Below are 115,343 nucleotides of genomic sequence, written 5' to 3'. Positions count from 1 at the left end.
GAAATTTTGAAAGATTTTGTTCAGGAAATGAAATTTGACCGAATGGGATGCTTTGCTTATTCGCATGAAGAAAACACGCACGCTTATTTGTTAGAAGACGATGTTCCGGATGATATAAAACAAGCCCGCGCCAATGAAATCATGGAATTGCAATCTCAAATTTCCTGGGATTTAAATCAGGAAAAAATTGGAAAAACTTTCAAATGTATTATTGATCGAAAAGAAGGAAATCACTTTGTGGGGCGTACTGAGTTTGACAGTCCGGATGTTGATAACGAAGTATTAATTGACGCTTCGAAATTCTATCTGAAAACAGGCGATTTTGCAATGATTAAAATCATCGACGCTACCGAATACGATTTATACGGTGAGCCAGCTTAAATGCTTTTAGCCATTTTTTAAAAAACTTTAACATGAAAAAGATACAATTCCTCCTCTTATTTTCGTTTATATTAATAAGTTTTAATTCTTTTGCCCAATACGGTTATGGCGGTTATGGAAACGGCTACGGTAATGGATACGGGAATAATTACGGCATGGGCATGAGTCAGGTGGAACAAAATGCTATGAAACCTAAAGAAATTCCAGTAGAAGTTACAGTTGGAAAAATAATGGAAAAGCTAAAACCGGAATTAAATCTGGATGAACTGCAAACGATAGCCATCGGAAATGTATATACCGACATTATCAAATCGCAAACAGCGATTATGAAAGATGAAAAATTGAGCCAGGAAGAAAAATCCAACGAAATAAAAGCTCTTTTTGAAGTCAACGAACGAAAGGTAAACGAATACCTCAATGAGGAACAAAGACAAAAATATAAAGCGCTGAAAGAAGAGCGCGGAAACAACAAAAAAGAGAAAAAGAAGAAAAAGAAAAAGGAAGACTAAACAGTTTTCCTTTTTTAATAAAAATCAAACAGCAATGAGTAAATATTTCATCTATTTAATTCCAGCAATAATCATTTCCTCCTGTTCGACAAATCCTTATAAAAAAAGCGAAAAGGAATATAATACAAAACTCAAAAGCTTTAAAGAACAAATCTCTGTTAAAGAACCGGAACCACTACCTATTGTAAACAAAGTAATAATAAGCATTGACAGTGTATACACCAAACAATTATACACTTTCAAAGACAGTATTTTCAAAGTTGGCTCCACCCAATTAGACAATGGCATCCATACCGAATGGATAAGCACTGTTAATTTTAATCTTCGCAAACCCAATTTTATCATTTTGCATCATACCGCACAGGATTCCATTCAGCAAACCGTAAAAACCTTTACCAAAGAAAGTACTCAGGTAAGCGCTCATTATGTCGTGGCCAAAGACGGTCATGTTGTTCAAATGCTGAACGATTATCTACGTGCCTGGCATGCCGGAGTAAGTTCCTGGGGAAAAAACACCGACATCAATTCGGCTTCTATTGGCATCGAAATAGACAACAATGGCAGCGAACCCTTTTCGGAACCACAAATTACCAGTTTGATGGCTTTGTTAAGCAAATTAAAAAAAGACTATAATATTCCGGCTCAAAACATCATTGGACATTCAGACATTGCTCCAGCCCGAAAAAAAGATCCAAGCGCTTTTTTTCCATGGAAAACTTTAGCCGAAAATGGTTTTGGAATTTGGAAAGATGACATCCTTCCTCTTGCCCCCTTTGATTTTAATCCGGAACAGGCGTTGCGAATTATTGGCTACAACACCAAAAATTTAAATGCAGCCATAACTGCTTTTAAACTGCACTATATACCTGAAGAAGTAAATGCTGTTTTAGATCAAAATACCATAAACACTATCTACTCTATTTACTTAAAACAATAAAAAACAGTTTCTTATAAAGACAAAAATTAGACATAAAAAAACTGCCAAGACACAATCGAATTGTACCTTGGCAGTAAAAAAAAAATTATATTGTAATGTAATCTGGTTTTGGCTTTGAATTGTTGTTTTTAGAATCCGTAAACTAAAGCGATTGAAGCTTGAGCAGCAGATTTAGTTGGAGCAAAATCAGAGTCTACGAAATTATCTTCTTTAGCAGAATCCAATCTGAATTCAGGAATAATTGTTAAACCACCAGCTTTATAATTAGCAGATAAAGTAAAAGCTGTTACAGAGTTATCAGCTGATAAACCATACATAGCACTGTTTTCTTTAGCTTTAAAATATTCTGCACGTAAACCTAAACCAAAGTTATCATTAACTGCTACAGACGGATACAAAGCTACTCCTGTATATCCTACTTTATCTCCATTACCAGACCAATCAGCTGCATTTAACCCTAATTTAAATTTTTCAGACAATTGGAAGGTTGCTGTTAAATCAAAAATTGTCCCAGCCACTGAACCATCCATAAAGTTCAAATAAGCGCTTACTCCTTCAGTTGGAGTTAAAGACAATTGAGCTCCAATAGCATTCAAACCTTTCATAGGATCAGCAGAATAAACATTCCAGTTATCATTGAAAGCACCAACCATCAAACCTACTTTATCAGAAAAAGCATAATTCGCTTTCACCCCTGCATTTTGGAATGGCCCGTTAGTAAATAAATAAGAAGTTGAATAGTGGAAATTAGCTAGCGGCGAAATTACTTCATAACCAATAAAAGTCCCCATATACCCCGCTGTGAAGCTTAATTTATCGGTAACTGCATAAGTAACATACAAGTTTTGTATATTGAATGATTCACCGCTTGTTGACGCAATAACATCACCATTATCATCAAATACTACTCCTGGAGTATTTAAAATCGATTGATATTGTCCTCTAGGCCCAAAAGAAACCTCACCCACGAAAGAAGTTTTACCCGTTGTTTTCTTCAAAGCGATATCAATCATACCTAAAGAAACAGAATTCTGATCGGACGCAAAACTGGTACCTATGTTAGACACTTTTGCAAAATCATATTTGTAGTAAACATCAGCAGATCCTGAAATTTCTAACGGTGTGTCTTGTGCAAATGTCACGCTTCCTGTCAGTGCTAAAGCTAAAATAAAAATTACTTTTTTCATGTTGAATTTTGTTTTGGTTATTTTAAATTATTTTTACTCAAAAAGAAATATTAACATATTATTCTCAATTTTTAATACATTTTTAACCTCTTTCTTGAAGCAAATTTATCAACTTTTAAATTTATCAAAATAAAAAAATATAACTTTTTTCGATTTACAGCGTCGATTTATCAAAAAACGGGATTCGGATAAAAAAAAATACGTTTTTATTATTTTTTAACATCAAAAAACTAATTATTCTCACAGTAAAAAACACACCACCCCTTATAAATTGCACACTAAAATCAAAAAAACATTAAAAAAATGACAAAAAATCAATTTTAAACCAAACAAAACAAATGCAACCCCTTAAAAAAACAGGGGTATAAATAAAAAAACAATACTTTTAAATATTCTTTAAAAACTTATAAAAACAAAAAAACCTCCCAAAAGGAGGTTTACACTGCAACATTACAGTAATTCACTTCAAATAAGCAGAAAATTGAAATTATTTATAAAATTAACAGGCCATGTTCTCTTAAAACAGTTACCGCTTTAGAATACCAGAACAACTCAAAATCTTCCAATTCTAATTCAAAGTCCGTTTTTAATTCCTGATAAGAATATATCTTGGAATTCGAAACAGCCACTTTTAGAAGTATCTCAGCCAGCCATTTCCCTTCGGCTTTATTAGCTTGAATAGCAAAACTTTCTTTTTTATTATGAAAAGTTAAAGCTGCCATTTCCCATGATTTTCCTTTTTTAGTCTTGGTAAAATATTCCAGAGTAGGTTTCCCTCCTATCCAAACTACTTTAGTGGTAGGCTTTGTATGAAGATGATGATCTACTTGCAAAGCATCAAAAATAAAATCAGGATGGATTTTCGTTCTTGGAATCTTAAAGTCAAACCAATCCTGCAAATCATAGTCGAAGCAAATACCATGCATATAATTGAACAATGATTTTTTTAGCCCAAAACTAAATTGATCATGGTTAACACCAGTTGAATCTTTATAATTAATATCATTATTAGCAAAAGTTCCAATGACTTCGGTTTCTTTAACGGCACCATATTTTTCCGGATACATACCCACAGGACTGTGCGCCGTCATGGCAAACTGATGCCAAAATCCCGATTGCAAAACACCTGCTTCAAACAACTGACGCACCATTTCTAGACTATCCACCGTTTCCTGAACCGTCTGCGTTGGATAACCATACATTAAATAAGCATGAACCATAATACCGGATTCGGTAAAATTTCGGGTAACCTTAGCCACCTGCTCTACCGTCACTCCTTTATCAATCAATTTTAACAAACGGTCGGAAGCCACTTCAAGTCCACCCGAAACAGCTATACAACCGGAAGCTTTAAGCAGTATACACAAATCGGCCGTAAAACTTTTTTCAAATCGAATATTGGTCCACCAGGTGACCGATAATTTTCTTCGAAGAATTTCGAGAGCCAATGCACGCATCAAAGCCGGAGGAGCCGCTTCGTCCACAAAATGAAACCCATTTTGTCCCGTTTGAGCAATTAGTTCCTCCATTCGATCACAAAGCAAACTAGCTGCAACAGGTTCGTACACCTTAATATAATCTAAGGAAATATCACAAAAGGTACATTTTCCCCAATAACAACCATGAGCCATGGTCAATTTGTTCCATCGACCATCACTCCACATACGATGCATAGGATTCACTATTTCGATCACCGAAATATATTTATCCAACAACAAATCAGAATAATCAGGAGTTCCTACCTGTGATTGTTTATAATCCGATTTTATGGAATTGTTTTTATAAACTACTTTACCATTTTCTAAAAGAAAAGTTCTTTTATAAAACTTCTCGACTGCGCTCAAAGTGACATCATTTACAAGTTCTTCTATTGGAACTTCACCGTCATCCAAAGTAATATAATCGAAAAATTCAAAAACACGAGCATCCGAAAGCGAACGTAATTCAGTATTAGGGAAACCGCCACCCATAGAAATTTTAATTTCCGGATAATGTTTTTTCACCCATTGTGCACATCGAAAAGCCGAATATAAATTTCCGGGAAAAGGAACTGAAATCAGGAATAAATTTGGCTGAACAGAATTTATTCTTTCTCCCAGAATAGAAAGCAATATGTTATCTATATAAGTAGGTTCTTGCTGTAAGGCTTCGTATAATTCGTCAAAAGAATTGGCACTTCGTCCTAAACGTTCGGCATAACGACTGAAACCAAAATTAGCATCAACACATTCGACAATAAAATCGGAGATATCTTCGAGATATAAGGTTGCTAAATGTTTTGCCTTATCCTGCGTTCCCATGCTACCAAAAGCCCAATCCAATTCTTCCAATTGAGCAAAACGGGATGCTTCCGGCAAATAATCTTCCTGACAAATTTGAAGTGCTAAAGTTGGATTTTTTCCCTGCAAAAAAGCAATTACCGAATCAATCGTTTTAATGTATTCATCCTGAAGAGCAAAAATTCTTTTCGAATTATCCGAAACCTCTTCAACTTCAATCTTTAAACTTTGAACATTAAACAAATCTTTTAAACCTTCTCTCGAAAAGATTTTCAAAATCACTTCAATACCTAAATCAGCCTGAACCGAATCGATATTTTTGGTATTCAAAAATCCTTTAATATAGGCTGTTGCCGGATATGGTGTATTCAGCTGGGTAAAAGGCGGCGTGATGAGGAATAGTTTGGTTTTCAAAGGAAAAATATTTTTATACAAAAATAGGGGATAAAAATCCCCTATTATAATTTTAAAACAAACTTTTATTGATTAAAACTTATGCTCCTGCTTACTAATCACCAATAACGAAATCAATGAAATTAACGATGCAGCTACTAAGTAAAAACCAACATAAGTCAACCCGTAATTAGAAGCCAGCCAAATAGCAATCATTGGTGCAAAAGCAGCTCCAAGAATTCCTGCCATATTAAAGGTTAAGGATGCTCCGGAATAACGAACGGTTGTCGGGAATAATTCGGAAAGAAAAGTTCCTAAAGGTCCATACGTAAAGCCCATCAAAGCCATTCCCATACACACAAAAGCAGTTACTAAAAATGTATTTCCGGAATTTAAAAAATAAGAAAAGAAAAAACCGAAAAAAGCAATTGTAATTGTGGTATAAATCAACATTTTTCTTCGTCCGATTTTATCGGCAACTAAGGCCGAAACAGGAATGAATAACGCAAAAAACAACACCGAAAACAACTGAATCAACAAGGCGTCTCTTTTCGTAAATCCTAAATCGGAAGTAGCCCAACTCAGCGTAAACACAGTCATTAGATAAAACACTAAAAAGGTAGTAATGGCTGCAAAAGTTCCAAAAATCAACTGGTTTTTATACGATTTCAACAACGTAAAAAACGGGATTTTCACTTCGTGCTGCTCTTCTTTAGAATTTTCAAAAGCTGGAGTTTCGGTAATTTTCAATCGAATATAAAAACCAATAATTACTAAAAGCGAACTGGCAATAAAAGGAATTCTCCAACCGTAATCCATAAAATCCTCGGCACTCATATTATCAGTCAACAATAAAAAAGTACCTCCCGAAAGCAACAAACCTATTGGCGCGCCAAGTTGAGGGAACATACCATACCAGGCACGTTTGTGTGGTGGCGCATTCTCGATAGCCAATAAAACGGCACCTCCCCATTCGCCGCCTAAACCAACTCCCTGTCCAAAACGACACAACATTAATAATATAGGTGCCAAAATTCCAATACTGGCATAACTAGGCAAAAATCCAATGCTAACCGTAGAAATCCCCATGGTTAATAAAGCCGCAACCAAAGTTACTTTTCGTCCTACTTTGTCACCAAAATGCCCAAAAAAAGCAGACCCCAACGGTCTGGACAAAAAAGCAATGGAAAAAGTTGCTAAAGATTCCAAAGTCGAATTGGTACTATCCGCTCCCGGAAAAAACAACTGTGGAAAAACCAACACCGCTGCATTGGCATAAATATAAAAATCAAAAAACTCAATAGTAGTCCCGATTAAACTACCAAAAAGAACATGTTTTAAAGAATTTATTTTAGCTGACTGTTCTTTCATAAACAAAAAATTAAATTTAAAAATCCTGCAAAAATCCTCCTTATTTTTGAAAGCTACAAATATTTAGTTCCAATATTTTTTGGTAATTTTACTCAAAACAAAATGAAAACATGCCCAACGACTGTATCAGCTATCAAAACTCAGGATATTTCTCTCCTTTGATGAATGATTATTTAAACCAAAATTCAAAATTACAATCCTTATATAATCGCTTTCCAAGCCTTGAAAATTTCGAAAAGCAAATCATTGAAAAGCAAAATAATTTCAGGCACGACAACAGAAACACCTTAGTTGCTGTGTTACAAAAACAATATTCAGGACTTGAAATTTCGCATTTAACCCAACAAAATATAGAATCTTTAAAAGTCGAGAATACTTTTACCGTAACTACCGGACATCAATTAAACCTGTTTTCCGGCCCTCTCTATTTTTTATATAAAATTATTTCTACTATTAATTTAACAAATGAATTAAAAGTAAAATACCCGGCTTATAATTTCGTCCCAATTTATTGGATGGCCACTGAAGATCATGATTTTGAAGAAATCAATTATTTTAATTTCAAAGGGAAAAAATTCCGTTGGAATAAAGAAAGTACTGGTCCTGTAGGCAGACTTTCAACTGATGGTTTAGCAGATTTTTTCGAAATATTCGAACAGGAATTAGGTCACAGTACTAATGCCGAAACACTAAAAAAACTGTTTCAGGATGCTTATTTAAAACATGACAATCTTGCCGATGCCACACGTTATCTGGCTAATGCTTTATTTGGTTCACACGGATTAGTTATTATTGATTCCGATAATGCCGATTTGAAAAGAAACTTCATTCCTTATATTAAAGAAGAACTGGTAAATCAAACCGCAAACAAAAAAGTACTCGAAACCACCGAAAAACTAAAAGAATACAGTATTCAGGTTAATCCACGTGAAATTAATTTATTTTATATAGAAAACAACTTACGAGAACGTATTATCTATCAGGATGGAAAATATTTAGTAAACAATACAAAACTTGAATTTTCCCAACAGGAAATTTTAACTCTATCAGAAAGCAATCCTGAAAAATTCAGTCCTAATGTTATCATGCGCCCTTTATATCAGGAAGTTATTTTACCAAATCTTTGCTACATTGGCGGAGGCGGAGAAATTGCCTATTGGCTGGAATTAAAATCTTTTTTTGAAACGGTTAAAGTGAGTTTCCCAATACTTTTAGTTCGTAATTCGGTGCTTTTGGCTACCGAAAAACAAATTAAAAAAGCAAACAGATTAAATCTAAACTGGAATGACTTATTCTCAAAACAAAATGATTTAATCAACGAAAAAACTAAAGTTTTATCGGAATTTGATATTGATTTGACTCTTTTAAAAACACAACTACAAAAGCAATTCAGTATCCTAAACGAAATCACCACGAAAACAGATCCGTCCTTTGCCGGAGCTGTAAAAGCTCAGGAAATAAAACAATTAAAAGGATTGGACAAACTTGAAAAGCGTTTGCTAAAAGCTGAAAAAATAAAACTAAAAGACACCTTGTCCCGAATAACTGATTTACAAAATGAATTATTTCCCAATCAGAAATTACAGGAACGCCAGGCTAATTTTTCAGAGTTTTATCTGGAAGCCGGAGATCATCTTATTTCAAAATTAACGGAAAAACTCCAACCACTGGAACAACGATTCGACATCATAGAATTGTAAAATTTAACAAAAGAAGTGGGATTTATGACGCTTTTATTAAAGATTAAAAGTGCTATCCATTTTAAAAAAACTACTTTTATAAAAAAGAAATTATAAAATGACAACCAACAGAACTTTTACCATGATTAAACCCGATGCTGTTGCTAACGGACACATCGGAAACATCCTTGCTATGATTACTAATGCAGGATTTAAAATAGTATCTCTCAAATTAACTCAACTTACAGTAGCCGATGCAAAAGCGTTTTATGCCGTTCATGCCGAAAGACCATTTTACGGTGAATTAGTAAAATTTATGTCCAGCGGACCTATTGTTGCTGCTATTTTAGAAAAAGAAAATGCAGTAACAGATTTCAGAACCTTAATTGGAGCAACTAATCCGGCCGAAGCAGCCGAAGGAACTATCCGAAAATTATACGCAACCTCAATGGGAGAAAATGCCGTTCACGGTTCTGACAGCGATGAAAATGCCACAATTGAAAGTAATTTTCACTTCGCAGGAAGAGAACAGTTCTAGTATTCAGAACGCAGATTTCAGAATCCAGAAAGCAGATAAAAATCTATAAAAAAAGAAAATCCAGTCTCGTTCTAAAAAACGGACTGGATTTTCTTTTTTCCCTACATCTGAAATCTAAAATCGTTAATCAATAATCATAAATCACTATCTCAAAATAACTTCTTTCACTACATCGCGACGTAATTCTTCATTAATCATTTTGATAATCTTTGATTTTCCGTGACTCAATTCTTCCCGTAAAACTGATGAAGTTAATTCTACATACAAAGTATTCCCTTTTAAAACTACATTTCGGGTATAACTGTTAACGCCGTTTCCCATTAAATTTTGCCAGGCTTCTTTCACATTAATCCCGTCCATACCCGACTGCAATTTATTCCCCTGAATAATTTGCTTCAAAATATCTCCTATAGAACTTTCACTATTTAGTCTTTTGGGCTGCTTCATCTTCTCCTGATAAATTAATTGGTCCGGCTTTTTTATACTCGTATTCTTTATTTTGGTCGTTTTTAATCAGCATCGACTCATCAGTTAACTTTAGTAACTCTTCTGTCCATTTAGCATAAGGCGTTGAATAATCTAAATAAACATGATCTTTATCAAAACGTACTTTTACATTTTCATAATCCTCATTAAACAAAAAAGTTCCGTTGAACTGCGGACGAACTTTACGACGAATTCCCTCATTATTAATGATTTTGAAATAATCAAAATTCTCATTCATCTTATATTCCTTATCCTCTCCTTTATCAAAAGTCACTTTCTCAATTTCCCAATAACCATTTAACTTTTGAATATCTTCCGGAGTTATTTTTTGTTGACAAGACACTAAAAACAAGCATACAAAAAGAATTTTTAAACTATTTTTCATCATCAATTTATTTTTTAGAAGCATGTACCTGCTCCCGATAGCTATCGGGACGTTATATCTTTCATGCCGAACACCGGCATAAAAGGATGCCGCTACCATCAGGGCTGGAAATTCGAAACAAAAATACCTTTTGTTTCTCAAACAAAGTTAAGCGTATTAAACTTAACTTAGCTAAAAAATACAAATCAACTTAAACTATTTTATATAATTTTGGTCTTAAAGGAGTTACACTTTAAACTACCAAACCATGTACAAAACACTTTTTTACCTACTGAGTTTTTTTCTGTTTGTCAATTGTAGTCCTGATTCAAAACCAGATACAATAACTTCAGAAAACATGTATTTCCCTCCCGTTAGCGGAAATAATTGGGAAACAAAATCCATTAATGATTTAGGTTGGAAACAAGATGCAGTCCTACCATTATTAGATTATTTGGAATTAAAACATTCTAAATCTTTTATGATTTTAGTAAACGGACGCATTGTTATGGAGAATTATTTCAATGGGCATTCAGCAACAACCAATTGGTATTGGGGAAGTGCCGGAAAAACTTTAACCGCTACACTTACAGGAATTACAGAGCAGGAAGGCTTTATCAATATCAATAATAAAGTTTCTGATTATATTGGAACCGGATGGACGTCTGAAACTTTAGACAAAGAAAACCTAATCAACTGCAAACATTTACTCACCATGACTTCAGGAATTGAAGATATTGCCAACGGTGATGACGTTTCCCCTTCTAAATTAACCTATAAAGCCGATGCAGGAACACGTTGGGCTTACCATAATGTCTATGTAAAATTACAGGATGTCATTGCTCAGGCTACAGGGCAAAGCTGGAGTAATTATTTCAATAGCAAATTAAGAGATAAAATCGGAATGAATGGAGTCTGGCTTCCTCTGGACAACAACATCGTTTATTTTAGTACTACCCGAAGTATGGCCCGTTTTGGCTTATTGATGCTCAACAAAGGAAAATGGGAGAATACGACCATTTTGAATGAAGCCTTTTTCAATTCGGCAACTGCAACTTCTCAAAATATTAATCTGGGATACGGCTATTTATGGTGGCTGAACGGAAAAAGTAGTTATCATTTACCGCAAAGTCAATTGCAATTTTCTGGAAATGTCATTCCAAACGGTCCAAACGACATGTTTATGGCATTAGGCAAAAATGACCAAAAAATTTATGTAATTCCCAGCAAAAAAATGGTTGTTATCCGAATGGGTGATGCTGCAGATAATGTCAATCTGACCTTATCCGATTTTGATGCTGTACTTTGGCAAAAAATAAATGCTTTGTATCAGTAAATAGTAGAATAATTAATCCTCAAGAAACAGAAAGAAAATAAAAATTAAGAAATTTGGTTATAAACTTCATACTTTTTCTTTGCATAAAATTTATAAGCTCTCTTAGTAATCCAAATAAAAAAAACAAACAACAAACAATTGGTTATCCCTATAAAAAGATGTCTGCTGTTATTTGGAAAAAGGAGTATAAAATCGTGACCTTTAATGGTAGCAGAATAACTGGAAACACAAAAGGGAAATAGAAAAAGCCTAATTTTAATCCAAATATCCTGTTTTACTCCTTGTTGGTTTGTAGACAAAAGGAGAGCAAAACCAATGATTAACGAAATTCCAAGCGAACTTGCCCAAAGTCTTAATGAAGGTTCAAAATAAATAGATAAAATAGAAAAATACCAAATCAGATAACACCAAAGAATTATCTTTGGAATCTTCATGTTTATAATATAACTAATAGCAGGCTTTTTCATATACTATTTTTCTAAAAATGAGTGCCTTAAATATTATTAACTTTTCTTGCCTCTATTTTTAAAACCAATAAAAAACGAAAGAATACCAACAATCAATAAAATATAATACAAGTTCAGGTATTGGTCTCTAACAAGATTAGCCGCTACAAAACAAACCACACTAATCATGTACAAATAAATTGGAGCTATATTTTTCATGTTTTATTTAAAGAAACTATCAACAAATTCATATTTATTAAAGACCTGTAAATCTTCAATTCCTTCTCCTACTCCAATATATTTTACAGGAATTTGAAACTGATCCGAAATTCCAATCACAACTCCACCTTTAGCCGTTCCGTCTAATTTGGTTACCGCTAATGACGTTACTTCGGTGGCAGCGGTAAATTGTTTAGCCTGTTCAAAAGCATTTTGACCGGTTGAACCATCCAAAACTAACAACACATCATGTGGCGCATCGGCAACCACCTTTTGCATCACCCGTTTTACTTTTGATAATTCGTTCATCAAATTGATTTTATTGTGCAAACGACCTGCAGTATCAATAATAACAATATCTGCATCCTGAGCCACAGCCGATTGTAAGGTATCAAAAGCTACAGAAGCCGGATCAGAACCCATATTTTGTCTCACAATAGGGACATCAACTCTGTCTGCCCAAATTTGTAACTGGTCGATAGCCGCTGCTCTGAAAGTATCGGCCGCACCAAGAACTACTTTGTAACCCTGTTTTTTAAACTGATAAGCTAATTTTCCAATCGTAGTAGTTTTTCCCACACCATTAACACCAACCACCATTAAAACATAAGGTTTGGTATTAATTGGAATTACAAATTCGGTAGCTTCTCCACTATTGGTTTCAGATAACAAAGAAGCAATTTCTTCCTGAAGAATCTGATTTAATTCTGAAGTTCCTAAATATTTATCTTCTGACACACGGTTTTCGATTCGGGTAATAATTTTTAGAGTTGTATCTACCCCAACATCCGAAGTAACCAGAATTTCTTCCAGATTATCCAAAACATCATCATCTACTTTAGATTTTCCAACAATAGCTTTACTTAATTTGGAAAAAAAAGTTGTTTTTGTTTTCTCAAGCCCCTTATCTAAAGACTCTTTTTTTTCTGAGGAAAATATTCTTTTAAAAAAACTCATTGCGTGTACAGTTTTAAAATAAGCCAATCGTATAATTGCCCCGTTTAGCTTTCAAAGAGTAAATATAGAAAATAAAAAAGCTACTTCCTGAAGAAAGTAGCTTTTCTATATATTCATTTATGAATTATTTCTTTTTCAAGAATTCATCAACCAATTCAGGAGCGATAATAGTTTCAACGAAAGTATATGCGCCAGTTTTTGGAGATTTAACCATTTTAATGGCTTTTGATAATCTCTTAGAAGATGTTTGTAACGATGCTACTGTTTTCTTTGCCATGATTCAAATGTTATTTGAATTTTAATAAATCTCCAATACTAATCAGATTAGAGATTTAATCAAAATTACTAATTATTATTTAATTTCTTTGTGAACAGTTACTTTCTTCAAGATTGGATTAAATTTTTTAATCTCTAATCTGTCCGGAGTATTTTTTTTGTTCTTAGTTGTTATGTATCTTGATGTACCAGCAACACCTGAAGCTTTGTGTTCTGTACACTCTAAAATTACTTGGATTCTATTACCTTTCTTTGCCATCTTGCTATATATTTATTATAGGAATTAAACAGAATTATTTAATAAATCCTTCTGACTGTGCTTTTTTCAAAACAGCGTCAATTCCATTTTTATTAATTGTTTTTATCGTAGATGCTGCTACTCTAAGAGTAATCCATCTATCTTCTTCCGGAAGATAAAAACGCTTTTTAACTAAGTTTACAGAAAACTTTCTCTTAGTTTTGTTCATAGCGTGAGAAACGTTATTTCCTACCATCGCTCTTTTACCTGTAAGGTCACAAACTCTTGACATTATACTTTACTTTTATCGTTATTCAAAATCAGGGTGCAAAGAAAAGAAAAATAAACGGTTCTAACAAAAAAATTATAAGACATTTTTAAAAATTTCTTTCTTTAGCATTTCAAGGCTTTTAATAGTGGCTCTGTCTATGACTTTTTCACGGGGTTGACCAAAGTTAAACTCCTCTACAACAACCTCATTTGGCGTAGCCAAAGCAATAAATACACTTCCTAATTCGGCTTTTTCATCTCCTTTTGTTGGCCCGGCATTTCCGGTTGTGGCAAGCGCATAATCTGTATTCAGCAACCTTTTTACATTCTCAGCCATTGCTTTAGCCACCTCAGCGCTTACAACCGAATGTTCATTGATTAATTTTTCAGAAATCCCTAATACATTAATCTTAGTTTCAGCCGCATACGAAACCACACTCCCTTTAAAATAAGCCGAAGCTCCTGCTACCGAGGACAAACTCACTGCGATTTGTCCTCCGGTACAGCTTTCGGCGGTTGCAATTGTTTTTTGCTGTTCTTTGAGTTTTTTTCCAAGCAAAACCTCAATAGTTTCATCTTCTTCAAAACCCACAATAATATCATTAATGATCGCACTTAAAGACGCAACATAAGAATCAATAGTCTTTCCCAATACTTCTTTATCTTTCCCTCTGGCTGTAAGACGCAAACGAACTCTTCCCGGAGCCGGCAAATAAGCCAATTTAATAAAACCCGGCAAACTATTTTCCCAATCTTCAATACGTTCAGCAACCATACTTTCGCCTTGTCCGTAAGTCAGGATTGTTTTATGAATAATATAAGGACGATTAAATTCTTTCACAACCTTAGGAATCACTTCGCTTTCTATCAAATATTTCATTTCAAAAGGAACTCCCGGCAACGAAACAAAGACCGTATTTTCTTTCTGCATCCACATCCCCGGAGCTGTTCCCACCTGATTATGAAGCACTGTACAACGCGAAGGCACCAAAGCCTGATCTTTATTAATCTGCGTAATTTTTCTTTTAAAAAAACCTTCAATTAACTGAGTTACATGTTTTAAAACCGCCTCATCAACCACCAATTTATCTTCGAAATAATCACAAAATGTTTTTTTAGTAACGTCGTCTTTGGTTGGGCCTAAACCTCCGGTAATAATCACCAGGTCAACTTTATTTTGTAACTCTTTAAAAGTATCCAAAATATGCTGCTTGTCATCACTAACAGAAAGCATTTCCCAAATCTCTACCCCAATCTTATCGAGTGATTTTGCAATAAAACCGGAATTTGTATCAATAATTTGCCCAATTAAAATTTCATCTCCAATGGTAACAATAGCTGCTTTCATTTTTTGTATATCAATAATTTAGAATTGCTTATAAAACAAAATCAACACTCAAAAAACTTGAATGTTGATTTTTATATCATTTGTATTTGAAAAGAAATTACAAATAGAAATCTTTCTTAATTTCTTTAATTGCTTCTTTCACCTGTGCTTTAATACTATCAAAAGTATGTTCGATATCTTTGCGTTTCCCCTCGGCTTTTGTCCAGGCTTCCACCTGAAGAATTTCTTCAAAAGCAACCGTCATCCCCAACAAATCCAATGTTGGCTTAATTTTGTGCGCATAAGCATAGGCGTGTTTATGATCTTTTTTCTTAATCCCTTCTTTTATTTGAGCCAAATCTTCCGGCACATCATTTACAAACAAGGTTAGAATTTCGTTTACAAACTCCTGATCATTATCTGAGATTGCATATACTTTTGCTAAGTTGTAATTTAAAGCCATTATTTTATTTGTATTCTAAATAGTTTTTGTCCTTCTAAATATCCTTCCAAAACATCGTTGGGTTGTACCCTTGCTACTCCCTTTGGAGTTCCGGTAAAAATAATATCACCTATTTTTAATGTAAAATATTGCGAAACATAAGCAATCAGCTCGTCTATTTTCCACAACATCATATTCGCATTCCCTTCCTGAACCGTCTGATTATTATTCTTCAATTCAAAAGTAAGATTTTCTAATGAACTAAACTGCGCTTTTGGCAAAAAATCACCAATCACCGCCGAACCGTCAAAAGCCTTGGCTTTTTCCCAAGGCAAGCCTTTTTCTTTTAATTTATTTTGCAAATCACGGGCAGTAAAATCAATTCCTACACTAATTTCGTCATAATATTTATGAGCAAATTTAGCATCAATATATTTACCAACCTTATTAATCTTTACAATAAGTTCCACTTCATGCTGTACATTTTCCGAAAATTCAGGAATCACAAAAGGATGCTGCTTTAACAACACTGAGGAATCCGGCTTTATAAAAATTACCGGTTCACTTGGGCGTTCATTTTCCAATTCTTCAATATGATTGGCATAATTGCGACCTATACAAATTATTTTCATTTTTTTGAGTTAGGAGTCGGGAGCTGGAAGTTGAGAGCCGGAACAAACTTCTTCTAACTTCCAACTCCCTACTTATTTCGTATTTAACTTTCTTAATTTTATGGCTGTCAAAACCTTTTTGGTATATAATGGAAAATCCGCATTTTGAACCCAACTAAAATAACCTGGTTCTTTTTCCAAAACCACATCTACTTTTACACCTTTGTGTTTACCAAAAGTAAAAACCTCTTCATTATTTTCATCAAAAGCGATCATCCCGGCAAAATCGGCTATTTTTTTACGGGTTGTAAATTCAGATAAAGATTTCATATCATTTTCTAAATCCGGATAACGTTCTAATTGCGCTTTCAAAATTTCGTAAGTCGCCATCGTATCCGCTTCTGCCGAATGCGCATTCTCTAAATTTTGCCCACAATAAAACTTTAAAGCAGCACTCAAAGTACGTTCTTCTTTTTTATGAAAAATAGTCTGTACATCAACCGAAACTCTGTTTTTCATATCAAAATCTACTCCGGCACGAAGCAATTCCTCTGCTAAAAGCGGAATATCAAAACGATCCGAATTAAACCCCCCCAAATCACTGTCTTTAATCATTTGATACACCTGTGGCGCCAATTCCTTAAAAGCAGGTTCATTAGCCACTTTTTCATCAGTAATTCCATGAACAGCGGTACTTTGAGGCGGAATTGGAATGGTAGGATTCACCAGCCAGGTTTTACTTTCTTTATTTCCGTTAGGAAAAACTTTAAATATTGCTATTTCTACAATTCTGTCTTTTCCAATATCAATCCCTGTCGTTTCAAGATCAAAAAAACAAATAGGTCTGTTTAGTTTTAATTCCATTTTAATAATATATAACTACAAATATAAAGTTTTGAGTTTGATTTAAACAAGAGTTTAAAAAAGAAAACCCGACAGCCTTACAAAAGCTATCGGGTATTTTTATAAAATTTTCAAAAACTATATAGTTCTTGTAATATCAAATCCTTCTAAATATTCGGCTACTCTTTTTACGAACATCCCGCCTAAAGCACCGTCAACAATACGATGATCATAACCATGAGTTAAAAACATTTTTTGACGAATACCAATAAAATCCCCTTCCGGAGTTTCTATTACCGCAGGCACTTTCCGAATAGCACCCAAAGCTAAAATTCCCACTTCCGGCTGATTGATAATTGGCGTTCCAAAAACACTTCCGAAAGACCCCACATTCGTTACTGTATAAGTTCCTCCTTTTGTTTCATCTGGTTTTAATTTTCCAAGTTTAGCACGATTTCCTAAATCGTTTACTGCCTTTGCCATTCCTACCAAATTCAACTGATCTGCATTTTTAATCACAGGCACAATTAAATTTCCGTTTGGCAAAGCCGCTGCCATTCCGAGATTTATATTTTTTCTTTTGATGACATAATCTCCGTCAACAGAAATGTTTATTCCCGGATAATCTTTCAACGCTTTGGCTACCGCTTCCATAAAAATCGGAGTAAAAGTCAGTTTCTCACCTTCTCTTTTCTCAAATTCATTTTTATGTTTCTCACGCCATTTTACAACATTCGTAACATCAACTTCTATAAAAGAATAAACATGTGCCGATGTTTGCTGAGAAGAAAGCATATAACCCGCAATCAGCTTGCGCATTCGGTCCATTTCTACAATTTCGTCACCGCCATTTACCGAAACAGCTGTTTTTGATTGTTGGATATCAGACTCTGGATTTTGAATTATTGGTTGAGATAATAATTCAACACTTTCGACTTTCGACTTTCGACTTTCGACATAACTCAAAATATCATTTTTAGTAACCCTTCCTTCACTCCCTGTTCCCGGAATACGTTCCAATTCTTCGATTCCTATTCCTTCGGCAGCAGCAATATTTTTCACTAACGGAGAAAAGAATTTTTCAGAACCGGAATTGGTTATCGTTGCAGGAGCAGCAAGAGTTTCTTTAGCTACCTCTATCGTTTTTGTTACTTTTTCTATAATTTCCGGAGTTATTGTTTCTTCAACTTCCTCCACTGCATCTTCTCCTTCTGTTTCAATAATTGCAATAGTTTGTCCTACCTCAACCAAATCATCTTTTGAAAACAATTGCTCTATCAAAACACCCGAAACCTCACTAGGCACTTCACTATCCACTTTGTCGGTAGCAACTTCCAGCACAGCCTCGTCGGCTTCAATTTTATCGCCTATTTGTTTCAACCAATTGGTGATGGTTGCTTCTGCGACACTTTCTCCCATTCTTGGAAGCTTTAATTCAAATCTTGCCATATTGTTAACCCAAAAGGTGGTTTTTTAATTTCTGTTTGCGAAATTACTAAATTCTTAAAACATAAATTACATAAAATGCATCTTTCCTATATTAATTATAACAAGTAACTCATTTTCAAAATAATAATCTCTATTTTAACAAAAATCAAATCAGAAACCTATCGTTTTTTACCAATTCGATAAAAATACAAACTTGGTAACTGAGCTATTTTTTACGATAATTTCACTTAATCCAACATAATAACGGCAGTAAAGACACATTCTTATGGTTGTCAATCTAAAAATTGATTTTTTTTATCTCAAAAAGCTTTTTGGTTTCCAATAAACAGGAAACGCGCAAAATCATTTACTTTTGAATTTATTCTAAAAAAATAAATCGCTTTGAGAAATCTGTTTTTAATATTCTTCCTTATTACAACTTCTTTGATTCAGGCACAAATGGCTGACTGTACCGATCCGCTGGCTAAAAACTTCAACCCAAAAGCCACATTAAATGATGGCAGTTGCGAATATAAAAAAGTAAAAACCAAAGCCGAATCCACTCAAAAACTTAGCGATACTTTAAGAGAAACTTCGGGACTAATTGCTTTCGATAATTTATTATGGACACACAATGACGACCATGACATCACTATTTACGGACTGGATACTTTAGGAGCGATCAAAAAGAAAATCAAACTAGAAAAGGTAACCAACACCGACTGGGAAGAAATCACCCAAGACAGCAATTCCCTTTATATTGGCGATTTTGGAAACAATTATCAGGGAAACCGACGCGATTTACACATTTTAAGAATCGAAAAAAAGTCTTTCCTGACAAATACCCCAATCATTGATACGATTGCTTTTTCTTATGCTGACCAAACTGACTTTAGCATTCAAAAACCTAATACTACCAATTTTGATTGCGAAGCTTTTGTGGTTACCAAAGACAGTATTTATTTGTTCACCAAACAATGGAAATCAAATAAAACCGGCATCTACACAATACCCAAACAAACCGGAAATCATATTGCTCAATTAAAACAAACGATTGACACTAAAGGCCTGATTACAGCCGCAACTTATTTAGAATCTAAAAAGCTAATCACACTGTGCGGTTATTCCAAACACGGGAAACCGTTTCTATACCTGTTGTATGATTTTAAAAACAATAATTTTTCATCAGGAAATAAACGAAGAATCAATCTCCAATTCTCTTTTCATCAAATAGAAGGAATCTCCACAACCGACGGACTTCATTATTATTTGACGAACGAAGCTTTGATTTTGAAACCAATTTTAAATGTTCAGCAGCAAATGCACTATATAGATCTATCTTCTATACTGCAATCCTATCTCCACAATTAATTCGTAAATAGAAACAGAATAGCTTACTTTTGCCAAAAGTTTTGGTCTAAAACCTTCCAAAACGCATAATTTTTAACGCATAACATACAAAGTGAATTATTTATCTGTCGAAAATATATCCAAATCTTTTGGGGAAAGAGTCCTTTTTGATAACATTTCTTTTGGAATCAACAAAGACCAAAAAATTGCTTTTATTGCCAAAAACGGTTCCGGAAAAACCACCATTATGAGCATTATCAACGGTTTGGAAGAACCTGATACCGGCCAAATAGTTTTAAGAAAAGGCATCCGAATGGCGTTTTTGTCGCAGGATAATAATTTGCAGAACGAACTGACAATTGAGGAAAGCATTTTCGCTTCAGATAATGAAACCTTAAAAGTCATTGAGCAATACGAAAAAGCCCTAGAAAATCCTGAGGACGAGGAAGCTTACCAAAAGGCTTTCGATGCGATGGATCAGCACAATGCCTGGGATTTTGAAACCCAATACAAACAAATACTTTTCAAATTAAAACTGGAAGATTTCAAACTGAAAGTCAAAAATCTTTCCGGAGGGCAAAAAAAACGACTTTCTTTGGCGATTATTTTGATTAACCGCCCTGATTTATTGATTTTGGATGAGCCTACCAACCACCTCGATTTGGAAATGATTGAATGGTTGGAAACCTATTTTTCCAAAGAAAATATCACCCTTTTCATGGTGACACACGATCGATTTTTCTTAGAACGTGTTTGTAATGAAATCTTAGAATTAGACAACGGAAAATTATACCAATACAAAGGAAATTACTCTTATTATTTAGCCAAAAAAGAAGAGCGCATTGCCTCTGAAAATGCCAGTGTTGACAAAGCTCAAAACCTTTTTGTAAAAGAATTAGAATGGATGCGCCGTCAGCCAAAAGCGAGAACAACCAAATCCAAATCGCGTCAGGATGATTTTTATGTAATTAAAGAAAAAGCCCAAAGTCGCCGTAAGGAGAATAAAGTGGAGCTGGAAATCAACATGGAACGCATGGGAAGCAAGATTATCGAGCTTCACAAAATTTCGAAAAAATTCAAAGACCGTGTGATTCTGGATAATTTCAGTTTTGATTTCCAACGTGGGGAACGCATTGGAATCATTGGTAAAAACGGAACCGGAAAATCTACTTTCCTGAACTTACTGACAGGAACTTTACCTCTTGATTCAGGAAGAGTCGTAAAAGGCGACACTATAAAAATAGGTTATTACACCCAAAGCGGAATCAATCCAAAACCGGGTCAGCGTGTTATTGATGTCATTAAAGAATATGGCGAATACATTCCATTGACCAAAGGCAAAATTATTTCGGCTTCGCAATTGTTGGAACGCTTTCTATTTGATGCCAAAAAACAATACGATTATGTCGAAAAACTAAGCGGTGGCGAATTGAAACGCTTGTATTTATGTACGGTTTTGATTCAAAATCCGAACTTTCTGATTCTGGATGAACCTACTAACGATTTGGATATTGTAACGCTTAATGTACTGGAAAATTTCCTTTTGGATTATCCGGGATGTTTATTGGTAGTTTCACACGACCGTTACTTCATGGATAAAATTGTAGATCATTTGTTCATTTTTAGAGGTCAGGGTGTAATTGAGAATTTCCCCGGAAACTATTCAGATTTCAGAGCTTATGAAGACAGCGCCGATGTTAGGGGTTCGAAAGAAGAAACCAAAACAGAAAAGAAAGACTGGAAACAAAAAAATCCAACCGGAAATCTAACTTTTAATGAACAGAAAGAATATCAAAAAATCGAACGCGAAATCAAAGATTTAGAGATAGACAAAGCCAAAATCGAACAGCTTTTTTCGGATGGCAAAGTTGCCGATACGGATATTGAAGCTAAAGCAAAAGAATTAGAAATTATTATTGGTAAAATAGAAGAAAAAGAAGAACGCTGGTTTGAACTTTCTGCCAAAATGGAAGGTTAGTTAACAATATAAAATAAGTAGTCTTTTTTGTGAGATTACAAAAGCAATTTTTTTAGATTAGATTTAGATAGTACCTTTGACATAAAATTAAAAATATGGATATCAAACAAATTTTTGAAAACAACAAAAAGTGGATTGCTAAACAATTACAGGCTGATGAAACTTATTTTGACAAATTAGGAGCCGGACAAGCTCCTGAAATCCTTTACATTGGATGTTCTGACAGTCGTGTAACTGCCGAAGAAGTAATGGGATTACAACCAGGCGAAGTTTTTGTTCACAGAAACATTGCCAATATGGTTCCTAATACCGATTTGAATTCGATGTCTGTTATTAATTATGCAGTTGGAAGCTTAAAAGTAAATCATATTGTGGTTTGTGGTCACTATGGTTGCGGAGGGGTTTTGGCTGCTATGCAACAATCTGATTTGGGAATTTTGAATCCTTGGTTGAGAAACATCCGAGACGTTTACCGAATTCACAGAGAAGAATTGGATGCGATTGCTGATGAAAATGAAAAATACAAAAGATTAGTTGAATTGAACGTTCAGGAGCAATGTATCAATGTAATTAAAACTGCCGAAGTTCAAAAAGCCAACAGCGAAAGAAACTTAAAAGTGTACGGCTGGGTTTTTGACATTCATAGCGGAAAATTAATTGACCTAAACATTGATTTTGATGAAATCTTAAAAGATATTACTAAAATTTACAAAATTGTTTAGCCGAATTTTTAAATTTTTAATCCAATAAAAATCCCGTTCCGATAGCTATCGGAACGGGATTTTCTTTTTAAAATAATAACTAAACTAAATCAAAACGGTCTAAATTCATCACTTTTGTCCAGGCCGCCACGAAATCTTTCACAAATTTCCCTTTAGCATCCGCACAGCCATAAACCTCAGCGATGGCTCTTAATTCAGAATTAGAACCAAAAATAAGATCCACACGGCTTGCAGTCCATTTTACCGCTCCTGATTTACGGTCCCGTCCTTCAAAAATATCCTGTGCATTGGAAACCGCCTTCCAAGTCGTATTAAAATCTAATAAGTTCACAAAGAAATCATTGGTCAACACTTCCGGAGTTTCGGTAAATACGCCGTGTTTAGAATGATCAAAATTGGTATCCAATACACGCATTCCTCCCATTAAAACCGCTAATTCAGGAACCGAAAGCGTCATTAATTGTGCTTTATCTACTAATAATTCTTCAGCCGAAACGGTATATTTTGTTTTCATATAATTTCTAAAAGCATCAGCAATTGGTTCTAAAACCGCAAAGGAATCCACATCGGTTTGCTCTTGCAAAGCATCATTTCTTCCTGCTGTAAAAGGAACTTCGATGTTTTGTCCGGCATTTTTAGCTGCTTTCTCAATAGCTGCGCCACCAGCCAAAACAATTAAATCGGCCAAAGACACTTTTTTCCCGTCTGTTTGCGCCTGATTAAACTCAGCCTGAAGTTTTTCTAAAACAGCAATTACTTTTGCCAATTGTGCCGGATTATTTACAGCCCAGTCTTTTTGAGGCACTAAACGAACACGCGCTCCGTTAGCTCCTCCTCTTTTATCAGAACCTCTAAAAGTTGATGCCGAAGCCCAGGCGGTACTGACCAATTCAGATACTGACAATCCGGAATCCAAAATCTTAGCTTTAAGAGCTGCAATATCTTTTTCATCAATCAATTTATAATCCACCACCGGAATCGGATCCTGCCAGATTAACTCTTCTTTAGGTACTTCCGGTCCTAAATAACGGGCAATCGGTCCCATATCACGATGTGTTAATTTATACCAGGCACGGGCAAAAGCATCAGCAAACTCATCCGGATTTTCATGAAATCTTCTTGAAATTTTCTCATAAACAAGATCAAAACGCAAGGCTAGATCGGTTGTAAGCATCGTTGGTGCATGACGCTTAGACGGATTGTGCGCATCCGGCACCGAATCGGCTCCCATACCATGCTTCGGTTTCCACTGATGTGCCCCGGCAGGACTTTTGGATAATTCCCATTCGTAACCAAAAAGATTCCAGAAAAAGTTATTACTCCACTTTGTAGGAGTGGTTGTCCAGGCTCCTTCCAGTCCGCTACTAATTGTGTTCTCTCCATTTCCGCTTCCAAATGAATTTTTCCATCCAAGACCCTGCTCTTCAATTCCCGCAGCAGCCGGTTCCACACCTACATACTGACCAGGATCAGCAGCTCCGTGAGTTTTACCAAAAGTATGTCCTCCGGCAATTAAAGCCACGGTTTCTTCGTCATTCATTGCCATTCGCCCAAAAGTTTCTCTGATATCTATGGCCGCCGCCAAAGGATCAGGATTTCCGTTTGGTCCTTCCGGATTCACATAAATCAATCCCATTTGAACCGCTGCCAAAGGATTTTCTAATTCACGATCTCCGGTATAACGCTTGTCCTCTAACCATTTCCCTTCGGCTCCCCAATAAATATCCTGTTCCGTTTCCCATATATCTTCACGCCCTCCGGCAAAACCAAAAGTTTTAAATCCCATCGATTCTAAAGCACAGTTTCCTGCCAAAATCATCAAATCTGCCCATGAAATATTTTTACCATATTTTTGTTTTACAGGCCATAAAAGCAATCTGGCTTTGTCCAAATTCACATTATCAGGCCAACTGTTTAAAGGAGCAAAACGTTGAGAACCCGAACCTCCTCCTCCTCTTCCGTCAGCAATACGATAGGTTCCCGCACTGTGCCACGCCATTCTGATAAAAAACGGTCCGTAATGCCCGTAATCTGCCGGCCACCAATCCTGAGACGAAGTCATCACTTCAAAAATATCTTTTTTTACCGCTGCTAAATCCAAGGATTTAAAGGCTTCAGCATAATTAAAATCCTCTCCCATCGGATTTGAAAAATTAGCATGCTGACGCAAAATATTTAATTTTAACTGATTAGGCCACCAATCATTATTAGTCGTTCCGGAACCCGCAGTTTCTTTGATGATACCACTTGAAAACGGGCATTTGCCCATGCCATTTGAATCCTTTAAGTTTTCCATAATAATTTATTTTATGTTATTTTTTAAGTTGTTGAGCTAAATTACCAATTAAAAACCTATTGAAATAAAATTTACAATAGAAAAAAATTATTCTTTTATATCAAAAAACCACATCCTCGCAAAACGGATTTTAAGTTAAAAAAAATAATTCAAATAAATCCATTTTTATGATTATTAAAACATTGCCAAAAAAACAAAGTCACCTTTAATCGGAACAGAGTAACGATTATTCTTTAGCCAAAAACATTTAATTCTCAATGATTGCAATACTTTTAATTACAATTAAAATCCACTTATTTTTTGATGTTCTGAAAAAAGAATCTCATTTTTTTTTCCTATTTTGCATAGCAATCCAAAACCATTCTCATGACCTCAATCACCCGAATTTTTGATTTTCCCTATCATCAACAAGATGAGTTTAATAACATTCCAGACGCCTTAGCTTCTAAGCAAAATGGTGTTTGGGTAAAAATCAGCACGCAGGAATATATTGCAAAAGCCAACACTATTTCCAGAGCGCTTTTGCGTTTGGGAATTAAAAAAGACGATAAAATTGCTATCATCTCTTCTAACAACAGACCCGAATGGCATATTGTTGATATTGGCGTTTTGCAAACCGGAGCTCAGACCGTTCCTATTTACCCAACGATTTCCGAACAGGATTACGAATACATTTTGAATCACTGCGAAGCCAGCCACTGTTTTGTTTCTGATGAAGAGCTTTTCAAAAAAATAAATGCCATCAAAAGCAAATTACCTCATCTTAAAACAATTTATAGTTTTAATGAAATAGAGAGCTGTAATAACTGGAAAGAATTGTTGCAAATGGGCGAAGACAGCAGCAATCAGGAAGAAGTAGAAAACCGAAAAAACAGCATCCAAACCGAAGATTTAGCAACCATTATTTATACTTCCGGAACCACAGGAAATCCTAAAGGCGTGATGCTTTCGCACCAAAATATTGTATCGAATGTTTTAGGTAGTGCTCCCAGAATCCCTTTCAAAGCTGGTGCAAGTCGCGCATTGAGTTTCTTGCCTATTTGTCATATTTTTGAAAGAATGGTTTTGTATTTGTACCAATTTTATGGTGTTTCCATCTATTTTGGCGAATCCATAGAAAAAATTGGCGAAAACATCAAAGAAGTTCAACCTACTGTAATTACGGCTGTTCCAAGACTAATTGAAAAAGTATATGATAAAATCTACACCAAAGGAGCCGAATTAACCGGAATAAAAAGAAAATTATTCTTTTGGGCTATTGATTTAGGCACAAGATACGAACCTTATGGTGCAAACGGATTTTGGTACGAATTCCAACTCAAAATTGCCCGAAAACTCATTTTTAGCAAATGGCAGGAAGGTCTTGGCGGAAAACTGGAAGTTATGGTTTCCGGAAGCGCCGCTTTGCAACCCCGCCTCTCCCGCATTTTTGCAGCAGCCGGAATTCCGGTCATGGAAGGTTATGGTCTTACCGAAACTTCTCCTGTAATTGCCGTAAATGACATGAGAAATTTTGGTTTCCGAATTGGAACTGTTGGAAAAGTAATTGACAATGTGGAAGTTAAAATTGCAGAAGACGGCGAAATCCTTTGTAAAGGGCCTAATGTGATGATAGGGTATTACAAAAATGAAGCTTTGACTAAGGAAGTCATCACCGACGGCTATTTTCACACTGGTGATATTGGAAATTTAGATCAGGACAGTTTCCTAAAAATCACCGACCGGAAAAAAGAAATGTTTAAAACTTCCGGCGGAAAATACATCGCGCCTCAGCTGATTGAAAACACGATGAAACAATCTCGTTTCATTGAACAAATTATGGTTATTGGCGAAGGTCAAAAAATGCCCGGAGCGTTTATTCAGCCAAATTTTGATTTTATTATCGAATGGGCCAAAAAAAACAAAGTTGATTTAGATCCATCCCACGAAGGCATCGTTCAAAACGAAAAAGTAATTGCCCGAATCCAGCAGGAAATTGACAGTATCAACAGTAAATTTGGTCATTGGGAACAAATTAAACGTTTCGAACTGACCCCAGACATCTGGTCTATCGACGGCGGAGAACTGACCCCTACACTCAAATTAAAACGTAAAAATGTGATGGAAAAATATCAGGATTTGTTCAACAAAATTTACAACTCCTAAATTCCGAATTACCGTTTTTAAAAAGAGATTGTTTCTTCTTAAGGAAACAATCTTTTTTTTGCTTCATATTTTTTATTTAACAAAAAAAAAGCGTTTTTTTATTATGCATGCATACTATTTTTTCTTATATTTGAAATAACAGATATGCTAATATCATAATTTTTTATTCAAAATAAAAAGATTATGATAAAAAATAGATTTTCTTTTTGAGAGAAACTTAATAAGCTTGCCACATGAAAAACAAAACAATAGATTACATCTTAAGAGCGACTTGGCAGGCTGTTTCCAGAATGTACAATGAAGAAGCAAGCAAATACGGAGCTACTATGGCAACAGGATTTGCATTATTGAGTATTGATAAGGAAAAAGGAACACCTTCAACAACTTTAGGTCCTAAAATGGGAATAGAACCAACGAGTTTGACCCGTACCTTGAAATCCATGGAAGAGAAAGGATTAATTCTTAAAAAGAAAAATCCCAATGATGGTCGTGGGGTATTGATTTACCTGACGGATTATGGCAAAGAAAAAAGAGCCTTGTCTAAAAATACCGTCATTCAGTTTAATGAAAGTATTAAAAAACATATTTCGGATGAAAAATGGGAACATTTTATAGAAGTTGCCGAAACCATCAACAAATTAATACACGATAAAAAAATATTTAATCAATCTGAAAATACAGAAGATGAAACGCACAATTAAAAAAGTTGCCGTAGTAGGTTCAGGAATCATGGGTTCGGGCATTGCCTGTCATTTTGCCAACATTGGTATCGAAGTCCTACTTTTGGATATTATTCCTAACGAACTTACCGAAGCTGAAAGTAAAAAAGGACTCACTCTGGAAAGTAAAGTGGTTAGAAACCGTATTGCGAATGATCATTTAGCCAATTCGTTAAAATCGAAACCATCTCCTATTTACAGCGCAAAATTCGCCAGCAGAATTACCACCGGAAACACAACGGATGATATGGCAAAAATTGCCGGTGTAGATTGGATTATCGAAGTCGTAGTGGAACGTTTGGACGTCAAAAAATTAGTTTTCAAACAAATTGACCAATACAGAACTCCGGGAACGTTGGTTACTTCAAACACTTCAGGAATTCCAATTCATTTTATGAGTGAAGGTCGTTCGGAAGATTTCCAAAAACATTTTTGCGGAACACACTTTTTTAATCCGGCGCGTTACTTAAAGTTATTCGAAATTATTCCGGGACCAAAAACTTCATCTGAAGTATTGGATTTCCTAAAAAATTACGGAGAACAGTTCTTAGGAAAAACTTCGGTTGTTGCTAAAGATACTCCGGCATTTATTGGAAACAGAATTGGCGTTTTCGGAATCCAGAGTTTATTTCATTTGGTCAAAGAAATGGGATTAACTATTGAAGAAGTGGATAAATTGACTGGTCCGGTTATTGGTCGACCTAAGTCGGCTACTTTTAGAACCGTTGACGTGGTTGGTTTAGACACTTTGGTTCACGTAGCCAATGGTATTTATGAAAATTGTCCCAATGATGAAGCCCATGATTTATTCCAACTTCCGGAGTTCATCAGCAAAATGGTCGAAAACAAATGGTTTGGGAGTAAAACAGCTCAAGGATTTTATAAAAAAGTAGATAAAGAAATACTTTCTCTAGACATAAACACCTTAGAATACAGAGCGGCTAAGAAAGCTTCGTTTGCTACTTTAGAACTCACAAAAACCATCGAAAAACCAATTGATCGCTTTAAAATTTTAATCAAAGGACAGGACAAAGCAGGCGAATTTTACAGAAAAAGCTTTGCTGCTTTATTTGCTTATGTTTCGAATAGAATTCCTGAAATCTCAGACGAGTTATACAAAATTGATGATGCGATGAAAGCCGGTTTTGGATGGGAAAACGGACCATTTGAAATCTGGGATGCTATCGGAGTGGAAAAAGGTCTGGAAATCATCAAAGCCGAAGGTCATTCTGCAGCTCCCTGGGTAAACGAAATGGTAACATCGGGAAATACTAGTTTTTATACGGTAAAAGAAGGCGCTACTTATTTTTATGATATTGCAACAAAATCGCAAACCAAAGTTCCCGGACAAGATGCTTTTATTATTCTGAATAACATTCGCGAAAGCAAAAAAGTCTGGAGTAACAGCGGCGCTATCATTGAAGATTTAGGAGATGGTATTTTGAATATCGAATTCAAATCGAAGATGAACACTATTGGCAGCGATGTTTTACAGGCTATCAACAAAGGAATTGATTTGGCGGAAAAAGAATATAAAGGTTTAGTAATAGGAAATCAGGCTGCAAATTTTTCAGTAGGAGCCAATTTGGGAATGATTTTTATGATGGCGGTCGAACAGGAATATGACGAATTGAATTTTTCTATAAAATATTTCCAGGACACCATGATGCGCGTGCGTTATTCATCCATTCCGGTGATTGTCGCACCGCACGGAATGACTTTTGGTGGTGGTTGCGAAATGAGTTTACACGCCGATAAAGTGGTTGCTGCTGCCGAAACCTATATGGGATTGGTGGAATTTGGAGTTGGAGTGATTCCCGGAGGAGGTGGTTCAAAAGAAATGACCTTACGTGCTTCTGATTTATTCCGTAAAAACGATGTGGAATTAAATACTTTACAGGAATATTTCCTAACAATTGCCATGGCAAAAGTTTCTACTTCCGGTTACGAAGCTTATGATAGCGGTTTATTACAACACGGTAAAGACATCATCGTGGTAAACAAAGACCGCCAGATTGCCGAAGCCAAAAAACATGCTTTGTTAATGGCTGAAGCCGGCTATACTCAACCTATCAGACGTAATGATATTAAAGTATTAGGAAAACAGGCTTTGGGAATGTTCTTAGTAGGAACCGATCAGATGGTAGCCGGAAGTTACATCTCTGAACACGATAAAAAAATAGCCAATAAACTGGCTTATGTAATGGCCGGTGGTGATTTATCTGAACCAACTTTAGTATCTGAACAGTATTTATTGGATTTAGAAAGAGAGGCTTTCTTATCGCTTTGCACAGAAAGAAAAACATTGGAAAGAATTCAATATATGTTGAAAGCTGGGAAACCTTTGAGAAATTAGTTTTTTTTGAGTATTAAGCAATTAAGAATCAAGTATTAAGACTATGCATCAATTTGAAAAATTAAAGATTTGGCAAAAAGCAATGATCTCGTAGAGGTCAACTGTTTGTAGAAAATAACAATAATTTAATTTAAGTTCCGGAGGAGCGACCTGTTAATCGATTATTATGGCAAATACCTATTCACAAATTTATATTCAAATTGTTTTTGCTGTTAAAGGGAGACAAAATCTCATTACAAACGAAAACCGTGAAGAATTACATAAGTTCATAACAGGCATTGTTTCCAATAGAAAACAAAAATTATTAGCCATTTTTGCAATGCCTGACCATGTTCACATATTAATAGGAATGAAACCAAATATTTCAATTTCAGATTTAGTTAGAGATATTAAAGCAGCATCGTCAAAATTTATTAATGAAAGTAAATGGATCAACGGAAAATTCAATTGGCAGGAAGGATATGGAGCATTTTCTTATTCAAAAAGCCATCTCGATAATGTTATAAAATATATTTTAAATCAAGAAGAACATCATAAAAAACAAACATTTAAAGAAGAATACCATTCGTTTTTAGAAAAATTTAAAATTGAATTTGATGAAAATATTTATTTGATTGGATTGAATGACAAACAGGTCGCTCCTACGGAGCTTCCTAACAAATACGCAATTTAATGCTACAAACAGCATGCCTCTACGAGGCTATTAGATAATATAAAATGTCATTCTAATAAATGTCATATTTAGAAAACACTAAAAAAACCTCGTAGAGGTGTACTGTTTATAGAAATATAATTGGAATATCAATTTAGCTCCGTAGGAGCGACCTATAAAATATCAAAATAACAAAACAATGAAAAACACAACCGCTTATATTGTTTCCGCTTATCGCACCGCTGTGGGAAAAGCACCTAAAGGATTGTTCCGATTTAAAAGACCGGATGAATTAGCTGCTGAAACCATTCAACACATGATGAATGAACTGCCGGATTTTGACAAAAAACGCATTGATGATGTTATGGTAGGAAATGCAATGCCGGAAGCCGAACAAGGATTGAATTTTGGTCGGTTAATTTCTTTAATGGGATTAGAAATCAATGATGTTCCGGGAGTAACGGTGAATCGCTATTGCGCTTCAGGATTAGAAACTATCGGAATGGCAACGGCTCGCATTCAGTCAGGAATGGCCGATTGTATTATAGCCGGTGGTGCCGAAAGCATGAGTTTCATCCCTATGGGAGGTTATCGTCCTACTCCGGATTATGCGGTTGCAAAAGCCGGACACGAAGATTACTATTGGGGAATGGGCTTAACTGCTGAAGCCGTGGCTAAACAATTCAATATTTCGCGTGAAGATCAGGATTTATTTGCTTTTAATTCGCATCAAAAAGCTTTAAAAGCACAAGCCGAAGGTAAATTTGACAAACAAATCGTTCCTATCAATATTGAGCAGACTTTTATTAATGCCAATGGCAAAAAAGAAACCAAATCTTACCTCGTAAACAAAGACGAAGGTCCTAGAGCTGATACTTCGCTGGAAGCATTAGCCAGATTAAAACCCGTTTTCGCAGCTAACGGAACAGTAACTGCCGGAACCTCATCGCAAATGAGTGACGGAGCTGCTTTTGTACTCATAATGAGTGAGGATTTAGTTAAGGAACTTAATTTGAAACCTATTGCCCGATTAGTCAACTATGCTTCTGCCGGAGTGGAACCCAGAATTATGGGAATTGGTCCTGTAAAAGCAATCCCAAAAGCCGTAAAACAAGCCGGATTACAATTAAAAGACATTGATTTAATTGAACTCAACGAGGCCTTTGCTTCACAGTCATTAGCCGTAATCCGGGAATTAGATTTAAACCCTGATATTGTAAATGTAAACGGAGGAGCGATTGCTTTAGGACACCCGCTGGGTTGTACAGGAGCAAAATTGTCCGTTCAATTGTTTGACGAAATGAAACTTCGGGGCAGTAAATACGGCATGGTAACTATGTGTGTAGGAACCGGACAGGGAGCTGCGGGGGTTTTTGAGTTGTTGTAAAGAGAAGCTAGAAGAAAGAAACAAGAGAAAAGATATAAAAGCTTATGAAACATAATTTCAAAAATCTTAAAATCTGGATTTTATCAATGGAAATAACTTCTGATATTCATAAAATAACTTTAGAATTTCCTAAAAATGAAATTTATGGACTAGTAAGTCAAATGATTAGAGCAGCTGTTTCAATACCTTCCAATATAGCCGAAGGATCTAACAGAGGAAACACTCATTTTATACATTTTCTAAACATCAGCCTCGGCTCTTCATTTGAATTACAAACACAACTATTAATTGCATTTCAAAATAAATATATAACTGAAGAAAAAACGATAGAAATTGAAAACAAGATTATTGAATTTCAAAAAATGACTACTAGCTTTATCAGTAAATTAGAAATCTAATCTTTTTTCTTGTTTCTTTCTTCTTTTCTCTAAAAAATAAAACCATGGACGACAAAACAAGAGGAGGACAATTCCTCGTAAAAGAAACAAAGTGTGAAGATATTTTTATCCCGGAAGATTTTTCGGAGGAACAAAAAATGATGCGCGATATGGTCAAAGAGTTTGTTGACAAAGAACTTTGGCCAAACAAAATGCGCTTTGAAAACAAAGACTACGCCTTTACCATCGAATGTATGCACAAAGCTGCCGAATTAGGACTTTTGAGTATTTCGGTACCGGAAGCCTATGGCGGAATGGGAATGGGATTTGTAGATACAGTTCTCGTTTGTGATTACATTTCGGGAGCTACGGGTTCGTTTTCCAGTGCTTTTGGAGCACACACAGGAATTGGAACACTGCCAATCACTTTATACGGAACCGAAGAACAAAAACAAAAATACGTTCCTAAACTCGCATCTGGAGAATGGTTTGGTGCTTACTGTTTAACGGAACCGGGCGCAGGAAGTGATGCTAATTCCGGAAAAACAAAAGCGGTTTTATCCGAAGACGGAACGCATTATAAAATTACCGGACAAAAAATGTGGATTACTAATGCCGGTTTTTGTTCGCTTTTTATTGTTTTTGCCCGAATTGAAGACGATAAAAACATCACCGGATTTATTGTTGAAAACGACCCAAATAACGGAATCACTACAAATGAAGAAGAACACAAATTAGGAATTCGCGCTTCATCAACAAGACAGGTGTTTTTTAATGAGACCAAAGTTCCGGTAGAAAACATGCTTTCGGAGCGTGGAAACGGTTTTAAAATTGCCATGAATGCGCTAAATGTTGGTCGTATCAAATTGGCCGCTGCCTGTTTAGATTCGCAACGAAGAATTATTTCTAATGCTGCTAAATATTCGAATGAAAGAATCCAATTCAATGTTCCTATTTCGAAGTTTGGCGCCATTCGATACAAATTAGCCGAAATGGCAACCAGCTGCTATGCCGGAGAAAGTGCTGTTTACAGAGCTGCTAAAAGTATCGAAGAACGTGTTACGATTCGTGAAAACGAAGGAGCGTCTCATCAGGAAGCCGAATTGAAAGGTGTGGAAGAATTTGCTATCGAATGCGCTATTTTGAAAGTGGCCGTTTCAGAGGATATTCAGAATTGTTCCGATGAAGGAATCCAAATTTTAGGTGGAATGGGATTTTCCGAAGACACTCCGATGGAAAGTGCCTGGCGTGATGCCCGAATCACCCGAATTTATGAAGGAACTAACGAAATTAACCGCATGTTATCCGTAGGAATGCTTATCAAAAAAGCCATGAAAGGTCATGTGGATTTATTAGGTCCGGCTTCAAAGGTGCAGGAAGATTTAATGAGTATTCCATCTTTCGAAACTCCGGATTATTCTGAATTATTTGCTGAGGAAAAAGAAATGATTAGCAAATTGAAAAAAGCTTTTTTAATGGTTGCCGGAAGCGCTGTTCAAAAATACGGTCCGAATTTAGACGAACATCAACAATTATTGATTGCTTCGGCTGATATTTTAATCGAAATTTATATGGCCGAATCTACTATATTGAGAACTGAAAAGTTGGCTAAAAAAGTAGGAGAAGCCAATATTAAAGAACAAATTGCGATGGCAAAATTATATTTGTACAAAGCGGTTGATATTATTACCCAAAAAGGAAAAGAAAGCATCATCTCTTTTGCCGAAGGCGATGAACAACGCATGATGCTTATGGGATTAAGACGTTATACTAAATATACCAATATGCCAAATATTGTAGAAATCAGACGTACCATCAGCGCCAAAATTATTGCCGAAAACAAATATTGTTTTTAGCCAATAACTTCTGTAAAGAAACAAAAGGTCCCGAAATTTTCGGGACCTTTTGTTTCTTTAATTTCAAAATCAAGGCTTTTTCTCTTCCTTTATTGTAGAGATAGCCCCAAAATAATTAATCGGACTTCTGTTATTACTAGTAACCGATAAAGTCGCACTTCCATCAAACCCTACAGAAAGACCTAAATTAAAAAAATCCTGCTGTCCCTTAACCACAACATCTACCTGATATCCTTTTCTGTTTTTCTTCACGGTAAATTTTTCCGGTTTTCCTTCAAATTTCAAACCTGTATCACTTCCGGCATAAGCTAATCCGCTAAAACCTCTCCCAAAATAAGGCATCTCACTTTTTATAAAATCAGGTTTAAATTTTATAAAATTAGGATTCGTTGTCAAATCAACAAAATTAAATATTTGCGAACTCAAATTTTGAGCAACAAATTCGAATTCTCGGGCATCAATTAATTTTTCAATCTCTTTTTCTTTTTCCTGTCTTCGCTCTATTCTCAATTGTCTTTTGGTCTTTTCCTGTGCAAATCCCACAAAAACATTACAACAAAGTAGTAATAAAAGGACTATTCTTAAGCTTTTCATAACTTTTATATTTTAATTTTTAAACAAAACTCTGGAAAACAACAAATTAATATTCTCTAAAATTAAGACAATAAGCATTGTGTTTTAATAAAATTTTCTTCTTTTGAAATCACAAAAATTGTTCCTATTTTAGATAAAAAAAAACAATAATTCACTACATATGAAAATACTAGGAATCGGTTCCCGAATTACACATCCCGAATATGGAAAAGGGATTATTACCAATGTTTCTTCTAAAGAATACTGGGTCACTTTTATTGAAAATGGCTTAGAAACAATTCCCTTAAACGATACTTTTGAAATTATTGAAGCTGCCGAAAACGAAGTCGATACAGTAAGTTTTTCTGATGTTGAAACGACTTTAAAAAATTTATTGAGAAAATGGGCTGATGTCTCCGAAATTGTTCCAATTGGAGATAAATGGAAAGGCGGAAAAATCATTTTAGAACCCGGACAGGCTAATTTGGCGTCGAAAGAAATGCCTATTGATACTTTTTTTCATAAGATTGTGATGGTACGCGACCGTTTAAGAGTTATGGAACAAAAAATCAATTCCAGCAATCTGGAAGAAATTGAAAAAGTAGAACTTCAACAATACATCACCCGGATTTACGGCAGTTTGACCTCTTTTAATGTGCTGTTTAAATCGCCAAATCATAATTTTGTAGGAGAAAAATCAAAATAGAAAACCGGAATTATCTTTGATTATCGCGGCTTTTTATAGTATTTTTATGGTTTGAAAACCTTATTTAAAAAAAATCATGAAAAAATTTATTGTCTTTACACTAGCAATTGGTTCGGTTTTAATTGGATGTAAACCTCAAAATAAATCGGCTGATACCAAGAAAATTAATATTTCATTTGAAGCTAAGAGTAACAGTAAAGTTTCCGGAACAGCTACTTTTATAGAAAAAAATGGAAAAGTAACTTTTGAAGCCAAATTATCCGGATTAAAACCGGGAGTTCACGCCATTCATATCCATGAAAAATCCGATTGTTCAGCTCCAGACGGAAGTTCGGCTGGAGGACACTGGAATCCAACATTTAAAAAACACGGAAAATGGGGCGTTGGCGAATATCATAAAGGAGATATTGGAAATTTCACCGCAGATGCTAACGGAAATGGTTCTATAAAAATAACTACAGACGAATGGTGCATTGGTTGTGGCGATCAAACCAAAGACATTTTAGGAAAAGGACTAATTGTTCATGAAGGTGCCGATGATTTTACCTCTCAACCTGCAGGAAATGCAGGTGCCAGAGTAGCCTGTTCAGCGATAATCAAATAGAAATTTTTCTATATAAATTTCAAAACCGTCTTAATTTAACAAATTTGAGACGGTTTTTTTATTTTTATATAACATCAAAAGTATAAAAAAACATAGCTTTGTAACCTCAAAGCAAGACTATGATTAACCCTTCTGCATCTGGTTGGATCGATAAATTCTTTCTCAAACAGGAATTCGGAAAACAACATCTTTTTCCGGACACCGATTCTTTCTATAAAAAAACAAGAGCTACCGGTTTTATCTATGGTCATATTATTTCTTTTGAAACTCCTGTATTTATTGATACTAAAGGATGGGTTCAAAATGAAATTCCAAAGGTTTCTTTACTAAACACACTCTTCGAAATTTACGGCTTAATCACTCAGGATACTGATTCCGATAGTTTTATAAAAAAAGCGTTAGACTTTTACGACGATATGCATCCGCAGGGTTTTGATTTATTTAAGAAAATATTACCTAATGGATCTCCTTCCCTGAATTTGGAAAAAATTATTGATACCCGCGTTCAGACAAATGTTGACATTATCAATAAAAATTTCTCGCATATTGTTACCAATGCACTGCTTTTCATGGATATTTTAACCTTTAGGCAATATTTAATTCATGGAAAAATACCGGAAAAATATCTAAAAAAAATTGAGGAAGCCGTTATTAGCGTAGTCTCATTAGCTTTAAAAATTAAAACTACTAAATCTAATTACGACGATTTATTAATCAAACTTTTCGAAGCTTCTGTTCGTTACAGTAAATTTTCTAAAATTGGTGCTCAAAATCTGGAAGAACTCAATCTGGATTATTTTAGCTCTGACTTAGAAAAATACTATTTGGCGGATATGGCCGGAATGGCATTATGGAGTGACGGCAAAATTGAAAATGAAGAAATTTATTTTCTGCACAAACTAGCTCAAAACCTGAAAATTTCAGCTGATTTTGTGACTGAAAGTATTCAAAACACCGATGCTTTTATCACAAAATACAAAGCAGAGATTCCTTATTTTAATTATTCTAATCCGGTAAAACATTTTTATGACCAAACCACTCAAAGTGTTATCACGCTTATTACCCGCAATAAAAACAGACTGCTTAAAGAAATTATCCAAAGTAAAGAATTAATGGTTTTACTGGCTTATTCTACGCGTAGGGACTTGAGCGAAAAGGAAAAAAAGAAAGTAAAAAAACAGCTGTTGGATATTTGTAAAACAATACCATCCCTAACTATTTTTTTACTTCCGGGCGGAAGTTTATTACTTCCAATTCTGATTAAGTTTATCCCCACACTCATGCCTTCGGCCTTTAATGAAAACCTTGATAATGAATAAAAACTAAGCTTTTATTTTTTTAAAAACTTAACTGATAAACTTCGTCCAACTCCTGATTAGAACTCATATTAACATCTAAATCGGTAACAAAACCGGAATTCAATCCGTAAACCCAACCGTGTAAGGTTAAATCCTGCTCTTTTTTCCAGGCGTTTTGTACTATAGAAGTTTTAGCCAAATCAAAAACCTGTTCTTTCACATTAATTTCTACAAAAGTATTAAAGCGATCCGTTTCATTAAAAATAGAATCCAGATACACACTATGCAAACGATACACATCTTTTATATGCCTAATCCAGTTATCGATAATCCCAATAGATTGATTGCTCATAGCAGCTTTGATTCCTCCGCAGCCGTAATGCCCGCAAACAATAACGTGTTTTACTTTTAACACATTCACGGCATAATCCAAAACACTCAGCATATTCATATCCGAATGCACCACCATATTGGCAATATTCCGATGTACAAATACCTCACCCGGTTTAGCACCAATAATTTCATTTGCCGGAACCCTACTATCAGAACAACCAATCCATAACAATGGCGGAGTTTGTCCTTTTGCTAAATCTGCGAAATAATTCGGGTCTTTTTCCAATGCTTTTTCAACCCATTCTTTATTATTATCTAATATTTTTTTATAAAAATCATCCATCGTATTTTATTTTCTAATTAACTGATTTAAACTTTTGTTACTTCTTTTGACAAATTACAATTTTTAAAAAATTTCCTTTTGAACCATTCTTCTTTTAGCCACATCATAATAATGCTCAATGGAAACATGGTTTGGAACTTCGGCAGTATTTTCCAACTGATAAGCCTCTTTAAAACCTTTCAGTTTTACTTTAATATTTTCATCAACCGCCCGCGTTGTTTTAAATTCTTTAATTAAATCCAAAATATCATGAGCAATATAAACGGTATCATGAGCACTAATAATCACTTTTGAATTTTCCGGAATAGCTTTTAATGTACTCTTAATAGCCGCTTTATTTAAAAACGAAACTTCCTGTGCCAAATCGATATGAATAATATCTCCATCCACATATTCTTCTTTTTTAAAGGTGTAAGCTCTTTTTAAATTTCCTCTCAAAACAAAAATAATACTGATAATAATCCCTAGCGCTACTCCTTTTAATAAATCGGTTACCACAACAGCCACCATAGTTGCAATAAAAGGAATATACTGATACTTACCCTTTACTAAAAAGTGTCGAATCTTAGCAGGACTGGCTAATTTATAACCAATTAAAATCAAAATTGTAGCCAGTGTAGCGAGTGGAATTTTATTTAAAATCACCGGAATAATCAGTACACTTAGCAATAACATAAAACCATGAATAATGGTGGACATTTTAGATTTAGCTCCCGCATTAACATTAGCCGATGAACGTACCACCACAGAAGTCATCGGCAAACCACCAATCAAAGAACTGATTATATTTCCAATTCCCTGTGCTTTTAACTCCACATTCGTATTTGTATATCTTTTTTGAGGATCCAGTCTGTCCGAAGCTTCAATACACAACAAGGTTTCAATCGAAGCCACAATAGCAATCGTCAAACCGATTGTCCAGACTTTAGGATTGGTAAATCCTGAAAAATCAGGCGTTACAATTATTGCTTTAAAATCATCGACAGAAGTAGGCACAGGTAAGGAAACCAAATGACTTTGTGCAATAGCCAGTGAACTTCCGGTAGTAATAAAAATTTCATTAATTATAATTCCCGAAATTACAGCAATCAAAGCTCCGGGAATTAATTTAATTTTTTTCAAAAAAGAGACTCTTTCCCAAGAAATAAGAATTACCAAAGAAACCAAAGTTACGATGATAGCACCAGGCTGAAAATAATTCAACATCTTAACCAAAGAAGAAAAAGTATTATTGCCATCAATTTGAAAAAAAGTCTGATCTCCTTCAAAATCGGCATCATACCCAAAGGCATGCGGCAATTGTTTAAGAATAATAATGATCCCAATTCCGGCAAGCATTCCTTCAATAACATTGGTTGGAAAATAATTAGAGATACTTCCTGCTTTTAAAAAGCCTAAAAGTAACTGGAAAATACCAGCTATTAAAACTGCCGACAAAAAAACATCAAAAGCTCCTAAATCAGAAATAGCTGTTAAAACAATAGCTGTTAATCCTGCTGCAGGTCCCGTAACACTAATATGAGACTGGCTCAAATATCCGACAATTATTCCTCCTACAATACCCGTAATAATTCCAGAAAACAAAGGTGCACCCGAAGCCATTGCAATTCCTAAACACAAAGGCAAAGCCACCAAAAAAACCACTAAACCAGACGCAAAATCCGATTTAAGGTTGGCAAAAAGATTAATTTTTCTTGTCATAATACAATTATTAAATGATACCTAAATCCTGACAGCATTTTAAACACTATCAAAAACTACTCAAATCTCAACTAAAATGTATTATGCCAAATCGGGCGGAGGCGACACTATTTTTTTAGAAACATTGTCATGTTTAGACTGGTTTTCGAAATGAATTAAAGTTCTTTTTATAGACTCTTTAAATTCAAAAGTAGCCGGAGAAGCCACAAAATAAACCAGATTCTTAACTTCTTTTTTTACCTGCTCTTCTTCCGAAACACTAAAAAATATAGACGTGTCAGCAGATTTTTCTATCAACTTTACAATCGTAGGAGTTGCCAGAAAACCTATAAAAAGAATTAAAAAAAAGCGAGCGATTATTTTCATAATAATAAAATTAACAAAAAACAATCAACAAAAAATAAAAAAAGCAGTTAAATAAATATTTTTTATCTAACTGCTTCAATAATTTACCCGCATATTCCTTAACGGCTATTCTTTCAGCCAGGCACGCATCATCCAGATGGTTTTTCAAATTTATTTCTAAAAAGATCAAAAACCACTATAAATTAAATTGATTGTTTTTATATTTGTATCAAAATCATCTATTTTATGACCATCACACAACTTAAATATGTTTTAGCTGTTGCCGAACATAAAAATTTCACTTTAGCTGCCGAAAAATGTTTCGTTACTCAACCAACATTGAGTATGCAGATTCAAAAAATTGAAGACGAATTAAACATTCAAATTTTTGATCGAACTAAAAAACCCATTCAGCTAACTGATATAGGTCAAAAAATTGTCTCTCAGGCCAAAAACATTGTTAACGAAGCCGACCGAATTCAGGATATTGTTGAACAACAAAAAGGATACATCGGAGGCGAATTCAGACTGGGAATAATCCCAACGATTATGCCTACTTTATTACCTATGTTTTTGAATAATTTTATCAAAAAACATCCGAAAGTAAAACTCATCATCGAAGAATTAAACACCGAGGAAATTATTACCAAACTCAACAACGGACACTTGGACGCTGCCATTGCTGCTACACCTTTGTTAGAGGAAAAAATTAAAGAAATTGTTTTATACTTCGAACCCTTTGTTGCTTATATTCCGGAAAGTCATTATAATTTCCAAAAAAAGGAAATAGAAATAGAGGATTTAAATATTGATGAAATTTTACTTTTACAGGATGGTCACTGTTTTAGAGACGGAATTTTAAATCTTTGTAAAAACAGTTCCAAAAATGAAGGAAGTGCTTTCCAAATAGAAAGCGGAAGTTTTGAAACCTTAATAAAACTGGCCGACGAAGGTTTAGGAACCACTCTTTTGCCTTATTTGCATACTTTGGATTTAAAAGAATCAGACAAACTTAAACTTCGTCATTTTGTAGAACCCAAACCAGCTAGAGAAGTGAGTTTAATTTTTCCAAAAAGTGAATTAAAAATTCAAATTATTGAAGCCTTACGAAGTACTATTGCCGGAGTAATTAAAGGCGCTATTGTTTTTCAAAATGTACAAATCATTAGTCCGCTTCAAAAAAAATAGAGTCAGATTTCAATAATCTGACTCCACTTTTTAATTAATTTCTTTCCACTAAGATAAGACAATGTTGTAATTCAGGCTTTTCTTTAGTGTAATACAAAAGCCAATTCCTCAGGTGTTCCATCTCGTGAGGCAATAAATTCCTAACGGCTTTTTTAAGTTCTTTTACAAATAAATCAGGGGCAAAACTTACTCTCTCCAGTATTGATTTGGTATAATCATATATTAATCTAGACATAATATAGGGGTTTAAAGTTATCTAATTAAGTAATGTAATTTACTAAAAAGTAACGATAAGCCACTAGACTGAAAGCGTTAAAAAACACCTAAAAATACCGGCAATACATTAAAACATTTAGAAAAATTTAACCTGCTTTAATCTTAAAAAAAAAAGGCACTGTCCAAAATAAAAACGCAACATTAAGACATAAAAAAAGGAATCTGTTACGATTCCTTTTTCTTTAAATATTCACTATCATTAATGACGGTTTCAACTCTGGTTTCTCTATTATAAAAGATACTAGCCACTCTTTTAACTGCTCTAATTCGTATGGCAGAAGGGTTTTTACAGCTTTTTCTAATTCTTTACTAAAAAGGACTAAATCAAAACTTACTCTTTCTAATATCGATTTTGTATAATCAAACATGACTTTTGACATAATAGATCAACAATTTTAAGGTTAAACAAAATTTTAAGGCTATGTAAAATTATAAATTTTAAAAATACATTTTATATCTTAAACGATAATTTATCAACATTATTACAAACAATTTAATCTAAAATTTTCATAAAAATATTTTTTACTTAAAAGCTCTGAACATTTCTCTTTTTCCCGGAGGACCTTCTAACTTCTCAACTTTAAACCCAACCTCAATCATACTTCTTTTAACTACTCCCCTTGCAGCATAAGTGACTAAAACCCCATTTCCTTTTAGAGCATCATACATTTTCTTAAATATTAAAGTACTCCATAATTCCGGCTGGACTCTGTAACCAAAAGCATCAAAATAAATCAGATCAAACTGCGCCACATCATCAATATCCTGAAAAAATTGCTGTCTTTTCACTATCGTAAAATTATCGCTCAATTTTACTTTCTCATTCCAATTGGATTCGTGCATTTTCTCAAAAACCTGCTGTTGCTCTTCAGCTTCCAATTCGACTACATAATTCATTTCTAAAATTTCCTTTGCAGCCACAGGATAAGCCTCAACTCCAACGTAATCAACACTCTGATTCATTTTTTGCGCTTCCAAAAAACTAATAAAGGCATTTAATCCGGTACCAAAACCTATTTCTAAAATAGCGACTTTTTGCCCTGCAAATAACGCCAATCCGTTTTTTATAAAAACATGCTTAGCTTCCTGAATGGCTCCGTGCTTAGAATGATAACTCTCATTCCATTCTTCCAAATGAATGGTTGTCGAGCCGTCCTGAGTCTTTATTACTTCTCTTTTCAACTTATTATTTTAATATTTTAGCAAATTGCACCCCAAAATTACTCAAAAAAGCAAATACAAAACCTCAAAAAAGATTGATTTATTGCATATTTCATATAAAAAATTATTATTTTTTTCTTTTTTTTTGAACATTACAGAAATCTTATTCATTAGCAACAATTATTAAAGTTATAGCAAGCTTTTCACTCATTTTTATTTAATTTTGCATAAAACAAAGTTTAGTTTATCATATAACAGATTTTTATACTTAAGCTTAATTATTTATTCAAAAAACAAAAAACTTATTATTATGAGTACAGCTCAAGCCAACAAAATTGAAATTATAAAAGCACCTAATACAAAAATTAACGAAGTAGATTTTGAAAATTTAAATTTTGGTTCTGTTTTTACCGATCACTTATTTGAATGCGATTTTAAAAACGGAGAATGGCAAAACCCTACTATTAAACCTTACGCTCCATTTATGATGGATCCTTCTTCAAGAGTTTTCCACTACGGTCAAGCTATTTTTGAAGGAATGAAAGCCTATAAAGATGACAATAATGACATTTGGTTATTCAGACCGGATGAAAATATCAAACGTTTTAACAGTTCTGCTGTTAGAATGGCAATGCCTGAAATTCCTGAATCTTTATTCATGGAAGGACTCAGTCAATTATTAAAATTAGACGAAGCCTGGATTAAAAAAGGTTTAGGAAACAGCCTTTATATCAGACCGTTTATGATTGCAACCGGTTTTGGTGTAGTTGCCAATCCTTCTAATGAATACAAATTCATGATTATTTTATCGCCTGCAAAAGCTTATTATTCAGGTGAAGTAAAAGTTCTTATCGCTGAGCATTACAGTAGAGCTGCTAATGGTGGTATTGGTGCCGCTAAAACTGCCGGAAATTATGCCGGACAATTCTACCCTACAAGTTTAGCGAATAAAGAAGGATTCCAACAAATCATCTGGACTGACGATGCTACGCATACTAAACTTGAAGAAGCCGGAACGATGAATGTGTTCTTTAGATTTAATGACACTTTAGTAACAGCGCCAACCAGCGAAAGAATTTTAGATGGTGTAACCAGAAAAAGTCTTATCGACATGGCAAAAAGAGAAGGAATTGCAATCGAAGAAAGACCTGTATTGGTTTCTGAATTAATCGAAGGCATTAAAAACGGAAATTTGAAAGAAATTTTTGGAGCCGGAACTGCTGCTGTAGTAAGCCCTATAAAAGGATTTGCTTACAAAGAAGAATATTTTGAATTACCAAAAATTGAAGATTCAGTTGCTTTACAATTAAAAGAAAAGCTAACAAATATCCAACATAAATTAGCCGAAGACACATTTGGCTGGACAGTAAAAATGTAATTGCTGCATTTTCAACTTAATAAAAAAAAAGTAATGCGGTCAAAAATAGTGGGGAGAATTTTATTTTAGATTGATTATTTTCAAAATCAAATCGAAGAGGAAATTGACTCTACTGAGGAGCAACCAATCAGCAATAAATTTGATGTACACACAAAAAATGAGGGCAGTTTATTCTGCCCTTTTTTATACATTTTTTAGTGTACCTAATAGCTAAAAAACCTAATTCAAATTTTGGTTTTTATAATACAGATACCATTTAAGAAAGTTCTTTCTGTTTGCTAGACTTTAAACCTCTGTGAATATTTAGATTTCCTTTTAAATGGCAAAAAAAACGATTCCAGCGAATTGTAGAGTTGGGAATTTTATCATCCTTATAATTATAACATATTATGGCAAAGCCTTCTTATTACAGTAAATAATCTGCGCGAACCATTTTATTTTTTTTTAACATATAGTCATATAAGCTCTTGTTTTTTTAAAGCGCCTTTGATACTTACAAATTAGCATATATAAGTTTATCGAAAAAACACTTCAATTTAGATTATTAGAAAACTTATATGACGACTTATATATTTAAAAATTATTTCGCATACAACAAAGACTGGATCACTTCAAATGAAATACTTTCGTCCTCATTCACAAAATATTTCAATAACACTTCTCCCCACATATTTCCGTCACTAAAATCAGCAATAATCCAGCGATGATTCAATACTTTTACTTTGTTAATCACAAATTTATTTACGCCTATCTGATCCTGTCCTACATACGGATTCCCTTTAGAATTTGCATTATAATCCATTAATTTTTCCGTTACTCCCGGAATTAACTTTTCATAAGCTATTGTTTTATTGGCTACAGCCGAATCAAAATAATTTTGGGCATTTTCATTTTTTTCTAACGAAAAATAATTCGCGTCATTCAATTTATTCGTTAATGAATTCAAACTATCTTTCAGTCTTTTAGTGGTTCTTTGATAGCGTTCTTGTTCAAATTTTACTTCATTACTCAAAAAAGAATAGGTAAAAACATTCACTAAAACCAATAAAATAAAGGTATAGAGTAAAAATGATCTTTTCATTGTTTAAATATTACAGGGTGATTTCTAAATTATCATAAGCCAGAAAAACATTTTCCGGCAGTTTTTGTTGTACTTCTTCATGAAAGCCCATAATGTGACTAATATGTGTCAAATAAGCCTTTTCCGGTTTTACTAAAGCGATAAAAGCCAAAGCTTCTTCCAAATTAAAATGAGAAAAATGCGGTTCTTCACGTAAGGCATTCACGACCAAAACTTTCAAATTCTTCAATTTATCAATTTCAACGTCTTCAATGGTTTTGACATCCGTCAAATAAGCAAAATCATCTATACGATACCCAAAAACCTGCAAATCGCCATGCATCACATTAACCGGAATCGCCGTTTTATCTCCAATAGCAAAAGGCGCATTATTGACTATTTCAATCGTTTTGACCGAGGGAGCTCCCGGATATTTATTAACCGTTTCAAAAACATAACCAAAACGGTTTTTCATATCCTTCAAAACCCTTTGATGCGCATAAATAGGCATTTCGCCCTGACGAAAATTAAACGGTCGGATATCATCTAAACCAGCGGTATGATCGGCATGTTCATGGGTAAAAATAATTCCGTCCACTTTATGACAGTTGGAAGTCAGCATTTGTTGTCTGAAATCAGGACCGCAATCAATTACGTAAGCATAAGCATCCCAACGAATCAATACCGAAACCCGTAGTCTTTTGTCTTTACTGTCTGTACTTTTGCACACAGGATGGTCGCTACCGATAACCGGAATGCCCTGAGAAGTGCCTGTACCTAAAAAATATACCTTCAAATCCTAATTTTTTCACAAAAATAGGATTATTTCTGTTTTATTAGCCTGGCTATTTAATTAACTTTGTAACATCAGGCAAATACATAAAAATTAAACAAAAAAATGAGTACCGAAATAAAACTAAAAGGCGACAGAGTCATAGCACAAGTCCCTTCGATAAAAGACAAGGCACTACGAATCAATTTAAATGAAAATATTTATGGAACATTTGCCGAGATTGGCGCAGGACAGGAAACGGTAAGACACTTTTTCAGAGCCGGTGGTTCGTCGGGAACAATTGCAAAAGCGATGTCTGCTTACGATAAAGATTTTAGTGATGCCGTTTACGGAAGCGAAAAAGACGGACGCTATGTAACCGAAAACCGGCTGAAGAAAATGCTGTCGCACGAAGTAAGCCTTATCGAAAAACGACTGAGTCGCGACAAACATCCAAACAAAATGTTTTTCAGCTACGCCAATACGGTAGCCACCATTGACTTTGCCAAACAATTCAAAGGGCATGGTTGGGTAGGAATCAGTTATCAGATTGATCCTAACGAAGATTATAACGAAATCATTCTTCACATTCGTTTTAAAGAAACCGATGCCAAACTACAACAGGAAACACTGGGGATTTTAGGAGTAAATCTTATCTATGGTGCTTTCTACAAATACAACGACCCTAAAAAATTACTGCGTTATTTATACGACCATTTGGACAAAGACCAACTGGAAATTGACACCATCAATTTCTCCGGACCGCGATTTTCCGATGTAGACAACCGTTTAATCAGTTTACAATTGGTAAAAAATGGCATGACCGATGCGGTAATGTTCAATCCTAAAGGAAAAAATATTCTTCCTGCTGCCGTTTTATACAAAAAAAATATTCTGGCTTTAAGAGGAAGTTTTCGTCCCGTTACTAAAGTAAACATGGACATGTACGAGAAATCGTTGAAGATGTTTCTCGAAGAGAACAAGGTAGATAAAGAAAACACACTGGTTATTTTTGAAATCACTTTGTCTAACCTTCGTTCGGACGGAGAAATTGACGAACGCGATTTTATGGATCGTGCCGAATTACTTTGTTCGCTAGGACAAACGGTAATGATTTCTAATTTTCAGGAATATTACAAAGTGGTAGAATACTTTGCCAATTATACCAAAGCCCGCATGGGACTAGCCATGGGTGTAAACAACTTAGTCGATATTTTTGACGAAAAATACTACCGTCATCTAAGCGGAGGCATTCTGGAAGCTTTTGGAAAATTATTCTTCCGTGATATGAAAGTATTGTTGTACCCAATGCTGGATGAAAACGGCGAAGTAACCACTTCCGAGAACCTGAAAGTGCATCCGCGAATGAAAGAATTGTACAAATTCTTCAAATTCAACGGAAAAGTAATCGATGTGGAAGATTACAACCCGGAAAACCTGAAAATCTTCTCCCGTGAAGTCCTTAAAATGATTAACAACGGAATCCCAGGTTGGGAATCGATGCTTCCTGCCGGAGTTTCCGAAATTATTAAAGAGAAAAAACTTTTTGGTTACGACCCCAAGAAGACTTTAGCGGAATAAAAAATATTGATTTTATAATGAACGCCACAAGTAGTTGCTATTTGTGGCGTTTTACATAAATGCAGTTCGCATCTCTATTTTGCAGTTTACAAGAAACTTGTTTTAATCTTATAATCATTATAGTTCTTTTGTGGGATAAATATTTAAATTTACTGCCATGAAAAAATTACTCTTCTCTTTAGTATTTCTAGTAATAGGAATTAATTGCTTCTCTCAAAATCAAGAAAAACTTCCTGTAAAACCATGGGAAGACATTGTTGAAATAAATAATAACAAATACAATTCAATAACAAAATGGGATGCTGATATTTATGTCAATTTAGAAGGAAAGTATACTCAAGAGGATTCTTTAATTATTGCTAAAACTTTAAAAAAACTAGACAATTTAACAGAAACGATATCTATCCAATTTTCAAAATCAGAGAAACCAAATTTTAAAATTAAATTTTTAGATACTCCACTAAAAGAAGGTAATGGTTATACAACAAGCCGTTTTGGCTCAATAGAACGAGGTCAAGGCTATACAAGTTGCGAACTTTATATTTATAAAATTGATGAATCAGACACTGATGCAGAAATTAGAAAATCTTTAGAATCCAGAATAGCAAAAATGCTAGTTGGAGGCTCTTTTGCCTATCCACTAAGAGAAAAAAAAAGAAACAGCATCTTTAACCCAGTATATGGATTATCAAATAGCCAAATCCCTTTAGACCATAACGATCAAGAAATTATAAAAGAGGTTTATAAAAAAGGATTTGAAGAACGATTGGCAAAAGCCGAAATTCAATTTAAAGAAAGTATTATTAAAAAAATAGAAGATGCTAGAATTGCAGATAGAGATCGTAATTTATGGTGGGTAAGAAATCCAGCAGCAGTTATTTTTCTACCAGCGTTAATTATAGGTTTACTAGGGCTTTTTTTTATCAATAAAATTAACAAATCAATATCTGTTAAAATTAAGAAAGACTGGCTTCGATTCGGTATCGTAGCTTTAGTAACCTTATTGTTTACAGATATTCTAATCGTATTCTGTGTGTCTTTTTATGATTTTTTAACGATACCTGATAATTATCTAAATGTTCCAATAGTGAGAAATGATTCTATCCTATCAACCTCTTTTTTAATGCTTATTTTATTTCCTTTTCTTTATTTATTTCGTTTCATTGAGCTAAAAATTCAAAAAGCAGCAAATAATATATATACAAAAACCGGGTTAATCTTTTTATCAACGGGATTTTTACCTTTTATATGTTTATTAACTATTAATTTTATTATTAACGGTTTTAGAGATGAACGTGATTTTCATCCTTTATCACAAATGTTTTTATTTATAATGACAATCGCAACACTAAGAGCATTAATAGGGTATTTCATTTTTAAAGAAAGAAACTTAATTATTGAAAATGAAAATAAACTTACCAAGTTAAAAGAACTAAAAGTCAAAGCAGAATTAAAATCATTACAATCTCAAATCAATCCTCATTTTTTATACAATTCCTTGAATTCCATAGCTAGTTTAGCACCTATTGATGCTGAAAAAACACAAAAAATGGCACATTCTTTATCTGATTTATTCAAATACTCTATCAATCGAAAAAATAAAAAAACAAGTACGGTTCATGATGAAGTCGAAATGGTAAAAACCTATTTAGACATCGAAAAAATTCGTTTTGGTGAGCGTTTACAATTTACAATTCAGGTCGATAAAGAATTAGAAAATCATGAAATTCCTTTATTTTTAATACAGCCCTTAGTAGAAAATGCGGTAAAACATGGTATTTCGAAAAATGAAGGTGTGGGCAAAATTGATTTAAAAATTTCGAAAGCACAAAATGAGATTAGCATTTCGGTAAGTGATAACGGTCCTGATTTTCCTGAAGGATTATTAAGTGGTCATGGTTTACAAACCGTTTTCGATTTATTGCGACTAACTTATGGAGACAAAGCGTCTTTAAATTGGACTAATACTCCCGAAAAAATGATTATTATTACCATTCCAAAATCTATATAATATGAACAAACGCTATTCAACTATTATTATTGATGATGAAGCTCCAGCCAGATTAGGATTGCAAAATTTACTAAAAGAGTTTCCAGAAACTTTTAATATTATTGGTACAGCACAAAACGCAACAGAAGCACAGCAAAAAATAGAAACTTTAAATCCGGATATTATTTTTTTAGATATTGAAATGCCCAGCTGTAGTGGTTTTGAATTATTAGAACGTTTAACAATTATCCCGATGGTTATTTTTTGTACAGCCTACGACCAATATTCCTTGGAAGCTTTTGAAACTAACAGTATCGATTATCTCATTAAACCTGTAAAATTAGAACGTATTGAAAAAACGGTACAAAAATTAAAAACATTTCATGTAAAAAACACTTCAGATGAAATTTTAAAAGTTTTAAAAGACATTTCGAATAGAAAAGAACCTAAAAAAATGACCTCAATTACAGTTAAAAAAAATGATAAAATCATTTTTATAAAACTTGAAGAAATATCTTTTTTTGAAGCCGATTCTAATTATACGACCATTCATTCAGAACAAGGAACATTTTTAAGTACCGAAACGATTGCAAGCTTGGAAAACAAATTACCCGATAATTTTTTTCGTATTCACAGAGGAATTATTATTAATAAAAACTATATAAAAGAAGCCCAGAAATATTTCAACAGTCGTTACATTATTACTCTTAATGACTTAAAACATACTAATATCACTTCTGGAAGAAGTTACTCTGAAAGTATAAAAATCAATCTGGGATTTTTTTAGTTCAAAAATTAAAACACCAGCTCCGCAAAGTCTCCGACTTTGAGGAGATATTAATCTGTCTCTGACAGCTATACTTCATTTAAAAATGTCGATTGAAAATCGAAAAACACTACCTCAAAGTCGGAGACTTTGCGGAGCAGTATAAAATGCTACTTTTTACAATTCCAATAACAAAAACGCCACAGAGAAATTCTTTGTGGCGTTTTTTGTTTATTTCAAAATCTGAGCGGCGTGTTCTTTGGTTTTTACATTTTCAATGACCTCATCGATGATTCCGTTTTCGTCAATGACAAAAGTGGTGCGGTGAATGCCATCGTATTCGCGTCCCATGAATTTCTTAGGTCCCCAAACACCAAAAGCATTAATCACTTCTTTTTCTTCATCAGCCAGTAACGGAAAAGGAAACTCATATTTATCTTTGAATTTAGCTTGCGCTTTTGCCGAATCGGCACTTACACCCAATAAAGCGTAATTATTCGCCTGAAAACGTTCAAAATTATCTCTTAAATCACAAGCTTCGGCAGTACATCCCGGCGTACTGGCTTTTGGATAAAAGAAAACAACTAATTTTTTGCCTTTATAATCTTCTAATTGATGTGGCTTTCCGTCTTGGTCAACGCCAAAAAAATCCGGAGCTTTATTGCCTTTTTTTAATGTTATCATTTTTTTTCTATTTAACCACTTAAGTTCACAAAGCTCCCGCTAAGTTCACAAAGTTTTATTTTTTAATTACTATTGATTTTGAAATTGTTATTGACATTGCTATTACAATTGATTTTTTGCCATTGCCATTGAAATTGCTTTACTTTACCATTCAAATTTAAACTATAATGACCAAACAAGAACGGGTAACATTTGTTATAAATACGTTAAAAGAGCTTTATCCCAGCATTCCAATTCCTTTAGACCATAAAGATCCTTATACTTTACTGATTGCGGTTTTGCTTTCAGCACAATGTACCGATGTACGTGTCAATCAAATAACCCCTTTGCTTTTTGCGAAAGCCGATAATCCGTATGACATGGTTAAAATGTCGGTGGAGGAAATCAAGGAAATCATTCGTCCCTGTGGTTTATCACCTATGAAATCGAAAGGAATTTATGGTTTGTCACAAATATTAATCGAAAAACATAACGGAGAAGTTCCGCAAAATTTTGAAGATTTAGAAGCTTTGCCTGCTGTGGGACACAAAACCGCCAGTGTGGTGATGTCGCAGGCTTTTGGCGTTCCTGCTTTTCCGGTGGACACACATATTCATCGCCTGATGTACCGCTGGAATTTATCCAATGGAAAAAGTGTGGTTCAGACTGAAAAAGATGCTAAACGTTTATTTCCGGAAGAACTGTGGAACGATTTACATTTGCAGATTATTTGGTACGGCAGAGAATACTCGCCTGCTCGTGGATTAGATTTAGAGAAAGACATCATCACCAAAACTATTGGAAGAAAAACGAATTTAGACGGCTATAAAAAGTAAATCTCACTGATTTTTTAACAAGCAGTGAGATTTACCAAACAGCCAAATTGGCTTAACTAGTTTGTAATAATTTCAAAACTATTATCCGCTACCTTAATGATATAAAGTGCTTTGGAATAATTTAACAGAAAAGAAATCACTTCTTTTTTAGGTTTCATCTGTGTAGGAACTAGATTTTTTTTAGAGTAGAGTTTTGCCATGTTATTCTTTTAATATACTGTTAGAATACAACGTGACAATTATTAGAATATTGCTTAATTTGTCAAAATAATTTGATGCTTATCAATTACTTTTCTCAAATTCATCAAAGCATAACGCATTCTTCCTAAAGAAGTATTGATACTTACACCTGTAATTTCTGAAATTTCTTTAAAACTCATGTCTTTATACATCCGCATGATCAGCACTTCTTTCTGGTCTTCGGGAAGTTCTTCAATGAGTTTTCGGATATCCAATTCTACCTGATCGGCAATCAGTTTATTTTCAATAGTTAAAGAATCATCTGTTATAATCGAAAAAACCGAAAATTCTTCTGTTTCCCGATACAAAGGCATTTTCTTGTTTTTTCTAAAATAATCAATCACCAGATTATGTGCAATGCGCATTACCCAGGGAAGAAATTTTCCTTCTTCGTTATACGAATTAGATTTTAAGGTATTGATTACTTTTATAAAGGTGTCCTGAAAAATATCATTAGAAACATCCCTGTCGGATACTTTCGAATATATAAAACCGTAAATTTTGGATTCGTGTCGTTTGATTAAGGTAGCTAAGGCGTCTTCGTTACCTGCCACATAATCCTGTACCAACAAGGCGTCCGGAATTTGAATATTAGCTATCATAGTAATACTTTTTAGTAAGAGTTAATAGGGTATTATTTTTCTAAAAAGTAGTTTTTTACTATAGGCGCTTTTATTTTTTTATGAATAGTTTTCCAAATTTAACAAATAATTGTCTTGCTTGGTAAATAAATTTGACAAAAATCAAACCAAAAATAAAGTTTTAAAATATTTTATAAAATATTATTATTCTTTTACAACATTTCAACTTAATTTTTTAAAAACCAAAGCCTTACCACTTTTAGTTATAGGATTGCATTCTATTCAATTCTCAGTTATAAAATGTTTACTTTTGTACAAATTTTATTTTTTCTATGAAAGTTGACTTTTCTAAAATAGATCCTAAGAAAAACATAATAATCAAAGGAGCTCAGGTTCACAATTTAAAAAACCTTGACGTTGTTATTCCCCGCAACAAATTAGTTGTAATTACAGGACTTTCGGGTTCCGGAAAATCCAGTTTAGCATTCGACACTTTGTATGCCGAAGGACAACGCCGTTATGTGGAAAGCTTGTCTTCCTATGCCCGACAATTCTTAGGCCGTTTAGACAAACCAAAAGTAGAATACATCAAAGGAATTGCTCCGGCAATTGCCATTGAGCAAAAAGTAAACACCACCAATGCGCGTTCTACCGTGGGAACTTCGACTGAAATTTACGACTACATGAAATTGTTGTATGCCCGAATTGGCCGAACTTTTTCGCCAATTTCCGGTCGTGAAGTCAAAAAAAATACGGTTACTGATGTTATCAACGATGTAAAAAATCTGGAACTTAACAGCCGATGGTTGCTCCTTGCTCCTATTCATCTGGAAGAAGGGCGTCAGTTAGAAAATAAATTAAAAGCGCTGCTTCAACAAGGATTTTCCAGAATATTAGTCAATAACGAAACCGTTCGCTTAGACGAATTTTCGACTTCGTTGGAAGTAACCGAAAAACACAATTATGATCACAAAGACATTCTTTTAATTGTAGATCGAATTGTAGTAAAAGACGATGAAGAATTTTTCAATCGTCTGGCCGATGCTGTTCAAACGGCTTTTTACGAAGGAAAAGGAATCTGTTATCTGCAGGAACACAATTCAGAAAAACGTTTGGATTACTCCAATAATTTCGAACTGGACGGTATTAGTTTTTTAGAACCAAACGTACATTTATTCAGTTTCAACAATCCTTATGGTGCCTGCCCTAGTTGTGAAGGCTACGGAAACATCATTGGCATTGATGCCGAACTGGTTATTCCAAATACCAGTTTGTCTATTTACGAAAATGCTATTTTCCCCTGGCGTGGGGAAAGCATGAGTTGGTACCGCGACCAATTGGTCAATTCGGCTTATAAATTTGACTTTCCAATTCACAAACCTTACTTCCAGTTAACCGAAGCACAAAAAGAATTAATCTGGACCGGAAACTCTTATTTCCAGGGATTGAATGACTTTTTTCAGGAATTGGAAGATAAAAATTATAAAATTCAAAATCGTGTGATGCTTTCCCGTTATCGCGGTAAAACAAAATGTCAGACTTGTAAAGGCAAACGCCTGCGTCCGGAAGCTTCTTATATCAAAATCAATGAAAAAACAGTTTCGGATTTAGTAGATTTACCAATCAGACATTTGGTAGATTTTTTCAAAAACTTAGAGTTAAATTCATACGAAAGCCAAATTGCTAAAAGATTATTGGTTGAAATCAACAATCGTTTATCCTTTCTGAGCGAAGTAGGCTTGGATTATTTAACGCTGAATCGAAATTCCGCCACACTTTCCGGAGGAGAATCACAGCGAATTAATTTAGCAACTTCTCTGGGAAGCAGCTTAGTTGGTTCCATGTATATTTTAGACGAACCGAGTATTGGTTTGCACCCAAAAGACAGCGAACGACTGATAAAAGTATTGTTATCCCTACGAGATTTAGGCAATACCGTAATTGTGGTGGAGCATGATGAAGACATTATGAAAGCCGCCGATATGATTATCGACATTGGTCCCGAAGCCGGAAGTTTTGGAGGAAAACTGGTCGCTCAGGGGAATTTTGACGAAATTCTAAACTCCAGTTCTTTAACGGCTAAATATCTAAACGGAAATTTAGAAATTACCGTTCCTAAAAAACGTCGTGCTTTTAAAAATTTTGTAGAAATTAAAGGTGCGAGGGAAAACAACCTGCAAAATATTGATGTCAAATTCCCGCTGGATGTACTTACGGTCATCACGGGTGTTTCGGGAAGCGGAAAAAGTACCTTAGTCAAAAAAATCCTGTTTCCGGCGATGCAAAAAAAATTAGATTATACAGGTGACAAAGCAGGACAATTTACCGAAATCACAGGTTCATTTTCTCATATCAAGCACATCGAATATGTGGATCAAAACCCCATTGGGAGAAGTTCGCGTTCTAATCCGGTGACATACATTAAAGCTTACGACGACATCCGAGATTTATTTGCAAAAGAAAAACTCTCTAAACTCAGAGGTTATCAACCCAAACATTTTTCTTTCAACGTTGACGGAGGTCGTTGTGAAACTTGTAGTGGAGAAGGAACCATCAATGTAGAAATGGTCTTTATGGCCGATGTGCAATTGCCTTGCGAAACCTGCAACGGTAAACGATTCAAGAAAGAAATCTTAGAAGTAGCTTTTGAGGGCAAAAACATCAACGATATCCTGACGATGACTATTGATGATGCCGTTGATTTTTTTGAAACCAATAAACAAACCAAAATCACGCAAAAACTAAAACCTTTACAGGATGTAGGTTTAGGTTATGTGCAGTTAGGACAATCGTCATCTACGCTTTCAGGCGGGGAAGCGCAACGCATTAAACTGGCTTCTTTTCTGGTAAAAGGCGCCGCCAAAGAAAAAGCTTTATTTGTTTTTGACGAACCAACAACCGGTTTGCATTTTCACGATATTAAAAAACTATTAGCCTCTTTTGATGCTTTGATAGAAAAAGGACATTCGTTATTGGTTATCGAACACAATCTCGACCTGATTAAATGTGCCGACTGGATTATCGATTTAGGTCCTGAAGGTGGTGAAAACGGCGGACAATTATTAGCCGAAGGCACTCCGGAAGAAATTGTTAAAAGTAAAAAATCAATAACGGCTAAATACCTTAAAGAAAAGCTGTAAAAAAAAGAACCACAAATTCACAGATTAATGTTCTAAGCTGCGAATTTGTGGTACAAACAAACCAAGTACTAATTCAAAAACTATTAGAGAAAAAATCTAATTGTAACATTCTTCTTCAAACAACTTTCCGTCTTCATCAATAGCAACAATAATTTTCTTTTCTTTTTTAGCTTTATACGATTTATAAATCCAGGGAATAGACCACAATCCAAAAGTAGCACAGGAAATCCAAAAATTAAGCTGATGATTTACTTTCTCCGGTTTCTTAGACAAAACCGCAAAAGGCAATTTATTATTAACCTCTTCAACAACAAATCCTTTTCTTATTTTTTGAGCTACAACTTCAGTTAACGCTACATTTTCGACTGCCATGACCATTGTATTTTTCATGATTTGAGGAATTTTAGAAATTAGTACTTCACTAAAAAGACTTTATTTACCACAAAATTAATACCACAAATTATGATGTACAATACCCACTTTTGGTGATTAACACTTAAAAACTAAACTTTTTTAAGATACTTTTGGATTAATCCGTCAATCACCTCGTTAATTTGAGAGGAAATAACAAACTTATAATTCAAATACACATAAGCAATCGTCACCAAAACCGATTTTATTCCAATGGCAATAATAGGATTTAAAGGAAATTCCCAAAAATAAAAAGCTAAAAACAATACAAATGTAAGTCCCATAGAATACAAAGTTTGATTTGTAAAAGGATACAAATGCAATCGTTTTACAACAAACATTAATTTGGCCAGACTATACAAAGTAATCGACAACAATGTCGCAAAAGCCGAACCGATAATTCCGTACAACGGAATAAAAATCATATTTAGTCCAACAGTAAGAAAAACCAATATCACTCCCAAAAACAACACCGCCCGATAATATTTTGTATTAAAAATAATCGCATTGTTATTCCCTAAAATCAAATCAAAATATTTGGAAAGCCCAATCATAAACACCACCGAAATTCCGCCTTTGTATTCCTCCGGAATCATTTCGTACAGCTGACCGATATTGACAAAAATACACAACATCACATAACCGCCTACGATTTGCAAATTAATAGAAGTCTTCTTGTACAAATCATTCAGTTCGTCATGTTTTTCTTCGTGCATTAATTTGGCAGTAATTGGATACACAATTTGATGCATGGCACGGCTTGGCACCGAAATGACTAAAGCAATATAAGTTGCCACCGAATAATAGGCAATATTTTCAATTTTGATATACTGATTCAGCATTAACTTGTCAATATCCAACAACAAAGAAGCTACACCGCCAGACAAAATGATAAAAAAAGTATAAACGCTAATATCCTTTACATTGTGTGGAACCGTCAGCTGAAAATGCGGTTTTTTTAAATAAAATGCATAAAACATCGTCACCAGAAATGCTATAAAATAAATAACCGCAGTAACATAAATAAACTGAATAGGTGTAATCCATTTATAATAAACGCCAATCAAAGCAATTAATGAAAACAAGCGTAAACCTACTTCTTTAATAAAATTTCCAAAAACCGAATGCATTTGCACTCTGGCCCAGGCATAAAAAATTTCAAAATAAGCCATACACAAGCCAATAAACGGAATCAGCCATAAAAAGTCCTTGACTATCGGATTTACTTTGGACAAATAAGTCGTAATATCTCCGTAAAAAACCAAACAAATTAACAATAACGGAACTGACAAAACTAAGGGAAACCAAACCGCAAAGGACAAAAACTGATTTTCTTCGGCATCATTTTTACACTGAGAAAAGAATTTTACCAGTGTATTTTGCATTCCAAAAGCCAGCAAAGGCATGATAATAGCCGCTGCCGACAGAATGTAATTATTCAACGCATAATAAGTTGCTCCTAAAAAGAAAGGATACAAATAAATGGTATTAACAGCACCAATTCCAAAACCAATATAGGTTAATATCGTATTCTTTAACGACTGATTTAAAACAAGTCCCATTTATAAGTATGAAGTTAAAAGTTGTTCCAATTGCTCAGTCAAATTTTTCCTCGAATACTTTTGCAAACCAACACCATGAGATTGTAATTTTCCTTCAAGAAACTGGTGATAGTACACTACAATTGTGCTTTTCAACCTCTCTTTTTCAATATATTCAAAAAACACTCCGGTATTTGTACTGGTAATGATTTCGGCAAAATCAGAATCTTTTGGGCCAATAGCAATAATCGGGCGATTAGAAACCATATATTCGAACAGTTTTCCCGGAATAATACTCTTCGTTTCTTCCGAATCAATTTCGATAAGTAATAAAACCTGAGATTTTCGTTGGTGTGCTATGGCTTCTTCGTGCGAAACATAACCTAAATTGTTCACATAATCATTCAGTCCAAAAGCCGCAATTGTATCTAAAACTTCCTGACTTACCGCGCCAATTAATTTCAGCTCTAAATGTTTTTTAAACTCCGGGATCTCATTAAGCAATTCCACCAAAGTTTCCCATAATAATTTAGGATTTCTGGCCGAAAGAAACGAACCGATATGAGCCAGAGAAAATTTAGAATCCAATGGTTGTTTCTCCACTTTTTCTACATCATATCCATTGGTAATTACCTCAATTGGTTTAGTGGTTAGGACTTCAAACTCTTTTTTAGTGGTCTTGCTAGTTACAATAATCGTATCGGCTGTATTCAATACTTCCAACTCCAATTGTTTGTGTTTTTTAGCCGCAAAACCAGACAATCGCAAAGATTTATGATAACCTATCGTTGTCCACGGATCTCTAAAATCGGCAAACCATTTCAGATTTAGTTTCTTTTTTAAATCCAAACCAATCAAATGCAAACTGTGCGGAGGCCCCGAAGTAACGATGGTATCAATGTTATTTTCCAAAATATATTTTTCCAAATAAGCCACAGATGGTTTTACCCAAAAAAAACGGGCATCAGGAATAAACAAATTACCACGAATCCAAAGAAAAACTTTGTCTAAAAAAGATTGTTTTTTTTGATTGGGAATAATCCCCGAATTCATTTTCTTCGTTTTATTTTTCGATAAAAAAGAAGCTAATTGGTACGGCTCAAAGATTTTTTGCTTCAAAATAATCGCCTTATCCGAAACTTCACTTCCTAAATTTTCATCAACAATAGGATACGTTGGATTTTCAGGAATATAAACAACAGGCTGAATTCCAAAATCAGGCAAATATTTTACAAATTTCAGCCAGCGTTGTACGCCCGGTCCTCCGGCTGGTGGCCAATAATAAGTGATGATAAGGATTTTTTTTGGTTCCAATTTCCCTTTTACTTTTTATAATAATGAAGCAAATGATTGTTGAATTAAGATTAACATTTTTTGATTGCAGATTTTTAGATCAGTAATCGTTATTCTTAAATCTTTAATCCTTTTTTTCGTTCGTAATAAATGCCGCCAATAAACAACAAGAGCATTCCCACACCGCTGATTAATGTTATAGTGCTTCCGGTTTGAATAACTTCCGGCTCAAACTTAAATTCAATGGTATGAACTCCTGCCGGAATCATCATCGCTCTTAAAACATAATCCACCGGAAAATGGTCGGTTTTCACACCGTCCACATAAGCATTCCAGCCATTTGGATAATAAATTTCAGAAAAAACCGCTAAACCTTCTTTTTTACTATCTGAAAGATATTTGATGTAATTGGGTTGATACACACGCAATTGTATTGTTCCTGTGGTATCTAAGTTGCGTTTCAAACGTGCGTTTTTAAATTTATTTCGGTACAACTGCATATTAAATACCGCTACTTTTTTGGTATTGATATGATCCAATGCTTTCATTTCATCATTGGCTTTATTTACAAATTTTATGTTGTGAACAAACCAGGCATTTCCGTTAGCATCCGGATTAATAGTTGGAAATTCTTTTCCGTCTTTATCCGTTTGAATCACATATTTTACATTTAGCATATTCAGTATTTCCAAATTATTTTTGGCAATCTGATAATCAAACAATTGCTGCATCCTGCGTGGTTTTGCCGCATGGTAACCACCAATTGATTTATGAAAATAAGAAGTTCGGGCACTGGAGAAATTCCCACTCACTTCAAACACACGATAATGCGTGGTATCTCTTAAAATCTGGGCATCCGAAGGCGTTTCCTGAAACGGAACTTCAACTTCTCTTCCGCTCACAAAATCCTTAGCCGAAACGTACTTTTTATCCACAAAAAACAAATCGGAAATCATAAACAAACCAATCAAAATAATGGCTGTGTTTTGAGCCAGACGATTTTTAATTACCATCCATAACATCCCCGCTGTTAAAAGAATGAAGAAACCGGAACGTAATAAATCGGCACTGTACAAGGTTTTTCGGTCATTTTTAAGTGCATCCACAAAACCCGGTCCGTAACTTTGAATAAAATAATCATCGTTAGCACTGGTGAAACTAAACATACTTTTGCTCAGAAACAAAATAATTATCGTTCCTAAACCAATAGCTGTCGACTGCCACAAGCCTCTCCATTGTTCGGTTTTATCGACTTTGAAAAAAGATTGTAATCCCATAATGGCTAACACCGGAAAGCACAATTCTAAAACCACCTGAATCGAAGAAACCGCTCTAAACTTATTGTACATCGGTACATGATCGATAAAAAAATCGGTTAATGCGGGTAAATTTTTCCCCCAGGAAAGTAACAAAGCGACAACTGCTCCCGAAAGGAACACATATTTTATTTTTCTTTCATCGATTATTAAAGCCAAAATTCCCAAAAAGAAAACCACAACCCCAATGTAAGCCGGAGCAGCCACAATAGGCTGATCACCCCAATAAGTTGGCATAGCTGTAATAATATCAGCCGCCTGAGATTCCGGCACTCCCTGCCCAATCATAAAATCATACATGCTGCTGTCCTTTCCTAAAGTTTCATGATTAGAACCTCCAAAAAGTCTTGGGGCAATCAAATTGAAACTTTCGGCAATTCCATAGCTGTATTCGGTAATATAATCGCGTGTCATCGCACTGGTATCAGGGCTTCGGGTTCCATCCGGATTAACGGTTAGTTCGCTTTTTCCACGGGTACTAAAATCAGCATATTCTGCTGTAGCTAATAAGTTTGTCGCATTGGCACCAATGGCAAAAATACCGGCCACCACCAAAACTCCCATAGCCGTTAAAAAGGATTTGTATTCCTTGTTTTTTATAAAATGAAACGCATAATAAACGGATAAAATCAATAAGAAAATCAGCAAATAATACGTCATTTGAAAGTGATTCGCATTAATTTCCAAGGCAGTTGCTATCATGGTGAGCAAGCCTCCCAGTACATACTTTTTTTGGTAAACCAATAAAAATCCGGCAATTACCAAAGGCATATAAGCTATAGCATGCGCCTTGGCATTATGACCAACGCCCAGAATAATTATCAGATAAGTAGAAAAACCAAAGGCTATGGCTCCAAAGAATGCTTTTAAAGGATCCGTTTTTAAAACCAAAAGCAAACCGTAAAAACCTAAGAAATAAAGAAATAAATAATCGGCAGGACGCGGTAAGAAACGTAAAAAGTCATCTACAGCACCAATAAAATCATAGGGATATTTGGCTCCTAACTGATACGTAGGCATACCTCCAAAAGCCGAATTAGTCCAATAAGGTTCGATATGTTCGGTGGCACGGAAATCATTTTGTTCCTTAGCCATACCGGTATATTGGGCAATATCCGATTGAAAAATTTGTTTCCCCTGAAGTACAGGATAAAAATAAAAGAGTGAAACTAAAACAAAACCAAGAACGGCTAAAGCATGCGGATAGAACTTTTGAAGTTGCTTCATTATATAAATTTAGATTTTAATCCCGAAGTTTCGGGAGAGAATTAAAGCTTGATGATTTCCGATTCTAACGCCGAAAATCATGATTATTTTTTTAGAAAAAAAGTTGAATTTCCCTCTTAAAAAAAATCAAAGATATTTAAAATCAGAAATTCTTAATCAAAAAAATGAAATAATTAGTCTATTTCTTCGTAATCCACATAATCGCCCACTTTTTTGGTTTCGCGGGATTTCTTCACATTGTCGGTATTATAAATAACCGTCTCGCCTTCAGCAGTTCTCTGCCAGGAATCCTGATACTGACGTTGCTGCTGTTGCTGCATATTCTCACTCGCCTTTTCCACTACTTTTTTAACTACAACAGGCAAAAACAATTTTGCCAAAAATCTAAAAATATAATAGAAAGTGATGATATAAAATAAGGTTCTGATAAATCCTGAAAACGAAGCTTCTTGCATAATCAACTATTTTTTAGCAAAATTAACAAATACTAGGTTCTAAATTAGAATATCATTCTTAAATAAATAATAAAATATAGTACTTTTGGAAAGCTTATTACTTTTAAAATCATAAACATCATGTCGCAATTTAAAATTTTAATAGTCTTAGCTATTTGTCTTTTGACCAATCACAACTACGGACAACATACTGACGAAATTAATTCTAACAGACCCGGAAAAAGTATGTCGGCTTATGCCGTGGGAAAATCAGTTATTCAGGCTGAGGCCGGAGTTTATGCCATCAATGAAAACCACAGTCTCTTAGGGTATGATGCTAACGGTTACGGTTTTGACCTTGATTTGCGTTATGGTTTTCTAATGGAACGACTGGAAGTAATGGCTAATATTCAATACCAAAAAGAAGATTTTGTGTACGCTTACAACCAATACAGTAAATCCGATTTAAAACAAACCGTTTTAGGTGCCAAATATCTGATTTATGATCCCTATAAAAATTACGAAAAGAAAATAAACATTTACAGCTGGAAAGCCAATCATTCCTTTAACTGGCACCAGTTAATTCCTGCCGTATCGGTTTATGCAGGGGCTAATTTTACAATGAAAAACAATCCTTATGCTTTTTCGCCCGATGCAATGATTTCACCAAAAGCCATGTTGATTACCCAAAACCATTTAGGTGACGGTTCCTGGGTTTTTGTAACCAATATTATTGCCGATTACATCATGAGCGATTATCCCAGTTATGGCTACATTTTAACCTTAACCAAAGGTTTTGGTCGAAAATGGTCGGGATTTATTGAAAACCAGGGATTCAAAAGCGATTTTTACAGCGATTCCATTTTGCGTGGCGGAGCTGCTTTCCTGATTGGCAAAAACATGCAGGTGGATGCTTCCATCAGTCATAATATTAAAGACACACCCAGCGTTTTCTATGGCGGAGTTGGATTCTCCTGGCGTTACGATGCCGGCTACAAAGAAGTCCGAATTAATCTGGACGACGCTCCATCGCAACCCCGCTCTGTTAGAAAAGCAGCCAAAAGAGACCAAAAACGAAAAGACGCATTTGAATAAAGAAAAGATAAAACGAAAAGATGATAACAATTAAAGAAGCCAAAACCAAAAAAGAACTCACCGAATACATCAAATTTCCTTTTTCACTCTACAAAGACAATGAATTTTGGGTACCACCCATCATTGCTGACGAACTGGAATCTTTTGATAAAACTAAAAATCCCGCTTTCGAAAATGCGGAAGCTTATTTCTACATCGCTTACAAAGACGGAAAAATTGCAGGAAGAATTACAGCCATAATCAATTGGGCAGAAGTAAACGACCAACAAAAAAGAAAAGTACGATTCGGTTGGTTTGATGTCATTAATGATATCGAAGTCACTAAAGCTTTGCTTGAAAAAGTAGAAGAATTAGGTAAAAAAAATAATTTGGAATACATGGAAGGTCCAATGGGTTTTTCAAATCTGGACAAAGTAGGTGTACTTACTGAAGGTTTTGATCAACTAGGAACCATGATAACCTGGTACAATCATCCGTATTATGCCGCACACTTAGAACAACTGGGGTATGTGGTTGAAAAAGAATACATCGAAAGCAAATTCCCTTTCTCGAATGTAAAACCGGAATTTTTTCAAAAAGCCAGTGCAGTAGTGAGAAAAAGATATGAATTAACACCTGTTAATTTCACATCTACCAAAGACGTCATGCCTTATGCCGATAAAATGTTTGATTTATTCAACGAAACCTACTCGAAACTTTCTTCTTTTGTAGCGATTTCAGAATCACAAAAAGCGTATTTCAAGAAAAAATACATCAGTTTTATCAATCCGGAATATATCAAGTTTATCGAAGATAAAAACAAAAATATCATTGCTTTTGGAATCGTGATGCCTTCGTTTTCCCGTGCTTTGCAAAAAGCTAAAGGAAAGCTCTTCCCTTTCGGAATTTTTCATTTGCTAAACGCCAGAAAAAACAGCAAGGACATGATTTTCTATTTAATTGGAATACATCCCGAATACCAAAACAAAGCGGTTACCGCTGTGATGTTCAACGAATACTATGATACTTTTAAAGAAAAAGGCGTAGAATACTGCTTTAGAACTCCTGAATTATCAGACAATCACGCCATTCACAACATTTGGAAACATTTTGAACCTGTAGTTCATTGCCGCAGAAAAACTTTTAAGAAAGAGCTTTAATCTAAGTGATCAGTGGTCAGTATTCAGTTGTCAGAAAAACAGAAAACGAAATTACCCATAAAAAAAACCATTCGCAAAGCGAATGGTTTTTTTGTTATTATAGAGAATCAACTGTCAACTATCAACCGATAACTGACAACTAATTACTGCGCTTCCATATCAACAGTGGTCTTCTCAGCGATTGCTTTGTAAGTTCCGTTAGTTAATTTCTCACGGATAGCTTCAAAAGCAGTTAATGTTTCCTCTATATCAGCTAAAGTATGAGAAGCCGTAGGAATCATTCTCAACAAGATAATTCCTTTTGGAATTACCGGATAAACCACGATTGACAAGAAAATACCGTAATTCTCTCTCAGGTCATTTACCATTACCATCGCTTCAGGAATACTTCCTTTAAGGTAAACCGGTGTAATACAAGTATTCGTATCACCAATATCAAAACCTTTTACTTTCAATCCGTTTTGCAACGCATTTACATTTTCCCAAAGTTTATCTTTAATTTCAGAAGACTGACGCAATAATTCCAAACGTTTCAAAGAACCTAATGTTTGAATCATTGGTAATGCCTTAGCAAACATTTGCGAACGCAAGTTGTATTTCAAATAATCAATCACATCTTTATCAGCTGCTACGAAAGCACCAATATTAGCCATTGATTTAGCAAAAGTCGAGAAATAAACATCAATTCCGTCCTGACAACCTTGCTCCTCACCTGCTCCGGCACCTGTCTTTCCAAGTGTACCAAAACCATGTGCATCGTCAACCAAAAGACGGAAATTGTATTTCTCTTTCATAGCTACAATTTCTTTTAATTTCCCTTGTTGCCCGCGCATTCCAAAAACACCTTCTGTGATGAATAAAATTCCTCCTCCGGTTTCTTTAGCCATTTTAGTAGCACGTTGCAGGTTTTTCTCCATACTCTCTAAATCATTGTGCTTGTAGGTAAAACGTTTACCCATGTGCAAACGAACACCGTCAATAATACAGGCGTGAGAATCCACATCATACACAATAATATCATTCTTAGACACCAAAGCATCAATGATAGATACCATTCCCTGATAACCGAAATTCAACAAATAAGCCGATTCTTTCATCACAAATTCAGCCAATTCTCTTTCTAATTGCTCATGATAAGTAGTGTGCCCACTCATCATACGCGCTCCCATTGGGTAAGCAGCTCCAAACTGAATTGCAGCATCTGTATCTGCTTTACGAACCTCAGGGTGATTAGCTAAACCTAAATAATCATTCAAACTCCAGTTCAAAATATCTTTTCCGCCAAACTTCATTCTTGGACCTAATTCTCCTTCCAATTTTGGAAACACAAAATATCCTTCTGCCTGTGAAGCCCATTTTCCTAACGGTCCTTTGTTGCTTTGAATCCTTTCGAATAAATCTTTTACCATAATATATCCAGTAATAATTTTAATTTTAAGAGGTTGCAAAAATAATTATTTATATTTTATAAAGGTCTCCAAAGCCAAATTATTTTCAGGAGCTATACTCTCTTATAGGCTTTATTCCCTCCAATGAAAAATTATAATGAAAAAACATTGTATTATTTGTAAGAAAAAATAAATATATTTGAAAAAGAATAATGCGAAAAATACTTTCGTCAATCTACCCAATTGTAGGTGTATATTACGAAGGTTTGTTTCGTGTATAAATAAGTTAGCAACAACTGTAATAGAAACTTATGAATTTTAGATTTACCGAATTTGGTTTTATAAATGCACTTTATTCATTAATTCCTATCTTTCCAATTTTCACATTATTTCCAGGCATACTTACTGCTATGGGAATACAAAGTTTTACTAATAACTGCGAAACAGGCTATAAAATAGTTCTTTGGACTTCAATACTATTAAGTATTTTATTAATTACTATTTATACCTATAAAATTGACAAAATTTCTTTTAAATCAGAAAAACACATTAAATATAATTTTAGATTTTGGAATTTAATACTTTACACTTTAATAAACACATTAGGTTTAATCCTAATTATAGGCATTAATTTAGCTTGCAATGGAGACGGACAGACTGCATTAGCTTGTATTATGTCTGGACCTATTGCAAGTTTAACACTCATTGGTTTTGGACTATTAATAGATCTAAAACTGTATTTAACCTAATATTGAAATTAAAAAAACCAGATAGTGCAGAATTACATTCCGTGCCTTAAATTAGAAATGAGCGATGTGCTCACACAAACAATATGAGACAATTATTACTTTCGATTTTATTTACAGGCTGTTTTTTAAACGGCTATTCACAGGATACAATAAGACAATATTTAAAAAATGATTTTACTATAACCGTTAAAGATTCGGCGGTGATGATTCGGGAAATTATTACCCACAAGAATTATTATGCGATGACTCACTTTGATATGCAGGGCAGCGAATTAAACTATAGCGAATTTAAATCCTTAGAAACTTTAATCCCACACGGTTTGGCAAAACATTACTATGATCCAGGAGCCATTTATTCCACAGGCAACTATTTTAATGGAAAATTAATGGGAAAATGGCTGTATTATGATATCAATGGAGTTATTGATACAGTTACATATCAACCTCTGGATTATTACAAAAAAAATTCAGAATACAGTTCTGATATAACAAAATTAAAAAAACCTTCAGCAGAAATTGAAAAAAGAGTAAGAAGATCGATTTTTTGCTTTTTAAGAAATCATTTTCATCTAGCTGCAAGATTAAAAAATTTAAATCAGGATATAACTTTTACTTTTAAAACAATTATCGACTTAGACGGTAAACTAAAAAATATCGAAATACTTAGTACGAATAATGAAGACTTACAGATAGAAGTCTACAGGGTTTTATCAATGTATAAATGTGATTTTGAAATAAAGAAAGCCTTTGAAACCAATTTATTTTATAAACATACAGAATCTTACACCTTTAACAATGGTTTTAATGCCTGTATTGACAATATGCCTCAATTTCCTGGAGGTACTGATAGGCTAAACCATTACCTTGCAAATTCATTTAAATATCCTTTAGAAGCTAAAAAATTAGATCTTAAGGGAAAAGTTTATATTAGCTTTGTTGTCGATAAAACAGGAAAAATAACAGATATTAAGATAATAAAAAGCCTTCATTTCCTTTTAGATAACGAAGCCATAAGATTGGTTAAATCAATGCCTGACTGGATACCCGGCACTCAAGATGGCAAACCTGTAAATGTTATGTATACGCTTCCCATAAATTTTGAATAAACTAAAATCTAAATACCGCAAAGTTGTGAAAATTTGTGGTATTTTTTTCCACTCACGCTCGTACAAACATCCAAACAAATTGATATCCAAACAACTTCAAGAATGAAAATTTTAAAATCCCCCGCTACCGCACGAACAATGTTATTAAGTTAAGCTTTTTGTCGTCACTTCGAGTGATTTTAAATAATAATGCGGTAGCTTTATTATTTAAAATTGTATCGAGAAGTCTTGTTTAAACTAGAGTTCTCGATACTGCTTACGATTTTCTATCGCAAATTGTAAACCAATAACAGGACTAAAAATGAGCTGTAAATCTATTTTAGGATTAAGTATAAATATGTAAACTTTTTTTAGGACGAGACAGACATTGACCGCACGAATCCTTTCGTGTGGTAGATTTTTAAATAAAAATAAAGTTTCCTCCCCAATCTGATTCTCGTTTGTAACGAGAACCTACTTACTTATTAAAACAAAATAAAGCGTTTGCAACGCGACTCATGTACAGCTAAATAATTTAGCAATGTGATTGCTTCGTCTCTCGCAATGACTCCATTCAATAAAATATAATACTACTAATACAAAGCAATATCATATAATCAAATTCAAAAATCTGCCAAAATCGGCTAAATCTGCGTGCTATACTATAAAATTTGAGCACTTTTAAAAAGCTGTCAAATTTACTTAGCCACAAAAAGCGGTACTAAAAACAATATAAAGCCTTAAAAAGTTGTACTTTTAAAAGGCTTTTTTTTTGATAGTAACAGAACCTAAAAAACAACCCCATGAATACCGAAGAATTAAAAAAAATACAGGAACCCCTAAAAGAAAAATACCGCAACCAACCCGAAACTGCCATCATCACCCTCAAAGCCGAGGGAAAAATTGGCGATGGTATTTCCTGTAAAGTTGCCACCGGAAAAGCACTGGTCGAAGCCGGACTTCATCCCGCTACCGGAGGAAACGGCGCACTGGCCTGCTCAGGCGATATGCTTCTGGAAGCCTTAGTCGCCTGTGCCGGCGTGACACTAAATGCCGTTACTACTGCAATTGGTCTCGAAATCAACGATGCCGTTATCAAAGCCGAAGGCGATTTGGATTTTCGTGGTACTTTGGGCGTTTCCAAAGAAGTAAATGTCGGTTTTCAAAGTATCCGTCTTAACTTCAAAATTGACAGCAATGCCACTCCCGAAGAGCTTCAAACACTCCAAAAATTAGCCGAAAGATACTGTGTGGTTTACCAAACACTCGTAAAAGGCGTTCCGGTTGCCACCACTTTTCAATAGCCGTTAAAATCAAATTCTAAAAATGAATAATACCAAAGTTTACAAAATGGCTTTTGCCTCCGTTTATCCGCATTATATTGCTAAAGCCGAAAAAAAAGGACGCAGCAAAGAGGAAGTAGATGAAATTATTTTTTGGCTCACCGGATATAACGAACAGAATTTACTACAAATTCTTGACCACAAAACTGATTTTGAAACTTTCTTTGCAAAAGCACCTCAAATCAACCCTAATGTTTCCAAAATTACAGGAGTCATTTGCGGTTACCGTGTGGAAGAAATCGAAGACAAACTCATGCAGCAAATTCGCTATCTGGACAAACTCATTGACGAATTAGCGAAAGGAAAATCAATGGAAAAAATTTTAAGAAAATAACTCCCTTTTTAGGAGGCAAAAAAAAAGGTATTAACAAAACTTTAAAGACAGTGCAGGACATTTTCACGCTTAAGAATTACTATCTTTAGGGCACAAACACCATATTTATGTCACAAAACAATAAAGAACTCAAACTTGCTGTTCTTATAGATGCCGATAATGTACCCTACAGCAATGTCAAAGGAATGATGGAAGAAATTGCCAAATACGGTACACCCACAACCAAACGTATTTATGCCGACTGGACCAAACCCAATGCCAACGGCTGGAAAGGCGTTTTATTGGAACACGCCATTACTCCTATTCAACAATACGGCTATACCACCGGAAAGAACTCTTCCGATTCGGCACTAATTATCGATGCGATGGATTTGTTATATTCCGGTAAGTTGGACGGATTTTGCATTGTTTCCAGCGATTCTGATTTTACCCGTCTGGCCACCCGATTGCGCGAATCCGGCATGAAAGTCATTGGAATTGGCGAACAAAAAACACCAAAACCCTTTATTAGTGCCTGTGATCGTTTTATCTTCATCGAAGTTTTAGACGGTGCTATTAAAAAGAAAAAAGCAACTAAATCGGTTATGGATTCTAAAAAACCGGTTGAAAAAACCACGACAACTAAAACTGCTGAAAAACCAACTCAAAAACCTTTAAATAAAATTGACGAACCTACTATCGAACTCATCGAATCGACCATTGAGGATCTTGCCGACGATGACGGCTGGGCATTCCTGGGCGATGTAGGAAACTTAATTGTCAAGAAAAAACCCGAGTTTGACCCCCGAAATTATGGCTTTTCCAAACTCACCCCGATGCTGAAATCCCTAACAGATATTTTAGAAATCGACGAAAGAGATTCAGACAAAAAAGGCATCAAACACGTTTATGTACGTCTGCTTTTCAGCTAAAAATAACATACAAAATTGTTTTTACAGACACTTACAACATTTTTATCATGAGAAAAGAATTTTTTATCATCGGAACAGGATTATTTATTCTTAGTCTTGCCGCTCATTTTTTATTCAAAACCAGCCTGTTAATTGCGATTTTTATTTTCATCTTATTAATCATCGGTGTTTTTAACAGCTTCCAGCACAAACATGCTATCCTTAGAAATTTTCCGGTTCTAGGCTATTTCCGATATGCTTTTGAAGAAATTGCTCCGGAAATCCAACAATATTTTATCGAAAGAACCACCGACGGAAAACCTTTCTCCCGAAACGAACGTTCACTGGCCTACCAACGTGCCAAAAATGTGGGTGGAACCACTCCCTTCGGAACACAATTAGACATTAACACCTCCACTTACGAAGGCCTAAAACATTCTATTTTTCCGGCTCACGTGAATGAAGAATTACCTCGTGTAACTATTGGCGGAGCCGATTGCCAACAACCTTATTCGGCTTCTTTATTGAATATTTCAGCCATGAGTTTTGGTTCTTTGAGTGAAAATGCCATTATGGCGCTCAACAAAGGGGCGCAAAAAGGAAACTTCTACCACAACACCGGCGAAGGAGGATTGACCAAATACCATTTGCAAGGAGGTGATATCACTTGGCAAATTGGAACTGGTTATTTTGGTTGTCGTAACGACGAAGGTAATTTTGATGCCGAAAAATTCAAAGAAAAAGCCAATCTTCCAAGTGTAAAAATGATTGAAATCAAATTGTCTCAAGGTGCTAAACCCGGTCACGGAGGCGTTTTACCGGCTGCCAAAAACACCGAAGAAATTGCCCGAATCAGAGGTGTAAAACCGCATACAACGATTCTTTCGCCACCATGTCATACGGCTTTCAATTCGCCAAAAGGTTTAATCGAATTTGTGGCTCATTTAAGAGAACTGGCTCAGGGAAAACCTATTGGATTCAAATTATGCATCGGGCAAACCGAAGAATTTGAAGCCATTTGTCAGGAAATGATTTTGCAAAATTGCTATCCTGATTTTATTACTGTCGATGGTGCCGAAGGCGGAACAGGAGCTGCTCCTTTGGAATTCTCAGACGGTGTAGGAATGCCGTTAGAACCCGCTTTAATTTTTGTAAACAAAACTCTGATTCGATTAAATCTCAGAGATAAAATACGCATTATTTGCAGCGGAAAAATCATTTCGGGTCATGCTATTTTAAAAGCAATTGCCCTGGGTGCCGATTTATGCAACAGCGCCCGCGGTTTTATGTTTTCATTAGGTTGTATTCAGGCCTTGCGTTGCAATACCAATAATTGTCCGGTGGGTGTGGCTACTCAGGACAAAATGCTCATTAAAGGCCTATCGGTTACCGATAAATTTGAAAGAGTGTATCAGTTTCACAAAAATACGCTTCATGCCACCAATGAATTACTGGCCGCTGCAGGAAAAACAAGCTATCAGGAGGTAGACGCTTCCATATTTATGCGAGGAGATGAATTTACCCATCTTTCCGATTTATATTTCCCAAATAACTTAACAAATGTAACCAAGCATTAAAAAAAGGAGGGCTATTAAAGCCCTCCAGTATTGGTTTTGATTTACTATTCTCAACTTATAATTAACTAAATGCTGCTGATGATTGTGTTTTCATTTTTCTACCCAAATTAACATACACAAGTAATGAATCAAAACCACAGTATAAAGTTACGATTTTAATTTGAATAAATACAAATTATTTCAACATTTTTAAACCATAAACAATTAATTACCAATAATTTAAGATTAAAAACAAACCACTAATAATCTCTATCAGTTTATTCATCAAAACATCAAAAAACATATAAAAAATGCAACTTGTTTTCGCTTCTAACAATAAAAATAAAATCAAAGAAATTCAGGAGTTACTTCCCGCTTCAATAGAAATTTTAAGTCTGGAATCCATAGGCTGTCATGAAGAAATTCCGGAAACTGCCAATACTATTGAAGGCAACGCTATTCTAAAAGCAAATTATGTGACTGAAAAATACGGCTACAATTGTTTTGCCGACGATACCGGACTGGAAATTGATGCTTTGAATGGAGAGCCGGGAGTTTTTTCAGCCCGCTATGCAGGTGAGCAAAAAAATGCCGAAGATAATATGAATAAAGTACTGAACGCCTTAAACAACAACAATAACAGAACAGCACAATTTAAAACGGTTATCGCCTTAAATCTTAACGGAAGCCAACAATTATTTACCGGCATTGCCAAAGGAAAAATTACCACAGAAAAATCAGGAAATCAGGGTTTTGGTTATGATCCGATTTTTCAACCGGAAGGTTTTCAGGAAACTTTTGCCGAGTTGTCTTTAGAAACAAAAAATAAAATCAGCCATCGCGGAAAAGCAACCCAATTACTAATCTCTTTTTTAAACGAATTAAAATAACTGTCTAAAATCCAAGCTTTTATTCATTTTTTCAAAAAGCAACCGGCTTATTTACAGTCAAAAATCAAAAAACAGCCTGTCTAATTTCCGGCTAAAAACATAACTTTCTGATAATCAAAAGATATTAAATCAGTAAAACTTAGAAATGCATTAGTTTATGTCGATTTTTCGCAGTAATTTTGCGCCCTATTTTAAAAAGACATAATGAATAAATTTGAACAATTAGGATTGAGTGAATCGTTACTGAAGGCGATTAAAGATCTAGGATTTGAAAATCCGTCGGAAGTACAGGAGAAAGCGATTCCCCTATTATTGGAAAAAGATACAGATTTAGTTGCGTTGGCTCAAACGGGGACCGGGAAAACAGCAGCTTTTGGTTTTCCAGTTATTCAGAAAATTGATGCTGACAACAGAAATACACAAGCGTTAATTTTATCTCCAACAAGAGAGCTTTGTTTACAAATTGCTAACGAACTTAAAAACTACTCTAAATACGAAAAGGGTATCAATGTAGTTGCCGTTTACGGTGGTGCCAGCATTACCGAACAAGCCAGAGAAGTCAAAAGAGGAGCACAAATTATTGTAGCTACACCAGGCAGAATGCAGGATATGATCAACAGAGGTTTGGTTAATATCACACAAATTGACTACTGCATTTTGGACGAAGCAGACGAAATGTTGAACATGGGATTCTATGATGATATCGTAAACATCCTTTCAACAACCCCAGACGAGAAAAACACATGGTTGTTTTCTGCTACCATGCCGGCAGAGGTTGCCCGAATTGGAAAACAATTCATGAGCAATCCCGAAGAAATTACGGTTGGAACCAAAAACTCAGGTTCAGCTACAGTTTCTCACGAATTTTACTTAGTAAATGCTCGTGACCGTTACGAAGCCTTGAAACGTTTAGCGGATGCTAATCCGGATATCTTTTCTGTAGTTTTTTGCAGAACAAAACGTGACACACAAGCTATCGCTGAAAAATTAATCGAAGACGGATACAGCGCTGCTGCTTTGCACGGAGATTTATCTCAGGCACAACGTGATGCGGTAATGAAATCTTTCCGCGGAAGACAAATCCAAATGCTTGTTGCTACCGATGTGGCTGCTCGTGGAATTGACGTTGACAATGTAACTCACGTAGTAAACTACCAATTACCGGACGAAATTGAAACCTACAACCACCGTTCAGGTCGTACAGGACGTGCAGGTAAATTAGGAACGTCTATCGTAATTGTAACGAAAAGTGAATTGCGCAAAATTTCTTCTATCGAAAGAATCATCAAACAAAAATTTGAAGAAAAATCTATTCCATCCGGAATCGAAATCTGCGAAATTCAATTATTACACTTAGCTAACAAAATCAAAGATACTGAAGTAGATCACGAAATTGACAACTACTTACCGGCTATCAACGATGTTTTGGAAGGTCTATCGAAAGAAGAATTGATTAAGAAAATGGTTTCGGTAGAATTCAACCGTTTTATTAATTATTACAAAAAGAACCGAGACATTTCAGTTTCCGGATCGGACAGACGTGAGCGTAACAGCGAACGTGCGCCAAGAGAAAACAACAACGGTGGTGCAACGAGATATTTCGTAAACATTGGTTCCAGAGACAACTTTGACTGGATGTCTTTGAAAGATTATTTGAAAGAAACCTTAGACTTAGGCCGTGATGACGTATTTAAAGTAGATGTAAAAGAAGGATTCTCTTTCTTTAACACTGATGCGGAACACACTGACAAAGTAATGGACATTTTAAACAACGTACAATTAGAAGGACGTCGTATTAATGTTGAAATTTCTAAAAATGACGGTGGCGGAAGACGCGATCATAACGGAAGAAACTCTGGTGGAAGACGTGATGGCGGAAGACGCGAAGGTGGTTTTAGAAGTGAGAGAAGAGAAGGCGGATTCAGAGGCGAAAGAAGCAATTCCCGAAGAGAAGGTGCTTCCGACAGAGCTCCAAGACGTTCAGAAAGCTTTGGTGACTCACCAAGACCTAGAAGACCACGAAGAGACTAACAAGCCCTTGTTAATTTTCTTATAATTAAAATAATAAACTACAAAATATTTAAAGCCGTTTTATTACTTTTAGAGTTTTAAAGCCGTTTATGAAATATTTTGTAGTTTTTTTATTTTTAGTCCTGGCTATACCTACATTAGCTCAGGAAGCAATTTCTTCTCAAAAAGTAACAGGTTATGTTTATAACGACAACAGCAAAGCGCCTTTGAGCGGCGTTAACGTTATCAACATCAACAAAGTAAGAGGTGCTATCACCGACTCCAAAGGATATTTCGAAATTGACGTTCATCCGACCGACACCCTGCATTTTACCCTTTTAGGATTTCAATCCTTAAGAGTAAAAGTGACTAATGACTGGATAAAAAATAAAGTTGCCAAAATTTTCCTGACCGAAAAAGCTATTGCACTGGAAGAAGTTGTCATTCGACCTTTTAACCTAACGGGCTATTTGGAAGTAGATTCCAAAACCATTCCTATTAACAAAAACTACCAATACAATATTTCGGGATTAAACAGTGGTTACGAAGCCGGAGAATATTCTCCCGGAGCTTTCGGGAAAGTATTGGGTTCTATTTTCAACCCTGCCGATATGTTGTACAACTTCTTCGGAAAAAAAGGTACTGAGTTGAAAAAACTCAAAGAAATGAAGAAAGACGACACGGTTAGAAATCTTTTGGAATCTAAATTTGACCGCGAAACGCTGGCTGTTTTATTAGGAATTGACAAAAAAGAAATCCCCGAAATTCTGCAACGATGCAACTATTCGGAATCTTTTATTCAAACCGCAAACGACCTTCAAATTATGGATGCCATAAGCGGTTGCTATGAGCAATATAAAGTTTTAAAGAAAAAATAAACCGTATTCCAGTTGCAGTTATCCGTTTTTAACTGAATACTGCAACTGAACACTAAATACTATTTAACCGGAATATTAGCCAAAACTTCCACTAAAAACTTCCAGAACTTTTGGGCAGAAGAAATACTCGCTCTTTCATCCGGAGAATGAGCTCCGTGAATGGTTGGTCCAAAGGAAATCATATCCATTTCCGGATAAATTCCGCCAAGAATTCCACATTCTAAACCGGCATGACAGGCAACCACTTTAGGTTTTTTGCCATTTAATTTTTCATAAATAGGAACCAAAGTTTTCAAAATTGCCGAATCCGGATTAGGTGCCCATCCCAGGTAAGAACCTGAAATTTCAACTTCACAGCCCATCAGCTCAAAAGCCGAACGCAATTCGTTTGCCAAATCAAACTTCGCCGATTCAACCGAAGAACGTGTCAAACATTGAATCGTTAATTTTCCTTTTCCAAGACTTACTTTGGCAATATTATTAGAAGTTTCAACCAAGTTTTCAAAATCGGCACTCATTCGATGAACTCCATTGGCAGCCGCAGCCATAGAACGCACAAAATAATATTGCGCCATCGATGGCATCACCTTAGCAGGCGCTTTTTTTAATTTTTCGAAACTAATTTCTAAATTCGGCTCGGTAGTTTTTAACTCTGCTTTAATTTCGTTTACAATTTGTTGCATATCAAACTCAAAGGCTTCATCATAAACCGAAGCAATAATCACTTTAGCCACACTTTCACGCGGAATAGCATTACGCAAACTTCCGCCCTGAATTTCCGAAATCTGCAAACCAAAATTATCAAATCCGTCAAATAACAAACGGTTCATTATTTTATTGGCATTTCCTAATCCTTTATGAATATCCATCCCGGAATGCCCGCCTTTTAAACCTTTTACGGTAATTTGATAGCCTATCGAATGCTCCGGAGTTTCTTCTTCATCATACTCGGCTTCAGCAGTAACATCTACTCCTCCGGCACAACCTATATCTATTTCGTCATCTTCTTCGGTATCCAGATTCAACAAAATTTGCCCTTGCAGCACTCCTGCTTGTAAATTCATCGCTCCGGTCATTCCGGTTTCTTCATCAATAGTAAACAAAGCTTCAATAGCCGGATGCGCAATAGTTGTACTTTCTAAAACAGCCATAATTGCAGCAACTCCTAAACCGTTATCAGCTCCCAGAGTAGTTCCTTTAGCACGAACCCAGTCACCATCAATATACATTTCGATGCCCTGCTTTTCAAAATCAAAAACGGTATCAGCATTTTTTTGATGTACCATATCCAAATGTCCCTGCAAAACCACCTTTTTGCGATTTTCCATTCCTGCAGTTGCCGGTTTGCAAATAATTACATTGTGAACCGCATCTTCAATAACTTCCAACCCTAGTTTTTCACCAAAATCTTTAATAAATGCCACTACTCTTTCTTCTTTTTTGGAAGGTCTTGGTACGGCATTCAAATTAGCAAAATTATTCCATAATGCCTTTGGTTCTAAATTTCGTATTTCCTGACTCATATTTTAATTTGAATTTGTAATAATTAAAGACTCAAAGTTACAAAGATTAAAAGCCTTTTTTCTCATTAAACCGAATATTATAATATATTTACAAGACTATAAAATTTCAATTTTGAAACGAAAATACATCCTGCCATTTTTATTAATTATTCAAATTCTAATTCTTAAAATACTTCCATTTTTCCCGGAAGCAGTAGAACACTATTATAGTAATGGATTGTACCCTGTTCTATCAAAATTCTCCAGAATTATTTTAGGATGGATTCCGTTTTCGGTTGGCGATATTTTCTATTTTATTTTGATTTTCTTAGCCGGAAAATGGCTTTGGAACCATAGATCCCGAAATATCGGGAGAAAAACCAATTGGAAAGACTCCTTTTTATCCGTTTTAAGTGTGCTTTCGGTGTTTTACTTTTTCTTTCATTTTTTGTGGGCACTAAATTATTACCGCATGCCTCTATTTGAAAAAATGAAAATTGAAAGGGATTATTCAGATGCGGATTTGTATTTTTTTACCAAAAAAATCATTGCCAAAACCAATGAAATTCACTCCCAAATTACCAAAAACGATACGCTGAAAGTCCGCTATCCTTATTCTGACGAAGTTACTTTTTCCAAAAACGTAAATGGTTATCAAAAACTGGCCGAAACTTATCCTTTTTTTACTTACCAAAATTTAAGTATCAAAAAATCGCTTTTTAGTTTGCCGCTCACTTACATGGGATTTGGCGGTTATTTGAATCCGTTTACCAATGAAGCGCAGGTAAATGATTTAATGCCTAAATACAATTTACCCACCACCAGTTGCCACGAAATGGCGCATCAAATGGGTTATGCCAGCGAAAGCGAATGCAATTTCATCGGTTTTTTAGCTTCGGTAAATAATGAGAATTTGTATTTTAAATATTCCGGCTACAGTTTTGCGTTGCGTTATTGTTTAGCTAATTGGCAAATGAGAGATGAAAAAATTTATCTAAAATTATTAAAAACGGTTCATCGGGGAATTATCAAAAACTATATCGAAAGCGAACAATTCTGGATGGAATATGAAACCCCGATTGAAAAAGGTTTCCATGCTTTTTACGACCGTTATCTTAGAATCAATCAACAAAAAGACGGCATGGACAGCTACAGTAAATTTATCGATTTGTTAATCAATTATTCTAAAAAGAAATCTTTGTAAACTAAGAATCAATTTCCCATTGACGCAATTTGTTCAACTCTTCCTGCTCTTCTAATTCTTCAATTGGGATTACTTTTAAAAAAGAAGGATGTTGCTCAATGGCATATTCTATTTTCTCAACAATATCTTCAATAGTTTCATTGTCATAATCAAACTCCAAAGGTTCTTTGATAATGAAAGATTGCAAAATGTCTTTCTTTTTCATCCGGATTCCTTTTCGGTCAAAAGAACGTCTGAAACCATCAATAACTATAGGAACAACAATGGGTTTATGTTGTTTAATAATATGAGCTGTTCCTTTACGAACCGGCTTAAAAGAACGGGTAGTTCCCTGAGGGAAAGTAATTACCCAGCCATCGTCGAGTGCTTTTTTAATATTTTCGGTATCATTGGGGTTTACCGCTCTTTTTTCAGTCACATCAACGCCTTCAGAACGCCAGGTTCTTTCCACCGGAATGGCTCCGGCATAAGACAAAATTTTTGGCAATAAACCGGAACGCATGGTTTCTTTGGCCGCCACATAATAAATATTCATTTTAGGCTGCCACAAATAACCAATATTTTTTATTGAATCGATTCGACCACTTAAACTCGCATTAAACACGTGAAACATCGCCACTACATCGGCAAAATAGGTTTGATGATTGGAAATAAACAAAACATTGGTATCGGGTAAATTCCGAATAATCTCCGAACCTTCAATTTGTAAATCATTAAAACCGCGGTAACGCCTATGCGTAAAACTCCCAAAAATACGGATTAACCATTTTTTCAGGAATAAAATATGTCCGAACGGATTTCTTTTAAAGAGTTTCATAAACGCTGTTTTCTTGTTCAAAATTTGAAAGCGAAGCCACAAAAATAACATTTGTGTGTTTAAATCCAAAGCTTAGCCATTAATCCTTAATCATTTGTAAAAATAGAATTCACCACATCTTTTAATTCACTAAGCATCATGGCTGTGGCACCCCAAACCACATGATTATCAATCTTAAAAGCCGGAACTTCGATACTTCGGGCGTAGGAAGTCGTAAGCGTTTCATAACCTACAATTGCATCATTTCGGAAATCAGCCAAAGGCAATTCGATAATAGCCGTCACTTCTACCGGATCGGGAACAAACTGAATTTCTTCTTTACAAATTCCTAAAAAAGGATGCACCATAAAATTACTGGGCGGAATGTATAAAGAACTAAATGCTTTTATAATTTCAATTTTATCACGGCTGACGCCAATTTCTTCCTCGGTTTCCCGCAAGGCTGTAGTTTTCAAATCGGCATCTTCAGGTTCAAACTTTCCTCCGGGAAAAGCCACCTGATCCGAATGCACGCCTTTATAGGAATTACGAACAATTAGAACCAAATGCGTTTCACCATTTTTAGGATAAAAAAGCATGGTTACTGCGGCTTCCTTTGGATTTTTATCTTTCAAATTTATTTTCGACAAAAGTTCTTTACGCTCAAAAGGCATCATCTTTTCATGCGAAACCGAAGCCGAAAGCGGTGCGCCAACTAATGCAGGGATAAATTGTAAAAAATATTGAAAATCCATAATCAAAAGCTATTTTTGCAAAACATTATATAAATATACTTTAGAAAACCACTTCGCACAAGTTTTCTAACACCAAAGCATCTAAAATGTACAGTAAAGAAGAAACACAACGATTAAAAAGGGAATTCTGGGTCGCTTTTGCCGAAAAATATCCAAGAAAATGGTTATTGTATGACACAAAAATCAAAGATTTCTCTTTTAAATTTTTTGTAGATAATAAAAAAGCTCAGGTTCTTATTGACATCGAACCTCGTAATAACGAAAAAAGAACGGCTTATTTTGAAAAATTGCAAGCTTTAAAAAACATTCTCGAAGAAGAATTCATCAGCGATTTGGTTTTTGAAAAAGACTATGTTTTAGACAGCGGTAAAACCATCAGCCGCATTTGGGTAGAAAAATCAGGCGTTGGCTTCAGTAACCGCAACAACTGGGATCTTATTTTTGACTTTTACAATGAAAAAATGGATGCTTTAGAGCGTTTTTATCTGGAGTATGATGAATTTATCAAGGATATTGAGGTTGAGTAGGTACAACTTTACATCGTAAAGATATTATAAACAATCACATGATCGGGATAAGTGATATACAATTGCTTTCGGTTGTCTTGTTTTTTACGGGTGATAATGGACACGGTACAATCGACTCCGTCATTATCCCGGCAAATGAAGGAATACACCAAATCAGTTTCCGATTCTGATTCCGGTTGGTAGGTAAGGATTTCATACAATTGAATGTTGCGGGAATAAATCAAAAATCGGTTTTTATCGGTATCCAAAGTAACCAAAATGTTTACCAAATTCAAATCAGACCATTTGCCCCATTTGCCTTTTTCATTTCTTTCCAAAACACTAAAACCGGAAGTTCGGAATTTATACGTTTGGCTGTAGGATTGCTGCATTCCTATTCCTAAAAAAAGTAAGCATAGATACAGGCATTTTATTTTTGTCATTTGAAATCTCATTATTAAAAAATTTGGGACACTTTCTTTTTGGCTAACTGATACTCCTGCATCATATCGAAAACAATCGCTTCCGCCGATTTTATTTCGTGAATTAATCCGGCAATCTGACCTATTTCTAATTCGCCTTCGGTTAAATCTCCTTCAAAAATTCCTCTTTTGGCACGCGCTCTTCCTAATAACGCAGCTAAGTCCTCTTTTGTTGGACATTTGGCATATAATTCCTGAATATCATCAAAAAATTTGTTTTTTATCAGGCGCACCGGCGTCAATTCTTTCAGGGTTAATTGCGTTCCTCCTTCTTTAGTATTCAAAATGACCTGCTTGAAATTTTCATGTGCCGAAGATTCTATCGAAGCCGCAAAACGACTTCCCACCTGAACCCCATCGGCACCTAAAATCATAGCGGCCAGCATTCCGTTTCCATTAGCAATTCCACCAGCTGCAATAATAGGAATTTTTATTTGTTCTTTTACCATCGGAATCAAAGTAAAAGTAGTTGTTTCATCCCGCCCGTTATGTCCTCCGGCCTCAAAACCTTCTGCTACAATGGCATCCACTCCGGCTTCCTGAGCTTTTAGCGCAAATTTGGTACTGCTCACCACATGCACAACGGTAATGCCGTGCTCTTTTAAATAGGGTGTCCAAGTCATCGGATTTCCGGCAGAAGTAAATACAATCTTCACCCCTTCCTCCACTATGAGCTGCATGATTTCCTGAATATTGGGATACAACATTGGAATATTAACACCAAAAGGTTTCGAAGTCGCTTTTTGACATTTTTGAATATGTTCCCGCAACACTTCCGGATACATGGAACCGGCGCCAATTAAACCCAACCCCCCGGCATTGCTTACTGCGCTGGCTAATTTGTTACCACTAACCCAAACCATTCCCGCCTGAATAATGGGATATTGAATATCAAAAAGTGCTGTGATGCGATTCATAAACTTTTAATTTTTAATCACTTTTCCTTCTTTCGAAAAAAGTTCCGATTGAATTTTATAAAAATAAATACCATTACTCAAAGTTTCTACCGAAAAAGCAGACTCTGTTTCCTTTATCTTTTTTTCAAAAATTTGTTGTCCTAATGCATTAAAAAGCCAAATCGTAACTGAATTAAAATTAGGTGGAAAATGAATCGAAAACAGATCAGCGGTAGGATTAGGATAAGCAACAAAATATTCAAATTGCTGCTTTCTTACATTATTTCCATTATTCAGTGCCCAATTAAAATCGGGGATTCCATAACCGTAATTATTATTCGGACTGGCATATAAATTTGATGACTGCAAGACTAAATCTCTAATTTCCTGATTGCTCACATCTGGATAAGCCTGCCACAAACAGGCTAACATTCCGGAGATAATGGGTGCTGAAAAAGAAGTTCCATTGGAATACACTGGATTTCCATTTTCATCCGATACAATTATATTTTGACCTAAAGCCATCACATCCGGTTTCATCCTACCATCGCTTGTTGGCCCAATCGAACTAAAAGCTGCTTTTTGCTGATTTGCATTAACAGCTCCTACTGTAATTACCGAAAAAGCATCTGCGGGAACACTGATATGGGGTTCTGACGTATTTCCTTCATTGCCCGCTGAAACAACAACTAACATTCCGCGACTAAAGGCAATTTCTGTTCCTTTGGAAATAAAAGCGGTTATACCATCTCTTTCACTATAAGTTAAATTATAGGCCGGATTATCGAAGTCTGAATACCCCAAAGAAGTATTGATAATATCCACACCTAAACTATCCGCTTTTTCGGCTGCCTCAACCCATAAGGACTCCTCAACCGGATTCTCTGAAGCAGAATCTTCGGTGACAAACAAATAATAAGAAGCATCAATAGCGGTCCCAATCAAAGCATTCTCCGTATAAGCCGCCATAGTGGACAACACATTCGTTCCATGCGTATCATGCGCATACAAACTATTGTCACGGGCAACAAAATTATAACCTCCGAGAATTTGGTTATTTTCTCTTATTCTTTTAAAAGCAGGAGCACTATCAACCCCTAAAAAACCGGCATCCAAAACTGCTATAATTTTACCCGAACCTTTATAATTTTGCTGGTGCAAATACTGTCCGTTTAGCATTTCTATTTGCGTAGCAAAAGCGGTTGTTGCTAAAATTGATTTCTCTTTCTTTTGTTTATTGGTTTTATTCAAAACAACATTCCCTTCCGAAACTATTTTAGCCGAATTATTTAAAGATTTATCCGCAAAATCTATTTGAGCTACAAAATCATATTGTTGCAAACTATTAATTGCCGTTTGTGAGCCTCTTACATGTATCGCATTCATCCATTTGGACTTTGCCATGACTTTTATGCCTGTAACCTTATTCACAATCGCAACAAAATCCTGATTTATGGGAATATCTTTGAAATCCAAAACTATGTTTTGTCTGGCTCTTCTATCCAAAGCCCGTTGCGAGAGCATTTCTAACGGATTATTGTAAAAATAGGATTCATTAGCTTTGCTTTTAAAATACACCCAGGCATCCTGTTGCGAAAAAACAAGAAGCGGGATTAGTACAAAAAACGACAAAGCAATTTTCTTCATAGTTTCGGCAAATAAAAAAGTGATTAACTCATTTTGAATTAATCACTTAAATATATTGTTTATTTTTTGAAACTACAACTACGAAATCACTCCCGAACCTATTAATTCGTCGTCAAGATACCAGGCTACAAATTGTCCTTCGGTTATGGCCGATTGTGGTTCATCAAAAGAAACATACAATCCCGACTCAAATTGATGCAAAGTAGCGTCCTGCAAAGCCTGACGGTAACGGATTCTGGCTTTTACTTTCATCGTTTCTCCGTCATTCAAAGTCATATCTTCGCGAATCCAGTGTACTTCTGATTGTTCTACAAACAAAGCTTTTCTGAACAATCCCGGATGATGGCTACCCATTCCGGTATAAATCACATTCGATTCCACATCAGTTGCAATGACAAACAAAGGTTCCACCGTTCCTCCTACATTCAATCCTTTTCGTTGTCCGATAGTAAAATAATGTGCTCCCTGATGTCTTCCCACCATTTTCCCCATCTCCGGAGTATATTCAATTGGACTTGCTTCTAAAGATAAAATTTCTTCATCTGTCAATCCTTTTGGAATTCCAATATTATAAACCGAATTGTCTTTATCAATCTGAACAATTACACCCGCTTTAGGTTGTAATTTTTGTTGTAAAAATTCCGGCAGACGTACTTTCCCAATAAAACACAATCCTTGCGAATCCTTCTTTTCGGCGGTAACCAATTCCATTTCGGCGGCGATTTCGCGTACCTGAGGTTTTGTTAATTCTCCAATTGGGAAAAGTGACTTAGCCAGTTGTTCCTGTGACAGTTGACATAAGAAATAAGACTGATCTTTGTTGTTATCCACTCCCGAAAGCAATTGGTAAACCGTTTCCCCATTTACCTCAGTTTCACTTTTTCGGCAATAATGTCCGGTAGCCACATAATCAGCTCCCAAACTTAAAGCTATTTTCATGAAAACATCAAATTTTATTTCGCGATTACAAAGTACGTCAGGATTTGGAGTTCTTCCCTTTTCGTATTCGTTGAACATATAATCAACGATTTTTTCTTTGTATTGCTCACTTAAATCAACGGTTTGAAACGGAATCCCTAACTTTTCGGCTACCAACAAAGCGTCATTACTGTCTTCTAACCACGGACATTCGTTTGAAATCGTTACCGAATCATCATGCCAGTTTTTCATAAAAAGACCTATCACTTCATAGCCCTGTTGCTGCAATAAATAAGCCGCAACACTCGAATCTACTCCTCCGGAAAGTCCAACTACAACACGTTTCATTCTAAAAATTTGTTTTTTTTATGGCTGCAAAGGTACGAAGTTTTTAAACGATTTTATTCATTACTGAATTTCGTGTTTGCGATTCAAAAAATTAGTTCGTTTTTACAGCATTTTTTGTTTTCGGATAACTCATATTCTCTTCCTTAGTCAACTTTCCGCTTTCAAAAAATTGCCAAATCCCCACTTTCTTTCCGTTTAGAAATTTTCCTTTGGAAACAACATTATTATCTACATCACGAAAGATGGCTTCTCCGTCGTATTGGTTGTTTTTAAAAGTAGCTTCTTCCAAAACAATTCCTTTTTCAGAATATTTTTTTGAGCTTCCGCTTTTTAAATTGTTTTTATAATAAGTTTCTTCGGCAATTTTTCCGCTCGGAAAATAAACCGAACGTAAGCCTTCCAATTTTCCGTTTTTGTAATTTTCAATCGTCATAACGGTTGTAGCCGCCTGATGGTAATATTTCCATTCGCCTTCAAACAATTTATTAACGACCTTTCCTTCGCTAACTTTATTTTTTTGCTGATCATAAAAAACCGTGTAAGCCACATTATCATTAGGATTGAAGGTTCGGGTTGCAATTACGGTTCCGGCTTTCGTATCATCATAAAACTTAAACTCGCCAATTTCTTTTCCTTGTGAAAAAGTTCCTTCATAACGCAATCTTTTAGACTCCGGATAAAAGCCTTTCCACAAGCCGTCTTTTTTACCATTGGCATCCAGATTATTAAAAGCATTCTGCGCCTGAAGATTAAAAATTCCGAAGCAGATAAAGGCCAACCAGCTTATCTTTTTTATCAGTCTCATAAAATTATTTTTTGTAACTAAAACGATTCTTTTGAATACAAAATTATATTTAAATCAAAAAATCCCGTCCCGATAGCTATCGGGACGGGATTTTTTGAATCTGAAATTTATTTCTTCTTTCTTTGAGCTTTCATGGCTTCCTGTTGCTCCATAGCTTCCTGAAGTCTTTGTTGAAACTTACTTTGTTTCTTTGGCTCTTTTTTCTTGTTTTCCTGAATTTCGGCGTGAATTTTATCACTGTCAATGATGTAATTTTTAATTACTAACATGATTCCGATTGTAATCGTATTTGAAATAAAATAATACAAACTTAATCCTGACGCGTAACTGTTGAAGAAAAACAACATCATTAATGGCGAAATGTACACCATAATTTTCATCATTTTAGCCATATCCGGCATTCCTTCCTGTTGTGGTGTTGCCATTTGTTGGTCTCCTGTTGTCATTTTCATATAAAAGAAAATGGCAATCGAAGCTAAAATTGGGAACAAACTCACGTGATCTCCGTAAGCAGGAATATGGAACGGCAATTTATACACCGAATCAAATGATGATAAATCATCTGCCCATAAGAATCCTTTATGTCTTAATTGAATTAAGGCTGGAAATAACTGGAATAAGGCGTAGAAAACAGGCATTTGCAACAAACCGGGCACACAACCCGCCATAGGATTTACTCCGGCTTTATTGTAAAGTTTCATCGTTTCCTGTTGTTTTTTCATTGGCTCATCTTTGTATTTTTCACCAATTTCAGTAATCTCAGGACGCAATACTTTCATCTTAGCCTGAGACAAAAACGACTTATAAGTTACCGGCGACATTACTAATTTCACCAAAATAGTAAACAACACAATCGCCCATCCCTGAGAAATAAACATACTTAAAAAACCATAAGCAGGAATGAAAAGATAACGGTTAATCCAACCGAATATCCCCCAACCCAAAGCTACGATGTCTTCTAAATTTCTATCGTAAGATTTTAATAATTTATAATCTGTAGGACCATAGTACCAATTCATTTTTTGGTCAATCTCTCCGTTTTTGAAAGCCAATGGCACGACAGTTTTAAACTGTTTCGTAAAAATAGTATCCTTGTCGGTATCATTTACCAAATTATTAGAATACAACTCAACGGTTTTAAACGGCTGTTCTGTCAATAAAATTGACGAGAAAAAGTGTTGCTTGTAAGCTACGTAAGAAACCTCTTCAACAGTTTCCGTTTTATCGTGTCCCTGACCTAAATAATCTTTCTTACCATCTTCATATTCGAAATACAATTCAGAATAACGATTTTCATAAGAAACACTTTTTTCATTAGCATAGGTTTTAAAATCCCATTCTAACTGCAATGGTTTATTGGTTTTTAAAATAGTATTCAACCCTTGTGTCTGAATATCAAAATCCAACATATAATCTTCAGCTTTCAAAACATATTTATATGCTAAATAGGCATTTTCAGAAGCTTTCAATTTCATTGTCAAAATTTGGTCTACCCCATTTTTTGTCAATGTTGGCTCAAAATAAAGGTCTTTAGTATTTAAAGTATGATTATCAGCAGTGGCTAATTGCAAATTAAATTGCGCATTGTTGTCTTTAATCAATTGTACCAATTGACCGGAACCTTTTTTGGAACGTTCAAAATCTTTTAATGTAGCCTCAACGATATAACCACCTTTGTTAGCAATAGTAAGTTTTACTAATTTATTTTCAATAGTAGTAAATTCGTCTTTAGCCGATGGTAAAGTAGCTGAATATGCAAAACTCCCTAAGCTTTTTTGCAATTGGGTTAATTGTAAACTATCATTAGCTGTTCCGGAAACGGAGCCGATTTTAGCTGCACTTTCCTTAACTTTTGAATCTTTAACAACCAATTCTTTTTTGGCTTTTTCTGCCGCAATTTCTGCATCAGAAGGTTTGTTTTGATACATTATCCAAAGTAATATACCGAAAATCAATATAAAACCAATCAGCGAATTGGGGTCAAACTTTTTTTCTTCCATTTTTAATTTAAATTATTTTTCCAGACTTATCGTCTAAATTATTTAAGATTTCATTTTCAGAAAACCCTTATTTCTTTCTTGCTTTTACAGCTGCAGCCACAAAATTCACAAAAAGAGGATGCGGATTAGCTACTGTACTCTTGTATTCCGGATGGTATTGTACTCCAATAAAGAACGGATGATCTTCAATTTCTACAATTTCTACCAATCCTGTATCCGGATTTATTCCTGAAGCTTTTAAACCTGCTTTTTCTAATTCAGCCGTGTAAGCACTGTTAAACTCATAACGGTGACGGTGACGCTCAAAAATTGTGGTTTCACCATAAATTTGATAAGCCAAAGTATCCGGTTTGATTTCACATTTCCAGGCTCCCAAACGCATAGTTCCTCCTTTGTCGGTCACATTTTTTTGTTCTTCCATTAAGTTTACAACCGGATGAGGCGTTTGTTCGTTCATTTCGGTAGAATTTGCCTCAGCATATCCTAACACATTTCTGGAATATTCAATAACCGACATTTGCATACCTAAACAAATTCCGAAGAATGGAATTTTGTTTTCACGGGCATAACGCACCGCTGTAATTTTTCCTTCGATACCTCTTTCTCCAAATCCCGGAGCTACCAAAATAGCATCGATATCACTAAATTTATCAGCAACATTTTCGCTGTCAATATATTCAGAGTGGATAGAAACTACGTTTACTTTAGTTTCATTAGCCGCACCGGCATGAATAAAGGCCTCTAAAATAGACTTGTAACAATCCTGCATTTCTACATATTTCCCAATCAAACCAATGTTTACAGTATGTTTTGGGCTTTTTAATCTTTTTAAGAAAGTATTCCAGGTTTTTAAATCCGGAGCCGCTTTTTTAGGTAAATCTAATTTTTTCAAAGCAACCACATCCAGACCTTCTTCCAACATTAAGTTTGGCACTTCATAAATAGTTGAAGCATCGATAGACTGAATAACAGCTTCTCTTTTTACATTACAGAACAAAGCTAATTTTCCTCTTAAATCATTCGAAAGTTCATGTTCTGTTCTACAAACTAAGATATCAGCTTTGATTCCGCTTTCCATCAAAGTCTTCACAGAGTGTTGTGTAGGTTTTGTTTTTAACTCCCCTGCAGCAGCCAAATAAGGCACTAAAGTAAGGTGAATTACAATTCCGTTATTTTCTCCTAATTCCCAAACTAATTGACGAACCGACTCGATGTAAGGCAAGGATTCGATATCACCAACAGTTCCTCCAATCTCTGTAATTACGATATCATAATCACCAGATTTTCCAAGAATTTGGATTCTGTCTTTAATTTCATTCGTGATATGAGGTACAACCTGAACCGTTTTCCCCAGAAACTCCCCTCTTCTTTCTTTCTCAATAACCGAAAGATAAATTCTACCGGTTGTTACGTTATTAGCCTGAGAAGTTGGAACATTTAAGAAACGCTCATAGTGACCTAAATCCAAGTCTGTTTCTGCTCCGTCATCAGTTACATAACATTCACCGTGCTCATAAGGATTCAAAGTTCCCGGATCAACATTAATATAAGGATCAAATTTTTGAATAGTTGTTCGATACCCTCTCGCCTGTAATAATTTTGCTAATGATGCCGCTATAATTCCTTTTCCCAAAGAAGAAGTAACCCCTCCAGTAACAAAAATATATTTTGTTTGATTCATGTTGTTCTAGTTTGTATTGTAGTTGTGTAAAAAACGTGGCAAAAATACGATTATAAATTTAGATTATGCTAATTTGGAAATGAGATAATTTCTAAAATTGACATTTGTCAACTCAAAAAGAAAAACCTCATTAATTTTGTAATTAATGAGGTTTTGGATACCTTTTTTTAATATTTCGTATCAATTCTTCTAATCCGTTTAATTTTAATTCATAAACCAACTGAAGTTGTTGTCCTAATTCTCCTTTTGGAAAGCCTTTATTGTGATACCAAACCACATAATGCTCAGGCAAATCTATCAAAAAACGACCTTCATATTTTCCAAAAGGCATTTGCGTATAAGCCAGTTTTATCAGCTGTTTTTGATAAGCATCCATAAAATTAATTCGCAACTTTCGCAGTCAAATCACTGTCATAATACAATATATAAACCCCTTCATTAGCATAACCTTCCCCTTCTTTTTTGTAATACTGAAACTTATTCTCAAACTGCTGTGTAGCGACCGCATTTACAGTTTCTTCGAAAGATTTATTTTGCATCAAACGCATCATCGTATCAAAAGTAACATCAAAACCTCTGGTTGCATAATCACTTGGCGCTATCGAATTTAACTTTCTGAATTTATTTCCAAAAACCAATCCTTCAGGCGATGTATTATCTCTTGTTACCGAAGGATACATCAATTTCAACTTAACCAAATTAGCAAAACTAATTTCATCCGAATCCAAAGTATCATTTGGCTCCAGCATCACCAATTGCACCTGATAAGCAGGCATCGCACTCAGCATCGCTGCAATAGTTGTTTTTATCATCCAGGTATTCGCCGTTTCCATCACCACATAATTCATCGCATTAGGAAGCAACATCACTTTCAAAGCTTCCGCTGAAACTGTTCCGTTAGCATTCAATGGAACTAATCTCACGTCTTTTTGATTTTGATTCAAATACTGAATAACTGAAGTTTTCTTTTTATCCACAACCGCAACTACATTTCCTCTTTTAGCCCTCATAAAATCAAACATTTTAGTTCTCAACACATCATTCGAAGGAACCGTCTGATATAAATTTGCTATTGGATTTCCGGCGTCTTTAGACAAAGGCGAAATCACCGGAACATTATTTGTCGCTAACAAACGAGCAGTTGCCTCGGCATTATTTTGATAAAAAGGTCCAATAACCGCATCTGCTGTTTGCAAATTATTCGCACTTACTATAGAAGCGACATTGGAACCGTATTTTGTTTCCTCCGAATCATAAATACTTACATCGATTGGCAATCCCATGGTTTTAGCCGAATCAATCGCCATCAAAGCACCAGCATAAAAATCCAGAGTCATATTCAAAAATTTATCTTTTTTCAAACGTGCTGCAACTGAATTTACCGTATCTCCCTGAACTCTGGAGATATTAAACGGCAACAACAAAACTAATTTTCTACGTCCCGAAAAATTAGTTTTCGGAGTTAAATCATCATACACTTTAGTATCCGAAACACTTGAAAAAGCAGTATTTGCAGGCACTTTTATATGCATTCCAATTTCAACTCCGTTTTTCAATTCAGGATTTAAAGCCAACAATTCCTCTTGAGTCATTCCTGCCATTTTAGACAAGCTGTACAAAGTTTCCTTTGGTTTTATTTCGTAATTTTTATATGGTGAATTTTCGAAAGCATTATTAGAAGTAATTTCTTTATCCTTAACCGGATTCCCTTTGATTAACAAATGATAGCCAATTGGCAAATTAGAAATAATTTCCGGATTTTTCTTTTCTAATTCCGCAATCGTAATTCCGTACTGTTTTGCAATGGAATACTTTGTTTCTTTAGGCTGAACATCATGAAAAACAGCTTTTTCAGCAGTTTTTATTACTCCTTTGGAAGGAATAATTAAAGTCTGTCCTATTTGCAAACCGTCTTTTTCTAAAAAAGGATTGGCTTTTTTCAAATCAGCATCCGAAACATTATACTTTTTTTCAATGCCAAATAACGTTTCCTTTGGCAAAACCTTATGCGTAATTTCGCCAGAATTAGCAATACTCCCAACTGTCGATTTAGACGGAATCAAAAGCACCATTCTCGGTTTTAACTTATCCTTAGCATCAGGATTAAGTTTGTAAATATCATAAGGCGTTACCTGATATTTCTTAGCTATTTCAGTAATAGTTTCTCCTCTTTCAACCTTGTGTGTTATCGTTTCCTGCGAAAACACATTTTGAGTAAACAACAAAAGCAAAAACCAAATGGCAAAAAAATACTTCATTCTATCGATTAATTAAAATTACTAGACTTAAAAAGAAAACGGTATCAAATTTTATTCTAAATCTGATACCGTTTTTATACTATTAGAAATACCCTTTAAGGTGTTTCTATTATTCCCACTCGATTGTTGCCGGTGGTTTTGAACTAATATCATACACTACTCTGTTCACTCCTCTTACCTTATTGATAATATCATTAGATACTTTCATTAAGAAATCATAAGGCAAATGAACCCAGTCAGCAGTCATACCATCGGTAGATTCTACAGCACGAAGCGCTACTACTTTTTCATAAGTACGCTCGTCACCCATAACTCCAACACTATTTACCGGAAGCAAAATTGCTCCAGCCTGCCAAACTTTATCATATAATCCCCAAGATTTTAATCCTTCGATAAATACAGAATCAACCTCTTGCAAAATTCTAACTTTCTCCGGAGTAATATCTCCTAAAATACGGATTGACAATCCTGGTCCTGGAAAAGGATGTCTTCCTAATAATTCCGGATCAATACCTAAACTAGCACCTACTCTGCGTACCTCATCTTTAAAAAGCATACGCAAAGGCTCTACCACCTGTAATTTCATAAAATCAGGTAATCCACCTACATTATGATGCGATTTAATGGTTGCAGATGGTCCTTTTACAGAAACCGACTCAATTACATCAGGATAAATAGTTCCCTGAGCCAACCATTTCACATCTTCTAACAAATGAGATTCATCGTCGAAAACTTCGATAAATACTCTACCAATAATTTTACGTTTGGTTTCCGGATCACTAACTCCCGCCAATTCTGACAAGAATCGCTCTCCGGCATCTACTCCCTTAACATTAAGCCCCATTCCTTTGTATTGATTCAATACATTCTCGAACTCATTTTTACGAAGTAAACCGTTATTAACAAAAATACAATATAAGTTTTCACCAATAGCCTTATTCAACAAAACAGCAGCTACTGTAGAATCAACACCTCCGGAAAGTCCAAGAACTACCTTGTCGTTTCCTATTTTCTCTTTCATTTCTGCTACAATCTCTTCAACGAAAGCATTTGGTGTGAAATTTTGAGGAACGTGAGCAATTTTTACCAGGAAGTTCTCCAACATTTGTTTTCCTTCTGTCGAATGGTAAACTTCAGGATGGTATTGAATTGCATAAGTGGTTTCACCTTCAATTTTGTAAGCAGCAAATTCCACATCATGTGTACTTGCCAATTTTACACCATTAGTTGGCAAAGCCTTAATACTATCACTATGACTCATCCAAACCTGGCTGTTTAACGAAATTCCTTCAAAGAAAAGCTCTCCTTCTTTTATAAAAGAAAGGTTTGCTCTGCCATATTCTCTGGTATTTGATGCAGCAACTTCACCTCCGCTAAAGTGAGCCAAATATTGCGCACCATAACACACGGCAAGCAAAGGCATCTTTCCTCTGATTTGTGACAAATCGGGATGTGGTGCATCTTCTGCTCTTACAGAAAAAGGACTCCCTCCCAAAATCACAGCCTTATAGCTTGACAAATCTGATGGAATATTATTGTATGGAAATATTTCGCAGAATATATTTAATTCGCGAACTCTACGCGCAATCAACTGAGTGTATTGCGAACCGAAATCTAAAATAAGTACGTTGTGTTGCATGGGCGCAAAATTACTTTTAAAATTTGGAATGGAAAAATGGATTTTTGAAATTTTTTATTTTTTTTCTTTTCCAATTTCAGCCCTTATTAATTCCAAAAAACAACACTTTCAGCACATTAATTTTTTTACTCTTTTACAATAACAAATTTTCCTTTAACCCCCTTATCCCAGTTGTCCCACAATTCTGAACGAACCAAAACTCCTTTATCATCATATATTTTAAATTCACAAGTATTCCCTCCTGATGTACCTTTACTATAAGCTTCCATTTCAAAAGTATTGAACCCTTCTTTCAAATTAAAAACAAACTGACCGTAACTGGAATACAACTCCATGATTCCCCCTATCATTTGCCCATTAATCGTTGCTTTAATTAAATCGCTATCGATATAAATATAATCACGATAGAAAACGGTAAAATATTTAGATTTGGTTCGAATCTCTCCAAAATTTTTATCGATTTTAACCAAAAGACGATCATCTTCTTTCAACCCTTCCCTAACCAAAGTTTTATCCAAATCCTTAGTCATCTTTTCCTTAATTCTATCCCCAGGATTCACATAATCATTGGTTTGCTCCATCGAAAAAGATTTTGTCTGACCAATTTGGTATTTTGAGAAAGATGGTAAAGTCTCTTCCGGTTTTTTAAACAAATCTGGCGCTTTAATAACCGGAGCATCAGTAGTTGCAGCAGGTGTTACTTTTTTAGGAGCAACTGTCGGATTCAATGGCGCAATAGGTTTGAATTTCTTGCTAAACTCACTTTGCGCATAGCTATTCATTACCAAAAACATCATTATCCCTAACAATAATTGCTTCATCGTACTTCTTGTTTTGCTTTATTAACAACCCTATAGTATCAACAAATATACCAAGCTTTCATTGTATAAAACAAAACCTCACTGAACATTAAAGAAATTTTAACCTAATAACTGCCTCAACTACGTTCAACTATTCTTTTTCAAGAATAATCGTCGCCTTATACCCTTGCGCAATATTCCATTGATTAGACGAAATTACCATTCCATTATCATCAAAAATCTTAAAATCAGCTGTATTTGGAGCCGCATAACCTTCGTTGATTGCTTCAAAATCAATTCGATTTACCCCTTTTTTCAAAGTAATATCAAATCCCTGAGCTTCCCCATTCAATAGTACTTCCGGCTGAACAATTTCATAATTCACATATACTCTTACCTTATCTCCGTCAACATAAGCCGCGTCACGATATTGTACTTTGGCAGTTCCGGAAGCGGTTTTAACCACTCCAAAATCCTGATCGCGTTTAGCTAATTTCTCCGGATCTTTTTCCTCTCCTTTAGGAATTTCATAGGTGTTCTCCTCAACATCCTGTATAACATAAGATTTAATTTTATTAAAATCTCCTGTATTAAACTTCACATCTTTTACAGGCGCCTCCTTTTTCTTTTTTTGCGGAGCCACCTTTACCTTAAATTCACTGCCAAATTCTTCCTGAGCATAAGTTGCAGAAAACACACTCAATAGTAAGCCCAAAGTAAAAACCCGACCTTTTACATTAAAATATCGATTCATCTTTTTTATCTTTTTTAATTAAAAAACTATATTCAAAAAAACGATTTTTCTGAACTTATTCCAAATAGATAACAACAAACTTTTCATTTTATTATAAATACTAACAAAACAAAAGCAGAAAAAACCAATTTTCATTTATCAAAATCATTGTTTTTTATTCTGGTATTTTTTATAAATTGCACCCAAAGATTCTAAATTTCAAACAGAGGCTTACCCCTCTAAAAATCAATTAATTACATCAAAAAAATGAAAAGAGAAAACATCCTGACAGGATCGCCATGGGAAGATAAAATGGGATATTGTCGTGCAGTTCGCATTGGAAACATCATTGAAGTTTCAGGAACTGTTGCAATTGTTGACGGTGATAAAGTAAAAGCGGATGACGCACATGCTCAAACCTTAAACATTTTAGAAAGAGTTGAAAAAGTATTAGAAGACTTAAATGCCGGCATGAAAGATGTGATTCGTACCCGTATTTTCACAACAGATGTAAGCACTTTTGAAGCAGTTGCTACTGCTCACGCTAAATTCTTTAAAGACGTGAAGCCAACTACCGGTTTTTACGGAATCAACCAATTAGTTGCTCCTGAATACCTGGTAGAAATTGAATTAACTGCCGTGATTGCAGAATAATTAAGCTTCTAAAAAAATCTTCGAGCGCAGCAAAAGTAGTTTAGCCTTCTAAAATTCACTTTTTCTGCGCTCGAATAATTTTACAACTATCCTAAAACTCCGAAATAATGGATTTCAAAAAAAACTTACTGTTTTCCGGCAAATGGATTTTAATCTGCGCTTTAATAGGTTTCCTTTCCGGATCAGCTTCTGCGTTTTTTTTAATTGCTTTAGAATGGGCTGCCCGGCTTAGAGATCAAAACTTATGGTTGCTGTGGTTCTTACCCGTTGGAGGATTATTAATTGGATTACTGTATCATTATTATGGTAAAGATGTCGTAAAAGGAAACAATCTTTTATTGGAGGAATACGAAAAACCACAAAAAGTAATCCCGCTCAAAATGGCTCCTTTTGTTCTCTTAGGAACCATTATCACACATCTTTTCGGAGGTTCGGCAGGTCGCGAAGGCACCGCCGTACAAATGGGCGGAGCCATAGCCGATCAATTTAGCCGAATTTTTCATTTGGATGCCAATGACCGAAAAACACTCCTGATTTTAGGAATCAGTGCCGGATTTGCATCAGTTTTTGGAACACCGCTCGCCGGAGCAATCTTTGCACTGGAAGTCATATTTTGCAATAAATTTAGCTTAAAAAGCGCCATCCTTTCTTTTGTAGTGGCTTATTTTGCTTATTTCACTGTTGAACTTTGGCCGGTACACCACACGCATTACCACATTCCTATTGTAGCTGAATTCAATCTGGAAAATTTCCTCTGGATTATTCCGGCAGCAGTTTTATTTGGCTTAGCAGCCATGCTTTTTTCGAGAAGCACTCATTTTTGGGGTTCACTATTTTCCAAAACTATTTCGTATCCTCCTTTACGTCCGTATGTAGGCGGAATTATTTTTGCTTTGGTCGTTTATTATTTTGGAGCTACAAAATTCATGGGACTGGGCGTTCCTTCTATTGTGGAAGCGTTTAACACTCCAAGCGAAAATTACGATTTTCTCCTTAAAATTTTATTCACAGGATTCACCTTAGGTGCTGGTTTCAAAGGTGGCGAAGTGACACCTTTGTTTTTCGTGGGCGCGACCTTAGGAAGTACATTATCAAATTATATTCCGTTACCAATGGCGCTTTTAGCCGGAATGGGCTTTGTAGCTGTTTTTTCAGGAGCCACGCATACACCGGTTGCCTGTACCATTATGGGGATTGAACTTTTTGGAATCGAAAGCGCTGTTTTCATCGCTATTTCCTGCTTCATTGCTTATATTTCTTCGGGTTCCGTGGGTATTTATCATGCGCAAACTGTAAAAGGGGTCAAACACCGATTGTATGAAAAATTCAGAAGAAACAAACTTGATGATTTCTAAGTTGGTAAAAAGAAGTTAATTTTCAAATGATTTCATAGTTTACACTAAAAAAATGTAAATTCGCGAACTATGAATATACAAGATATACAAGCAATCCAGCAACTATTGGCTACGCCAAAAAAAATTGCTATTATTCCGCACAGAAACCCCGACGGAGACGCCATGGGCTCTACATTGGGACTGTATCATTTTTTAAAAACAAACAATCATCAGGCTACCGTAATTTCTCCAAATGAATTCCCTGATTTTCTAGCCTGGCTTCCGGGTTCAGAAACTGTTCAGATATTTGAAAAAGACAAAGAAAACTGCACCAAAATCCTAAAAGAAGCCGAAATTATTTTCACTCTGGATTTCAACGCTTTTCACCGAACCGGAGAAATGGAAAAAGTACTGGAAGTACTTGATACGACTTATATCATGATTGATCATCATCAAAAACCGGATGATTATGCAACTTATATGTATTCTAACACGTCCTTTGGTTCTACCTGTGAAATGCTCTATAATTTCATTTGCTATTTAGAGCAAAAAGACCAGATAGACAAAACCATCGGAACTTGTATTTACACAGGAATCTTAACTGATTCCGGTTCTTTCAGATTCCCAAACACCACCGGAAACACGCACCGAATTGTAGCCGAATTAATTGATTTAGGCGTCGAAAATACCATTATTCCTAATTTACTTTTTGACAACAGCTCTTATAACCGATTACAATTATTAGGTAAGGCTTTGCAAAATTTAAAAATAATTCCGGAACATAAAACTTCTTACATCACGCTAACTCAGGAAGAATTAGATAAATTCAATCATGTAAAAGGAGATACCGAAGGCATCGTTAATTATGGTTTAACCATCAAAGGAATTCAGTTTACGGCTATTTTTATCGAAAATAAAGACGAAAACATTATTAAAATTTCATTCCGTTCACAAGGGAATTTTGATGTTAATGAATTTGCAAGAGCACATTTTAATGGTGGCGGACATCGTAATGCGGCCGGAGGGAAATCGGAAATTTCGATGGAAGAAACTATTGCTAAATTTGAAAATCTAGTCCAAAACCTAAATCTATAAACCTCATGAAAGCACCCCAAATTATTGCGATAAGTTTCTGCTTATGCCTTACTTTCGCTGGCTGTAAACAACATCAGGATGCACGACGCCCAATTTCCAGAGCTACCGGCGTTTTCATGAAAAAATCGGTGGCAAGAAATAAAAAACTCGTGGCTTCTGAAGAGGATTTGATCAAAAATTTGATGAAAAAAAATCCTAAAATCAACTATTTTGCTTCCACAAAAGGCTATTGGTATTCCTATGAAACCCGAAACGAAACAGATTCACTGACTCCTAAAAAAGGAGACATTGCTTTTTTTAACTACGAATTAAAAGACCTTGACGGAACAATTATTTATTCGGAAGTCGAATTAAGACCACAGCTGTACCGGGTGGACAAGCAGGAAATCATGACCGGATTGAGAGAAGGAATCAAATTAATGCGAAAACACGAAAAAATCAATTTCCTGTTTCCTTCTCACATTGCTTACGGCTATCATGGTGACAATAAAAAAATTGGTCCCAACCAACCGCTTATTTGCACCATAACACTCAATGATTTTAAACCGGAGGCGGTTTATAAAAAAGAATTAGAACAAAATAAAAACGTATTACTGATGCAGGACAGCATCAAAAAAACCAGAAAAGCAAGCGCCAAAACCAGACCAATAACTCAGGACAGCTTGGGACAATAAATAAATTTCAATCTTATGAGAAAAAGCATTCTGATTGTATTACTTCTTGTTAGCACCTTTTATTCCTGTAAAAAAGAATACAATAATTTACCGGATGGTTTATATGCTAAAATTGAAACCAATAAAGGGGATATTTTTTTAGAATTAGATTATAAAAGAGCGCCCATAACAGTAGCCAACTTTGTTACGCTTGCCGAAGGAAACAATGATTTTGTTACCAATGAGCATTTAAAAGGACGTCCTTTTTACGATGGTTTAAAATTCCACCGTGTAATCAATGAGTTCATGATTCAGGCCGGAGATCCTTTAGGAACCGGTTCCGGAGATGCAGGCTATAAATTTAAAGACGAATTTAACAGCGATGTAATTTTTGACAAAGGCGGACTTTTGGCTATGGCTAATAATGGTCCGGCAACTAACAGCAGTCAGTTTTTTATCACTCACGTTCCTACTCCCTGGTTAGACCAAAAACACACCATCTTTGGTCATGTGGTTCAGGGAATGGAAGTTGTTAATACTATTGAACAAAATGACCTTATCGAATCGGTATCGATTGTTCGAAAAGGAGAAGCTGCCAAAAAATTCAATGCCGAAAAAACTTTCTACGATTACTTTTCTGTTGAATCCAAAAGACAAAAAGCACAAATAGATCTTGAAGAAAAACAAAAAAGAGAATACGAAGCCAAATACGGAAAAGTCATTGAAGACAAGCTCTTGTATTTTGACGCTTTAAAAGGCAAAGCCAGCAGAACCTCTTCGGGGTTAAAATACATCATTACTCAAAAAGGAAAGGGTACAAAACCAACCAAAGGAACTCAAATTACGATGAATTATGCCGGTTTTCTTGAAAATGGAAAACTTTTTGATACCAACATTCAAAGTGTAGCCGAAACTTTTGGAAAATATGATGCTGCAAGAGATCAACAAGGCGGTTACGAACCAATTCCGTTTCAGGCAGGCAGAAAAGAAGGCATGATTCCGGGATTTATAGAAGGACTTGACAAAATGTCTTTTGGAGACAAAGCCATTCTGTTTATTCCTTCTCATTTGGCTTACGGTGCCGGTGGAGCCGGAGATATTATCCCGCCTTATGCCAATCTTATTTTTGAAGTTGAATTAATTGACAAAAAATAATTCTTAAAAACAATCTTAGAAATAGAACCAATGAAAACCAAATTACTAACATTAGTTGCCTTTTTTGCCTTATTCACACTTCAGGCACAGGAAACTTCAAAAAAAATTACCAAAAAGAAAACCGAAAAAGCGGTTCCAATAAAAGAAGACGGAATCTACGCTACTATTAATACAAACAAAGGTGCTATTGTTCTGCAATTGTATTTTGATAAAACACCTGTAACGGTGGCTAATTTCGTTAGTTTAGCACAAGGTAAAAATGAATTTGTATCTGATAAAAAACGAAAAGGAAAACCTTTTTACGACGGTTTAAAATTCCATCGTGTGATTAGCGATTTCATGATTCAGGGAGGAGACCCTATGGGGAATGGTTCCGGAGATCCGGGTTATGCTTTTAAAGACGAATTTTTGTCTGACCTGAAATTTGACAAAGGAGGAATTTTGGCTATGGCTAATTCCGGACCTAAAACCAATGGAAGTCAATTTTTCATTACTCATAAAGAAACACACTGGTTAAACGGAAAGCACACTATTTTTGGACATGTAGTTCAGGGAATAGACGTAGTAAACAGTATTGCGCAGGATGATGTGATAAAAAATATTATCATCACCCAAAAAGGTTCTTTGGCTAAAAAATTCAAAGCCGAAAAAGTATTTACAAACTATTACAACAATAAAGCAGAAGAAGAAAGAAAAGAAGCAGCGGCTAAAGCTGAAGCCGAAAGAATTCAAAAAGAAAAAATGGCTGCTTTAGAAGCCGAAAAGCTGGCTTATTTCAACACTCAAAAAGCAACTGCAACCACTACTCCTTCGGGATTGATTTACAAAATAATCCAAAAAGGAAACGGTACTAAACCTGCTGCCGGAACAACTGTATATTTCCATTATTCCGGTTTTTTTGAAAATGGAAAACTTTTTGACAGCAGCCGTGAAGAAATTGCCAAAAACTACAACCAATACAACGAAATGCGAAAAATGCAAGGCGGCTACAATCCGTTTCCGTTTGAAATTGGTAAAAAAGACGGCATGATTCCCGGCTTTATAGAAGCTATCAATTTGCTTTCTTTCGGAGACAAAATAATTGCTTACATTCCGTCAAAATTAGCTTATGGCGAAAGCGGTGCCGGTGGTGTCATTCCGCCTAATGCGACATTAATTTTCGAAATGGAAATTTTCGACAAACAGAAATAAAATCCAAACACAAAAATCCTTAAAATCCGGTTTGTTATCGCAAATCGGATTTTTTATTTATACCAAAAACGAAAAGTCTCCGTCTTTTTTTGTTATATTAGAGAAAAATTAAACGATGAATGTATCCAAAATAATAGCCGTAATTTTAATTGTTATAAGTCTGGGATTAGGCTATTTCGGGCTGAACAAAGTAAAAGAAAATACTACTGAAGTTAATTTTCTGGGACTAAAAATCGAAGCTTCTAATGAATCCGAAAAGCGGCAAGGCTATATTTACCTGGGTCTGGCGGTATTACTTTTTGGCGGTGGAATTTACACCATCAACAAATCGAAATAAATAAAAAAGGCTTATCATTACAAACGATAAGCCTTTCTGATTTTATAGAAAGCAGATTATTTTTTTCCAAATTTCCAGTCAAATTCATCTTTATCATTGATGATGGCACCAACTTCTAATTTAACCACTTCTTCAAATTCGGTTTGAAACAACAACCAATTATCTTCATTAAAGTAATTTTCAAACGTATCAAATTCTTCCTGCGTAAATTTGGTAATACTTTTAGAAGCCAGCTCTTTCTTAACGTCCTTAATATTTTTGCCGATAACTTTATTACCAAACAATTCTAAATCAGGACTCGAAGCCACTATATACCCCATTCTAAAAGCTTCATCTTTATAAAATGTCAAACGCATTTTATGGCTGTTATACACAAAAATCACGTTCTCATCTTCGTCTTTATAATTCCTGTCCGGCGTTCCGTAAACGGCAGTCACATCTTTTTGTGTCATCCCAAAAATGAGCTTATCGATACCGTTTTTTAGGTTTATTTTCATAGTAAATAATTTTAACGCAAAGTTCGCAAACTTTTTCACATCCGGAAAAATTTAATAATTTATTATCTTAAGATTTTATTAAAGCCAAAGAGGTTACCACATATTTTGAGTAAATTTAATATATAATGCTGATTTTTAAGTTTTAAAGCTGTTTTGCTCAAAATATCGAAACTAATAAACCATTTAACTGTTTATTTCGAATAAAATCTAAATCTCATGAATCTACCTTTCCAAGATAAAAAGTTTGTCTTCTTACTCCTATCCGTAATTGTTGTCATTGTTTTAGAAATTCTTTCGCTTTTAGGAATCCATTTACCAATGCCTTATGCGCCTTTTATTTTTTGCAGTTTCATTATTTTAATTGGTCATAATGTTATTTTAAACGGCTTTCAATCCCTGATTAAATTCAATTTCAGCAGTATTAATTTATTGATGACTATCGCGGTAATTGCCGCTTTGTATTTGGGCGAATATCCCGAAGCTGCGGTGGTAATTGTACTCTATGTTTTAGGAGAACGCCTGGAAGACATTGGACTCGAAAACTCTAAATCGGCTTTAGACGAATTAATTCAGAGTACTCCCAAAACTGCTTTTGTCAAAGAACAAAATAAAGAAATTCCAATTGACCAAATTGAAATTGGCACCATTATTAAGGTAAAAAACGGAGCGATTATTCCTTTGGATGGCAAAATAACTTTTGGCGAATGCCTCATTGACCAATCGGCTATTACAGGAGAACCCGTTGCGAAGGAAAAACAAACAGGCGACAGCGTTTTTGCGGGAACGCTAATCACCAATGGCTACATCGAAATTGAAACCACTAAACTTTCTACCGATACTACTTTTGCCAAAATCATCCAAATGACTTTTGAAGCAGGAGCTGCCAAAAGTGAAACTCAAAAATTCATTCAGCGATTTTCTAAACTCTACACTCCCATTATTATAGGAATAGCCATTTTAATTTTCACAATTCCGGTTTTTATTTTGGGATTGGATTTTAATCATTGGTTAAAACAGGCTGTCACCCTTTTGGTTATTGCCTGCCCCTGCGCTTTAGTGATTTCTACTCCGGTTGCCATTTATGCTGCTATTGGGAACGCTTCCTCCAAAGGAGCGTTGGTAAAAGGCGGAAAATACATTGAAGCCTTAGCCGAGATTCAGGCCATTGCGGTTGATAAAACCCGAACGATTACTTATGGAACTCCGGTTGTTTCAGATGTTTTTCCGCTTATAGGAACCAGCCGGGAAGAATTGCTTTCCTGTACAGCCGGAGCCGAAATGTTCTCCGAACATCCTTTAGCACAAGCCATCATCACTGCCAGTAAGCAAGAAGGTTTTGAACCTCATATTGCTCAGGATTTTAAAAGTATTTTGGGTAAAGGAGCTACTGCCAAATGTGTGGTTTGTCAAATAGACACCGTTCTGGTAGGAAAACTGGAATTTATCCGCGAATATCATGATATTTCAGAAGAAGTAGAAGCCATTGTTGCACAATTATCCACCGAAGGAAAAACCAGTGTAGTGGTAAGTTTTGGGCAGGGAGTAGCTGGTATCATTGGCTTAACCGATGAAATAAAACCCGATAGCCGCCAGGCCATTCAGGAAATACAGGAAGAAAATATCTCAGTGATTATGCTTACCGGAGATACCGAAAAAGCCGCTCATTTTGTAGCGCGTCAGGTGGGAATTACCAAAGTTTTTGGCAACTTACTTCCAGAACAAAAATCGGAAGAAATAAAAGCACTTTTACAACAATACGATAAAGTAGCCATGGTGGGAGACGGCATCAATGATGCTCCGGCTTTAGCATTAAGCACCGTAGGAATTGCCATGGGCGCTGCCGGAAGCGACACCGCTATTGAAACAGCTAATATTGCCTTAATGAACGACCAACTTTCCTTAATTCCGTTCCTTATCCGGTTGAGTAAAAAAACCATGAAACAGATTAAAGCCAACACTTTTGGAGCGATCATTACAAAATTGGTTTTTATTTTATTGGCTGTGTTTGGTTACAGCAACTTAGTTTTGGCAATCGCCGCCGATGTGGGCGTTACTTTAATTGTAATTCTTTTCAGTTTAAACCTGATGCGATTTGAAAAAACAAAATCTTAAATTGTTATTTCAACCGAACAAAACAACTCATAAAATGAATAATCCGCATATTATTTAGTAACTTTCCTTATAGCAAATTGGCTATCAGGCTATTTTAAGATTTTCAACCAAAACCAAAAAACCATGACAATCTCTTTCCAAAAAAAAATTTTTCTGGGTTTTATCATCAATATAATAGTGGTAATTGCTGCTGCATGGATTTTTTTAATCCGCATCAATACAACTCGTGACACCATGATGGATGTCAAACTCGATGCCTTAGAAATCTTTTTATTTACCCTTTCTATCCTACTCCTCATTGTGGTTTATTTCATCATTCGAAGCCAACTCAAAGCCAAAGAAAAAGCCCAGAATCTTTTGGAAGAAAATAAAAAACTACTGCAATCTATTCTTGACAATACTTCTAATCCCGTTTTTATCAAAAAACTAAATGGCGAATACCTTTTAATAAATAAAAATTTCGGAGAACTTTTTGGCACAACTAACGAACGCATTATCGGAAAAACCGATTATGATTTTTTACCCAAAGAAATTGCCGAAATGTATCGTAATTCAGATTTAGAAGTAGCCAAAAAACTCACCGAATTAAAATCGGAAGAAACCATCGAACAAAAAGACGGAATACATACTTATATCGCGGTTAAATTTCCTTTATATGATGCAACAGGCAGAATTTATGCTATTGGCGGTATCTCGACCGATATTACCGAAAGAAAAAAACTAGAAGATTCTCTCAGAGCTACCGATGCCTTTTTTAACATGTCTTTTGATATTTTTACGGTTGCCAAAAACGACCATTTTATCAAAATCAACGCGGCTTTTACCAATACTTTAGGCTACACCCAACAAGATCTGGACGAAATAAAATTCATGGATTTAACTCACCCCGAGGATCGCGCTACTTCCGATGAAGTATTGGCTGAAATTCGAAAAGGTAAAACCGTGATTAGCTTTAAAAACAGAGTACGCCACAAAGACGGTTCCTACCGATGGCTGGACTGGAACAGCAATATCGACCTGAAAGACGGTATTATTTATTCGGCGGCACGAGATATTACCGAAACGGTTGAAATGGGAATTGAACAACAAAAAGCCGTTGACGAATTGTATGAAAACGAAGAAAAATTGCGTGTCATTGTCGAGAATATTGGCGAAGGGGTTATTGTTGCCAATGCTGATAAAAAAGTAATTCTGGCCAATTATATGGCTAACGACATTTTTGGAATCGAAGAAGACGATAAAATTTCAACGGATTTAACCGCTCATTTCGAACTCTATTTCCCGGACGAAAAAACGGTTTTTCCGGCACAAAACCTGCCGATGGAACGCGCTTTTAATGGCGAAATAACCGACGATGTTGATGTCGTACTTTGGGATCCGGATTCCCGCGAAAAGAGAAGAGTCTTAATCAGTGGACGACCTTTAGTAGATCAGGACAACAATATTGTAGCTGCCGTAGTAACCATCAAAGACATTAGCCAATACAAAAAAATGGAAGAAGAACTCGAAGAAACCGAAAACAAATACCGCAAACTCATTGGCTTCAAAAATGATAAAAAAGACGAAAAAGAAGAAGACAAAGACAAGAAAAAACCTTTAGAATAAATCATAAAAAAAGCGTTAAGTTTTATCTTAACGCTTTTGTATTTTATACTTTTTTATTTCAAAATTTTTATTCTTCTATAGTTATTTCAGTCTTAGAACTAAGTTGTGCAACAAATACATAAGAAAGAATATAATCATAAACAAATTGAGTTCCAGAAACAACACAATACGTAAAAAATTCTTGATCCATATATTTCCATTGTAATTTGATCAAAGAAGCTTTTTTATTTTTATGCATTAATTCAGAAACAATATCAACTTTATGACCAATTATAGCATATTGACGTTTAAGTGAAATACTCGAAAAAGAAACCATGTGCAAATATGTTTCAACATCAAAATTTTCACTTCTCATTTCCTCTAATGCTTTTTTGCTATAGCGTAATTCAGGAAACAACTGAGTACTATCAATAGACATTCTAAGAAACTCATCCACTTTCATCTCTTCATTTGAAAGCAATTTATAACTCAATAATTTTAAATCACTAGCTATAAAATAACTCGGAGGATCAAAAAGTAACCTATCTAATTTAGGTTTCCAAGTATATTCCGTTGAATCAGTAACCATAACTGTATTATAATTACTTTGAGAAAAACAGTTTGGAAACAAAATAATAAAAAACAGAATGCACAAATATTTTTTCACAATAGTCTTTTTTAATTTAACATAGAAGGAATAACATAACCGCTATATTGTTCAAAAACCTTTGTTCCTCCAGTCCCTCCTGAAACAGTAAAACTAGCACTCGAAAATGATAACGAAATTGTTACATTATCCCAAATACTTTTATATTGCAAAACAATAGCCATAACAAATTCACAATACCCATCATATTGCTGATATGGTGTATACGCCCTAAAATTAGTTACTTGAACTTCTGCATCAGCTATACCGCTCGCACTTTGATAGGTATAACCATTAAAACTACGTGATTCAATAACTTTTTTACAATTACCATTTTCTAAAAAACTCGAACCAGTGACCGTTATTTCTGCTCTTGCCTCCGCTACATTCCCTCCAAAATAAGATGTCAAGATATAAGGTAGAACTTTATAATATGAAATAGCTTTTCGACCACTAGTTGGACAATCATAATATCCGTAATCATCTTCTACTGTTGCTTCAGCTTCAATTTTACTAAATAAAGAACCTGCTTTTTTATTTTTAGTTGTAATTGTTGGAGAATTTAAAATAACATAATTTGATATAATATCATCATATAAAAATTCATTTTTTTTGAAATAAGCTTGTGTGAAAATTATTTCACCATCCAAATCCCATTTTAAGTCTACAACCTGCAAATTAATTTCTTCCTCTATTAATTTAGAAATATATTCTTTCTTCTTTCTAATATAATCCGAATTAGATTCATCTGAATTATCAAAAGATTTTATGCCAAAATTATTTATCAAATCTAGATTATCCACAGAATTACGTTGTACTCTTACAGTTTTTGATTTATCAAATTCAGGAATTATTCTTTTTTTATCTTTCACTAAATTGAAGGATAATAATTTTAAATTATTCATTCGAAAAAAGCCATCTTTATCTTCAATAATACCATTTAAAGCATCTCGATAATCAGTAAATTGGTGTTTACTAATCTCTGTTTTCTCTTTTTGATACGAGAAATTTTCTTGTAAACCATTTTCATTGTTAGATAAATTGACATTATTATTTTCACAATTCAAAAAAAACAGTTAAAATTAAAACATTAATCAAAAATAAACGTAAGTAAAAAATAGATTTCATAATTATGCATTTTTAAGCTAACCTTATAAAGGTAAGTTTTTTTTTATTTAATAAATAAAAAATATTATTTTTTTTACAAAAATATCTTTAAAGAAAATCTAAAGTCCATTAGCCTACTAATACATAAAAATTTTAAACAAACATGAATCCATAAAAAAAGCGTTAAGTTTTATCTTAACGCTTTTGTATTTTTTTACTCTTCTTCCTCGTACATTTCGTCATATCGGGCAGGAATCTGAGGATCAAAAAGCGGACATTTGAATTCTTCCATAATATCTACTAATTTATCCATAGTTTTCCCCTGAGTTCCGTAACAATCAATCTGTACAATTTGAGGCGTAGTTTTTACCTGAAAAGCACCAACACCGTCCTTATTTTTCCAACTGTTTTCATCTACCCGTTCCCATTTTGAAAATACCGAAGCAATGCGATTCAAAATTACTTCTACAGGTAAAACTTCTAAACCTTCAATAGTTTCCTGCTCGTCTATAGCTTCGTAAACAAGCTGATGGTTTAAATAAACCTCTTCTAAATATTTCCAAAAAACTAATTCGTACATGTTTTTTTGAGTTGCTGAGTAGCTAAGTTTCTGAGATACTTAGAAACTCAGCAACTTAGTAACTCTTTAATAATTAATATTCAAAAGTTCCGTATTCGCTACTGATAGTTAACTTTTTACTTTCAGAAGCTTCTACTCTACCTACAATTTGCGCATTAACATTGAACGATTTTGAAATCGCAATAATATCTTCTGCAATTGCAGCAGGAACATACAATTCCATACGGTGACCGCAGTTGAAAACCTGATACATTTCTTTCCAATCGGTTTTTGATTGCTCCTGAATCAATTGAAACAATGGCGGAACAGGAAATAAATTATCTTTTATAATATGTAAATTATCTACAAAATGTAAAATCTTAGTTTGGGCTCCACCACTACAGTGAACCATACCGTGAATTTCATTTGCCGAATATTTATCTAAAACTTGTTTGATAATTGGCGCATAAGTACGCGTTGGCGAAAGCACTAATTGTCCGGCGTCAATTGGTGAATTTGCAACAGCATCCGTCAATTGTACCTGACCGGAATAAATTAATTCTTCCGGAACAGCTGCATCATAACTCTCTGGATATTTTGTTGCCAAATACTTCCCAAAAACATCATGACGAGCCGATGTCAATCCGTTACTTCCCATTCCTCCGTTATAGCTTTTTTCATAAGAAGCCTGACCGAAAGATTCTAATCCAACGATTACATCACCCGCCTGAATATTAACATTATCAATTACTTTAGAACGTTTCATTCGGGCAGTCACTGTCGAATCCACAATAATGGTACGAACGATATCACCCACATCAGCCGTTTCTCCTCCGGTTGAATGAATACTTACTCCGAAAGAAGCCAACTCTTGGATTAATTCTTCCGTTCCGTTGATAATCGCCGAAATTACTTCAGCAGGAATTAAATTTTTATTTCTTCCAATAGTAGAAGAAAGCAAAATATTATCGGTTGCTCCTACACATAGTAAATCGTCAATATTCATGATTAAAGCGTCCTGAGCAATACCTTTCCAAACGGATAAATCTCCGGTTTCTTTCCAATACATGTAAGCCAATGAGGATTTGGTTCCCGCTCCGTCCGCGTGCATAATCAAACAATAATCATCGTCCTGGGTTAAATAATCCGGAACAATTTTGCAAAATGCTTTAGGAAACAATCCTTTATCAATATTTTTTATTGCATTGTGTACATCTTCTTTAGATGCCGAAACACCACGCTGTGCGTATCTTTTTGAAGTATCTGAACTCATGAATTCTATTTGTGTAGTTGCCGGGCAACTTGATTTTGGCGCAAAGATAATTATTTTTTAGAAGTTAGAGGTTAAAAGTTAGAGGTTAGAAGCCCTCGCCCCTAACCTCTAACTCAAAACCTGTAACTACTATATTATTTCGTAAACAATAACTCCCTGTATTTAGTCAAAGTCCACAACTCATTATCTACTAATAATTCTAATTTGTCACAATGATTTCTGATGATTTCAAAATAAGGCTTCACTTTGTTACAATAAGCTTCAGCAGTTTTTTGAGCATTGTTCAGCGCATTAGCTTTCTTTCTTTCATTAGTCATCTCTTCCACCTTGGCATTAATTCCTTCAATATGAACCGAAATTTCTTTAATCAAACCGATTTGTTCTTTAGCAATAGATTCGAATTCTTTCCCGAAAATATCCTTCAAACCTTTTACATTTTCGATTAAAGTATTTTGATAACGAATAGCCGTTGGAATCACATGGTTTTTAGAAATATCACCTAAAACTCTACTTTCAATTTGGATTTTTTTCGTGTATTCTTCCAATTCAATCTCGTAACGCGCTTCCATTTCGATGTGATTCATAATTCCTAATTCGGAAAACAAATCCAAGGCACGTTTAGAAGCTCTGGCTTTCAAAGCCTCCGGAGTTGTTTTAAAGTTACTCAACCCTCTTTTCTTCGCTTCTTTTTCCCAGGCTTCGCTATAACCGTCACCTTCAAAAAGAATATTTTTCGATACTTTAATATATTCTCTCAAAACATTAAAAATAGCATCGTCTTTTTTCATGGCTTTGGATTCAATCAAAGCATCTACCTCCGCTTTAAAATCTCTTAATTGTTTGGCTACAATAGTATTCAAAGTAGTCATTGCATTCGAACAGTTTGCAGAAGAACCCACTGCTCTGAACTCAAATTTATTTCCGGTAAAAGCAAAAGGAGACGTTCGGTTTCTGTCGGTATTATCCAAAATTACTTCCGGAATTTTCCCAACTACATTTAGCTTTAAATCAGTTTTTTCCTCCGGAGATAATTTCCCTCTGGTCACACTTTCTAATTCAGCTAAAACTTTGGTTAATTGTTCCCCAATAAATACCGAAATAATTGCAGGAGGAGCCTCATTAGCTCCTAAACGGTGGTCGTTACTTGCTGTAGCAATCGAAGCACGCAACAATTCTTCATAATCATTTACCGCTTTGATGGTATTAATAAAAAAAGTCAGGAATTGCAAGTTACTCATTGGCGTTTTGCTCGGACTCAATAAATTCACTCCTGTGTCCGTTGCCAGCGACCAGTTATTATGTTTTCCGGAACCATTTACTCCTTTAAATGGTTTTTCATGCAAAAGCACTTTAAACTCATGACGTTCAGCTACTTTTTGCATAATATCCATCAACAAACAGTTGTGATCCACCGCTAAATTAGTCTCTTCAAAAATAGGAGCCAACTCAAATTGGTTTGGCGCTACCTCGTTATGACGGGTTTTTACCGGAATTCCAAGCAGCATACATTCCTGTTCCAAATCGCGCATATAGGTCAAGGCGCGAGTAGGAATTGAACCAAAATAATGATCGTCTAATTGTTGTCCTTTAGCCGAAGTATGTCCTAATAAAGTTCTTCCCGTCATCATCAAATCAGGACGGGAATGTGCCAAAGCTTTATCAACCAAAAAATATTCCTGTTCCCAACCTAAAGTTGCCGTAACCTTTTTTACATTTTTGTCAAAATAACGACAAACTTCCGTAGCTGCCTCATCCATAGCTGCCAATGCTCTTAACAAAGGAATTTTGTTATCCAGAGCTTCACCGGTGTACGAAATAAAAACAGTAGGAATACACAATGTGGTTCCATAAATAAAGGCCGGAGAAGTAGGATCCCAGGCAGTATATCCGCGGGCTTCAAAAGTATTTCGAATACCTCCATTGGGAAAACTGGAAGCATCCGGTTCCTGTTGCACTAATTGTGCCCCACCAAACTTTTCTACCGGATCACTTCCGTCAAAAGAAGTTTCAAAGAAGGCATCATGCTTCTCAGCCGTAGTTCCTGTTAAAGGCTGAAACCAGTGTGTATAATGAGTCACTCCTTTAGATAAAGCCCATTCTTTCATACCCATGGCAATATAATCGGCTAATTTTCGATCAATCTTGGCACCACTTTCAATAGCTCCCTGAACCGCTTTAAAAGCATCCGAAGTCAAATAGTGCTTCATCGCTTTTTCATTAAACACATTCGAACCAAAAATGTTGGATTTTCTATGACTTTCTTCAAAATGAATGGCTTTTCTGCCGGAGGCTTCTCTTAACGCCTGAAAACGTATTGTAGACATTATATACTGTTATTAAACGATTAGTAATCAATTTCAAATTAAAAACACAAAGATAAAGAATCTTATGCTAAAATAACCGAACCCTCTATTGCTAAATTACTTTTTATTTAGCTTCAAAATTGCTTTTTTTTAAATATACCCCCTGCCAAAATATAGTAATGCGAAAAATAACAGCTGTTCAAAACAAAAGTACCCCCAAGGTTTCAGTACTAAAAAAAATATTCTATATTTGCACTTCGAAATTAAATCAAGAAAATTAATTTATATTATTATGGCAAAAATAAAGTTAGAGTACATTTGGTTAGATGGATACGAACCAACTCAAAATCTTAGAAGTAAAACTAAAGTTGAAGAGCATGAAAACTTCCAAGGAACTTTAGAAGAATTAGGAAAATGGTCATTTGACGGTTCGTCTACAAGACAAGCTGAAGGAGGATCTTCTGACTGTTCTTTAGTACCAGTAGCTATTTATCCAGACCCAGACCGTCACAATGGATACTTAGTAATGTGTGAAGTTATGAATGCTGATGGAACGCCACACCCATCTAACGGAAGAGCTACTATTGATGATGAGGATGATGATTTCTGGTTCGGATTTGAGCAAGAATACTTCATCATGGATACTAAAACTCAATTGCCATTAGGTTTCCCTGTAGGAGGTTACCCAGCTCCACAAGGTATGTACTACTGTTCAGTTGGTGGAAAAAACACTCACGGTAGAAACTTAGTTGAAGAGCACGCTGATTTATGTATCGCTGCCGGAATCAACTTTGAAGGAATCAACCAAGAGGTTGCTTGCGGACAATGGGAATTCCAATTATTCGCTAAAGGTGCTAAAAAAGCCGGAGACGAAATTTGGGTTGCTCGTTACTTATTAGATCGTTTGACTGAGAAATATGGTTACTATATTGAGTACCACCCAAAACCTCTAGGAAAAGATATGGACTGGAATGGTTCCGGTATGCACGCTAACTTCTCTAACTCTGTGTTGAGAACTTGTGGAGACCAAGCTACTTACGAAAGAATCTGTGAGGCTTTCCGTCCGGTTGTTGAAGAACACATCGCTGTTTATGGAGCTTACAATGACCAACGTTTGACCGGTAAACACGAAACTGCTTCTATCCACGATTTCTCTTACGGAATCTCTGACAGAGGATGTTCTATCCGTATTCCGTTAATCACAGTTCAAAAAGGTTGGAAAGGTTGGTTAGAAGACAGAAGACCTGCTTCTAATGGTGACCCATACAAAATTGCTGCCAGAATTATCAAAACAGTTAAATCTGTTTTGTAATCTCACAATGATAAAACTAAAAAATGCCTTCAGAAATGGAGGCATTTTTTTATGCTATAAATTAAGCCCTTCATACACAAAAAACTATCTTTGTAAAAACACAATACAATTTTTATGATAGTTTGGATCTGTTTTCTAGCGATGATTTTTTTATTCCTGGCGCTGGACTTAGGAATTTTTAACAAAACCCCACACGAAATAAGTTCTAAAGAAGCAGGAAAATGGACTGCAATCTGGATTACCTTATCCTTTCTGTTTTCTATAGTTGTGTACTGGCTTTACCAAAACAATTACATTGAAAATCCGGACCAACTAAAACCAACAGTCGCTTCAATGAAATACATTACCGGATATTTAATTGAACTTTCCCTGAGTATCGACAATATATTTGTGATAGCCATCATCTTTTCTTCTTTCAGAATTCCTAAAAAATACCAACACCGCGTCTTGTTTTGGGGAATTATTGGAGCTATTGTTTTCAGAGGAATCATGATTTATTTTGGGGTATTAATCATCAAGAAATTCGCCTGGACAACTTACCTTTTCGGAGCTTTTTTAATTTACACGGCAATTAAAATGTTTTTCAAAAAAGAGGATCACGAATACGATCCTCATAATTCCGTTTTTTACAAATACCTAAAAAAATTAACGCCTATAACCACAAAAATCGAGAACGAACATTTTTTTGTTAAAATAAACAATATCAATACCGCTACACCATTATTTGTTACTTTGTTTCTTATCGAATTAATGGACATCGTTTTTGCATTAGACAGTGTTCCTGCTATTTTAGCCATTACTTCAGATCCGTTCTTAGTATTTAGTTCCAATATTTTCGCTATTCTGGGATTACGTTCGATGTATTTCTTTTTAGCCAATATGCTCGAAAAATTCAGCTACTTAGAATACAGTCTGATTGCTATTTTATGTTTTGTAGGTTTAAAAATGATTTTCCATCATTTTGTCCAACTTCCCGAATGGGCCTCTCTTCTTTTTATAGTCACTGCATTGTTATCCGGAATTATAACTTCGATACAAAAAGACAAGAAACACAAAAAATCATGATACAAAAAAAGGAAATCTCCCGATTTCCTTTTTTATTATTCAACTTACTTAAGTATTACAATTTTACTTTCTTCACATTAGTTTCACTTATTTTTAAAGCACTCATTACTTCATTATAATTGCTGGTATCCATTGTCGCCGCAAAATCAGCAGGAACAATAACAATTCTAAAAAACTGATCTAACCTATAATCTGCTGGAATTGTAGAACGATCATTACCTTCTAAATAAATATCTACATAATCTCGGGTAAAAACATATTTAAAAGTAAAATCTCTTGTACCATCATCAAAATAATAGGTTTCGGGTAAAGCTTGCCATACAGGTCGCCCTGAACTATCATCTCCATCGTAACGATAAACTAAAACAACATCAGATTCTACTAATCGTTGAGGAAAATCAAATCCAAAAGTATAATTATTACTATTAGAAAAATCATATCCAACCGGATTCTCATAAGTAGTCCCAATGGTATCATAATCTTCTCCATCATAATATTCTTCAGTTGTAGTACAACTTGTTAAAGCAAAAAAGCTAACAAAAGCGAAAAGTGTAACTATTTTTTTCATGATAATAAATTTTAAAAGGTTAAGGTTATAATCTGTCATTCATGAACTGTGCCAAAATTAATTTAGATTATATTTTTTTCTTAAAAAAATAAAATCAAGCTATTTCATACAAACAAAAAACACCCGCATTAACGGGTGTTTTTAATTAAATTAATTACTCTATTTAATATGAAGACATCACTGTTTTTGTACTACTTCCTAAGCTAGTAGTTAATTTCACGACATAAACTTGTTGTTGTTCTAAGAAAGAACTAAAACTTACAGCTACTTCTTTCCCCAAATAACTACCTGTATCAATCATAGAATAAACTAAGACTCCTTTGGAATCAAACACTTCTATTTTCACATCTGATATATAATCAAAATTGTACTTGATAGTCAATTGGTCTTTAAAAGGCACCGGATAAGCATCAAAACTAGCGGCATCTGAAGTCATCATAGCACTAAAAGTTGTAGTTTCAATTACCGGGCAAACTAAAGGCGAAATACCATAACCTACAGGTATTCTACATCCATCAAACGCATTATTAATTTTATCAACCACATCTGCAATTGCACTAAGTGACAAACCATAAGTATCTCCTCCCCCCAAAGCCTGATTTGCCAAAGCAAACAACCCTTGAACAGTTGGATTACCTCCTAAAGCATTCACCACACCACTTGGGATAGTATAATATTCGTATTCATTATTCACAGTTCCATCAGGATTACAAGAGCGTACTTTAGCCACATCGGAACCACAACCTCCTTCTGAAGTGGCAGTTGCTAAAGTTCCTGCCTGTAATTCAAAATTACCAAGCTGACCATTAACACCTAAATTAAGGCCTAAAGTAATTGTTTGTGCTAACAAAGTATTATTAATTACTCCATTTTTCAAATAATTAGGTGGCAAATTACTGATTTGATAATCAAAAGGCGCTAATACCTTACTCATACCTCCTCCTGGTAATACTCTTATAATATCATCTATATCATCAGGTGACATCATCCAAACAGAATGTCCTGGTAAACCAATTGTCATTGTTCCTCCATAAGAAGCCAAAGCTTTAGCTATGAGTTCTGCTGTTGTATAACTAGCAAATCCGCCTTGACCATCAGGCGCACAAGACATACCTCCTTCATTACCATAATAGCCTTGAGTATAAGAACACAAAGCCGCAGAACATATTTGAACAGTGACCTCAGCTATATCTGTATTAGTACATCCATTAACAGGATTAGTAACAGTCAAAGTATAAGTACCTGCTGTATCTACTGTTGGTGTTGCAGTGTTGGCTCCGGAAACAATATGTCCGCCATTGCTGGCAACCCAGGCAAAAGTAGCTCCTGCTGTTGATGAAGAACCATTCAATACCACTGCGCCAGCACCACATAAAATTTGAGCATCAGCCCCTGCATTCGCATTTGGTGGAGTATTATTCAAAGTTACCAAAGCAACATCGGTAGCGGTACAGCCATT

The 115,343-nt window shown here is 35.0% G+C and carries 108 protein-coding genes (1 of these 108 running past the window's edge); 50 read left to right on the top strand and 58 right to left on the bottom strand.

Annotation, left to right across the window (positions count from 1 at the left end):
• The 3 genes in view from rimO to H599_RS0110590 are tightly spaced (at most 34 nt apart) and all read left to right on the top strand, a layout consistent with a single transcriptional unit that may run on beyond the window.
• Positions 1–381, top strand: the final stretch of a protein-coding gene (rimO, locus tag H599_RS0110600) for a 30S ribosomal protein S12 methylthiotransferase RimO (RefSeq protein WP_026714119.1). It extends 933 nt beyond the left edge of the window; the window shows 381 of its 1,314 coding nt (coding positions 934–1,314); the start codon falls outside the window, past its left edge; its stop codon occupies positions 379–381.
• Between the two features lie 32 nt (positions 382–413).
• Positions 414–890: a hypothetical protein gene (locus H599_RS0110595; protein WP_026714118.1), complete on the top strand. Its 477-nt coding sequence runs from the start codon at positions 414–416 to the stop codon at positions 888–890.
• A 34-nt stretch (positions 891–924) separates the two neighbouring features.
• On the top strand, positions 925–1,827 hold the full coding sequence (locus H599_RS0110590) for an N-acetylmuramoyl-L-alanine amidase (protein ID WP_026714117.1): 903 nt from the start codon (positions 925–927) through the stop codon (positions 1,825–1,827).
• Between the two features lie 128 nt (positions 1,828–1,955).
• On the opposite strand, the gene H599_RS0110585 is transcribed toward H599_RS0110590, so the two are convergent.
• The 3 genes from H599_RS0110585 to H599_RS0110575 form a co-directional block, all read right to left on the bottom strand.
• Complete coding sequence (locus H599_RS0110585; RefSeq protein ID WP_026714116.1) at positions 1,956–3,014, bottom strand: porin; 1,059 nt, start codon at positions 3,012–3,014, stop codon at positions 1,956–1,958.
• 491 nt (positions 3,015–3,505) lie between these two features.
• Positions 3,506–5,707, bottom strand: coding sequence for a B12-binding domain-containing radical SAM protein (locus H599_RS0110580; protein WP_026714115.1), 2,202 nt, complete (start codon positions 5,705–5,707; stop codon positions 3,506–3,508).
• A gap of 72 nt (positions 5,708–5,779) precedes the next feature.
• Positions 5,780–7,057, bottom strand: a complete 1,278-nt coding sequence (locus H599_RS0110575; protein ID WP_026714114.1) for an MFS transporter — start codon at positions 7,055–7,057, stop codon at positions 5,780–5,782.
• A gap of 110 nt (positions 7,058–7,167) precedes the next feature.
• Between H599_RS0110575 and bshC the strand changes: the two genes are divergently transcribed.
• Together bshC and H599_RS0110565 are read left to right on the top strand one after the other, a co-directional pair.
• Positions 7,168–8,757 (top strand): bacillithiol biosynthesis cysteine-adding enzyme BshC, encoded by a 1,590-nt coding sequence (gene bshC, locus H599_RS0110570; RefSeq protein WP_026714113.1) that lies wholly within the window; start codon positions 7,168–7,170, stop codon positions 8,755–8,757.
• 97 nt (positions 8,758–8,854) lie between these two features.
• Positions 8,855–9,274: a nucleoside-diphosphate kinase gene (locus H599_RS0110565; protein ID WP_026714112.1), complete on the top strand. Its 420-nt coding sequence runs from the start codon at positions 8,855–8,857 to the stop codon at positions 9,272–9,274.
• A 144-nt stretch (positions 9,275–9,418) separates the two neighbouring features.
• On the opposite strand, the gene H599_RS0110560 is transcribed toward H599_RS0110565, so the two are convergent.
• Together H599_RS0110560 and H599_RS0110555 are read right to left on the bottom strand one after the other, a co-directional pair.
• Complete coding sequence (locus tag H599_RS0110560; protein WP_035141450.1) at positions 9,419–9,721, bottom strand: DUF721 domain-containing protein; 303 nt, start codon at positions 9,719–9,721, stop codon at positions 9,419–9,421.
• Positions 9,696–10,148: a hypothetical protein gene (locus H599_RS0110555; RefSeq protein ID WP_245600512.1), complete on the bottom strand. Its 453-nt coding sequence runs from the start codon at positions 10,146–10,148 to the stop codon at positions 9,696–9,698. Before H599_RS0110555 ends, H599_RS0110560 begins: the two co-directional genes overlap by 26 nt.
• Positions 10,149–10,392: 244 nt before the next feature.
• Between H599_RS0110555 and H599_RS0110550 the strand changes: the two genes are divergently transcribed.
• Positions 10,393–11,460 (top strand): serine hydrolase domain-containing protein, encoded by a 1,068-nt coding sequence (locus H599_RS0110550; protein ID WP_026714109.1) that lies wholly within the window; start codon positions 10,393–10,395, stop codon positions 11,458–11,460.
• Between the two features lie 44 nt (positions 11,461–11,504).
• On the opposite strand, the gene H599_RS19510 is transcribed toward H599_RS0110550, so the two are convergent.
• The 11 genes from H599_RS19510 to H599_RS0110495 form a co-directional block, all read right to left on the bottom strand.
• The gene (locus tag H599_RS19510; protein WP_051590708.1) at positions 11,505–11,927 is read right to left on the bottom strand and encodes a hypothetical protein; all 423 of its coding nucleotides are present in this window, start codon (positions 11,925–11,927) and stop codon (positions 11,505–11,507) included.
• 36 nt (positions 11,928–11,963) lie between these two features.
• On the bottom strand, positions 11,964–12,125 hold the full coding sequence (locus tag H599_RS21015; protein WP_169736898.1) for a hypothetical protein: 162 nt from the start codon (positions 12,123–12,125) through the stop codon (positions 11,964–11,966).
• Positions 12,126–12,128: 3 nt separating this feature from the next.
• Positions 12,129–13,082 (bottom strand): signal recognition particle-docking protein FtsY, encoded by a 954-nt coding sequence (ftsY, locus tag H599_RS0110535; protein ID WP_026714108.1) that lies wholly within the window; start codon positions 13,080–13,082, stop codon positions 12,129–12,131.
• A gap of 124 nt (positions 13,083–13,206) precedes the next feature.
• Positions 13,207–13,359: a DUF4295 domain-containing protein gene (locus tag H599_RS20565; RefSeq protein ID WP_081810544.1), complete on the bottom strand. Its 153-nt coding sequence runs from the start codon at positions 13,357–13,359 to the stop codon at positions 13,207–13,209.
• A gap of 75 nt (positions 13,360–13,434) precedes the next feature.
• On the bottom strand, positions 13,435–13,617 hold the full coding sequence (gene rpmG / locus H599_RS0110525) for a 50S ribosomal protein L33 (RefSeq protein ID WP_026714106.1): 183 nt from the start codon (positions 13,615–13,617) through the stop codon (positions 13,435–13,437).
• Between the two features lie 34 nt (positions 13,618–13,651).
• Complete coding sequence (gene rpmB, locus H599_RS0110520; protein WP_026714105.1) at positions 13,652–13,888, bottom strand: 50S ribosomal protein L28; 237 nt, start codon at positions 13,886–13,888, stop codon at positions 13,652–13,654.
• Positions 13,889–13,960: 72 nt separating this feature from the next.
• The gene (locus H599_RS0110515; protein WP_026714104.1) at positions 13,961–15,214 is read right to left on the bottom strand and encodes a CinA family nicotinamide mononucleotide deamidase-related protein; all 1,254 of its coding nucleotides are present in this window, start codon (positions 15,212–15,214) and stop codon (positions 13,961–13,963) included.
• Positions 15,215–15,311: 97 nt separating this feature from the next.
• A complete protein-coding gene (locus tag H599_RS0110510) occupies positions 15,312–15,656 on the bottom strand; it encodes an Hpt domain-containing protein (RefSeq protein ID WP_026714103.1) in 345 nt (114 codons plus the stop codon).
• Positions 15,656–16,267, bottom strand: coding sequence for a fumarylacetoacetate hydrolase family protein (locus H599_RS0110505; RefSeq protein ID WP_026714102.1), 612 nt, complete (start codon positions 16,265–16,267; stop codon positions 15,656–15,658). Before H599_RS0110505 ends, H599_RS0110510 begins: the two co-directional genes overlap by 1 nt.
• Before the next feature lie 72 nt (positions 16,268–16,339).
• Positions 16,340–17,110 (bottom strand): 3'-5' exonuclease, encoded by a 771-nt coding sequence (locus H599_RS0110500; RefSeq protein WP_026714101.1) that lies wholly within the window; start codon positions 17,108–17,110, stop codon positions 16,340–16,342.
• 117 nt (positions 17,111–17,227) lie between these two features.
• Positions 17,228–18,538, bottom strand: a complete 1,311-nt coding sequence (locus H599_RS0110495; RefSeq protein ID WP_026714100.1) for a dihydrolipoamide acetyltransferase family protein — start codon at positions 18,536–18,538, stop codon at positions 17,228–17,230.
• Between the two features lie 381 nt (positions 18,539–18,919).
• On the opposite strand from H599_RS0110495, the gene H599_RS0110490 reads away from it, so the two are divergent.
• From H599_RS0110490 to H599_RS0110480, 3 genes are all read left to right on the top strand, one after another.
• On the top strand, positions 18,920–19,888 hold the full coding sequence (locus H599_RS0110490; RefSeq protein ID WP_026714099.1) for a hypothetical protein: 969 nt from the start codon (positions 18,920–18,922) through the stop codon (positions 19,886–19,888).
• 91 nt (positions 19,889–19,979) lie between these two features.
• A complete protein-coding gene (locus H599_RS0110485) occupies positions 19,980–21,845 on the top strand; it encodes an ABC-F family ATP-binding cassette domain-containing protein (protein WP_026714098.1) in 1,866 nt (621 codons plus the stop codon).
• Between the two features lie 95 nt (positions 21,846–21,940).
• Positions 21,941–22,567: a carbonic anhydrase gene (locus H599_RS0110480; protein WP_026714097.1), complete on the top strand. Its 627-nt coding sequence runs from the start codon at positions 21,941–21,943 to the stop codon at positions 22,565–22,567.
• 79 nt (positions 22,568–22,646) lie between these two features.
• Here H599_RS0110480 and katG read toward each other — a convergent pair whose 3' ends face one another.
• Positions 22,647–24,863, bottom strand: coding sequence for a catalase/peroxidase HPI (gene katG, locus H599_RS0110475; protein ID WP_026714096.1), 2,217 nt, complete (start codon positions 24,861–24,863; stop codon positions 22,647–22,649).
• 366 nt (positions 24,864–25,229) lie between these two features.
• Between katG and H599_RS0110470 the strand changes: the two genes are divergently transcribed.
• From H599_RS0110470 to H599_RS0110440, 7 genes are all read left to right on the top strand, one after another.
• Entirely contained in the window at positions 25,230–27,008 is a 1,779-nt protein-coding gene (locus H599_RS0110470) for an AMP-dependent synthetase/ligase (RefSeq protein ID WP_026714095.1), read from the top strand.
• A 233-nt stretch (positions 27,009–27,241) separates the two neighbouring features.
• Positions 27,242–27,709, top strand: coding sequence for a MarR family winged helix-turn-helix transcriptional regulator (locus H599_RS0110465; RefSeq protein ID WP_026714094.1), 468 nt, complete (start codon positions 27,242–27,244; stop codon positions 27,707–27,709).
• Positions 27,693–30,083 (top strand): 3-hydroxyacyl-CoA dehydrogenase/enoyl-CoA hydratase family protein, encoded by a 2,391-nt coding sequence (locus tag H599_RS0110460; RefSeq protein ID WP_026714093.1) that lies wholly within the window; start codon positions 27,693–27,695, stop codon positions 30,081–30,083. Before H599_RS0110465 ends, H599_RS0110460 begins: the two co-directional genes overlap by 17 nt.
• Positions 30,084–30,249: 166 nt before the next feature.
• Positions 30,250–30,756 carry an IS200/IS605 family transposase gene (tnpA, locus tag H599_RS19505; protein WP_155960776.1) on the top strand — a complete coding sequence of 169 codons (507 nt, stop codon included), beginning with the start codon at positions 30,250–30,252 and terminating at the stop codon, positions 30,754–30,756.
• Between the two features lie 178 nt (positions 30,757–30,934).
• Entirely contained in the window at positions 30,935–32,122 is a 1,188-nt protein-coding gene (locus tag H599_RS0110450) for an acetyl-CoA C-acyltransferase (protein ID WP_026714092.1), read from the top strand.
• Positions 32,123–32,166: 44 nt separating this feature from the next.
• Positions 32,167–32,520 carry a four helix bundle protein gene (locus H599_RS0110445; RefSeq protein ID WP_026714091.1) on the top strand — a complete coding sequence of 118 codons (354 nt, stop codon included), beginning with the start codon at positions 32,167–32,169 and terminating at the stop codon, positions 32,518–32,520.
• A gap of 44 nt (positions 32,521–32,564) precedes the next feature.
• On the top strand, positions 32,565–34,355 hold the full coding sequence (locus H599_RS0110440) for an acyl-CoA dehydrogenase family protein (RefSeq protein ID WP_026714090.1): 1,791 nt from the start codon (positions 32,565–32,567) through the stop codon (positions 34,353–34,355).
• A 69-nt stretch (positions 34,356–34,424) separates the two neighbouring features.
• Here the strand turns inward: H599_RS0110440 and H599_RS0110435 are convergent, their stop codons facing one another.
• On the bottom strand, positions 34,425–34,949 hold the full coding sequence (locus tag H599_RS0110435) for a DUF4251 domain-containing protein (RefSeq protein WP_026714089.1): 525 nt from the start codon (positions 34,947–34,949) through the stop codon (positions 34,425–34,427).
• Positions 34,950–35,109: 160 nt separating this feature from the next.
• On the opposite strand from H599_RS0110435, the gene H599_RS0110430 reads away from it, so the two are divergent.
• The 3 genes from H599_RS0110430 to H599_RS0110420 all read left to right on the top strand — a co-directional run bounded on the left by H599_RS0110430 (position 35,110) and on the right by H599_RS0110420 (position 37,557).
• Complete coding sequence (locus tag H599_RS0110430) at positions 35,110–35,634, top strand: hypothetical protein (RefSeq protein WP_026714088.1); 525 nt, start codon at positions 35,110–35,112, stop codon at positions 35,632–35,634.
• Positions 35,635–35,710: 76 nt separating this feature from the next.
• On the top strand, positions 35,711–36,238 hold the full coding sequence (locus H599_RS0110425; RefSeq protein ID WP_026714087.1) for a superoxide dismutase family protein: 528 nt from the start codon (positions 35,711–35,713) through the stop codon (positions 36,236–36,238).
• 119 nt (positions 36,239–36,357) lie between these two features.
• A complete protein-coding gene (locus tag H599_RS0110420; protein WP_026714086.1) occupies positions 36,358–37,557 on the top strand; it encodes an LETM1-related biofilm-associated protein in 1,200 nt (399 codons plus the stop codon).
• 19 nt (positions 37,558–37,576) lie between these two features.
• On the opposite strand, the gene can is transcribed toward H599_RS0110420, so the two are convergent.
• The 3 genes from can to H599_RS0110405 all read right to left on the bottom strand — a co-directional run bounded on the left by can (position 37,577) and on the right by H599_RS0110405 (position 40,279).
• Positions 37,577–38,212 carry a carbonate dehydratase gene (can, locus tag H599_RS0110415; RefSeq protein WP_026714085.1) on the bottom strand — a complete coding sequence of 212 codons (636 nt, stop codon included), beginning with the start codon at positions 38,210–38,212 and terminating at the stop codon, positions 37,577–37,579.
• A gap of 63 nt (positions 38,213–38,275) precedes the next feature.
• Complete coding sequence (locus H599_RS0110410; protein WP_026714084.1) at positions 38,276–39,913, bottom strand: SulP family inorganic anion transporter; 1,638 nt, start codon at positions 39,911–39,913, stop codon at positions 38,276–38,278.
• Positions 39,914–39,994: 81 nt separating this feature from the next.
• The gene (locus H599_RS0110405) at positions 39,995–40,279 is read right to left on the bottom strand and encodes a hypothetical protein (protein ID WP_035141447.1); all 285 of its coding nucleotides are present in this window, start codon (positions 40,277–40,279) and stop codon (positions 39,995–39,997) included.
• Between the two features lie 225 nt (positions 40,280–40,504).
• On the opposite strand from H599_RS0110405, the gene H599_RS0110400 reads away from it, so the two are divergent.
• Positions 40,505–41,446, top strand: coding sequence for a LysR substrate-binding domain-containing protein (locus H599_RS0110400; protein WP_026714082.1), 942 nt, complete (start codon positions 40,505–40,507; stop codon positions 41,444–41,446).
• A gap of 34 nt (positions 41,447–41,480) precedes the next feature.
• On the opposite strand, the gene H599_RS20560 is transcribed toward H599_RS0110400, so the two are convergent.
• The 3 genes from H599_RS20560 to mnmD form a co-directional block, all read right to left on the bottom strand.
• Complete coding sequence (locus tag H599_RS20560) at positions 41,481–41,681, bottom strand: hypothetical protein (protein ID WP_026714081.1); 201 nt, start codon at positions 41,679–41,681, stop codon at positions 41,481–41,483.
• Between the two features lie 223 nt (positions 41,682–41,904).
• Positions 41,905–42,102, bottom strand: coding sequence for a hypothetical protein (locus H599_RS0110390; protein ID WP_026714080.1), 198 nt, complete (start codon positions 42,100–42,102; stop codon positions 41,905–41,907).
• A gap of 142 nt (positions 42,103–42,244) precedes the next feature.
• The gene (mnmD, locus tag H599_RS0110385; protein WP_026714079.1) at positions 42,245–42,904 is read right to left on the bottom strand and encodes a tRNA (5-methylaminomethyl-2-thiouridine)(34)-methyltransferase MnmD; all 660 of its coding nucleotides are present in this window, start codon (positions 42,902–42,904) and stop codon (positions 42,245–42,247) included.
• Between the two features lie 289 nt (positions 42,905–43,193).
• Between mnmD and H599_RS0110380 the strand changes: the two genes are divergently transcribed.
• Positions 43,194–44,261, top strand: coding sequence for a branched-chain amino acid aminotransferase (locus H599_RS0110380; RefSeq protein WP_026714078.1), 1,068 nt, complete (start codon positions 43,194–43,196; stop codon positions 44,259–44,261).
• 580 nt (positions 44,262–44,841) lie between these two features.
• Here the strand turns inward: H599_RS0110380 and H599_RS0110375 are convergent.
• Together H599_RS0110375 and H599_RS0110370 are read right to left on the bottom strand one after the other, a co-directional pair.
• Positions 44,842–45,342 (bottom strand): hypothetical protein, encoded by a 501-nt coding sequence (locus H599_RS0110375; protein WP_026714077.1) that lies wholly within the window; start codon positions 45,340–45,342, stop codon positions 44,842–44,844.
• Positions 45,343–45,352: 10 nt separating this feature from the next.
• Entirely contained in the window at positions 45,353–46,117 is a 765-nt protein-coding gene (locus H599_RS0110370) for an MBL fold metallo-hydrolase (RefSeq protein ID WP_026714076.1), read from the bottom strand.
• 102 nt (positions 46,118–46,219) lie between these two features.
• On the opposite strand from H599_RS0110370, the gene H599_RS0110365 reads away from it, so the two are divergent.
• The 3 genes from H599_RS0110365 (at position 46,220) to H599_RS0110355 (ending at position 50,451) form a co-directional block, all read left to right on the top strand.
• Entirely contained in the window at positions 46,220–47,674 is a 1,455-nt protein-coding gene (locus H599_RS0110365; protein WP_026714075.1) for a TonB-dependent receptor, read from the top strand.
• A 157-nt stretch (positions 47,675–47,831) separates the two neighbouring features.
• A complete protein-coding gene (locus H599_RS20305; protein WP_051590706.1) occupies positions 47,832–49,685 on the top strand; it encodes a sensor histidine kinase in 1,854 nt (617 codons plus the stop codon).
• Position 49,686: 1 nt separating this feature from the next.
• The gene (locus H599_RS0110355) at positions 49,687–50,451 is read left to right on the top strand and encodes a LytR/AlgR family response regulator transcription factor (RefSeq protein WP_026714074.1); all 765 of its coding nucleotides are present in this window, start codon (positions 49,687–49,689) and stop codon (positions 50,449–50,451) included.
• 210 nt (positions 50,452–50,661) lie between these two features.
• Here the strand turns inward: H599_RS0110355 and bcp are convergent, their stop codons facing one another.
• Positions 50,662–51,114, bottom strand: a complete 453-nt coding sequence (gene bcp / locus H599_RS0110350; protein WP_026714073.1) for a thioredoxin-dependent thiol peroxidase — start codon at positions 51,112–51,114, stop codon at positions 50,662–50,664.
• 167 nt (positions 51,115–51,281) lie between these two features.
• Here bcp and H599_RS0110345 point away from each other — a divergent pair, with 167 nt between their 5' ends.
• Positions 51,282–51,929 carry an endonuclease III domain-containing protein gene (locus H599_RS0110345; protein WP_026714072.1) on the top strand — a complete coding sequence of 216 codons (648 nt, stop codon included), beginning with the start codon at positions 51,282–51,284 and terminating at the stop codon, positions 51,927–51,929.
• Between the two features lie 56 nt (positions 51,930–51,985).
• Here H599_RS0110345 and H599_RS21010 read toward each other — a convergent pair whose 3' ends face one another.
• On the bottom strand, positions 51,986–52,129 hold the full coding sequence (locus H599_RS21010; protein ID WP_169736897.1) for a hypothetical protein: 144 nt from the start codon (positions 52,127–52,129) through the stop codon (positions 51,986–51,988).
• Between the two features lie 54 nt (positions 52,130–52,183).
• Positions 52,184–52,768, bottom strand: coding sequence for an RNA polymerase sigma factor (locus H599_RS0110335; protein WP_026714071.1), 585 nt, complete (start codon positions 52,766–52,768; stop codon positions 52,184–52,186).
• 314 nt (positions 52,769–53,082) lie between these two features.
• Here H599_RS0110335 and uvrA point away from each other — a divergent pair, with 314 nt between their 5' ends.
• Positions 53,083–55,890 carry an excinuclease ABC subunit UvrA gene (gene uvrA / locus H599_RS0110325; RefSeq protein WP_026714069.1) on the top strand — a complete coding sequence of 936 codons (2,808 nt, stop codon included), beginning with the start codon at positions 53,083–53,085 and terminating at the stop codon, positions 55,888–55,890.
• A 96-nt stretch (positions 55,891–55,986) separates the two neighbouring features.
• Here the strand turns inward: uvrA and H599_RS0110320 are convergent, their stop codons facing one another.
• From H599_RS0110320 to H599_RS0110300, 5 genes are all read right to left on the bottom strand, one after another.
• Positions 55,987–56,280: a hypothetical protein gene (locus H599_RS0110320; RefSeq protein ID WP_026714068.1), complete on the bottom strand. Its 294-nt coding sequence runs from the start codon at positions 56,278–56,280 to the stop codon at positions 55,987–55,989.
• A 113-nt stretch (positions 56,281–56,393) separates the two neighbouring features.
• Positions 56,394–57,863: a lipopolysaccharide biosynthesis protein gene (locus H599_RS0110315; protein ID WP_026714067.1), complete on the bottom strand. Its 1,470-nt coding sequence runs from the start codon at positions 57,861–57,863 to the stop codon at positions 56,394–56,396.
• Positions 57,864–59,156, bottom strand: a complete 1,293-nt coding sequence (locus H599_RS0110310; protein ID WP_026714066.1) for a glycosyltransferase family 4 protein — start codon at positions 59,154–59,156, stop codon at positions 57,864–57,866.
• Between the two features lie 95 nt (positions 59,157–59,251).
• Positions 59,252–61,678 carry a YfhO family protein gene (locus tag H599_RS0110305; RefSeq protein ID WP_026714065.1) on the bottom strand — a complete coding sequence of 809 codons (2,427 nt, stop codon included), beginning with the start codon at positions 61,676–61,678 and terminating at the stop codon, positions 59,252–59,254.
• 173 nt (positions 61,679–61,851) lie between these two features.
• Complete coding sequence (locus tag H599_RS0110300) at positions 61,852–62,133, bottom strand: DUF4834 family protein (protein WP_026714064.1); 282 nt, start codon at positions 62,131–62,133, stop codon at positions 61,852–61,854.
• Positions 62,134–62,253: 120 nt separating this feature from the next.
• Between H599_RS0110300 and H599_RS0110295 the strand changes: the two genes are divergently transcribed.
• Positions 62,254–63,207: a transporter gene (locus tag H599_RS0110295; protein ID WP_026714063.1), complete on the top strand. Its 954-nt coding sequence runs from the start codon at positions 62,254–62,256 to the stop codon at positions 63,205–63,207.
• A gap of 20 nt (positions 63,208–63,227) precedes the next feature.
• Positions 63,228–64,346 carry a hypothetical protein gene (locus H599_RS0110290; protein ID WP_026714062.1) on the top strand — a complete coding sequence of 373 codons (1,119 nt, stop codon included), beginning with the start codon at positions 63,228–63,230 and terminating at the stop codon, positions 64,344–64,346.
• 143 nt (positions 64,347–64,489) lie between these two features.
• Here H599_RS0110290 and H599_RS0110285 read toward each other — a convergent pair whose 3' ends face one another.
• Positions 64,490–65,755 carry an aminotransferase class I/II-fold pyridoxal phosphate-dependent enzyme gene (locus H599_RS0110285; protein WP_026714061.1) on the bottom strand — a complete coding sequence of 422 codons (1,266 nt, stop codon included), beginning with the start codon at positions 65,753–65,755 and terminating at the stop codon, positions 64,490–64,492.
• A 290-nt stretch (positions 65,756–66,045) separates the two neighbouring features.
• On the opposite strand from H599_RS0110285, the gene H599_RS0110280 reads away from it, so the two are divergent.
• From H599_RS0110280 to H599_RS0110240, 9 genes are all read left to right on the top strand, one after another.
• A complete protein-coding gene (locus H599_RS0110280; RefSeq protein ID WP_026714060.1) occupies positions 66,046–66,483 on the top strand; it encodes a hypothetical protein in 438 nt (145 codons plus the stop codon).
• Positions 66,484–66,566: 83 nt separating this feature from the next.
• Positions 66,567–67,589 carry an energy transducer TonB gene (locus tag H599_RS21095; protein ID WP_211253749.1) on the top strand — a complete coding sequence of 341 codons (1,023 nt, stop codon included), beginning with the start codon at positions 66,567–66,569 and terminating at the stop codon, positions 67,587–67,589.
• A gap of 782 nt (positions 67,590–68,371) precedes the next feature.
• Complete coding sequence (locus H599_RS0110270) at positions 68,372–68,872, top strand: OsmC family protein (RefSeq protein WP_026714059.1); 501 nt, start codon at positions 68,372–68,374, stop codon at positions 68,870–68,872.
• A 22-nt stretch (positions 68,873–68,894) separates the two neighbouring features.
• Positions 68,895–69,245 (top strand): DUF2200 domain-containing protein, encoded by a 351-nt coding sequence (locus H599_RS0110265; protein WP_026714058.1) that lies wholly within the window; start codon positions 68,895–68,897, stop codon positions 69,243–69,245.
• A 107-nt stretch (positions 69,246–69,352) separates the two neighbouring features.
• Positions 69,353–70,156, top strand: coding sequence for an NYN domain-containing protein (locus H599_RS0110260; RefSeq protein WP_026714057.1), 804 nt, complete (start codon positions 69,353–69,355; stop codon positions 70,154–70,156).
• 47 nt (positions 70,157–70,203) lie between these two features.
• Positions 70,204–71,712 (top strand): FMN-binding glutamate synthase family protein, encoded by a 1,509-nt coding sequence (locus H599_RS0110255; protein ID WP_026714056.1) that lies wholly within the window; start codon positions 70,204–70,206, stop codon positions 71,710–71,712.
• A 290-nt stretch (positions 71,713–72,002) separates the two neighbouring features.
• Positions 72,003–72,581 carry a non-canonical purine NTP diphosphatase gene (locus H599_RS0110250; RefSeq protein ID WP_026714055.1) on the top strand — a complete coding sequence of 193 codons (579 nt, stop codon included), beginning with the start codon at positions 72,003–72,005 and terminating at the stop codon, positions 72,579–72,581.
• A 204-nt stretch (positions 72,582–72,785) separates the two neighbouring features.
• Positions 72,786–74,612, top strand: a complete 1,827-nt coding sequence (locus tag H599_RS0110245; RefSeq protein ID WP_026714054.1) for a DEAD/DEAH box helicase — start codon at positions 72,786–72,788, stop codon at positions 74,610–74,612.
• A gap of 89 nt (positions 74,613–74,701) precedes the next feature.
• A complete protein-coding gene (locus H599_RS0110240) occupies positions 74,702–75,469 on the top strand; it encodes a carboxypeptidase-like regulatory domain-containing protein (protein ID WP_026714053.1) in 768 nt (255 codons plus the stop codon).
• A gap of 59 nt (positions 75,470–75,528) precedes the next feature.
• On the opposite strand, the gene H599_RS0110235 is transcribed toward H599_RS0110240, so the two are convergent.
• Entirely contained in the window at positions 75,529–76,992 is a 1,464-nt protein-coding gene (locus tag H599_RS0110235) for an aminoacyl-histidine dipeptidase (RefSeq protein ID WP_026714052.1), read from the bottom strand.
• Positions 76,993–77,104: 112 nt separating this feature from the next.
• Here H599_RS0110235 and H599_RS0110230 point away from each other — a divergent pair, with 112 nt between their 5' ends.
• A complete protein-coding gene (locus H599_RS0110230; RefSeq protein WP_026714051.1) occupies positions 77,105–78,175 on the top strand; it encodes a DUF3810 domain-containing protein in 1,071 nt (356 codons plus the stop codon).
• Position 78,176: 1 nt separating this feature from the next.
• Here H599_RS0110230 and H599_RS0110225 read toward each other — a convergent pair whose 3' ends face one another.
• Together H599_RS0110225 and H599_RS0110220 are read right to left on the bottom strand one after the other, a co-directional pair.
• On the bottom strand, positions 78,177–78,992 hold the full coding sequence (locus H599_RS0110225; RefSeq protein ID WP_026714050.1) for a lysophospholipid acyltransferase family protein: 816 nt from the start codon (positions 78,990–78,992) through the stop codon (positions 78,177–78,179).
• 86 nt (positions 78,993–79,078) lie between these two features.
• Positions 79,079–79,726 (bottom strand): NUDIX hydrolase, encoded by a 648-nt coding sequence (locus H599_RS0110220; RefSeq protein ID WP_026714049.1) that lies wholly within the window; start codon positions 79,724–79,726, stop codon positions 79,079–79,081.
• An 86-nt stretch (positions 79,727–79,812) separates the two neighbouring features.
• Between H599_RS0110220 and H599_RS0110215 the strand changes: the two genes are divergently transcribed.
• Entirely contained in the window at positions 79,813–80,253 is a 441-nt protein-coding gene (locus H599_RS0110215) for a DUF4268 domain-containing protein (RefSeq protein ID WP_026714048.1), read from the top strand.
• Between the two features lie 8 nt (positions 80,254–80,261).
• Here H599_RS0110215 and H599_RS0110210 read toward each other — a convergent pair whose 3' ends face one another.
• The 12 genes from H599_RS0110210 to H599_RS0110150 form a co-directional block, all read right to left on the bottom strand.
• Positions 80,262–80,675, bottom strand: coding sequence for a hypothetical protein (locus tag H599_RS0110210; RefSeq protein ID WP_026714047.1), 414 nt, complete (start codon positions 80,673–80,675; stop codon positions 80,262–80,264).
• A 14-nt stretch (positions 80,676–80,689) separates the two neighbouring features.
• Positions 80,690–81,631, bottom strand: coding sequence for an NAD(P)H-dependent flavin oxidoreductase (locus tag H599_RS0110205; protein ID WP_026714046.1), 942 nt, complete (start codon positions 81,629–81,631; stop codon positions 80,690–80,692).
• 6 nt (positions 81,632–81,637) lie between these two features.
• Positions 81,638–83,257 (bottom strand): S8 family serine peptidase, encoded by a 1,620-nt coding sequence (locus tag H599_RS0110200; RefSeq protein WP_026714045.1) that lies wholly within the window; start codon positions 83,255–83,257, stop codon positions 81,638–81,640.
• A 78-nt stretch (positions 83,258–83,335) separates the two neighbouring features.
• The gene (mnmA, locus tag H599_RS0110195; protein ID WP_026714044.1) at positions 83,336–84,523 is read right to left on the bottom strand and encodes a tRNA 2-thiouridine(34) synthase MnmA; all 1,188 of its coding nucleotides are present in this window, start codon (positions 84,521–84,523) and stop codon (positions 83,336–83,338) included.
• Positions 84,524–84,614: 91 nt separating this feature from the next.
• Positions 84,615–85,328: a toxin-antitoxin system YwqK family antitoxin gene (locus H599_RS19490; protein ID WP_035141443.1), complete on the bottom strand. Its 714-nt coding sequence runs from the start codon at positions 85,326–85,328 to the stop codon at positions 84,615–84,617.
• A 107-nt stretch (positions 85,329–85,435) separates the two neighbouring features.
• On the bottom strand, positions 85,436–87,328 hold the full coding sequence (gene yidC / locus H599_RS0110185) for a membrane protein insertase YidC (RefSeq protein ID WP_026714043.1): 1,893 nt from the start codon (positions 87,326–87,328) through the stop codon (positions 85,436–85,438).
• A gap of 67 nt (positions 87,329–87,395) precedes the next feature.
• Positions 87,396–89,009 (bottom strand): CTP synthase, encoded by a 1,614-nt coding sequence (locus H599_RS0110180; RefSeq protein WP_026714042.1) that lies wholly within the window; start codon positions 89,007–89,009, stop codon positions 87,396–87,398.
• Between the two features lie 142 nt (positions 89,010–89,151).
• Positions 89,152–89,385 carry a DUF3820 family protein gene (locus H599_RS0110175; protein ID WP_026714041.1) on the bottom strand — a complete coding sequence of 78 codons (234 nt, stop codon included), beginning with the start codon at positions 89,383–89,385 and terminating at the stop codon, positions 89,152–89,154.
• Positions 89,386–89,389: 4 nt separating this feature from the next.
• Positions 89,390–91,267, bottom strand: coding sequence for a LysM peptidoglycan-binding domain-containing protein (locus H599_RS0110170; protein WP_026714040.1), 1,878 nt, complete (start codon positions 91,265–91,267; stop codon positions 89,390–89,392).
• A 109-nt stretch (positions 91,268–91,376) separates the two neighbouring features.
• Positions 91,377–92,906 (bottom strand): glutamine-hydrolyzing GMP synthase, encoded by a 1,530-nt coding sequence (guaA, locus tag H599_RS0110165; RefSeq protein WP_026714039.1) that lies wholly within the window; start codon positions 92,904–92,906, stop codon positions 91,377–91,379.
• 125 nt (positions 92,907–93,031) lie between these two features.
• Entirely contained in the window at positions 93,032–93,727 is a 696-nt protein-coding gene (locus tag H599_RS0110155) for a hypothetical protein (RefSeq protein ID WP_026714038.1), read from the bottom strand.
• 130 nt (positions 93,728–93,857) lie between these two features.
• Positions 93,858–94,460 (bottom strand): hypothetical protein, encoded by a 603-nt coding sequence (locus H599_RS0110150; RefSeq protein ID WP_035141442.1) that lies wholly within the window; start codon positions 94,458–94,460, stop codon positions 93,858–93,860.
• Positions 94,461–94,706: 246 nt separating this feature from the next.
• Here H599_RS0110150 and H599_RS0110145 point away from each other — a divergent pair, with 246 nt between their 5' ends.
• The 7 genes from H599_RS0110145 to H599_RS0110115 all read left to right on the top strand — a co-directional run bounded on the left by H599_RS0110145 (position 94,707) and on the right by H599_RS0110115 (position 100,858).
• Positions 94,707–95,093: a RidA family protein gene (locus H599_RS0110145; RefSeq protein WP_026714036.1), complete on the top strand. Its 387-nt coding sequence runs from the start codon at positions 94,707–94,709 to the stop codon at positions 95,091–95,093.
• Positions 95,094–95,200: 107 nt separating this feature from the next.
• Positions 95,201–96,448, top strand: a complete 1,248-nt coding sequence (locus H599_RS0110140; RefSeq protein ID WP_035141441.1) for a voltage-gated chloride channel family protein — start codon at positions 95,201–95,203, stop codon at positions 96,446–96,448.
• A gap of 69 nt (positions 96,449–96,517) precedes the next feature.
• Positions 96,518–97,522 (top strand): DHH family phosphoesterase, encoded by a 1,005-nt coding sequence (locus H599_RS0110135; protein ID WP_026714034.1) that lies wholly within the window; start codon positions 96,518–96,520, stop codon positions 97,520–97,522.
• Positions 97,523–97,527: 5 nt separating this feature from the next.
• The gene (gene gldI / locus H599_RS0110130; protein WP_026714033.1) at positions 97,528–98,196 is read left to right on the top strand and encodes a gliding motility-associated peptidyl-prolyl isomerase GldI; all 669 of its coding nucleotides are present in this window, start codon (positions 97,528–97,530) and stop codon (positions 98,194–98,196) included.
• Between the two features lie 15 nt (positions 98,197–98,211).
• A complete protein-coding gene (locus tag H599_RS0110125) occupies positions 98,212–99,330 on the top strand; it encodes a peptidylprolyl isomerase (protein ID WP_026714032.1) in 1,119 nt (372 codons plus the stop codon).
• Between the two features lie 30 nt (positions 99,331–99,360).
• The gene (locus H599_RS0110120) at positions 99,361–100,521 is read left to right on the top strand and encodes a peptidylprolyl isomerase (protein WP_026714031.1); all 1,161 of its coding nucleotides are present in this window, start codon (positions 99,361–99,363) and stop codon (positions 100,519–100,521) included.
• A gap of 115 nt (positions 100,522–100,636) precedes the next feature.
• The gene (locus tag H599_RS0110115) at positions 100,637–100,858 is read left to right on the top strand and encodes a hypothetical protein (RefSeq protein ID WP_026714030.1); all 222 of its coding nucleotides are present in this window, start codon (positions 100,637–100,639) and stop codon (positions 100,856–100,858) included.
• Between the two features lie 56 nt (positions 100,859–100,914).
• On the opposite strand, the gene H599_RS0110110 is transcribed toward H599_RS0110115, so the two are convergent.
• Complete coding sequence (locus H599_RS0110110) at positions 100,915–101,355, bottom strand: hypothetical protein (protein ID WP_026714029.1); 441 nt, start codon at positions 101,353–101,355, stop codon at positions 100,915–100,917.
• A gap of 216 nt (positions 101,356–101,571) precedes the next feature.
• On the opposite strand from H599_RS0110110, the gene H599_RS0110105 reads away from it, so the two are divergent.
• Both H599_RS0110105 and H599_RS0110100 read left to right on the top strand, forming a co-directional pair.
• Positions 101,572–103,467: a heavy metal translocating P-type ATPase gene (locus H599_RS0110105; protein WP_026714028.1), complete on the top strand. Its 1,896-nt coding sequence runs from the start codon at positions 101,572–101,574 to the stop codon at positions 103,465–103,467.
• 123 nt (positions 103,468–103,590) lie between these two features.
• Positions 103,591–105,072, top strand: coding sequence for a PAS domain-containing protein (locus H599_RS0110100; protein WP_026714027.1), 1,482 nt, complete (start codon positions 103,591–103,593; stop codon positions 105,070–105,072).
• 67 nt (positions 105,073–105,139) lie between these two features.
• Here H599_RS0110100 and H599_RS0110095 read toward each other — a convergent pair whose 3' ends face one another.
• The 5 genes from H599_RS0110095 to H599_RS0110075 all read right to left on the bottom strand — a co-directional run bounded on the left by H599_RS0110095 (position 105,140) and on the right by H599_RS0110075 (position 110,960).
• The gene (locus H599_RS0110095; protein ID WP_155960775.1) at positions 105,140–105,718 is read right to left on the bottom strand and encodes a hypothetical protein; all 579 of its coding nucleotides are present in this window, start codon (positions 105,716–105,718) and stop codon (positions 105,140–105,142) included.
• A gap of 11 nt (positions 105,719–105,729) precedes the next feature.
• Positions 105,730–106,764: a hypothetical protein gene (locus H599_RS0110090; protein WP_026714025.1), complete on the bottom strand. Its 1,035-nt coding sequence runs from the start codon at positions 106,762–106,764 to the stop codon at positions 105,730–105,732.
• Between the two features lie 254 nt (positions 106,765–107,018).
• On the bottom strand, positions 107,019–107,384 hold the full coding sequence (locus H599_RS0110085) for a hypothetical protein (RefSeq protein ID WP_026714024.1): 366 nt from the start codon (positions 107,382–107,384) through the stop codon (positions 107,019–107,021).
• Positions 107,385–107,457: 73 nt separating this feature from the next.
• Entirely contained in the window at positions 107,458–108,636 is a 1,179-nt protein-coding gene (locus H599_RS0110080; RefSeq protein ID WP_026714023.1) for an AIR synthase related protein, read from the bottom strand.
• Positions 108,637–108,770: 134 nt separating this feature from the next.
• A complete protein-coding gene (locus H599_RS0110075) occupies positions 108,771–110,960 on the bottom strand; it encodes a glutamine synthetase III family protein (protein ID WP_026714022.1) in 2,190 nt (729 codons plus the stop codon).
• 271 nt (positions 110,961–111,231) lie between these two features.
• Here H599_RS0110075 and H599_RS0110070 point away from each other — a divergent pair, with 271 nt between their 5' ends.
• Both H599_RS0110070 and H599_RS0110065 read left to right on the top strand, forming a co-directional pair.
• Positions 111,232–112,251, top strand: a complete 1,020-nt coding sequence (locus H599_RS0110070) for a glutamine synthetase beta-grasp domain-containing protein (protein WP_026714021.1) — start codon at positions 111,232–111,234, stop codon at positions 112,249–112,251.
• 114 nt (positions 112,252–112,365) lie between these two features.
• Positions 112,366–113,316: a TerC family protein gene (locus tag H599_RS0110065; protein WP_026714020.1), complete on the top strand. Its 951-nt coding sequence runs from the start codon at positions 112,366–112,368 to the stop codon at positions 113,314–113,316.
• A gap of 55 nt (positions 113,317–113,371) precedes the next feature.
• On the opposite strand, the gene H599_RS0110060 is transcribed toward H599_RS0110065, so the two are convergent.
• Both H599_RS0110060 and H599_RS20890 read right to left on the bottom strand, forming a co-directional pair.
• Positions 113,372–113,884 carry a hypothetical protein gene (locus H599_RS0110060; RefSeq protein WP_026714019.1) on the bottom strand — a complete coding sequence of 171 codons (513 nt, stop codon included), beginning with the start codon at positions 113,882–113,884 and terminating at the stop codon, positions 113,372–113,374.
• A gap of 163 nt (positions 113,885–114,047) precedes the next feature.
• A partial coding sequence (locus H599_RS20890; protein WP_035141440.1) for a hypothetical protein occupies positions 114,048–115,343 on the bottom strand: 1,296 nt, incomplete at its 5' end.

The organism is Flavobacterium daejeonense DSM 17708, assembly GCF_000425425.1.
GTDB lineage: Bacteria > Bacteroidota > Bacteroidia > Flavobacteriales > Flavobacteriaceae > Flavobacterium > Flavobacterium daejeonense.
Note: the sequence above shows the minus strand (reverse complement) of the source record. Positions and strands in the feature narration are given on the sequence as shown.

Bases quoted from the DNA above. Each gene is read 5' to 3' on its own strand.
- H599_RS0110065 (WP_026714020.1), top strand. From the start codon at position 112,366: ATGATAGTTTGGATCTGTTTTCTAGCGATGATTTTTTTATTCCTGGCG.
- H599_RS0110115 (WP_026714030.1), top strand. From the start codon at position 100,637: ATGAATGTATCCAAAATAATAGCCGTAATTTTAATTGTTATAAGTCTG.
- rpmB (WP_026714105.1), bottom strand. From the start codon at position 13,888: ATGTCAAGAGTTTGTGACCTTACAGGTAAAAGAGCGATGGTAGGAAAT.
- H599_RS0110135 (WP_026714034.1), top strand. From the start codon at position 96,518: ATGAATATACAAGATATACAAGCAATCCAGCAACTATTGGCTACGCCA.
- H599_RS0110140 (WP_035141441.1), top strand. From the start codon at position 95,201: ATGGATTTCAAAAAAAACTTACTGTTTTCCGGCAAATGGATTTTAATC.
- H599_RS0110145 (WP_026714036.1), top strand. From the start codon at position 94,707: ATGAAAAGAGAAAACATCCTGACAGGATCGCCATGGGAAGATAAAATG.
- H599_RS0110315 (WP_026714067.1), bottom strand. From the start codon at position 57,863: ATGGGACTTGTTTTAAATCAGTCGTTAAAGAATACGATATTAACCTAT.
- H599_RS0110345 (WP_026714072.1), top strand. From the start codon at position 51,282: ATGACCAAACAAGAACGGGTAACATTTGTTATAAATACGTTAAAAGAG.
- H599_RS0110445 (WP_026714091.1), top strand. From the start codon at position 32,167: ATGAAACATAATTTCAAAAATCTTAAAATCTGGATTTTATCAATGGAA.
- H599_RS0110555 (WP_245600512.1), bottom strand. From the start codon at position 10,148: ATGATGAAAAATAGTTTAAAAATTCTTTTTGTATGCTTGTTTTTAGTG.
- bshC (WP_026714113.1), top strand. From the start codon at position 7,168: ATGCCCAACGACTGTATCAGCTATCAAAACTCAGGATATTTCTCTCCT.
- H599_RS21015 (WP_169736898.1), bottom strand. From the start codon at position 12,125: ATGAAAAATATAGCTCCAATTTATTTGTACATGATTAGTGTGGTTTGT.
- H599_RS0110260 (WP_026714057.1), top strand. From the start codon at position 69,353: ATGTCACAAAACAATAAAGAACTCAAACTTGCTGTTCTTATAGATGCC.
- H599_RS0110070 (WP_026714021.1), top strand. From the start codon at position 111,232: ATGGCAAAAATAAAGTTAGAGTACATTTGGTTAGATGGATACGAACCA.
- H599_RS0110295 (WP_026714063.1), top strand. From the start codon at position 62,254: ATGTCGCAATTTAAAATTTTAATAGTCTTAGCTATTTGTCTTTTGACC.
- H599_RS0110250 (WP_026714055.1), top strand. From the start codon at position 72,003: ATGCAACTTGTTTTCGCTTCTAACAATAAAAATAAAATCAAAGAAATT.
- H599_RS0110460 (WP_026714093.1), top strand. From the start codon at position 27,693: ATGAAACGCACAATTAAAAAAGTTGCCGTAGTAGGTTCAGGAATCATG.
- H599_RS0110440 (WP_026714090.1), top strand. From the start codon at position 32,565: ATGGACGACAAAACAAGAGGAGGACAATTCCTCGTAAAAGAAACAAAG.
- H599_RS19510 (WP_051590708.1), bottom strand. From the start codon at position 11,927: ATGAAAAAGCCTGCTATTAGTTATATTATAAACATGAAGATTCCAAAG.
- H599_RS0110590 (WP_026714117.1), top strand. From the start codon at position 925: ATGAGTAAATATTTCATCTATTTAATTCCAGCAATAATCATTTCCTCC.
- H599_RS0110560 (WP_035141450.1), bottom strand. From the start codon at position 9,721: ATGAAGCAGCCCAAAAGACTAAATAGTGAAAGTTCTATAGGAGATATT.
- rpmG (WP_026714106.1), bottom strand. From the start codon at position 13,617: ATGGCAAAGAAAGGTAATAGAATCCAAGTAATTTTAGAGTGTACAGAA.
- H599_RS0110375 (WP_026714077.1), bottom strand. From the start codon at position 45,342: ATGAAAAGATCATTTTTACTCTATACCTTTATTTTATTGGTTTTAGTG.
- H599_RS0110480 (WP_026714097.1), top strand. From the start codon at position 21,941: ATGGATATCAAACAAATTTTTGAAAACAACAAAAAGTGGATTGCTAAA.
- H599_RS0110320 (WP_026714068.1), bottom strand. From the start codon at position 56,280: ATGAAAAATACAATGGTCATGGCAGTCGAAAATGTAGCGTTAACTGAA.
- can (WP_026714085.1), bottom strand. From the start codon at position 38,212: ATGGATGATTTTTATAAAAAAATATTAGATAATAATAAAGAATGGGTT.
- H599_RS0110270 (WP_026714059.1), top strand. From the start codon at position 68,372: ATGAATACCGAAGAATTAAAAAAAATACAGGAACCCCTAAAAGAAAAA.
- H599_RS0110210 (WP_026714047.1), bottom strand. From the start codon at position 80,675: ATGACAAAAATAAAATGCCTGTATCTATGCTTACTTTTTTTAGGAATA.
- H599_RS0110365 (WP_026714075.1), top strand. From the start codon at position 46,220: ATGAGTACCGAAATAAAACTAAAAGGCGACAGAGTCATAGCACAAGTC.
- H599_RS20560 (WP_026714081.1), bottom strand. From the start codon at position 41,681: ATGTCTAGATTAATATATGATTATACCAAATCAATACTGGAGAGAGTA.
- H599_RS0110410 (WP_026714084.1), bottom strand. From the start codon at position 39,913: ATGACAAGAAAAATTAATCTTTTTGCCAACCTTAAATCGGATTTTGCG.
- H599_RS0110080 (WP_026714023.1), bottom strand. From the start codon at position 108,636: ATGAGTTCAGATACTTCAAAAAGATACGCACAGCGTGGTGTTTCGGCA.
- mnmA (WP_026714044.1), bottom strand. From the start codon at position 84,523: ATGAAACGTGTTGTAGTTGGACTTTCCGGAGGAGTAGATTCGAGTGTT.
- bcp (WP_026714073.1), bottom strand. From the start codon at position 51,114: ATGATAACATTAAAAAAAGGCAATAAAGCTCCGGATTTTTTTGGCGTT.
- H599_RS0110505 (WP_026714102.1), bottom strand. From the start codon at position 16,267: ATGAAAATAATTTGTATAGGTCGCAATTATGCCAATCATATTGAAGAA.
- H599_RS0110075 (WP_026714022.1), bottom strand. From the start codon at position 110,960: ATGTCTACAATACGTTTTCAGGCGTTAAGAGAAGCCTCCGGCAGAAAA.
- H599_RS0110500 (WP_026714101.1), bottom strand. From the start codon at position 17,110: ATGGAATTAAAACTAAACAGACCTATTTGTTTTTTTGATCTTGAAACG.
- H599_RS0110060 (WP_026714019.1), bottom strand. From the start codon at position 113,884: ATGAAAAAAATAGTTACACTTTTCGCTTTTGTTAGCTTTTTTGCTTTA.
- H599_RS0110380 (WP_026714078.1), top strand. From the start codon at position 43,194: ATGAGTACAGCTCAAGCCAACAAAATTGAAATTATAAAAGCACCTAAT.
- H599_RS0110280 (WP_026714060.1), top strand. From the start codon at position 66,046: ATGAATTTTAGATTTACCGAATTTGGTTTTATAAATGCACTTTATTCA.
- ftsY (WP_026714108.1), bottom strand. From the start codon at position 13,082: ATGAGTTTTTTTAAAAGAATATTTTCCTCAGAAAAAAAAGAGTCTTTA.
- gldI (WP_026714033.1), top strand. From the start codon at position 97,528: ATGAAAGCACCCCAAATTATTGCGATAAGTTTCTGCTTATGCCTTACT.
- H599_RS0110435 (WP_026714089.1), bottom strand. From the start codon at position 34,949: ATGAAAAGCTTAAGAATAGTCCTTTTATTACTACTTTGTTGTAATGTT.
- H599_RS20565 (WP_081810544.1), bottom strand. From the start codon at position 13,359: ATGGCAAAGAAAACAGTAGCATCGTTACAAACATCTTCTAAGAGATTA.
- H599_RS0110510 (WP_026714103.1), bottom strand. From the start codon at position 15,656: ATGGCTTTAAATTACAACTTAGCAAAAGTATATGCAATCTCAGATAAT.
- uvrA (WP_026714069.1), top strand. From the start codon at position 53,083: ATGAAAGTTGACTTTTCTAAAATAGATCCTAAGAAAAACATAATAATC.
- H599_RS0110400 (WP_026714082.1), top strand. From the start codon at position 40,505: ATGACCATCACACAACTTAAATATGTTTTAGCTGTTGCCGAACATAAA.
- H599_RS19490 (WP_035141443.1), bottom strand. From the start codon at position 85,328: ATGAGACTGATAAAAAAGATAAGCTGGTTGGCCTTTATCTGCTTCGGA.
- H599_RS21095 (WP_211253749.1), top strand. From the start codon at position 66,567: ATGAGACAATTATTACTTTCGATTTTATTTACAGGCTGTTTTTTAAAC.
- H599_RS0110215 (WP_026714048.1), top strand. From the start codon at position 79,813: ATGTACAGTAAAGAAGAAACACAACGATTAAAAAGGGAATTCTGGGTC.
- H599_RS0110425 (WP_026714087.1), top strand. From the start codon at position 35,711: ATGAAAAAATTTATTGTCTTTACACTAGCAATTGGTTCGGTTTTAATT.
- H599_RS0110205 (WP_026714046.1), bottom strand. From the start codon at position 81,631: ATGAATCGCATCACAGCACTTTTTGATATTCAATATCCCATTATTCAG.
- H599_RS0110405 (WP_035141447.1), bottom strand. From the start codon at position 40,279: ATGAAAATAATCGCTCGCTTTTTTTTAATTCTTTTTATAGGTTTTCTG.
- H599_RS0110105 (WP_026714028.1), top strand. From the start codon at position 101,572: ATGAATCTACCTTTCCAAGATAAAAAGTTTGTCTTCTTACTCCTATCC.
- H599_RS0110290 (WP_026714062.1), top strand. From the start codon at position 63,228: ATGATAACAATTAAAGAAGCCAAAACCAAAAAAGAACTCACCGAATAC.
- H599_RS0110495 (WP_026714100.1), bottom strand. From the start codon at position 18,538: ATGGCAAGATTTGAATTAAAGCTTCCAAGAATGGGAGAAAGTGTCGCA.
- H599_RS0110200 (WP_026714045.1), bottom strand. From the start codon at position 83,257: ATGAAGAAAATTGCTTTGTCGTTTTTTGTACTAATCCCGCTTCTTGTT.
- H599_RS0110240 (WP_026714053.1), top strand. From the start codon at position 74,702: ATGAAATATTTTGTAGTTTTTTTATTTTTAGTCCTGGCTATACCTACA.
- H599_RS0110180 (WP_026714042.1), bottom strand. From the start codon at position 89,009: ATGAATCAAACAAAATATATTTTTGTTACTGGAGGGGTTACTTCTTCT.
- H599_RS0110450 (WP_026714092.1), top strand. From the start codon at position 30,935: ATGAAAAACACAACCGCTTATATTGTTTCCGCTTATCGCACCGCTGTG.
- H599_RS0110100 (WP_026714027.1), top strand. From the start codon at position 103,591: ATGACAATCTCTTTCCAAAAAAAAATTTTTCTGGGTTTTATCATCAAT.
- H599_RS0110585 (WP_026714116.1), bottom strand. From the start codon at position 3,014: ATGAAAAAAGTAATTTTTATTTTAGCTTTAGCACTGACAGGAAGCGTG.
- H599_RS0110390 (WP_026714080.1), bottom strand. From the start codon at position 42,102: ATGTCAAAAGTCATGTTTGATTATACAAAATCGATATTAGAAAGAGTA.
- H599_RS0110285 (WP_026714061.1), bottom strand. From the start codon at position 65,755: ATGGTAAAAGATTTATTCGAAAGGATTCAAAGCAACAAAGGACCGTTA.
- H599_RS0110420 (WP_026714086.1), top strand. From the start codon at position 36,358: ATGATTAACCCTTCTGCATCTGGTTGGATCGATAAATTCTTTCTCAAA.
- yidC (WP_026714043.1), bottom strand. From the start codon at position 87,328: ATGGAAGAAAAAAAGTTTGACCCCAATTCGCTGATTGGTTTTATATTG.
- H599_RS0110305 (WP_026714065.1), bottom strand. From the start codon at position 61,678: ATGAAGCAACTTCAAAAGTTCTATCCGCATGCTTTAGCCGTTCTTGGT.
- H599_RS0110595 (WP_026714118.1), top strand. From the start codon at position 414: ATGAAAAAGATACAATTCCTCCTCTTATTTTCGTTTATATTAATAAGT.
- H599_RS0110085 (WP_026714024.1), bottom strand. From the start codon at position 107,384: ATGTACGAATTAGTTTTTTGGAAATATTTAGAAGAGGTTTATTTAAAC.
- H599_RS0110355 (WP_026714074.1), top strand. From the start codon at position 49,687: ATGAACAAACGCTATTCAACTATTATTATTGATGATGAAGCTCCAGCC.
- H599_RS0110125 (WP_026714032.1), top strand. From the start codon at position 98,212: ATGAGAAAAAGCATTCTGATTGTATTACTTCTTGTTAGCACCTTTTAT.
- H599_RS0110225 (WP_026714050.1), bottom strand. From the start codon at position 78,992: ATGAAACTCTTTAAAAGAAATCCGTTCGGACATATTTTATTCCTGAAA.
- H599_RS0110550 (WP_026714109.1), top strand. From the start codon at position 10,393: ATGTACAAAACACTTTTTTACCTACTGAGTTTTTTTCTGTTTGTCAAT.
- H599_RS0110120 (WP_026714031.1), top strand. From the start codon at position 99,361: ATGAAAACCAAATTACTAACATTAGTTGCCTTTTTTGCCTTATTCACA.
- H599_RS0110300 (WP_026714064.1), bottom strand. From the start codon at position 62,133: ATGCAAGAAGCTTCGTTTTCAGGATTTATCAGAACCTTATTTTATATC.
- H599_RS0110465 (WP_026714094.1), top strand. From the start codon at position 27,242: ATGAAAAACAAAACAATAGATTACATCTTAAGAGCGACTTGGCAGGCT.
- H599_RS0110470 (WP_026714095.1), top strand. From the start codon at position 25,230: ATGACCTCAATCACCCGAATTTTTGATTTTCCCTATCATCAACAAGAT.
- H599_RS0110170 (WP_026714040.1), bottom strand. From the start codon at position 91,267: ATGAAGTATTTTTTTGCCATTTGGTTTTTGCTTTTGTTGTTTACTCAA.
- H599_RS0110265 (WP_026714058.1), top strand. From the start codon at position 68,895: ATGAATAATACCAAAGTTTACAAAATGGCTTTTGCCTCCGTTTATCCG.
- H599_RS20305 (WP_051590706.1), top strand. From the start codon at position 47,832: ATGAAAAAATTACTCTTCTCTTTAGTATTTCTAGTAATAGGAATTAAT.
- H599_RS0110245 (WP_026714054.1), top strand. From the start codon at position 72,786: ATGAATAAATTTGAACAATTAGGATTGAGTGAATCGTTACTGAAGGCG.
- H599_RS0110565 (WP_026714112.1), top strand. From the start codon at position 8,855: ATGACAACCAACAGAACTTTTACCATGATTAAACCCGATGCTGTTGCT.
- guaA (WP_026714039.1), bottom strand. From the start codon at position 92,906: ATGCAACACAACGTACTTATTTTAGATTTCGGTTCGCAATACACTCAG.
- tnpA (WP_155960776.1), top strand. From the start codon at position 30,250: ATGGCAAATACCTATTCACAAATTTATATTCAAATTGTTTTTGCTGTT.
- H599_RS0110220 (WP_026714049.1), bottom strand. From the start codon at position 79,726: ATGGATTTTCAATATTTTTTACAATTTATCCCTGCATTAGTTGGCGCA.
- katG (WP_026714096.1), bottom strand. From the start codon at position 24,863: ATGGAAAACTTAAAGGATTCAAATGGCATGGGCAAATGCCCGTTTTCA.
- H599_RS0110155 (WP_026714038.1), bottom strand. From the start codon at position 93,727: ATGAAGCAATTATTGTTAGGGATAATGATGTTTTTGGTAATGAATAGC.
- H599_RS0110515 (WP_026714104.1), bottom strand. From the start codon at position 15,214: ATGAAAGCAGCTATTGTTACCATTGGAGATGAAATTTTAATTGGGCAA.
- H599_RS0110255 (WP_026714056.1), top strand. From the start codon at position 70,204: ATGAGAAAAGAATTTTTTATCATCGGAACAGGATTATTTATTCTTAGT.
- H599_RS0110575 (WP_026714114.1), bottom strand. From the start codon at position 7,057: ATGAAAGAACAGTCAGCTAAAATAAATTCTTTAAAACATGTTCTTTTT.
- H599_RS0110110 (WP_026714029.1), bottom strand. From the start codon at position 101,355: ATGAAAATAAACCTAAAAAACGGTATCGATAAGCTCATTTTTGGGATG.
- H599_RS0110235 (WP_026714052.1), bottom strand. From the start codon at position 76,992: ATGAGTCAGGAAATACGAAATTTAGAACCAAAGGCATTATGGAATAAT.
- H599_RS0110430 (WP_026714088.1), top strand. From the start codon at position 35,110: ATGAAAATACTAGGAATCGGTTCCCGAATTACACATCCCGAATATGGA.
- H599_RS0110175 (WP_026714041.1), bottom strand. From the start codon at position 89,385: ATGGATGCTTATCAAAAACAGCTGATAAAACTGGCTTATACGCAAATG.
- H599_RS21010 (WP_169736897.1), bottom strand. From the start codon at position 52,129: ATGGCAAAACTCTACTCTAAAAAAAATCTAGTTCCTACACAGATGAAA.
- H599_RS0110150 (WP_035141442.1), bottom strand. From the start codon at position 94,460: ATGAATCGATATTTTAATGTAAAAGGTCGGGTTTTTACTTTGGGCTTA.